A 115343-nucleotide genomic window follows, 5' to 3' on the forward strand; every position below is an offset into this window, starting at 1 on the left:
AACCCACTGCAACTGCTCCATCGCACCTGATAAATCATCGGCATCAACTTGCGCTTTTGCTAATTGTAGCGCCGCTAATGCAGCGTACTCACTCGTGCCAAATTCACCAATAAAGTTTTCAACCGCGGTTAGGTTGCCGCTGTTCAATTGCACTTGAGCGGCTTGGTATGCATCTGATGCCAACTCGCGCTGCTCTAGCTGATGCGCTTGAAATGCACGCCAACCAAACAGACCGCCTAAGCCTATCACTGCGCCCGCAATGATAGCTTTACCATTTTCTTGCCACCACTTCTTGAGCGCTTCTACTTGTTGTTCTTCGGTTTCGTAGGCTTCCACGATACGTCCTCTGTTAAATCAATTCGTTTAGCTTAATAATTGCGTCTGCGACAGATACTGTTGTCTGCTCTCCGCTACGCAGATCTTTTAATGTTACTTCTCCAGCAGCGATTTCGCTCTCTGCTAGAACAAGCGCATACGCAGCACCAACCGCATCTGCACGTTTAAACTGTTTCTTAAAGTTACCGCCACCAAAGTGGTTCATCACGCGAATGTCAGGAATCGCATCACGGAGCTGCTCTGCCAGCGTCATACCTGCTTGCATACTACCTTCACCCATGGTGACCACATAAGCGTCAACACGACGACGTACGTCGGTCTGCTCAAGTGCTTCCATCAGTAAAACAAGACGCTCTAAGCCCATAGCAAAGCCTACTGCTGGTGTCGCTTTACCGCCTAACTGCTCAACTAGCCCGTCGTAACGACCACCGCCACATACGGTACCTTGAGCACCTAGGCTCTCTGTGATCCATTCAAAAACGGTACGGTTGTAGTAATCTAGACCGCGAACCAAGCGTTGATTTACGCTGTATTCGATACCCGCAGCGTCTAAGAGTTCACATAAACCTGTAAAATGTTGTTTCGATTCTTCATCTAGATAGTCAGACAACTCAGGTGCATCAACAAGGATCGCCTGAACATCAGGGTTTTTACTATCAAGAACACGAAGTGGGTTAGTGTGCATACGACGTTTACAATCGTCGTCTAACACATCAATATGCTGTTCTAAGAAAGCAATAAGGGCATCACGATAAGTATGACGCGCTTCTAGAGAACCAATAGAATTTAACTCCAGACGAACATGCTCATTAATACCAAGCTCTTTCCACAGACGCGCTGTCATGATGATCAGCTCTGCGTCAACATCTGGTCCATTTAAACCAAAGACCTCTACGCCAACTTGGTGGAATTGGCGATAACGGCCTTTTTGAGGTCGTTCATGCCGAAACATTGGCCCCATATACCAAAGGCGCTGCTCTTGGTTATACAACAGACCATTTTGAATGCCTGCGCGTACACAACTCGCTGTACCTTCTGGACGCAGTGATAAACTGTCGCCATTGCGATCTTCAAAGGTATACATCTCTTTTTCAACAACGTCGGTGACTTCACCGATAGCGCGTTTAAATAGTGGCGTCATCTCAACAATCGGCATACGGATTTCGTTATAACCGTATGCACTCACTACGCGTGTCACGCATGCTTCAACTTTTTGCCACAATGGAGTCTGTGTTGGGAGGCAATCGTTCATGCCCCTAATTGCTTGAATTTGTTTCGCCACTTTGTCTTCTCGTTGCCTAACGGCTTGTAAAAGGCTGCCATCGGGCAGCCTGAATTATTTCTGTTCGATATCAATATGGTTTGCGCTATCAAGTATGCTTGCCTTGGCGCGAATTTTGGCTTCTAGCTGATCAATCAGGTCGTCATTATCAAAGCGCTCTTTCTGACGTTTACCGTCTTCATAGAAAGCACTTTTCTTATTACCACCCGCGACACCTAAGTGAGACGCTTCAGCTTCGCCAGGGCCGTTTACGACACAACCAATCACTGATACATCCATCGGTATCACGACATCTTCCAGTCGTTGTTCGAGTTCATTAACGGTGCCAATGACATCAAATTCCTGACGCGAACAGGTTGGGCAAGCAATAAAATTAACCCCGCGCGATCGAATGCGCAGAGATTTAAGGATATCAAAGCCAACTTTTATCTCTTCGACAGGATCTGCAGCCAACGACACACGCAGTGTATCACCAATCCCTTCTGACAGCAGCATACCCAGCCCAACCGCTGATTTTACTGCACCAGCTCGGGCACCACCAGCTTCAGTGATCCCCAAATGTAAAGGCTGGTCGATTTTTTTCGCCAGTTGACGGTAAGATTCTACAGCCAGAAACACATCAGAGGCTTTAACGCTCACTTTAAACTGTTCAAAATTAAGACGATCAAGAATATCGACATGACGCATTGCTGATTCGACAAGAGCAGCAGGTGTCGGCTCACCATACTTCTGCTGGATCTCTTTTTCCAACGAGCCGCCATTTACACCAATACGAATAGGGATGTTCATGTCTCGTGCACAATCGACAACGGCACGAATACGATCTTCTTTGCCGATGTTTCCAGGGTTAATACGTAAACAATCAACACCGTATTCTGCTACTTTCAATGCTATACGGTAATCAAAATGGATATCGGCGACGAGAGGTACGCAAACTTGTTGCTTAATAGCACGAAATGCTTCTGCAGCATCCATTGTCGGTACGGAAACGCGGACGATATCAGCACCGGCCATTTCGAGTGCTTTTATTTGTGCAACGGTCGCGGCAACATCGGTCGTGCGTGTGTTGGTCATCGACTGTACTGCAATCGGCGCACCATCGCCAATAGGTACGTCGCCAACGTAAATGCGCGTCGACTTGCGACGCACAATAGGTGATTCACTATGCATGAAATAAACTCTTACTGCGGCAATGTAAAGCGAGCAACTTTACCTACGCCAAACTTACTTAAATCAATGTTTTCGCCTTGATAACGCAGTTCTACCACATCTGGGGCACCCAGCACCAGTTTAAATGGCGCTTCACCTTCTAACTCGAATGTTTCACCCTGTTTTTTAATGCCCGTGATCAGACGTTTACCCTTCGCATCGCGAATATCAACCCAGCAGTCACCGTCAAAGCGAATAACAATGGACGAATCTGAAACAATAACAGGCTCACTCTCTTCGACCAAATCTATCGCATCATCCAGCACTGGTACTTCATCCACCGCCGATTCTGCTTGTTCAGTAACTTCTGTCATGGGCAAATCAGCAACATCATCCCCGTCGACTTCGGGTAACTGTGTTGGGACAGGAGGTTCCAGCGCTATATCTGTCTGTGTTGTTTCTGTTTCAATCACTTCTGTCAATGTTGATGAAGGGGCGTCTAGCAGTGCACTCGGCTCTTGCACGCTCTGCCACCACTTTAATGCTGTTACTCCAACAACACTGATAGCAATAACCCAAGTAAGGATCATAACACGACTATCATGCGCTTCTCGCTTAGTTCGACGCGAGAAGCTATGCATCATTTGCTCGTCTTGCGGCATCGAATCAGCCGCGCTAAGCATGGATAACATCTCTTCTTCATCGAGATGGACGCACTTAGCGTAGGACCGAACATACCCGCGAGTAAAAGTGGTTATCTTTTCATTATCGAAGCGATTGTTTTCAATCTCTTCAATTACCGTAATACGCAAACGTAATCGATCTGCCACGTCCTTTTGCGACATTCCCAGTCTCTCTCGAGCCTGTTTTAGAACTTCGCCAGGGCCGATGGCCGCTTTTTTGTTTTCTGTAGCTTCGTTGTGGTCAGTAGTCATTGGCTAAATATTGTTGATATTGCGTGGATTCAGGATACTGACTAGCCAGGAGTTTCGCATAACGCACCTTCTCTTGTGGTCGTCCTGCTTTCTCTTCCAGTTGAATTAACAGCCAGAGGCTATCTGGTTTGTATCCGTACTGCTTGTTAAATTTCATTAAGTTTGCTCTCGCCCTTGAAAAATTGCTCTGGGCAATTTGTAAACTAGCGAGTTGCAATATTGATAAAGGGCGACCAGGGTCATGGGCCAACGCCTTCACAAAATACGTTAATGCCGATTCATTATCGTCCTGACTTATCGCACAAAGGCCTGCATTTTCATAACTGGATGCGACTAAGGGATAATCAGGTAAAACAACGGCTCGCTCAAATAACGCAATCGCATCATTGTAGCGCTGTTGACGACATAAAAAGACCCCATAATTGTTGAGAACATCACCATTTCGAGGATTTTTCCTCATGGCTTGTCGGTAATAGTTGTCCGCTTTGTTAAAATCATCAACTTGTTGATAATAGTATGCCATAGATAATAAACTGCGGTAATAATCCGGTGCCAGCGCTAACGCTTGCTGAAAGTTGTCTCTAGCACGAGGCATTTCTCCTTGCCCCATGTAATTAATTCCTAAAGCAATACGGCTATCTGCTGCCTCAATAGGATCCACCTGTTTAATACGATGGTTACCTACTTCTTCAACGGACACACACCCTACTAACATTGCGAATGCAATGATCACCAACGACGAACGCAACATGACAATTAAACATCCCTATTATCAGAGCCATGTCAACATGGCTCTCTATTTTATTCACTAGACTGCTTTTACAGCAATAGGTTCCCCTTTTGCCTTCAGCTCCCTTTCTGTACGTTTTGTCCGGTCAATCACATCACCGACTAGCTGACCACAAGCTGCGTCAATGTCATCTCCTCGAGTTTTACGTACTGTCACCGTAAAGTTATACTCCATCAACGTTTTCATAAAACGATCGATACGAGAGTTACTTGGCTTACCATATGGTGACCCAGGATAAGGGTTGAAGGGAATCAAATTTATCTTTGACGGGGTATCTTTTAGCGTCTCTGCGAGCTGCCTAGCATGTTGCATGTCATCATTAACGTGATCGAGTAAAATATACTCAACCGTTACACGGCCGCGATTGGCGTTTGACTGATCAATGTAATTTCGCACCGAGCTTAAAAATGTTTCAATATTGTATTTATCATTAATTGGCATAAAGCTACTACGGATCTCATCCGTTGGTGCATGCAATGATATGGCTAGTGCAACGTCAATCTTTCCTGCCATCTGATCAAGACCTGGAACAACCCCTGAGGTCGATACCGTTACTCGACGTTTTGATAAACCGTAACCTAGATCATCTAACATTAGCTCCAGAGCAGGAACTAAGTTTTTCATATTCAATAGCGGCTCACCCATCCCCATCATCACCACATTTGTGATTGGGCGACGACCAGTATCTTTTTCAAGCCCGATCTCTTTTGCTGCACGCCAAACTTGGCCAATAATTTCAGACACGGATAAATTGCGATTAAAGCCCTGACGACCCGTTGAGCAAAATTTACAATCCAAGGCGCAGCCGACTTGCGACGAGACACAGAGAGTGGCGCGGTCTTCTTCTGGGATATAGACAGTTTCAACATCTTGATCCCCAACACGCATCGCAAACTTAATGGTGCCATCGGTTGAGTACTGCGCATTAGAAACTTCAGGCGCACGGATTTCCGCGACTACTTTCAGCTTCTCGCGCAACTTCTTATTGATGTTGTTCATCTCATCGAAGTTGTCACAACCGAAATGATAGATCCACTTCATCACCTGCTCGGCACGAAACGCCTTCTCTCCCAGTTCTTCAACAAAATAGTTGCGAAGACCCTGGCGGTTAAAATCCATCAGATTCACTTTGACTGCTGACATGTAGCTGTAGCCTCTTTAAGGTTAACGGAAATGCGTGAAGTCAGATACTCAGCAGCACTTCTAACGTATCAAAAATACATTTACTGCAAGTGTAGCTGGCATCGAAATTCAAGGCGCGAAATTGTACAGCCTTTAGCCGCAGGTTTCCACCGTCGATTTGTCGGGGAATAAGAGAGGTCAGAGCAACAACCTGAACAAAAAAGGGGAAAGAAAAAGAAGGAAGATAACAGTACTCGTCTTCCTTCATTAATTTCATCACGATCAATTAACGCGGACAGATCTCATCGTCTGCAAAAAAATAGGCAATTTCTCGCGCAGCAGACTCAGGGCTATCAGCCCCATGCACAGAGTTATACCGTAAAGAGCGAGCATAATCATGACGCAAAGTTCCCATCGCAGCCTCTTCTGGATTGGTTTTGCCCATTAGTTCTCGATAGTTTTGAATCGCACTCTCTCCCTCTAACACTTGAACCATAACCGGTCCGGATGTCATATAGGCGACTAATTCATCAAAAAACGCTTTTCCTTGATGTTCCATATAAAAACCTTGCGCTTGTTCCGTGGTCATACGCAACATTTTCGCTGCTACAATCTGTAAGCCTGATTGTTCAATGCGATGATAGATTTCCCCAATCAAGTCTCGTTCTACTGCATCAGGCTTTACGATTGAAAACGTTCTTTCCTTTGCCATATTCGCTTCCTTCTTGCCGTTTTATCTCTCTTATTATACCCGCGTCATTAATAACGCAGCTAGATGTGCAATTCCTCGTCCAGTCGCACCAGCGGCCCAGTGTGCATCGCTACTATCCTTAAAAGCACCAGCCAAGTCCACGTGCAGCCAGCCCTTGCCATCTTCTCGTACAAACCGCGACAGAAAACCCGCTGCGTTTGATGCACCGCCAAACCCACCACCTTTTACACAGCGACTGTTTGCCGTCTCCGCATATGCTGATGGACACTGTGCACGGTGCCACTTTTCAAGCGGCAATGGCCAAGCTGGCTCATTGACTAGCTCCGATACCTGCTGCGCCTGTTGCCATAACACCTTATCTAAACCAAATAGTGCATTGTAGTCTTCACCGACTGCGACCATTGCCGCACCAGTAAGCGTCGCCGCATCTATAATTGTCGTCGCCTCGGTTAACGAAGCAGCAATTAAACCATCCGCCAAGACAAGACGCCCTTCTGCATCGGTATTGACCACTTCAACGGAGACGCCATTTTTATAGGTCAGAATATCACCTAACTTATAAGCCTCTCCAGAAACCATGTTCTCTGCACAACACAAAATAAGCTGCACACGCTGGTTTAGCCCCTGTTCAATCGCATAACCAAGCGCTGCTGTCACCGTTGCTGCTCCGGCCATATCACACCGCATCGCCACCATGCTGGAGTTGCTTTTTAAACTATACCCGCCAGAGTCAAAGGTGATCCCTTTGCCAACAAGGCATGCTGCTACAGGAGCATCTGGTCGTTGAGTCGGGTTATAATCCAATGTCAGCATAACCGCTGGCCGAGCACTGCCTCGCCCTACATGCCAAAGCCCAGTCCAACCTTGCGCTTTAAGCTCCGTCCCTTTAACCACCGTGGCCGTGATAGCATCACCGCCGATATCATGCAGATAACTCGTGGCTTGGTCTGCCAACGCTTCTGGATATATCTCCTCAGCAGGCGCATTGATAATTTGACGCGCCCAATCAAACGCGCGTCGGCGAGCATTTAAAATGTCTAACTCGTCATCATCAATACTGGCCCACTTCACTACCACCTTGTCCTTTGTTGGGGCAAAGCCGCAGTAAAATGCCCACTGGCGATCATACGTCCAGCCTTCGTTATCTAAACTAACCGCAGTGACACCTTGCGTGTTTAGCTGTCTGGCTGCCTGTTGAATACTACGCAGTGGCGCATCATGATCATAATGAATGTGTGCACTACCTTGACCGTAGCTTAACAGGGCCGCTGTTCCACCCCAAACACCCGCAGCTGGTGTCAACGCCAGACTAACGCTCAACATATTTAGCTACCCTTCAACAATAAATTAGCCAGTGAACGGACTCCAACCCCGGTCGCCCCCGCTGCCCACTTATCTGTTGGCGCTTTTCTAAACGTGGCGCTGGCATCAATATGCAGCCAATTTTGTTGATAGTTATCGACAAAATAGGACAAAAATGCCGCTGCAGTGGTTGCTCCTGGTGCAAAGTCTCCACTGGCGATATTCGACAAATCCGCATATTGTGATGGCAACATGTCACGATGGAAATCAGCCAAAGGCAGCGGCCACATTCCTTCATTTTCAGCCTGTGCCGAGCTCAATGCTTCACTCGCCAGTGCGTGATCGAAGCTCATTACGGCATGGTAGTCATTACCCAATGCCATCTTGGCAGCCCCTGTTAGCGTGGCGACATCAATAATACGCTGCGGTTGCTGTGAACTGGCATAAATAAGCCCGTCAGCCAACACGAGGCGCCCTTCAGCATCGGTATTTTGCACTTCTACGGTTTTGCCATTCTTATAGGTAATAATATCGCCCAGTTTATAAGCATTGCTGGAAATCATGTTCTCTGCACAACATAAAACCAACTTCACTCGCTTATTCAAACCACGACTGATTGCCAATGCCAACGCACCAGCCACCATTGCCGCTCCACCCATATCGGCTTTCATTGCCATCATGCCTGCTGAAGGCTTTAAGCTATAGCCACCCGTATCAAAGGTGATGCCCTTCCCTACCAACACAGTATGTACTGGTGCATCTGGATCATCGGTCGGGTTGAAATCAAGACGTAGCATCGATGGGGAGCGCTTCGACCCACGGCCAACGGTATAGATACCATTCCATCCTTCATCAAGTAGATCGACCCCTTTAATAATTTTGTATTTTACGTGCTGTGGGGCTATCGATTTAATCAATTCTGCTGCGCGTGAGGCCAGTTGCGACGGCGAGATCTGATCTCCAGGTAGGTTAATCGTATCGCGAACCCAATCCGTGGTTTTAATTCTTGCGTTTAACTCTTTTTGCTCTTCTGCCGCGAGAGCTGGAAGAGCGAGCTGGTTATTCAATTTAGCGTTACGGTATCCTTGATAAAAAGCCCATGTCGACTCCAAGTCCCAGCTATCACCTGCCAATGAAATCGCTTTAATGCCTTGCGTGTCCAACTTTCTCGCGGCACGCTGAATTTTCGTGAGCACTTGCTCACCAGCTAGGTGAATATAAGCGTCTTGATCAGTGAAAGAGATGAGTGCATTCGCCCCCCAGTGTGGGGCCGCCGTTTTATCGGTTAAATAGACTGACATTACTGCTGACATGTTCTACTCCTTGAAAATATTCTTTTTATTATTTTCCCCTAAAGCCATTTAAGCTGGGGAATATACAAAAAAGCGGACACATTGAGAATCACCTCAGGTCCGCCTTGAAATCTACAACTGCTTAACTTTTCTATAACTTACATTAGTCGATTGCTTTTTGCATAAGTTTTTACCCAAGGTGAGACCTTAAGGCTAATCCCACTCATCTATCCATATCAAGATAACCGCTTCGAGTATTTTTTCACCGCAATGCGCAGGGTCATCATTAAAACCATCCAGTGCTAAAATCCAATCTTTTAAGTCCGTAAAACGCACCGTCTTGGGATCCACTTCTGGATATTTATCAATCAATGCTAACGCAATGTCACGTGAATCAGTCCATTTAATACTCATGTTATTGCCCTCGTCGCTGTTACCCGTGAATAGATTTAATGATTTTCAGCTGCGTGATTCAATGTATACTTCGGAATCTCAACCACCAGATCCTCATCTGTGACTTTCGCTTGGCAACTGAGACGTGATTCGGGCTCTAGCCCCCAAGCTTTATCCAGCATATCATCTTCTAGTTCGTCACTTTCATCAAGCGAGTCAAAACCTTCACGAACAATACAGTGACAAGTCGTACAAGCGCATGACTTCTCACACGCATGCTCAATACCTATACCATTACGCAACGCGACATCGAGTATGGTTTCACCTTCATTGGCCTCTAATACCGCCCCTTCTGGACATAACTCTTCATGGGGAAGCATGACAATTTTAGGCATATTACACCTCGTCTATTGAGTGACCCGCCAGCGCTTGACGAATCGATTTATCCATACGGCGAGCCGCAAATTCCTGACTGATCTTATCGGTCTGTTTTATGCCCGCTTCAATGGCATGGGCATCATCACCATTACGTAACGTGACTAACGTCATCATGCTAGCTTCAAGTTCTGCACGTTCCTCACTGGTAAGAAGATCGTCGCCATCCTGTTGCAAAGCCACAATGAGACCTTCAAGAACACGATCGGCCTCGACTTGCTGCTCAGCCAAAGCGCGAGCTTCTTTATCTTCTAACGCATGAGTCATCGAGTCTCGCAGCATGTTGGCTATCTCATCATCACTAAGGCCATAAGACGGTTTAACTTCGATAGATGCCAGTACCTCAGTACTCTTTTCCATAGCGGTGACTGAGAGCAAACCATCTGCGTCCACCTGATAGGTCACGCGAATATGCGCACCGCCAGCCGCCATTGGCGGGATATCGGTTAAATTAAAACGCGCCAATGAACGACAATCTGCCACCATTTCACGCTCACCTTGCACTACATGCACCTTCATCGCTGTTTGGCCATCTTTAAAGGTAGTGAACTCTTGAGCACGAGCAACCGGAATAGTGGTATTACGAGGAATGATCTTTTCTACCATTCCGCCCATGGTTTCAATACCTAGCGACAACGGAATAACATCGAGCAGTAGCATCTCGTTATCGGGCTTGTTACCTACCAATATGTCGGCCTGTATCGCCGCTCCAATGGCAACCACTTTGTCTGGGTCGATAGAGGTCAATGGTGTGGTTTCAAAAAAGTCAGCCACCATATCTCGTACGAGAGGAACCCGTGTTGACCCACCAACCATGACCGTTTCAGAAATGTCACCTTTACTAACACCAGCATCTTTCAGGGCGCGTCGGCAAGCCATCAATGTTTTTTTCACCAATGGCTGAATCAATGCGTTGAGTTGCTCACGACTTAAAGAGATACAGTGCTCATCGACACTGATTTCAGTCACGGCATTATCCGTTAATGCAATTTTTGCCGCCGTCGCTGCATCTAGCAAGCGTCGTTCAGTCATTGCATCACAGTCGGTTAATGCCCACTGCTGCTTCAACCAATCGGCCAAAAGATGATCAAAGTCATCTCCGCCAAGGGCGGAATCACCACCAGTGGCTAACACTTCAAAAACCCCTTTCGACAGGCGCAGCACCGAAATATCAAAGGTACCGCCACCTAAATCGTATACTGCGATCGTGCCCTCTTGCCCAGAGTCCAATCCATACGCGATCGCGGCAGCTGTCGGCTCATTCAATAAGCGAAGGACATTTAGGCCCGCCAACTTTGCAGCGTCTTTGGTACCAGCACGTTGTGCATCATCAAAATAGGCAGGAACAGTAATCACCACCCCTTCCAAATCACCACCAAGAGACGCAGTCGCGCGCGCTGCCAAGCTCTTTAATACTTCCGCAGAGACCTGAATGGGATTAACGACACCCTGCTCTGTTTGCATCTGTGGCAAACCGGAAGCACTGGCTGAAAATTGATACGGTAATGAAGGGTAGCGAAGCTTGATATCGTCGAGCGCACGCCCAAGTAGACGTTTCGCTGAACTGATAGTATTGACTGGATCACTGGCTGCGTTGTCGCGCGCCGAATAGCCAACTGTAATATTCTGTGCGCCAAAGTGAACAACTGACGGTAATATGTCCCGCCCTTGTTCATCTGACAGCGTCTCTGCTTGGCCACTGCGCACAGCTGCAACCAATGAGTTCGTTGTACCTAAGTCGATACCGACTGCGAGTTTGTGTTGATGGGGCGCAGCACTCTGGCCCGGCTCAGCGATTTGTAACAAAGCCATAGTTTTTCCTTGTCTCTATTCAGTCGAACAGAGAATCTTCAATACGTTCTACTTCTTGTTGCAGCTTAACAACAAATTTCATCTTGCGCACCACATCCGCTGCATCTGTCCACTGTTGCTCAGCGAGCAATGTCACAAACTGTGCAAGCTGTTGTTGATACAAGACCTGCACCTCTTCATCGAAGTCCATTAATGCTTGCTCAGGATCAACACTGTCAGGAATGGCTTCTAAATGCTCTCGCAATTCCATTTGCGCCATTAAAAACTCAGGGTCTTGCATCGTTTGTCGCTCAATATGCAGCTCAACCCCGTGTAGGGTTAATAAATATTCTGCACGACGCAGGGGATCTTTTAATGTTTGGAATGCATCATTAATTTCAGCCGCTTTTTGTACTGCAAGCAAACGGTCTCGCTCGGAAGCAGTCGCAAAATTGTCGGGATGGAACTGACGCTGTAAATCGCGGAAGCGGTGGGAAAGAAGATTGCCGTCGACAGTAAAGTCGCACGGCAATCCAAATAATTCAAAATAATTCATGTCACTCACAAGAGTCGTTTATGAACGGGAATGGGATTAAACGTTGAAACTCTCTCCGCAACCACATTCACTGCTGACATTCGGGTTGTTAAATTTGAAGCCTTCATTTAGCCCTTCTTTGGCAAAATCTAGTTCTGTCCCATCAAGGTAAACCAAACTCTTAGCATCAATAATGACTTTAACACCATGTGCTTCAAAGACTTGATCACCTTCATCTAGGTCATCAACAAATTCCAGTACATAAGCCATACCTGAACAGCCAGACGTACGGACCCCAAGACGCAGTCCAATACCTTTACCGCGGTTTTCTAAAAATTGAGAAACACGCTGTGCCGCTGCTTCTGTAACTGTAATGGCCATTTACTACAACCCTCTGTCTAAATTATTGATGTTTCTTTTTGTAATCGCTAACGGCCGCTTTAATGGCATCTTCCGCTAAAATTGAACAGTGAATTTTCACTGGTGGCAATGCCAACTCTTCTGCGATTTCTGCATTCTTAATCTCGGCCGCTTCTTCTAAAGACTTGCCTTTAACCCACTCGGTAACCAGTGAGCTCGAAGCAATCGCACTACCGCAACCATAAGTTTTGAACTTGGCATCTTCGATAATACCTTCTTCGCTCACCTTGATCTGCAGTTTCATTACGTCACCACATGCGGGTGCGCCTACCATACCGCTACCAACGTTAGGATCATTCTTATCGAACGCACCAACGTTACGTGGGTTTTCATAATGATCAATGACCTTTTCACTATATGCCATGATAACTTCCTCACTATCCTTTACTTAGTGGTGTGCCCACTCGACGGTATCGAGATCAATACCTTCTTTGTACATATCCCACAGCGGTGACATTTCTCGTAGCTTTGTAACGGCCTGACGAACCTGCTTCACTGCGAAATCAATGTCTTCTTCCGTTGTAAATCGACCGAATGAGAAACGAATAGAGCTGTGAGCTAACTCATCATTTAAACCCAGTGCACGCAGTACATATGAAGGCTCAAGGCTGGCAGATGTACAAGCAGACCCCGAGGAGACAGCTAGGTCTTTCAGCGCCATTAGTAGTGACTCACCTTCTACAAACGCGAAACTGATATTCAAGTTATGCGGTACACGCTGATCTAAATCACCGTTGATTGTTACCGCTTCCATGTCCTTAACACCATCCAACAAGCGGTTACGTAATAGCAACGCGTGCTGATAATCTTGTTCTTGCTCAATCTTTGCAAGACGGTAAGCTTCACCCATGCCAACAATTTGGTGAGTCGCTAAGGTGCCTGAACGCATACCGCGCTCATGACCACCGCCATGCATTTGTGCTTCTAGACGAATGCGTGGCTTACGACGCACATACAATGCACCAATCCCTTTCGGTCCATACGTTTTGTGCGATGTTAACGAGATCAAATCAATCTTCATTGTTTGCACATCAATCGGCAATTTGCCTGTCGATTGGGCGGCGTCGACATGGAAAACAATTTTCCGCTCACGGCACAATTCACCAATCGCGGCAATATCTTGAACAACACCAATTTCGTTGTTCACGTGCATGATAGAAACAAGCACAGTGTCATCACGCATTGCGTCACGCAGCTTGCTCAAATCAATCACACCATTTGACTCAGGCTCTAAATAGGTCACCTCAAAACCTTCGCGCTCTAGCTGACGGCAAGGATCCAACACGGCTTTGTGCTCAGTTTTACAGGTAATAACGTGCTTACCTTTTTTACTGTAAAAGTGCGCCGCCCCTTTAATTGCCAAGTTGTCAGACTCGGTTGCTCCAGAGGTGAACACGATTTCCCGAGGATCCGCATTTAACAAATCAGCGATGTGCTCACGAGCGGTATCGACCGCTTCTTCCGCTTGCCAACCGAAACGATGCGAACGTGACGCAGGGTTCCCAAACGTACCGTCCATGGTTAGGTATTGCATCATCTTTTCAGCGACGCGCGGATCTACCGGGCAGGTGGCTGAGTAATCTAAATATATTGGCAATTTCATAAGGTTCTCCGAAACGTCTCCCAAAAGTTAAGAGCGAGCGCTGGCCGTTAAGCCACTCTCATGGGCGTTATTCTGTTCAAAGCTTGTTTTAAGCAGGCTATCTTCTAAGCTGTGGCCTTGTTTGTCTGCCACTTCCTGCACTTCATTGTTCTTCATTAACTCTCCCAACGTAATGTTATCGAGAAAGCTACTAATTCGGTTACTTAAATCACGCCATAGTGCGTGGGTCAGGCAGCGTGTTCCGCCTTGGCAATCAGCCGTGCCCTGACATTTGGTTGCATCAACAGACTCATCAACCGCCGCAATAATGGTACCAATCGCAATCTTGTTCGCATCTTCGCCTAGGCGATATCCACCGCCAGGACCACGCACACTCGCGACCAGTCCAGCTTTGCGTAAACGCGAAAATAGCTGTTCTAGGTATGATAGCGAGATCCCTTGACGTTCAGAAATCTCCGCCAATGGTACTGGCCCATCTTCAGAGTGAAGCGCCACATCCAGCATCGCTGTGACTGCGTATCTTCCTTTTGACGTCAACCTCATATCATCATTACCTATCTATTGATTTGTAACGATAGTCGCATACCCGACTAAAATGGTCAAGTATTTACCTGACTATTTTACTTGGTTTTTTTGCTGTTTCTACGTTAACGCTTCATGCCTGCAAAGGTCTTTTGAATCGATGTTAATAGACCGCGAAGAATATTAAGTTCGTGTGACTCTGGTCGTGCACGATTAAACAGACGACGTAACTTATTCATCACCTGCCCTGGGTGGGTCTTATTAATAAACTGGGCCTCTTGAAGCACCTTTTCAAGGTGTTCGTAAAAGAATTCCAATTCACTACTTAGTGGGTAGGCTTCTTCACTCTGTTCGCCTTGGTAGGCTTCAGATTCCAGCCACGCCATGCGAGCCTCATAACACAATGTCTGTACTGCCATCGCCAAGTTTAACGAGCTATATTCTGGATTAGCCGGTATCGCCACGTGGAAGTGACACTTCTGCAGTTCTTCGTTAGTCAAGCCGGTACGTTCACGCCCAAAAACAATAGCAACTGGTGCCTGGCGGCATGATGCTGCCACCTTCCTACCGTATTCTCGCATCTCGAGTTGCGGCCACTGTAGTGTTCTTGAGCGCGCACTAGAGGCAATCACTAATGGACAGTCTGCAATCGCTTCTTCAAGCGTGGAAACAATTCGCGCCCCATTCGCAATATCACTAGCGCCTGCCGCTAAAGCAACGGTTTGTCCGTCAACTTCACATTCTGGTGCGACTAAGACGAGATCACTTACTCCCATGACCTTCATCGCACGCGCCGCTGAGCCGATATTTCCTGAATGAGATGTGCCAACTAACACAACACGAACATTGTCTAACATGCTTTCCAACTCTTACTATTATTGAAGCGGAGGAGTTTACCACAGCACCTTACATTGTTCTGCCAATTTTCACCGTCCGACATGCCATTCTGCCCCGTTGTCAACTAAAATTGCCACCCATCACGCACAAAAAATAACCGCTTTCTTTTTCAGTCAAAATTGATATACTGCGCGCCGCTTTTCGTTCTTTAACATCCACTGGGAAGATAAAATGCATCCGATGCTAAACATCGCCATTCGCGCCGCGCGAAAGGCTGGTAACCATATTGCTAAATCACTAGAAAAAACTGATTCTATCGAAGTGTCTTCAAAAGGTCTTAACGATCTAGTGACCAATATTGATAAAGAAGCAGAAGCTATCATTATCAGTTCTATTAAAGCATCTTACCCTGATCACTGCTTTGCCGGTGAAGAGTTAGGGACTTCAGAAGGCCGTGACACTGAGTGCCAATGGATTATTGACCCACTGGATGGAACTGCGAACTTTGTTCGTGGCTTACCTCACTATGCCGTATCTATTGCACTGAAAATGCGTGGCCGTATTGAAGTCGCGTGTGTATACGATCCAATGCGCAATGAACTGTTCACCGCAACTCGTGGACAAGGCGCACAGCTAAACAACCAACGCATCCGTGCCTCTCAACCTCGTGACCTTACTGGCACGACTATCGCGACAGGCTTCCCATTTAAAGCGAAACAGCACACTGAAAGCTACATGAATATCCTTGGCAGCGTATTCGCTGACTGTGTCGACATTCGTCGCACTGGTTCTGCTGCGCTGGATCTATGTTACGTTGCTGCTGGCCGTGTTGATGGCTATTTTGAATTAGGTCTAAAACCTTGGGATATTGCTGCGGGCGATCTTATTGCTCGTGAAGCAGGTGCTATCTGTACTGACTTCTCTGGCAACACCAACTACCTAGCATCAGGCAATATTGTTTGTGGTAATGCACGTGTAGTGAAGCCACTTTTGGCTAAAATCCGTCAACATGCCAATGAAGGTATGGTGAAGTAATCACCACCAGTTATCATTTTGATGTGAATAAAAAGGCGGATCTCCGCCTTTTTTTGTGCGCGCTATTCTGTGATACAGTTCCATTTAACAACAAGCCCACCCAATAACGAGCTATCCATTCATAAACCTCCCGCAGATTAGAATACACCGATAAAAAAGCCCCGCATCAGCGAGGCTTTGTATACCAGAAAAGCTTCAGCCTTAAGGCATCTGCTCAAACTCTTCATCTACTTCCACTTGTGGTGGCATCAAGTGCTCACGAGCGATACCCAATTTCAATGCTAACGCAGACGCGACATACACTGACGAATAAGTACCGACAACAATACCTATCAATAAGGCTGTTGCGAAACCGTGAATCATCGTACCGCCTTTAACGAACAGGGCGATAACAACGAACAAGGTGGTTGCAGAGGTAATTAACGTACGGCTAAGGGTTTGAGTAATTGAACCATTGATCACTTCCGCTGAGCTACCTTTACGCATTTTACGGAAGTTTTCACGAATACGGTCAAAAACGACCACGGTATCATTCAACGAGTAACCGACCACCGTCAGCAACGCTGCTACGATAGTCAGGTCAACTTCAATCTTAAGAATAGAGAAGATACCGAGCGTAATGATAATATCGTGTGCCAGTGCAGCAACCGCACCACAAGCCAAACGCCATTCAAAACGCATCGAGACGTAGAACAAGATACACAATAATGACGCAAGAATAGCTAAGCCACCCGCCTCAGTCAGTTCATCACCCACATTTGGACCAACAAACTCAATACGGCGCATCTCAACACTTTGCCCAGTTCCGGCTTCAATCGCACGTAAGATTTGCGTACCAAGTAGTTCACCCTGCACATTCTCACGTGGACGCAGTCGTACCATGACATCTCGTGCTGTACCGAAGTTCTGCACAATTGCGTCACCGAAACCCTGCGCATCTAACGATTCACGGATCAGTTCAAGATTAGCTGGTTGTTCAAAGCCAACCTCAATCAATGTACCACCAGTAAAGTCCAAGCCCCAATTAAGCTTGTTCGTTCCTAGCGTAACAAATGAACCAATAATCACCACTACCGATAAAACAAAGGCGAATTTCGACCAACGCATAAAGTCGATAGTATTGTTCGTTTTAAATATCTGGAACATCTTATCAACTCCTAAATAGACAACTTATCTACGCGTTTACCGCCGTAGACAAGGTTAACGATGGCACGTGTTCCGATAATCGCCGTAAACATTGACGTTATGATGCCCAATGAGAGTGTTACAGCGAAGCCTTTAATCGCACCTGTACCCACCGCGAAAAGAATAATCGCAGTAATCAAGGTGGTAATATTGGCATCGGCAATAGTACTTAGCGCATTCGCATAACCATGATGAATGGCTTGTTGCGGCGAGCGTCCATCACGTAACTCTTCACGAATACGCTCGAAAATAAGCACGTTGGCATCTACTGCCATACCGACGGTCAGAACGATGCCCGCAATGCCAGGCAAGGTCATGGTTGCCCCTGGGATCATCGACATAAGTCCAATCACCAAAACAAGGTTCATCACCAAAGCAAGGTTTGCAAACAGACCAAAACGGCGGTAGTAGACTAAGGTGAACAACATAACTGCCACCATACCCCACATCATTGCCGCCATGCCCATATCGATGTTTTGTTGTCCCATTGATGGACCAATAGTACGCTCTTCAACAATCGAAATCGGTGCGATCAATGCGCCTGCTCGCAATAACAAAGCAAGGTTCATCGCTTCAGCTTGCGAATCAATGCCAGTAATACGGAAGTTGCGTCCTAACGCCGTTTGAATGGTCGCTTGGTTAATCACTTCTTCGTGCTTATCCAGAATAACTCGGCCGTCTTCAGTACGCTCACCGCTGTCTTTGTATTCAGCAAAAATGGTCGCCATCAACTTACCGACATTGCCACGTGAGAAAGCGGTCATTTTACTGCCACCTTCGCTGTCTAATGAAATATTCACCTGCGGGCGACCGACTTCATCAGAGCTTGAGCTTGCGTCAGTAATGTGCGAACCACCAAGGATCACACGCTTTTTCAGCACGACAGGTTGACCGTTTCGATCAAATTTGATTTCACTATCGGCTGGCACACGGCCAGATGCCGCTGCAGCGAGATCAACAGCACTATCAACTTCACGGAATTCCAGTGTTGCTGTCGCACCAAGGATTTCCTTCGCGCGAGCCGTATCCTGTACCCCTGGAAGTTCAACCACGATGCGGTTGGCACCCTGACGCTGAACTAAAGGCTCTGCAACACCTAACTCATTTACACGGTTACGTAAAATCGTAATGTTTTGATTTACTGCATAGTTACGTACTTCCGCTAAGCGGGCTTCATTGTACTCAGCAATCAATAAATTACGGTTCTCGTCGACCTCAAACACCATATCAGGGTGCAGTGGAGACAAGATGCCACGCGCTTCAACCGCTTGTGCCGCATCACGTAGACGTACTTCAACCGCCGTATCGGAACGGCCAATCGTACGATAACGTAAGCGAGCATCACGCAGTTCTGTTCGGAACGCATCTTCTTGCTGAGTTAACAGTCGCTCTAGCGCCGCGTCCATATCCACTTCCATCAAGAAGTGAACACCACCACGCAGGTCAAGACCAAGCTTCATCGGTTGTGCACCAACGGCTTCTAACCAAGCAGGTGTCGCTGGGGCCAAATTTAATGCTACAACATAGTCTTCACCATCAAGCTGCTCAGAGAGCAGATCACGGGCACCAATTTGCGTATCGGTATCACCGAAGCGCACTAATACAGAGCCGTTTTCAAAAGCAACAGATTTAAAAGGAATGCTGGAGTCAGATAGGGTATCGGTGACGAGATCAATGGCTGACATATCAACCGAGGCGCCACGCGCCCCGGTAATTTGTACTGCCGGATCTTCACCGTAAAGATTGGGAAGCGCATAAAGGCTACCGATCAGCAGTGCGAACACAACCATCAGCGTCTTCCACAAAGGATAACGGTTTAACACGGATTTTTCCTTGATTACAGAGACTTCATGGTGCCTTTAGGTAATACGGCAGTCACAAAGTCCTTCTTAATAGTTACTTCATTGTTATCATTCAGGGCGATAACAATGTAGTCGTTGTCTGCAGCAATTTTCGTGATTTTACCCACTAAACCACCGCCGGTCAGAACCTCATCCCCTTTACCCATTGCCGACATCAAGTTCTTGTGCTCTTTGACACGTTTCGCTTGTGGGCGGTAAATCATGAAGTAAAAAATCGCACCAAACATCACTAACATGAAAATTAGTTGCATACCGCCACCCTGAGGGGCTCCTTCTGCTGCTGCATGGGCTTGAGAAATAAACAGACTCATTGATTAACGTCCTCGTTGGTTGTTACTTATTCATAGGTGGAACTTCACGATCACGACGAGCATAGAAATCTTCTACAAACTGCTCGAAGCGACCTTCGTCAATTGCATTACGAATGCTTTGCATTAAACGCTGATAATAACGCAGGTTATGGACAGTATTTAGGCGAGCACCCAAAATTTCATTACAACGATCCAAGTGGTGTAAATACGACTTAGAATAGTTGCGACAAGTGTAACAGTCACAATGCGGATCTAAAGGGGTTGTATCCGTTTTATGTTTCGCATTACGGATCTTGATCACACCTCCAGTAACAAACAGGTGTCCATTACGGGCATTTCGGGTCGGCATTACGCAGTCAAACATATCGATACCACGACGCACACCTTCAACCAAGTCTTCTGGTTTACCCACACCCATCAGATAGCGAGGCTTATCTTCAGGTAGCTGCGGACAGGTATGTTCCAATACTTTATGCATTTCTTCTTTCGGTTCGCCAACCGCAAGACCACCTACAGCATACCCGTCAAAACCGATATCTGTTAGCCCTTTTACTGATATGTCACGCAAATCTTCATAAACACTGCCCTGAACAATACCAAACAACGCATTTGGGTTTTCAAGCTCATCAAAATGATTGCGACTACGCTGTGCCCAACGCAGTGACATTTCCATCGACTTTTTCGCTTCATCATGCGTCGCTGGGTATGGCGTACACTCATCAAAAATCATGACAATGTCTGAACCCAGATCTTTCTGAATTTCCATCGACTTCTCTGCGTCCATGAAAATCTTATCGCCATTCACTGGGTTACGGAAGTGCACACCTTCTTCAGTAATTTTACGAATATCACCAAGACTAAACACTTGGAAACCACCTGAATCAGTCAGGATTGGTCCCTGCCAGTTCATAAAGTCATGCAAGTCGCCATGCAGCTTCATGACTTCCTGACCTGGGCGCAACCACAAGTGGAACGTATTTCCCAACAGGATCTGAGCGCCAGTCTCTTTCACCTCTTCTGGTGTCATTCCTTTTACGGTTCCGTAAGTCCCCACTGGCATAAATGCCGGCGTTTCAACCGTACCACGTTCGAAAATCAATCGACCACGACGAGCACGACCTTCTGTTTTGTCTAATTCATATTTCATTGAAACCTCCGATAGCCAGAAAAACAATCTGACAATGACCCTAATATTAGGAAGAATGCCACTGAGATAAGTCCCAGCGCACGAAACATTGTAAGTATGACTTACAATGCGAGAGACCAGCCCAAAGGCTGGCAGTAATGTTAGTCAAAGCTAACGCAAATATGTTCAAGCTGTCTTACGCTTAATCAACATTGCATCGCCGTAACTGAAAAATCGATATTGATTATCTACCGCCACTTGATAGGCATTCATGGTGTTGTCGTAGCCTGCAAAGCTGCTTACTAGCATAATCAGGGTTGACTCTGGCAAGTGGAAGTTGGTGATCAACATGTCCACCAACTGCCATTGATAACCAGGGTAGATAAAAATACTGGTATCGTTAAAGAATGGCGCTAGCGGTTGACCTTGAGCCATGCTCGCTTGCGCTGCACTTTCTAATGAACGCACCGATGTTGTCCCTACAGCAACGACACGCCCACCACGCTCGCGCGTACGCATCACGGCATCCACTACCTCTTGCGGGACTTCGGCATACTCGGCATGCATATGATGATCGTTAATGTTATCAACTCGCACAGGTTGGAACGTACCCGCTCCTACGTGCAGGGTAACAAAGGCCAACTCCACGCCTTTGGCTTTGATCTGTGCCAACAGGCCATCATCAAAGTGCAGTCCAGCGGTGGGTGCCGCGACCGCACCCGGCTTTTGGTTATATACGGTTTGATAGCGCTCTTTATCCGCATCTTCATCAGGGCGATCAATATACGGCGGCAGCGGCATATGGCCGACTTGCTCTAAAATTTCCAATACCGTTTTATCACTGTTAAAGCGTATCTCAAACAGGGCATCATGACGCGCGACCATTTCAGCCTCAAACTCATCGTTTTCACCAAGAAACAGTTGCGTGCCAGGCTTGGGTGATTTAGATGAGCGTACATGGGCGAGAACGGATTTCTCATCCAACATTCTTTCAACCAAGACTTCCAACTTACCGCCACTCGCCTTACGCCCAAACAGGCGCGCAGGAATAACACGCGTGTTATTAAACACCAGCAAGTCACCGTCTTTGAGGTGTGACAATACATCGGTAAAACCACCATGCGTTAATTCGCCACTATTGCCATCGAGTTGTAGTAAACGGCTAGAAGTGCGATCTGGTTGCGGATAACGTGCAATCAGTTCATCAGGAAGATCAAAATGGAAATCAGAAACTTGCATTGGCGTTTGCATGGTTGCCTCGTATCTATCTAAGCTAAAGCCGAAAATAAGCAGGCTGGTAGTATAGGGCGCAAACACATAGAATCAAGAAATGAGTGAGATAAGGTAAGGATCATATTTAAAGCAGATACAGAGATTGCCACAGCCAACGCAGGTCTGGCTGTAGCAACCGGTTAAAACTAAACGCGTTTACGCCAGCCTAATAACGATAATGCCAACACCCAGAACCAAGATAAGGTGCCACCGCCACTAGGAATGCCACTAACCATTCCCCCATCTGCATCATCATAATCACGCTGGAACGGATCTCGAGTAAATACAGTCGATGTCGGCAATCCAGAGGTGTTGTCGGCGATAAACTCAGCCATGCCTGCCACTTCGGTATACCCTCCAGGCAGCTTTGCTGTGCAAATATTCATGCTGGAGTCATAAAAACCAAAACTGACTAAACCCAGTAGACGAATACCAAAATCATCATCTGCGACTCGATTAGGATCTTGCCAGACTAGAGGTCCGCCAGAATCACCACTACAACTATCTTTCACAACATCAGGTTGTGGTGTCAGTGCACAAATCACTATGTCATCAATCCCGGAAGGTATTGGTCCAAGAGCATCTTCCAATAAATTTCTACAAGGCGCGTCTGGAACCCCGGTCAGCATTGTCTGCTGTAACAAACGGGACGACGAGACAATATCACTACCTTCCATCAATCCCCAGCCTGAAACAACCAAGTTGGCCGCGCTCTCACCTGCGGGATTATAATCGGTCTCAAACTGCCTATCCGCTTGCTGCTGCTCTTCTAACGTAGCCAATAAAATCGGCTTTACACCAGCAGGTTCGGTGGCCAACTCAAGTACTGCGATATCATAAAGAAGCAACGCGCCATCATAGAGGGGGTGTATCGTATAGTTTGCCCTGATTGCATTGGCATCACTAAGCTGACTAGGACGCTCAACATCTCCACCAAACAACAATACGTTATCAGACGCTGCATTCTCGACACAGTGCGCAGCCGTTAAAGCATAACGATTACCAATATAAACCGCCCCACAATTGAAAACACCGTTACTGGCCGTCACTTGTAAAAATAGCTGCCAAGGCAGTTCATTTTGTCCACTATCAATACCACCAACGATTTTTTGTTGTGGCTGCGCTGCAAATAGCGGGCTTACAACCATAAGCCATAACACCCAAAACCACTTTTTGATCATACTTGTTCCCTCACCCACATCTGTCCGTAAGGGGAAAATGTAACATTCCACTCACAATAACCTGCGACTTTTTATGCTCGGTTCAAAAATATACGATCAACGTCATCCTAAAACGCAATTTTATTCGCTACATTTGAAAGTAAGTGCATTTCAAGTCACGAAATTCGGAGGCCAACATGTTCACCGTTGCAGATATGATGACACCCAACCCTCATACCTTATCGACTCACCATACCCTCAGTGATGCAAACCAGCTGATGGAAAGAGCCGAAATACGCCATATCCCCATTGTAGATGAACAGCAACAGTTGTGCGCAATTCTCAGTCAACGCGACATTCTGGCGGCACAACACTCGCACCTTATTGAGAGCGGGGATCAGAGGCAACTACTTCAGCAGACACCACTGCTGAAGGTCGCCAAGATGAAATATATGAGTGTAAATAGCCAAGCCAGTTTAAAAGAGGCGGCACTGTACATGCAGCAACACCGCATTGGCTGTTTACCGGTGGTGGATAACGATCAACTACTCGGTATTATTACCGACACTGACTTTGTCGCCATTGCCATCAATTTACTCGAAATCCAAGAAGAAAATGAGCCCATGAAGTACGACGATTAAACGGCTATTATTGCTGTAGTACAGTGAACTATCTTGCGCACTTACATTTAGCTGATTCGGTTGGCAGTCACTTAGCCGCCAGTTTATTGGCCGACTTCATTCGCGGTCGCCCTGATGGGCGGTTCACGGCAGATGTGGTGACGGGGATATACCTCCATCGCCATATCGATCGTGAAGTAGATGCAACAGCCCAAGTCAAACTGGCCAAACAGCTGTTTCCTGTACCATTACGTCGCTTTGCTGGAATAGCTCTCGATCTGTACTGGGACCATTTTCTTGCCGTGCATTGGCATCACTATCACCCTACAGCCCTAAACACTTTTATTGATCAAGCGCAGCAGCGCATCTTGCCGTTTTCATCCCAATCCGACTTACCGGTCGAATACCTTCACCTGCAACAACGTATGTGGTCGCAAGGCTGGCTGCAGAGTTATCGCGAGACTGGCAACATCGTCTATGCACTGCAACGGATCTCGCAACGACGCCCTCGTTTCGGCCCACTCGCCGAGTGTGGCGAGTATCTAGATAAGCATTACGGTACATTAAACGAACTATTTACCGAGCTCTATCCACTGATGATCGATAAAGTAGAAAAGTACACACCCCCGCCAAACAGACCAAGCCCAAAAACTGACTAGAGTGGTAACAACACTTATCGCGAAACCAATAATAACAGCCAATAAAAACGCCGCGGAGTCCGCGGCGTTAGGTCAAATGACAGCTGTAATAACTAGAATTGATCTTCTTCTGTTGACCCCGTTAGTGCGGTGACTGAAGATTGACCACCCTGAATAGTATTGGTCATCTTATCAAAATACCCAGTCCCCACTTCTTGCTGGTGAGCAACAAAGGTATACCCTTTCTCCGCAGCAGCAAATTCAGGACGCTGCACCATTTCAACGTAATGCTTCATGCCTTCACCTTGAGCATAGGCATGCGCCAGTTCAAACATGTTGAACCACATATTATGAATACCCGCTAAGGTAATAAACTGGTATACATACCCCATATCGGCCAAGGCTTGTTGGAACTTGGCGATCGTTTCGGCATCAAGATTTTTCTCCCAATTGAATGAAGGAGAGCAGTTATAAGCCAATAATTGATCTGGGTACTTTTCATGAATGGCATCAGCAAACTTCTTCGCTTCTTCCAAACAAGGTGTTGCAGTTTCACACCAGATTAAATCAGCATACGGCGCATACGCTAACCCACGAGATATTGCTTGATCTATGCCCGCTCTTACCCGATAAAACCCTTCAGATGAACGCTCACCTTCAATGAAGTCACGGTCGTACGGATCACAATCTGATGTTAACAGATCCGCTGCGTTAGCATCGGTACGCGCAATCACCAAGGTTGTGGTTCCCGCGACGTCAGCCGCCAAACGTGCCGCCGTCAGCTTTTGTACCGCTTCTTGGGTTGGCACCAACACTTTGCCGCCCATATGGCCGCATTTTTTCACTGACGCCAATTGGTCTTCAAAATGGACGCCTGCTGCACCTGCCTCTATCATGTTACGCATCAGTTCATAGGCATTTAACACACCACCAAAACCGGCTTCCGCATCAGCAACGATCGGGATGAAGTAGTCAGTCCCCTCTTCAGGCGTACCGCCATTTGACCATTGAATTTGATCAGCACGACGAAATGAGTTGTTAATCCGTTTCACGACGGCAGGCACTGAATCCACCGGATAAAGAGACTGATCAGGGTACATACTCGACGCAGTGTTATTGTCTGCCGCCACTTGCCAGCCGGATAAATAAATCGCCTCAATGCCAGCTTTTGCTTGCTGCACTGCCTGTCCACCCGTTAACGCCCCAAGACAATTAACATACCCTTTTTTAGCGCTACCGTTAACCAAGCTCCACAGCTTGTCGGCACCACGCTGAGCAATGGTCTGCTCTGGCGCAAACGAACCACGTAAGTTAATCACCTCTTCCGCAGTATAGGTCCGTTTAACCCCTTTCCAGCGTGGATTCTCTGCCCAATCTTTTTCAAGTGCTTCAATTTGCTGTTGACGAGTAAGAGTCATAGTTGTGTCCCTCTTTGCTATGCAAGCTCATGCGCCGAAGCGCCCATTAGTCTCCTGCCGGGATTATTGTAAGTATTGATATCCTGGTAAGGTTAAAAAGTTTGTTAATTCATCGCTGGTGGTCAGAACGCTCATCAGCTCGGCGGCTTGAGTGAATTGGCCTTGGCTGAAGCGAGCTTCACCTAGCTCTTGTTTCACGACTTCTAATTCTTCAGCCAGCATCTCAGCAAATAGTGCCTTGGTAACCACTTTTCCGTTGCTTAACGACTGTTGATGTTTAATCCACTGCCATATCGAGGCACGCGATATTTCTGCCGTAGCAGCATCTTCCATCAAACCATAAATGGGGACACAGCCATTGCCTTGGATCCAAGCTTCAATATATTGCAGGGCAACGCGAATATTGTGGCGCATTCCCTCTTCGGTGCGTTCACCGTCACAAGGGGCGAGCAGTTCCGCCGCAGTGATCGCAGAGTCGTCATCTCGACTGACATCTAACTGGTTTTGACGCGCTCCAAGTGCTTCATCAAATACTGCCCTTGCAGTATCTGCCAGCCCTGGGTGTGCTATCCAACTGCCGTCATGGCCATTGCGTGCTTCGAGTGATTTGTCTGTCTTTATCTTGTCGAGCACCCACGCATTGCGTTCGGGATCTTTCGCCGGAATAAACGCAGCCATCCCGCCCATCGCAAAAGCACCGCGACGGTGACAGGTCCTAACTAATAAACGAGAATAAGCATTCAAAAATGGCTTATCCATAGTAACAACTTGCCGATCCGGCAATATTCGGTCTGGGTAGTTTCTTAATGTTTTGATATAGCTGAATATATAATCCCATCGACCACAATTAAGACCGACAATATGATCTTGTAAGCTATAAAGAATTTCATCCATTTCAAACACAGCCGGTAAGGTTTCAATAAGCACTGTGGCTTTAATTGTCCCTCGTGGCAATTTAAAATAATCCTCGGCAAAACTGAAGACATCGCTCCACCATGCCGCTTCTTGATAAGCCTGTAACTTAGGCAGGTAAAAATAAGGCCCGCTGCCTTTTTCTAATAACACCTTAAAATTATGAAAAAAATACAAGCCAAAATCTAATAAGGCGCCAGGTAGTGCTTCCCCATCGTAGAAAATATGCTTCTCTGGCAGGTGCAAACCTCGAACACGACAAATAAGTACTGCTGGGTCGCTATTTAATACGTATTGCTTGCCATTATCAGGGTTAATGTATTCGATTGTACCTAGATTGGCATCACGTAAATTGCGCTGCCCATCAATGACTTGCTGCCAAGCTGGCGCGAATGAATCTTCAAAATCCGCCATAAACACTTTCACATTGGCATTTAGCGCATTAATCACCATTTTTCTATCGACGGGACCGGTGATCTCTATTCGCCGGTCTTGCAGATCCGCAGGTATTCCTCGGATTGTCCAGTCAGCATCTCGGATAGATTGAGTATCAGCGAGAAAATCAGGTAATTGCCCGCCATCAATTTGCGCCTGACGCTCTTCCCGTCTAGCGAGTAGTTGTGGAACACGGCTTGCAAACTTCTCTGCTAAACACTCAACAAAATGAAGTGCTTCCGTGGAAAGAATATCCGTTTGATGCTCTTTTATTGGAAATTGAGGTGATAACCTTATTTGGTATTGCTGAGACATGCAACCTCCCTGCTTTCATTTGTAATCAAATAACCACAAATAACAATATTATTGTCAATAATACATCCAGCGCAAATATAACAACACTGCACTAACAATGAACCATCAATAAAAACTTTGCAACCGCAAGAATAACAATCAAATTACCCATCCATTTGCTGACTTATAATTATCAATCACTTATTTGAAAATACACCCGCCCCTTCCCCAATAGCAAACGCCTTTAACAATAAGCATTATTTAAAATATAAATTCAAGAGCAATAAATGAATGTCATTAAATTACGTAATTGAATAACATGACAGTGGGCATGCAGAAAAAATGAAATATACGATTAAAACACAGCAATAACAACAAGACACTGAAATAAAATAATAAATTTTAATAATTCAAACAAAATTATTCACTTTATAAAGTATAATGCTGACTTCTTTTATTGTACGAAACAAAAAAAAACCTCATCTCAGTATTTTTTGTGATCATTATCATTTCTTGAATATCAGCCAGTTATTATGCAAAACCAGCTGATTTTCAATAGCAAGTCGATCTGTATCACAAAGCGTGAAATTGATTATAATAAGTCACTAACTATCTCCGCTAAGCGGTTAAAGACTCCTACTCGATTGGATGTCGGACGCCACACTAATCCAATTTGCCGATAGGCTTGATTGCCCGGGGGATCGACCACAAATAAATTTAGATTGTCGATTAAGCCATGCTCAATTGCCATCTGAGGGATAAAAGTCGTTCCGAGTCCATTCGCGACCATTTGCACCAGTGTATGCAGGCTCGTGGCTGTGAAGGGGTTAATTTTTTCTTTAGACGTTAATTTGCAAGCAGAAACCGCATGATCTGTCAGGCAGTGCTCTTTCTCTAATAGGAAAACCGACTCATCCGGCAGTTCCTTATATTGCACCGGGATCGGAATGGACGACGCCTGATATTGACTGAATACCATTTTAAATGGGTCCTTTCCCACCACTCGGCTTTGCATTGCACCTATTTCTACAGGTAACGCCAAAATAAGCACATCCATTTCACCATTTCGCAATGCAGCAAGAAGATTGGTTGTGGTGTCTTCCCGTAATAATAAATTAAGCATCGGGTGAAGGCGATTGACCTCTTGCACCAAATCACAGAGTAAAAACGGCGCAATGGTTGGAATACAACCCACCCGCAACTGCCCCTCCATTGAACTACCGTCACCTCGAGTCATCTCTAACAAATCACGGCTGCGAGCAAGAATATCTCGACTCCGTCGTACGACATCTTCGCCCATTGAGGTAAAGACCATTGTCTTATTGTCTCGCTCAATTAGCTGCCCACCCAACATCTCTTCAAGGTTCTGGATACCCGAGCTCAATGTTGACTGACTGACATAACATCGCTTGGCAGCTTCGCCAAAATGCCTTGTTTCATATAAAGTTATTAAATAATGCAGCTGTTTTAATGAAGGAAATTTATTCATCGATTTATCCGATTGCAACAATCTGTTTATTCCGCTTTTTTCAATGTACCAGCTTCGATATAGTTTGTCTTGTCGAAACGAAAAGCAGTCAAAGAAGACTCAATAGTTTAATTAATTAGGAGCACCATTATGGTATTAGTCGGTCGTCAAGCCCCAGATTTTACTGCTGCTGCAGTTCTTGGTAACGGTGAGATAGTTGATAGCTTTAACTTTGCCGAATTTACTCAAGGCAAAAAAGCCGTGGTATTTTTCTACCCTCTTGACTTCACCTTCGTCTGCCCTTCAGAGCTAATCGCTTTTGATAAGCGCTATGATGACTTTAAAGCTAAAGGGGTTGAAGTTATTGGCGTTTCTATCGATTCTCAGTTTTCGCATAACGCATGGCGTAACACTGCAGTAGAAGATGGTGGTATTGGTCAAGTTAAATACCCTCTAATTGCGGATGTTAAACACGAAATTTGTAAAGCGTATGATGTTGAGCATCCAGAAGCAGGTGTTGCATTCCGTGGTTCATTCCTAATTGATGAAGATGGCGTCGTTCGCCACCAAGTCGTTAATGATCTACCACTTGGCCGTAACATTGATGAAATGCTACGTATGGTAGATGCCCTAAACTTCCATCTAGAACACGGTGAAGTCTGCCCAGCGCAGTGGGAAGAAGGTAAAGCAGGTATGGATGCATCACCAACAGGCGTTGCTGCATACTTATCTGAACACACTGAAGATCTATAATTACGTCAGTGGGTAATCAACAGGCGCTCAACCTGTTAAGCCTAGAGAAAAGATAGTCAGCATTATAATGAGGCCCGGACCACCGGGCCCTTTTTTATTCTTCCACTCGAATGCCTTTCCTTGTGTATATTCACTGTTTTCCTAGTTATTTCGCGTTACAATTAAACGATTATCTAATAACTAAACCACCGGAATAACTATGGAAATAGAAGTCTGTATCGACAATATTGAGTCGTTGCATATTGCACAAAATGCTGGCGCAACCCGTATTGAACTTTGTTCATCACTAGATGCTGGTGGGTTAACGCCTAGCTATGGTTTTATGAAGCAAGCCGCCAAACAAGCAACGGTACCCGTATACGCCATGATTCGACCACGCCAAGGCGACTTTCTTTTCTCCGATGATGATATGGCTATCATGCTGGACGATATTGCTGCTGCTCGTGAAGCAGGGCTACAAGGTGTTGTTATTGGGTGTCTGACTGAAAATGGCGAAGTCCATCGCCAACAGTGCCAAACCTTAATTTCTGCGGCCACCGGGCTTGGCGTGACCTTTCACCGCGCGCTAGATCAATGCGTGGATTATCAAGCCGCACTCGACACCATCATTGAACTCGGCTGCGAACGCGTGCTCACTTCTGGCTTAGCTGCCACTGCCCATGATGGTTTAGAAACGATAACTAAGATGGTGGCCTACTGTGGTGAGCGCCTCTCCATCATGGCTGGCGCAGGCGTTAATGCCAGCAACGCGGCTCACATTGCACATAACAGCGGTATTCGTGAAATCCACTTGTCTGGTAAAACCACACGTCCTAGTTACATGAGTAACTATTCTTCTGCTGCCACAATGGGCGATGTCGATGATTTTGCAATCCCAGTTACAGACCCTAATAAGATCGCGGCAGTGGTGAGCTTATTAAAAAAAGACTAATCTAAAAACCAGTACTACCTGCTGCTTGACTACAAGCTGGAGCCCCCTTGCCACAAGGATAAACCATGACCAAAAAGCGGAAAATATGCTACGAGGCAGAGTTAGCACATCTGCAAATTGAATTGGTTAAGTTACAGGAGTGGATTAAGCAGCAGAAACTGAAAGTCGTGGTTTTGTTTGAAGGACGAGATGCAGCTGGTAAAGGCGGTGCGATCAAACGGATCACTGAAAAACTCAACCCCCGCGTTTGCCGTGTGGTGGCGCTCGGTACACCCACCGAAAAAGAAAAAACCCAATGGTACTTCCAACGCTACGTTAACCACCTTCCTGCGGCAGGTGAAATGGTGTTGTTTGACCGGAGCTGGTATAACCGGGCTGGAGTAGAGAAAGTCATGGGCTTTTGCACTGAGCAGGAATATGAAGAGTTCCTACGCTCCTGCCCCGAATTCGAACGTATGCTTATCCGTTCTGGAATCATCTTGCTCAAGTACTGGTTTTCAGTTTCAGACCAAGAGCAAGAAAAACGCTTTAATGAGCGAATTAATACCCCCATGAAACGCTGGAAGTTTAGCCCTATGGATTTAGAATCTCGCGCTAGATGGGCAGAGTATTCAGAGGCAAAAGACAAAATGTTTGCCTACACCGATACGAAGCAATCTCCCTGGTGGGTCGTCAACGCCGACAACAAAAAGCATGCTCGGCTTAACTGCATCCACCATTTACTCAACCAAATTGACTACAAAAGTATTGATTACCCTGAGCTAACGTTACCGCCAGTGAACAAACAAGGCTATGTCCGCACGCCACTCAATGAGCAGACTTGCGTACCTGACTACTTTGCAAAGGTAATGGCTGCAGCCCCCCGTAAATAGAGGGTGCATACGCTACTAGTCGATATAATTTGAGATGTCATTTGGATCTAAGTGACGCACATCTTTACCCTTTACATAGTAAATAATGTATTCACAAATATTCTGACAGCGATCACCAATTCGCTCTATAGAGCGTGCGGACCACATAACCTGCATCACGTTTGGGATTGAACGTGGGTCTTCCATCATATAGGTCATCAGTTGGCGAATGATCGCTTCATATTCCTGATCAATACGATCATCTTCACGGTAAACCTCAATCGCCGCATTGACATCCATACGAGCAAAAGCATCTAACACTTCGTGCAGCATGCGCACGACCTGCATTCCCAGCGCTTCTAAAGAAACCAATAAGTTTTGCTGATTATTGGTGAAATTTTCTAAGGCCATCTTGGCAATACTGTCAGCCACGTCGCCAATCCGTTCCAAATCAGTAATCGTTTTAATGATGGCCATGACCAAACGCAAATCACTGGCGGTAGGCTGACGCTTGGCAATGATTCGCGTACAAGCCTCATCGATCATCACCTCTTTGCTATTCACTTTATGATCGCTTCGAATCACACGGCGAGCAAGCTCTACATCTTGCTTATGCATCGCTTTTAATGCATCAATTAACTGCTGTTCAACCAATCCACCCATCGCCAACACTTCACTTCGAATCAACTCCAGTTCTGCATTAAACTGGTTAGAAATGTGACGACCAATGTTAATATTATCCACGCGTACCTCTTAGCCGTAACGGCCTGTAATGTAATCTTCTGTGCGCTTATCAGATGGTGTTGTGAAAATAGTATCGGTATCTTTATACTCCACCAGCTCGCCCATATGAATAAAAGCAGTATGATCCGAAACACGGGCCGCTTGCTGCATATTATGAGTAACAATAACGACGGTATATTTGGTTTTTAAGACATTGATGAGCTCTTCGATAGTCAATGTCGATATTGGATCCAAGGCCGAAGTCGGCTCATCCAACAGTAAAATTTCCGGTTCAATCGCAATTGCCCTAGCTATCACTAAACGCTGCTGCTGACCTCCAGACAAACCAAATGCACTTTCATGCAAACGATCTTTCACTTCGCTCCATAACGCAGCACCACGTAGTGAACTTTCAACAACATCATCTAGCGTACGCTTATCCTTGACTCCCTGTAGACGCAATCCATAAATCACATTCTCATAAATAGATTTAGGAAAGGGATTCGGGCGTTGGAAAACCATACCGACACGGCGACGCAATCCGGCAACATCAACATCACGTTGATAGATATTGGTATCATGCAGCATAACTTTACCTGTTACCCGCGTATGCTCAACCAGGTCATTCATTCGATTAATGCAGCGTAACAAGGTCGACTTACCACAGCCAGATGGCCCAATAAATGCGGTGACTTGTCCCTTTGGAATCCGCATATTAATGTCGAACAGCGCTTGGCTTTCACCATAATAAAGATTGAGATTTTCAATCGATAAGGCTGTTTTTTCTGGCGGTAAATTCTGTAAATCAAGAGGCGGGGAAAATCCCATTGATGCCGCATTAAAAATCATTGCTGTGCTCGATCCTTATTGCTCAAGTAAGCGGAATTTATCACGTAAGTGATTACGAATACCGATAGCGGTTAAATTGAGGCTCACAATCACCATAACCAGCAAAAATGACGTCGCATACACTAAGGGGCGAGCCGCTTCGATATTTGGACTTTGAAAGCCAACATCATAAATATGATAACCAAGATGCATGAACTTTCTCTCTAGGTGAAGATAAGGGAAATTGGCATCGATCGGCAAGGCCGGAGCCATTTTGACAACGCCAACCAACATCAAAGGTGCCACTTCTCCGGCCGCTCGTGCTATCGCTAAAATCAAACCCGTCATTATCGCAGGCGTCGCCATCGGTAAAACAATACGCCACAGCGTTTCAAACTGTGTAGCGCCAAGTGCCATTGAACCTTCGCGAACCGAGAAAGGCACACGACCAAGCCCCTCTTCCGTTGAGACAATAACAACAGGCAAAGTAAGCAGTGCCAGCGTAAGCGCAGACCATAACAAACCAGGTGTACCAAAGGTGGGGGCGGGCAAAGACTCAGAGTAGAACAGCGCATCAACGCTACCCCCGATGGTATAGACAAAAAAGCCTAATCCAAAGACCCCATACACAATTGACGGCACCCCAGCAAGATTAATAACAGCAATACGAATTAAACGGGTAAAGGCATTATTACGCGCATACTCATTTAAATAAACCGCCGCTATAACCCCTAATGGAGTAACAATGACGCTCATCAACAGCACCATGAGCACGGTACCAAAAATGGCAGGGAAAACACCACCATCTGTATTCGCTTCGCGTGGGTCATCACTCACAAACTTACCGATTTGACGTCCCCAGTGAACGATTTTATCTACGGTTCGCATCTTATTTGGATACCAAAGGTCCAAAACATCAGCAAGCGGTAATAGATATTCATCGCCAGTACTGTCTAACACCACCAGCCAATCTTGATTCACTTCGTCATCTAACGCTGCCAACTGCTGAACTATATGCTCGTGTTGCAATTCCAGCGCAGCAACTTCTCGCTCTATGCGTACTTCTTGCTGTGCTGTCAATTTATCTTGTTGCGCTAATCGGCGTCGCTCTAAACGACGTTTTTCCAGCTCCCAGTTCACCGCCCCAATCGCATACTGCTCAAGCTCTTCTATCTGCTCACGCGTCTGCTCTGATTGTGTCAGTAACGTTTCTAACTTATCTAACGGGTACCGCTCCCCATTCTCTATCACTGCCACCGGATAACCAAAGAACAACCCATTTCGGCTGCGTTCAATAACCGCTACATCATCGGGCACATGTTGCTTAGTTACATGGGCGCTAAGTAAGCTAACAAACTCTTGTCGGCTCTCACCTCGGTTTGCGGTTTTAATGAGCCAGCGCTCAACAAACGGCTCTGACCCCTCTTGCATACCTAGTTGTTGCCAGCTAACTTGCTCACGCTGATACACCTGCCCAATAAAACGCTGCTCAGCCCCATCAGCACTTTTTACTTCATACTCATAAAGCGTTGATGGCCAGAAATAACTCAGGCCTTTCCAGCCAATTAACAGCAACAAACCCATGACTATCAATAAGCTGATACTCACAGCTCCCGCCGTTAGCCAGATCCAAGGTGCGCCTGATTTTACCCATTTCATCATTCAGGACCTACAAATTACTGTATTTGTCACGTAGGCGTTGGCGAACCACCTCTGCCAACGTATTAAAAATAAAGGTAAATAAAAACAAGATAAGGGCCGATAAAAACAGCACCCGAAAATGCGAACTCCCCACTTCAGACTCCGGCATTTCAATCGCAATATTGGCGGCCAAGGTACGCATGCCCTGAAACAGATTCATTTCCATCACTGGTGTATTACCGGTTGCCATCAATACAATCATGGTTTCGCCAACGGCGCGTGCCATTCCCATCATTATTGCGGAAAAAATACCCGGACTCGCGGTGATCAATACCACCCTAGATAACGTCTGCCAATGTGTCGCGCCTAATGCTAATGAACCATTGGTAAGGTGAGGTGGCACCGAATAAATCGCATCTTCAGCAATGGTAAATACCGTCGGCACCACCGCAACCCCCATCGCAATACTGACGACCAAAGCATTACGCTGATCAAAGCCCAACCCCCATTCTCGACTCAAAAACCAACGAGCATCCCCATCAAACAGCCATAATTCGACAACATCATTAAGCTGAAAACAGAGGGCAACCGTTAACACTAAAACAGGAAATAGTACCACTGCATGCCAGCCATTCGGCAAACGCCAACCTCTCTTTACCGGCCCTAGCCACCACATAAAGCCAACGAACAAGCACAATAATGGAATTACTAGCAACATCATCAATAGTGCAGCCAGATTTGCCTCGACAATTGGTGCTAGCCACATTGCCGCTAGAAAACCCAAAATTACCGTTGGCAGTGCCTCCATCAACTCGACGGTAGGCTTAACCACGGCACGTAGCCGAGATGACATAAAATAAGCCGTATAAATCGCACCAGAAACCGCCAGTGGTACCGAAATTAGCATTGCAAATAACGCCGCTTTTAATGTACCAAATATCAGCGGTACGATACTTAGTTTGGGTTCATAATGGTTTCCACCTGCGGTTGACTGCCAGACAAACTCGGGTTCCGGATATCCCTCATACCACACGGGTTCAAACAAAGAAGAGAATGTGACCTCCGGATGGGGGTTGTCCAATTGATAAGCAATATATTTTTCTGGGTAAGCTAAATGCAGATATCCCCCATCAACAGATAGGCTTGCACTCAACGGTGCCCCTGAAGGAACCGATAACTTCTCCTGCAACAGTGGGCGACGGCTTGTGGTATAAAATAGTCCGACTTCACCATCAGGCTGCAGAGCGAGAAAACCTTTGCGGTAAATATCGGGAAGAAGAATTGGCGCCCCCTGCCCTTTTAAGTTAAAGCGCCTTATTGGCGATAAATGCCGCTCCCCTTTCTCGTCTCTAACATCAAACCACTGCTCAACATATTGCGCTGTACCAACCAGCAACGAGGAGGCACCAGGCAACAACGCCAATGATGTCGCAACAGCCTCTTCGCTGCCTACATTCACCTGCTCACGGCGCGTCACCCCCTGCGCCGTCGTTTCCCAAACGGACAGTTTGTTATCCTCTAGCACATACAAAAAGCGCCCATCTGGCGTAATGATAACGGCATCGGGATCACCAAGTGTCGGTAACTCGAATCGCTGCGTGGCCCAAGTGGTGTGATTGGTTATTTCATTGCTGTGGCCACTGCGCTGTAAGCCGATCCAGCGATCATCTTGTGTTCGACCAATCGCCATGAAGTGATTATCTTGCATCGCAATAAATAGCTCATCAATCGGCTGCTGCTGTAAATCTAAAGAGAGTTGTTCTTCGCCCAATGGAAAGTTGACCTCTATATTGGTCTGCTGACCCTGATCCATCAGACGCTCTCGCTGTATCGGCTCAAAAACAGAAATGGCACCATTATTATGGCCGTAGGCAAAAACACGCTGACCGCTGGCGATAGCAAAGCTTCGCACATCAGAAATTAAAGCCTGATGCATTTCACGCATATCCTGTTGACGATCAACAAATTGAATGTGTCCATCTTGGCCTAATTGATATAGGACATGATCATTGGACAGCGATCCCAAATAGAACGGTTCAGATTGCCATTTGGTTGATTGAGTCTCCGCCGTTTGGGTAAGAGAAGCACCGTTTAGCAACGGCAAAGCGACATATAACAAATAGAAGAAAATTAGCATTAACACTAACAGTACGGACATCCCACCTGCGGTCACTACCCCCCGTATTACGCGATCTATCCCGCGCCTGTACTTACCGGCAGTCATTTCAAATTGTGGCGCAGATGACATAATTACCTCGATAGATCAGCAACCGTCCATAATATGATCTTTTAGTGACAATTATATGACAGGTCGTTATCACTCATCTCTTCTTTTCTAGGACATAAAAGTGTAACACAATCACCCTACCCTCCATATAAACAAACGCTTATATACACAGTATTGCATTGCCTCACCGTCGACTTTCTTGCTGCAAAAATAGACAAAACAAACCAACAAGTTGCATACTATAACGATTCATTGCTCAAACAAGGAACATCCACTATGAAGCACCTCATTATCTCCGTCATTGGAAAAGATACCCCAGGGCTAGTGAATACACTGTCAGCGTCTGTTTATCGCCATCAAGGCAGTTGGCAAGCAAGCCGTTTCACCCAGCTCGCAGGCCAATTTGCTGGCATTATGCAAATTAGCCTGCCTGACGAAAATAAACGGGCTTTAATCGCTGATCTAAAAACTAATCAGCATCTTCAAATCCATATTGTTGATGGCGACGAAAGCCTCCCGAATAAAGCGCAATTTTCCGTTGCCGTTTCAGGTAACGATCGCCCAGGAATAATCCAACAAGTTTCCCAACTACTGAGTCAAAACGGCATAAACATCTGTCAGCTAAAAAGTAAAACAGAGAGCGCCCCAAACTGGGGATACCCTCTTTTTTATGCTCAATTTCAAATAAACCTGCCGACAGAAATCGACATTGACGACTTAAAAGATCAACTGGAGAGCATCGCTGACGATCTCACTATCGATCTGGAGTAAATCACAATAACACCGTATCTTCTCTAACCATCAAGGATATGGACATAAATGAGCATTGATAAGCTACATATTGACAAGGAATTGAGCTGGCTATCGTTTAATGAACGTGTATTACAAGAGGCAGCAGATAAAAGTAATCCGATCATAGAGCGCGTCCGCTTTCTTGGTATCTATTCAAATAACTTTGACGAATTCTATAAAGTCCGCTTCGCGGATGTAAAGCGCCGTATCATTATCAATGAAGAGCAAGGTGGAGATAACAGCGCTAAACATCTGCTCAACAAAATGCAAAACAAGGCGACCAAGCTCGCTGAGCGATTTGATGAGCTATACAACGAAGTGCTCTTAGAGATGGCACGACGCAATATTTTTCTGGTCAATGAAGAGCAACTCAATGAGACTCAAATCAACTGGCTAAGAAAGTACTTTAAAACCAATATATTGCCACATACTAGCCCCATCATCTTAAGCCAAAGCACCGACCTTATTCAATTTCTAAAAGATGAGTTTACCTATCTCGCCATTGACTTAATCAAGGATGACAATAAAAAGCATGCCCTGATTGAAATACCCACCGAACAATTAGATCGTTTTGTCGTTCTCCCTAAAGAGAAAGGAAAGCGACGCAAAACCCTGATCTTGATAGATAATATCATTCGCCTTTTTATTAACGAAATATTTGCAGGCCTGTTCGAATATGATGAGGTCAATGCTTATGCCATGAAGATGAACCGGGATGCCGAATATGTCCTTACACAAGAAGTTGAGCATGGCCTGTTGGAGCAGATGTCTGATGGCCTGAGCCAACGTTTAACTCAAATGCCGGTGCGCTTTGTTTATCAACATGATATGCCACAAGATACCTTGCATGTATTAATGGATGCCTTGCGAGTCTCAAACTATGACAGTGTTGTTCCCGCTGGACGCTATCATAACCATAAAGATTTTATTGATTTTCCCAATGTAGGGCCGCGATATTTGGAGAATCCGGCATTACCTCCAATGCTAAGTCAACAATTTGCAACCGCCACCACCACCTTTGATGCGATAAAGCAAAAAGATATCTTGTTGTACTATCCCTATCACTCCTTCGAGCATATCACGGAGTGGCTTCGACAAGCAGCGTACGACCCAAAAGTGTATAGCATTAAGATCAACATTTACCGCGTCGCGAAAAACTCCCGTATTATTGAATCTGTCATTGATGCCGCCAACAACGGTAAGCAGGTGACAGTGGTGGTTGAGCTCATGGCTCGGTTTGATGAACAAGCCAACATCATCTGGTCTAAGCGATTAACCGAAGCGGGTGTACGGGTCGTGTTTGGTAATCCTGGAATGAAAATACACTCCAAACTCTGTGTCGTTAGCCGCAAAGAAGAGGAGGGAATCGTCCGCTATGCGCATATCGGCACTGGGAATTTTCATGAGAAAACCGCAAAAATCTATACCGACTTCTCTCTGCTAACTGCAGATAAGTCGCTCACGGATGAAGTAAGGGCCGTATTTGACTATATTGAAAATCCTTTTCGCCCGGTTAAGTTTCAACAACTTTTTGTCTCACCACGAAATTCTCGCGGTCGAATTTACAACCTTATCGACAATGAGATCGCCAATGCACGCCACGGTAAGGCTGCTGGAATAACGCTGAAGGTTAATAACCTAGTTGATAAAGGGTTAGTGAATCGTCTATATGAAGCCAGCCAAGCAGGCGTAAAGGTACGCCTAATTATACGAGGAATGTGCAGTCTAATTCCTGGGCTAAAAGGCATCAGCGACAATATCTATGCTATCAGTATTATTGATCGCTTTCTGGAGCATCCGCGTGTTGCTGTCTTTGCCAATAATGGCGACCCCTATGTCATGATCACATCTGCAGACTGGATGACGCGCAATATCGATAACCGCGTCGAGGTCGGTTGCCCAATTAAGGATCACACGCTCAAAAAGCGTATCATTGACATTCTTGAAATCCAGTTCAAAGACACCGTTAAAGCCAGAGTCATTGATAAAGACATGAGTAACAACTATGTTTCTCGGGGTAACCGACGGAAAATACGTTCTCAAATTGCGACTTACGATTACCTTAAACAGGTCGAAAGGCAAATAAAGAAGAGCGTCAACAAAGAGGGCACGGTGAATGAGCAATCCAACCCTAGAGCCAGTTCGTGAAGTCGCGGCCATTGATATTGGGTCAAACAGCTTTCACTTGGTGGTGGCAAAAGTTATCGGTCAACGATTGCAGATTGTTAGCCGACATAAACAGCGCGTTCACCTTGCAGCAGGGTTAGACGGCGAAAATAACTTAGACCACGCCGCCATGCAACGCGGCCTTGATTGTTTAAATATCTTTGCAGAGCGCCTGCAAGGTTTTGACCCCAATAACGTCCGTATTGCAGCCACTTACACCTTACGCCAGGCAAAAAACGCGCACATTTTTTTGCAACGGGCGCAAAACATTATTCCGCATCAAATCGAAATTATCCCAGGAACAGAAGAGGCCCGACTCATCTATTTGGGCGTCGCACACACACAGCCCAAGTCTGGCCGTAAGTTGGTGGTGGATATAGGCGGCGGCAGCACTGAACTTATCATTGGCGACGGTTTTGAAGCCAAACATATGTCGAGCAAACATATGGGGTGTGTCAGCTACACTAAGCGCTATTTTGCTGACGGCAAACTCAGTAAAAAGCGCATCGAACAGGCACAACTGGCCGCGCATCAAAAACTAGAAAACATTGCCACAAAATATAAAAAAAGCAGCTGGGATATTGCGATTGGTTCATCGGGAACGATTAAAAGCATTGGCGAAATTATAAAGCAACGCAACAGCGGCTCCAGCACCGTTAATCGCAAAGTGCTGACCAGTCTAACCAAGGAGATCGCCAACTATAAGCAGTACCATGACATTGATTGGCCGGGGCTCTCCGAGGAACGTAAACCTATCATTGCTGCTGGCATTGCCATTCTCTCTGCCGTCTTTTCTGCGTTGGACATTGATGAGATGCACATCTCCGACGGGGCACTTCGTGAGGGGTTGCTGTATGAAATGGAAGAGCGCTTTCTTCATCACGATATTCGCGAACGTACCACGGATGCCTTAGCCAAGCAGTACCATGTCGATTTAGCTCAGGCTAAGCGTATTGAAAAAACCTGTGCCATGCTATTTGCGCAAATCCAAAACGAACTCGGCACCAAACAAGTTCAGCTTGGCGCGCTACTAAAGTGGGCTGCGATTCTTCACGAAGTCGGCTTAAGCATCAGTTATTCCGGCTTTCATCGCCACTGTGGTTACATTTTACAACACGCTGCTATGCCTGGGTTTAACCAAGAAGAGCAGACCGTTATAGCCACACTCACTCGCTACCAACGCAAAGCCCTCAAACTCACTGAGATGCCAGAATTAAGTATTTATAAACACAAGCATCTCTACCCATTAATTCGCATACTCCGCTTGGCCGTTGCCCTTCATGGTCAGCGCAGTGATGACCCATTGCCCTCGATTAGGGTTAAGGCTAACAAAGAACATTGGCAGCTCACTCTAGCGCAAGGCTGGCAAGAAAATAACCGCCTGCTAGAAGCGGACCTTTTACGTGAGCAGACTTATTGGGCAGCAACAGGGTGGCGGCTCGAATTACTTGAACGTTAATTTTTCATCATATCCATAAGCACGGCAGGGTCGACACTGTCTCGACCCTTTTCAGGCCTATTTCCAGTACAGTACTTGGGGTTACCCCGCTTTTCCCGCATACTATTAAATAACATCAGTTCTATTGTAGTCATACAGATAAGGTCACCATGGAAGCGGAATTAATCGATATTTTGGGCTTTATCAGCCAACACCCTCCCTTTGATCAATTGCCAGAAGAACAACAATGCTATGTTGCGAACCACATAGAGGTGAGCTATGTGCGAGCCGACAATACCATTTTGAATTTTGGTGATTCGATACATGATCTGTATCTTATTCGCAGCGGTATTGTTGAAGTATACCGCCGCAAAGGTGAGCTCTATAATCGCCTTGACGAAGGGAAAATCTTCGGCCAAATGGGATTACTCATGAACAACCGTGTTCGTTTCCCCGTTAAGGCCATTGACGATACGCTGCTGTATTGCATTCCCAACGACGTTTTTAACGAGCTTTACGAGAACTACGACAGTTTTGCTGACTTTGTTGAAGTCGAGGACAGTGCTCGCCTGCGTCAAGCCGTATCAACACAAAGTGATGCCAACGATCTCACCACCAGCAAGGTACGCACGCTGATTGAGCGTGAGCCTGTCATCATCAACAAAGAAGAAACCGTGCAAAAAGCGGCACAAGTGATGACAGCAGAAAGCGTCTCTTGCTTGTTAGTACAAGATCCTGAACAAGATAACGAAGATGAAAGTAACATTATTGGCATTTTAACCGATCGCGATCTTTGTACTCGTGTGCTTGCGAGTGGCGTCGATGTTAATGTGCCAGTGTCATCGATATTCTCTACTGAATTGATCTCTCTGGATCATAATGCGTACGTCTATGAAGCAATGCTGGTGATGCTTCGCTATAACATCCATCATCTTCCAATTCTAAAGAATGGCATGCCGCTGGGCATCATAGAATTAACCGATATTGTCCGTTACGAATCACAAAACAGCTTGCTGTTAGTCAGCTCTATCTTCCAACAACAATCTGTCGATGAACTCATCTCCCTTTCAGAACAAGTAAAAGACTGCTTTGTTCGCCTTGTCAATGAAGACGCCAATTCGCACATGGTTGGTAGTGCCATGTCTGTTATCGGCAAGAGCATTAAGCAGCGACTGCTGGAACTCGCCGAAGAGAAGTACGGTACACCACCCATCCCATACTGTTTCCTCGCTTTAGGATCAATGGCACGAGATGAGCAGTTAATCGTTACTGATCAGGATAACGCGATCATTCTAGATGACAGCTTTGATGCTGATAAGCATGACCAATATTTCAGTGATCTTGCAAAGTTTGTCTGTGACGGGCTCAATGCTTGTGGCTACAACTACTGTACTGGCAATATTATGGCCACCAACCCTGAATGGCGCAAAACCCGTCGAGAGTGGGAAGCGTGTTTTGCTGACTGGATTGACAACCCCAAACCGCAAGCTCTGCTAAATAGCTCAATATTCTTCGATTTAACGGGGGTCTATGGCCGCGAGAAATGGGCCGAACAGCTCAACGGCTTTATTGTTCGCCGGGCACGTAAAAACAACCGCTTCTTAGCTTGCTTAGCCCGTAATGCTATCAGCCGCACTCCACCACTTGGGTTCTTCAGAGGTTTCGTTATGGAGCAAGATGGACGACATAAAAACTCCATTAATTTAAAACGCCGCGGTACGGCACCACTGGCTGACCTGATCCGCGTCCACGCACTCGCTTGTGGCTCTCGCTCTCAAAACTCATTTGAGCGCCTCGACGATATCATTGAAGCGGGTACCTTGCCGAAAGGTCGAGGGCCTGACCTACGTGATTCATTAGAGTTTATCTCTATGGTACGTATTCGCCACCAAGCACTTGACATCGAATCTGACGAAGAGCCAGATAACAACATCGAGCCAGAAAACATGTCTGACTTTGAACGTCGCAACTTAAAAGATGCCTTTCAGATCCTTAGCAATGCGCAAAATTTCCTTAAATACCGCTACACCGCGAACCGCAGGGCCTGATTGTTATGAAGCCACTCACCAAACATTCACTAGAATGGTCGCAACGCTATATCGAGCTAGCCAATCAAGCTCGAGATCCGCAGCTAAAACGCTTCTACAATACAGGGGTTTGCGCTGGCAACACCCCATTAAAAGAGGTGGAGTTTGTTGCACTGGATTTTGAAACAACCGGCCTCGAACCAAAGAAAAACGACATTGTCAGTATTGGTTTAGTGCCATTCAACCACCAGCGTATTTTCTGCAATCAAGCCAAGCACTGGGTCGTAAACCCACGACAGCCATTAGACGAAAACTCGGTGGTCGTGCATGGTATTACACACTCAGACATTGAAGAAGCACCAGATTTACGCCGCATCTTAGTTAAGCTCCTCGACGCCCTATCTGGCAAAATCATCGTGGTTCACTATCAACGCATTGAGCGGCTATTTATGGACCAAGCGCTAAAGTTACGCCTTGGTGAAGGGATCTCTTTTCCCGTGGTCGATACCATGGCGATTGAATCGGCCTATCAACGTGAAATTAATGGCACCCTGTTAAAGCGTTTAATGGGCAAAAAACCGGCATCGGTAAGATTGGGGAAAACACGTCAACGCTATAACCTGCCGCCGTACCCGCCTCATCATGCGCTAAGCGATGCATTGGCAACCGCAGAGTTGCTTCAAGCACAAATCGCTTATCATTACTCTCCCGACACACCAATTGAACAGCTATGGTTATAGCGAGTTGCGATAACGCTTCTCTGCTATCTCGATACAAAAAAGCGCTGCCTAATTAGCAGCGCTTTTCCTATGTGTCTCTGTTCGGCTTATCTCGGTTCGGAACGAAGACCCAAGACAAGGCTGACACACATCGCCAATAAGACGAAGACAAATGGTAATGCGGTTGATACCGCCCCCGCTTGTAACGCCTCTATCGCTTCTGTACCGCCTATCCATAGCATGGCGGCAGCAATGGCACCTTCAATAAAGGCCCAGAACATACGCTGAAGCACAGGGGCATCAATTTTTCCGCCCGCTGTAATACTATCGATCACCAATGAGCCAGAGTCTGACGAGGTAATAAAGAAGACCATAACCAAAACAATCGCAATCACTGACAGAGCAGAGCTAAATGGCAGCGCATCAAACATTTGGAACATCGCCAGTGAAACATCTGTTAAGCCTTCTTCACCTAATGTCCCCGTACCTGACTGTACTTGATCAATTGCTTGTCCGCCAAAAATGGACATCCACAACACGGTAAACAGTGTTGGCACAAACAAAACGCCAAAAATAAACTCACGAATTGAACGGCCTTTTGATACGCGTGCTATGAACATACCAACAAAAGGAGACCAAGAGATAAACCACGCCCAATAGAAGATGGTCCACCCCTGCATCCAAGCTTCATCATTGCGACCGTGTGGGTTACTTAGTGGCAGAATATTTTCAATATAACCGCCTAATAGCTCTGGAATCGTTCCCATTGAGACAGAGAAACCAACCAAACCACAGAAAACAAGTAACACAACAGCGATTACCATATTGATATTACTCAATAACTTAACGCCACCATCAATACCACGAAGCACAGAGATAACCGCAAGGAGGGTCACAAAAGCAATAACCGCAACTTGAACACCCAGTCCATTAGTAATACCAAAGACATGCTCAATACCACTTGCTGCCTGCTGCGCACCTAAACCTAAAGAGGTCGCCAAACCAAACAGAGTCGCCAGTACAGCCAAGATATCAACGACATGACCAGGCCACCCCCATGCACGATCCCCTAAAATTGGGTAAAAAATAGAACGGATCGAGAGAGGAAGTCCCTTATTGTAGGTAAAGAAAGCAAGAGACAAGCCCACAACGCCATAAATAGACCAAGGATGAATACCCCAGTGGAACATCACTGCACCCAGTGCCAAGCGTTTTGCCTCGACACTATTCGGCTCAACCCCTAATGGTGTTTCAAACCAACCGGTGAAATAAGCCACTGGCTCGGCAACACCCCAGAACATTAAGCCAATTCCCATGCCCGCAGCAAATAGCATCGCTAGCCATGACACGCGAGAATGCTCAGGTTCTGCGTCACGTCCACCGATTTTAATCCGCCCAACCGGTAAAACAGCTAACGCTAAACAGAAAACCACAAACAGGTTTGCTGACCACAGAAACAATGCATCAAAACGGGCAATAATGCTCCATTTAACGCCATCTAACGCCGCCTTCGCGACGGCGGTGTCACTCAATACTACCGCAACTAAAAATAGCGTGATCAGTCCAGCGCTGATCCCAAAAACCGGGTTATGAACATCAAAACCCCATTTCTGAACATTATCTTGTCCTACGGTATAGTCTGTACTATCAATACTATACCTATCGTAATCTCTCATATGCTCCCTCAAACTAATACTTCGAACAGCAACATTTCGTACTGTAATCATTTTTAGTAATCGCAGATCTAAACATTTTGCGCCCCCAACTGTCAATCCTATGATTTTGTTACTACGACCACAGTTAACGCAAACTAAAATCGCATATAACCCCTCGCCAGCTCAACCCTTTACTCTATTTAGTATGGATGAACATCCATTCGTGCTCTAATTAAATCATTATGCCATTGTTTGGAATCGCTCAACCAAATGGCGCATTATTGGCTATATTATTGTTAGTAATGGACTTTACATACGCTCTACATAGCACCTAATCATTGTGCAACGCTAAAGGTAATAATGACAAAGAAGTGTTTACTGCTCACTGGAGGAGGAGCCCGCGCGGCTTACCAAGTTGGGGTAATGAAAGCCATCGCCTCTTGGTACCCTCGTGTACACCGCAGTCCATTCACCCTCTATTGCGGCACGTCTGCAGGAGCCATTAACGCGGTCTCAATGGCCTGCTACGCCTCTAGTTTTCATTTAGGCGCCAAAAAACTCGAGTGGCTCTGGGGAAGATTACATACAGAGCGAATTTTCGCAGCGCATTGGCCAGGTGTCATGCACCATTTAGGACGGCAAGGCCTGTCACGACTGCAAGGCGAAAGTGGGCGCCAATACCCGTTTAGCCTCTTTGACAACCGTCCGTTGCGCCAACTGTTAAAACAAGTGATCAACTATTCCAGAATAGAAAAGCAGCTTCACCAGCAATGCCTTTCTGGCTTAAGTGTCACCGCTTCACGTTATCGTGATGGTCACTCAGTCAGTTTTTTCCAAGGTGATCCGCAATGTATTGAATGGCAAGCGAGTAAACAAGAAGGAAAGCGTACACTGCTCAATACCGAACACCTACTCGCATCATCCGCCATTCCTTTACTCTTTCCCGCCTCACACATTGCGGGCCACTATTATGGCGACGGCTCTGTACACCAACTATCTCCTCTCAAGCCCGCCATAAAAATGGGCGCAGAACGCATCCTCATTATTGATCTTATTCATAGCTCAGTAGCACCAGTAACCACAGAGTCCCCTCCTGGTCTAGCTCAACTTGGAGGGCATCTGATGGACACCATTTTCAGTGATTCTCTCGAAGCAGATTTAAACCACATGCATCACCTTAATACCTTTATTGCCGGACTCAGCCCTCAGAGCCGCCAAGATTGCCCTCTCAAGCATATTGACGCCCTGCATCTCTCGCCAACACGTCCCTTTGACACGTTAGCAAGACAGTATTATTGCCATATGCCCCTTGCCGCGCGATTACTGCTACAAGCCATTGGTATCAGTCCGAAAAAAGATGCAGCTATCACCAGTTATATCTTGTTTGAGCCAAACTATATCCAAGCCCTTATCCAACGCGGTGTCGAAGACACCTTAGAGCGAGAAACAGAAATACGTCTGTTCCTCTCCTAACCCCCATCTCTCCTGTTTTTATCCGTATGGCTGTGTCGATTTTAATTCTGGTATAATGCTCGCGACGCGTCGCCAATGGCGGCCAATACCTTTAACTACCAGTTATCTGCTGGCGGAGACTGTCGCGCTATCGCGCAATGGCAAGATGATTATCACCGTCAGCCTCGAGGGAAATGAGATGAAAGTTTACGACTGCTGTGAATTAATCCGAATTAGCTATGCCCAGATCGGCGGTGGAGAACAAGGTTATATTCCCAACGCCATTGCCTGTGCTGTACGCGCGCTCAACGCCGTCGCCAACAATGAGCAACTACCACTCGACGTTAGAGAGCAATCCGCTTTTGCTGCTGCAAATCTATTAATGAGTGATCACGAGGATTAAGATGGATATTCGTAACTACAAAAAGATGGATCCCGTGATGCTGATGAGCATCATCAATATGAAGATCCGTGATGAGTATGGCGATTTAAATAACCTTGTCGCTGCACTAGAGCTCGATAAAGAGGCGCTCATCAACAAATTGGCGATGGCAGGGTTTGATTACTTACCAGAAGCGAAACAATTCCGCTAAAAAAGGCGCACCATGATGTGCGCCTCTTTTTTTTCTACCTAATGCTAATAAAGTAAATACAAAGCAATCACTTAAAACATTGTCACCCACAGTACCGTAAAGACCAATACCGGGCAGATAAACTTCACATAATAAGTCCAAGCCTTTCCAAACCAGCTCTGTGCAAACTGTGCATCACCTTGAGCAATTTCACTCAATTTACCGTGCCGAGACCAAATCCAGCCTCCAAACAGACAAAAGAGCAAAGCAGCAAAAGGCTGGAAATACTGTGTCGCGATCATAGCGACAAGACCAAACAGCGCGGGAAAATTAAATACCACAACAGCACTACATACACATAGCAGCCCACCCAGCAACCAACTGGTTTTGCCACGCGCCACATTCATTCGCTCGCTCATCAATGCAACCGGACACTCCAGCATTGAAATAGATGAAGTCAACGCCGCTACCGTCATTAATGCAAAGAAGATCAAAGCGACCACTTCACCAACGACACCAAGACGCTCAAATAGCATAGGCAGTACACTAAACACCAAGGTATCAGAGTCGATCAACTGCTGATTCGCATCGTATATCTCTACCCCATTATGCATGGCCACAAACATCGCAGGCAGTACGACTAAGCCTGCCAGAAAGGCGACGCCTGTATCGACTAAAGTTACCGACATGGCGACTTTTGGCAGAGACTCTTGCTTACTGAGATAAGAGCCATAGATCAACATTGAGCAGCCACCAATGGTGAGTGAGAAAAAGCCCTGTCCCATCGCTGCCAAGATCAGATCTTTATCCAGCACACGGGAAAAATCAGGAATCAAATAGTGTTTAAGCCCTTCAATCGCACCTTGCTGCGTTAAAATGTAAGCAAAGAGCGAGAGAAAGAGCGCCAATAGTGCAGGCATCAAACGTTTTGACCACTTCTCAATACCCTGCTTTACCCCTGACTTGACAATCATAATCGTCAACAGATAGAACAGCACCATGCCAAATAAGTTACGTAAAACAGAGAAGCCATTGAGCCATTCAGCCGCCACGGTTAAACCGACCAGCTGTGCCATCGATCCTAACAACGAACTGATTAACCAACCTGCGACAACGCTATAAAATACTAGAACCAAACAGGGAACAGCTAACCCAACCCAGCCAACCCCTTCCCCTAACAGACGAGTAAAGCGAGTTGATGCCAATGAGCGCATACTATCAATAGGATTGGCTTGACCATGGCGTCCAATCGCTAGCTCTACCAATAGCATTGGATAAGCCACCAGCAGAATCATTAATAGATAAATAAATAGAAACGCACCGCCTCCATTAGAAGCCGCTTGCGTCGGGAAGCCCCAGATGTTTCCTAAACCGACCGCTGCACCAGCGGCGGCTAAGACAAAGCCCATACGGGAGCTGAAATGTTCGCGTTGCATTACCATACCTCATAAACTAGTAGCCTAGTACACTAGTCGACTATAGCGGCGATTGCAAAAAAACAACGTGATTAGATAGCACAGCAGTGGAAAGCTAGTGTTACAGACAACAATAAAAGGCAATGGCAGCAAGATATGCTACGCGCGCCAATGCAATGTTAGCGCCTGCCCCTGAAACCCTTCACAAACAAAGAGCCCGGCAATGGCAGCCAATTGATCGCCATAAAAAATCATTGGCAAACGCGTGCGTTGCCAACTCGGTACAGCCATCTCTTGGTAGAGTTTCTTTAATTTTCTGCGCCCTGCTGTGCGCCCAACAGGTTGTACTTTTAATCCAGACACCGCAAAACGCACGGTAATCACTTCATTATCTTCAGGCATCCGTAAACACAACGAACCTTGCTTTTCCTTATTCAACAACAGCTCTCCAACTCCCTCTGGCAAAGACAATGGCTGCTCTAAATGCAGTGGCGACTGCCAAGCAGATAAATCAGCCACTAACGGAACCAGCTCGAGTCGTTGCTTGAATCGACGCAACTGAACGCCTGTTAGCTGAAACGCGGGATTGGCATCCGATTTCGCCAAAATAACATCTTGCAAAATTTGCTCTAACTGACGCTGAGTCGGCATCTGAATGCGGTGATATTGCAACCACCGTCGCAATAGTTGCCGTTGCATCAGGCGGGGCTGGGCGCACAACGGCTCACAGTTCAAGGTTCCACGCTCATCCATCGCGGCCTCCAACTTATCAGCAAGAAGCAGGTCAAGAAGCTGTTCTTGTTCCGCGCAAAGTTGCGCACTTCTGCTCACTGCAGCAGAAAAGTCGGGCCAACGCTGCGTTAAGAGCGGCACCACATCATGGCGAAGGAAGTTACGCTCATAACGACTATCTTGATTGCTTTCATCTTCTACCCAAGACAAGTGCTGCTCGGTAGCATAAAGCTCCAACTCACGACGCGTTACATTCTTCAATAATGGACGCAGATGTGATCCTTGCGCAAACGGCGCCACAACAGGCATGGCTGATAACCCTTTAGGACCACTGCCACGTTTTAGCGCTAATAAGACTGTCTCACACTGATCATCACGGTGTTGTGCAGTGAGTAACACGGTCTTGGCATCCATTTCCAACGCTAATGCGCTATAACGCGCTTGTCGTGCAGCCTGCTCAACACCGCCATTACTGGGGTCTACTGTTACTCGTAATACTGTTAACGCGATACCATACCCATCACACCATTGCTGGCATTGGTTGGCCCAAGCATCGGCATTAGCACTCAAACCATGATGGATATGTACAGCACGGCAATGTACATCAGGGTGCAACTGCTGGTAACGAGCTAACAGATCAAGCATCACGCGAGAGTCTAAACCACCGCTGAGGGCTAATAGAAGGGTAGAACCTTGATGGTTTGGGGGTAGATGTTGAGTAATGATGGGCTCAACATGATGAAAAAGCATGACAATCCGATAGTCAGAGGATGATAGTAGGATTGTTGAGGAGATAGTCCGGCAAGTCAATGCCGGACTCACGATTTGATCAGCAGTAGCCGTAGTTCATCAATCGCTGATAACGACGCTCTAATAACGACTCTGTATCTAGCGCTTGTAGATCAGCTAAATTCGCCAGTAGCTGGGTCTTCAACGAAGCCGCCATCTGCTGCACATTACGGTGTGCGCCACCTAATGGCTCATCAACAATCTGATCGATTAAGCCTAGCTCTTTAAGTCGAGGTGCCGTCATGCCCATTGCTTCAGCGGCTTGATCAGCCTTATTGGCATCACGCCACAAGATCGACGCACAGCCTTCCGGCGAGATCACAGAGTAGGTCGAGTATTGCAGCATGTTTACGGCATCACCAACGCCAATGGCCAATGCGCCACCAGAACCACCCTCGCCCACGACATTACAAATCACCGGCACTTTAAGGCTAGACATGACTTTAAGGTTACGGGCAATGGCTTCTGACTGACCACGCTCTTCTGCACCAACACCAGGATAAGCACCTGCAGTATCAATGAAGGTGATCACTGGCATATTAAAACGCTCTGCCATTTGCATCAGTCTTAATGCCTTGCGGTAGCCTTCCGGTTTTGGCATACCAAAGTTGCGAAAGACCTTTTCTTTCGTTTCTCTTCCTTTTTGATGGCCGATAACCATAACGGGTTGACCTTCCAGTCGCGCAATGCCACCCACTAAAGCTTTGTCGTCTGCGTAAGCACGATCACCACACAACTCATCAAACTCAGTGAAGATATGTTCGATATAGTCATACACATACGGACGTTGCGGATGGCGAGCCAGTTGCGCTACCTGCCATGCCCCAAGATCTGAAAATATCTTTGTTGTCAGCTCAAGGCTCTTCTTTTCAAGCTGTTCAATTTCTTTGCCTAAATCTACAGCGCCATTTTCATCATGGCGAGAGACGCCGCGCAAAGCTTCTATTTTGGCTTCTAGCTCCGCAATCGGCTGTTCAAATTCTAGAAAGTTAAGGCTCATACTAATTCAAATCCTTTTTATGCCAGCTACTCTTTGCAGCGGCACATACGGGGTTAGTTAAATTCAAGTTCGACCTGCTGCTCACCAAGCAGTAGCTTCAGGTCATCAATCAATTCATCACTCGGCGTAATTCGCCACTCTGTACCTAACGTCAGCTTGGCTCTCGCATTATCCCGTTGGTAATAGATATTCACGGGAACAACACCTCCACGGTGCGGCTCTAATATGTCGCTAAATCGCGCAAAGAACCGAGCATCAATCTGCGTTTCTGCCACAGAGATGGCGAGCCCACGCAAATGCTTTTCTCGCGCCTGTGAAATATCAAGCACTTCTCGGCCAGACATTTTAAGCCCACCGTTAAAGTCATCAAAGCTGACCTGTCCACTAACTATCACAATTTTGTCTTTTTCTACTAAATCGAGATAGCGATCTAAGGTATCTGAAAATAACATGACTTCCATTCGACCGGAACGATCATCTAAGCTCATGATACCAATCCGTGAGCCACGCTTCGTTGTCATGACACGAGCACCAACCACCAGCCCGGCCACCGTGACCACTTTATCGCGACCGGACGGTTGGGCATCTTTCAAACGATAACTGGTGTAGTGTTTTAACTCACGCAGATAACTGTTCACTGGATGGCCGGTCAAATAGAGCCCAAGGGTCTCTCTTTCACCTTCTAACCAAACTTTATCAGGCCAAGGGGTAACTTGCGCATATTTGTGCTCTACCTCTTCAGGGGCTTCTGTGAGTACACCAAACATATCTGCTTGACCAAACGCTTGCGCCTGATGGTGCTGACTTGCCGCTTTTACAGCATCGTCCAGCGAGGCCATTAACGCAGCACGGTGAGGGCCTAAACGATCAAGTGCACCCGCTTTGATTAGCTTTTCTAATACTCGCTTGTTAACCTTCTTAGTATCGATCCGCGCACAAAAATCAAACAAGTCGATAAAATGACCGCCTTGCTGGCGCGCTTCGATAATATTTTCAATCGGCGCTTCACCCACACCTTTGATGGCACCAATACCGTAAACAATCTCACCTTTTTCATTCACATTAAAGCGATACAGGCCACTATTGACATCCGGTGGCAGTACAGTCAACTTCATGCGCAGGCATTCATCAACTAAACCGACAATTTTATCGGTATTGTCCATATCTGCCGTCATTACCGCGGCCATGAACTCAGCCGGATAATGGGTTTTTAGCCATAGGGTCTGATACGAAACCAATGCATAGGCGGCTGAGTGGGATTTGTTAAAACCATACCCTGCGAACTTCTCAACCAAGTCAAAGATTCGCATCGCCAACTCGCCATCAACGCCATTGTCAATCGCGCCTTGTTCAAAGGTGGCTCGTTGTTTGGCCATCTCCTCGGGTTTCTTTTTACCCATCGCACGTCGCAACAGGTCAGCCCCACCTAGAGAATACCCCGCCAAGACCTGAGCAATCTGCATCACCTGTTCTTGATAAAGGATGATGCCGTACGTTGGCTCGAGGATCTCTTTCAATGAGTCGTGCTGCCACTTCTCATCTGGATACGAGACAGCTTCTCGTCCATGCTTACGGTCGATAAAGTTATCTACCATGCCTGACTGCAAAGGGCCAGGACGGAAGAGTGCCACTAGGGCAATCATATCTTCAAAACTGTCCGGCTTCAGACGCTTGATCAGCTCTTTCATACCGCGAGATTCCAACTGGAATACCGCGGTGGTTTCTGCATTTTGTAACACGCGGAAAGATTTAGAATCGTCCATCGGGATTGCCGCGATATTGACGGCTGGCTTACCCTCTTGCTCCAAGCGTGGGTTAACCATGCCCAGCGCCCAATCGATAATGGTTAGTGTACGCAGACCCAAAAAGTCAAATTTGACCAACCCGGCGGTTTCCACGTCGTTTTTATCGAATTGGGTAACAGGGTTCCCGCCCTCGGCATCACAGTAAAGCGGGGCAAAGTCAGTAATCGTGGTGGGGGAAATAACCACCCCACCCGCATGCTTACCCGCATTTCGAATCACCCCTTCGAGAATACGCGCCATGTCGATTAATGCTTTCACCTCTTCATCGGCGTTATACGTTTCGCCCAATTGAGGCTCGGCTTCAAACGCTTTTGCTAACGTCATGCCTGGTTCAGCAGGGACTAACTTAGAGATACGATCAACAAACCCATAAGGGTGTCCCAGTACCCGCCCTACATCACGGATCACCGCCTTTGCTGCCATAGTACCGTAAGTAATGATCTGGGAGACCGCATCGCGCCCATACATTTCAGCGACATGATCAATCACCAAGTCGCGCTTATCCATACAGAAGTCGACATCGAAATCGGGCATGGAAACCCGTTCTGGGTTTAGAAATCGTTCAAAAAGAAGATCAAATTCCAGCGGGTCAAGATCGGTGATATCTAGGGCATAAGCCACCAAAGAACCCGCACCTGAACCTCGACCAGGACCAACAGGGACACCGTTATCTTTCGACCACTGGATAAACTCCATTACGATCAAGAAATAACCAGGGAATCCCATGTCATTGATAACTTTGAGTTCGATCTTTAAGCGTTCATCATAGTCTGGACGACAACGAGCACGCTCTTCTTCATCGGGGAATAAAAACTTGAGACGACGCTCCAAGCCTTCCTCGGAAACTTTGACCAAAAAGTCTTCAACACTCAACTCCCCCGTTGGAAAGTTAGGTAAAAAGTACTCCCCTAAGCGCACTGAAACATTACAACGTTTGGCGATTTCTACGCTATTTTGCAGCGCCTCGGGAAGGTCAGCAAAGAGTTCACACATCTCCTCTTCACTGCGCAGATATTGCTGCGCACTGTAGTTTTGAGGGCGACGCGGATCATCTAAGGTATAGCCACCATGGATACAGACTCGGATATCATGCGCATCAAACTGATCTTGACTAATAAAGCGTACATCGTTCGTTGCCACAACGGGCAGAGCTTGTGCTGCTGCAAATTCAACCGCAAAGCCAATATAGGCATTCTCATCAGGGCGCTCAGTACGAACTAATTCTAAATAATAGCGGTCAGGAAAATGTTCTTGATAAAACTGTGCTAGCTCTGCTGCTAGTGCCATATTTCCTTTAAGCAGGGCGCGACCCACATCCCCACTGCGCCCACCCGACAAAAGGATAAGTCCTTCACTATGTGCTTGCAGCCAATCGCGATCAATCACTGGCATATGCTGAACGTGTCCGCGCAGATAGGCTTTAGAGATCAACAAGGTCAGGTTTTTATACCCGGCATTGTTCATGGTCAGTACGGTAAGGTCGGTTAACTCATCACCCAATGCATCACATTGCACTTTAAAGTCAGCGCCAATGATCGGCTTAATACCAGCACCATGGGTACCAAAGTAGAACTTTACCAGCCCACATAGGTTGGTAAAGTCTGTCAATGCCATGGCAGGCATGTTCAGTTCTGCGACTTTTTTTACCAATGGGCCAACTTTTGACAAGCCGTCAACCATGGAAAAGTCGCTGTGGATGCGCAGGTGTACAAAACGAGGTTCAGCCATAAGGGGTTACATCTGTCCTGATATTGGTGTGCTTCGAAATTAACTCTCAATGCCTAAGGCACGTTTTACGGGCTTAAAACTACGGCGATGTTCATCAATCGCACCATGTGCAGCCAATGCTTCAAAGTGCACCTTGGTCGGGTAACCTTTATGCTTCGCAAACCCATATTGTGGGTATTGGGCATCCAGTACTTCCATTTCGCGATCGCGGGTCACTTTGGCCAAAATCGAAGCCGCTGAAATCTCAGCAACTCGCAAATCACCTTTAACCACCGCTTGTGCTGGTATAGAAAAATCGGGGGTACGGTTGCCATCCACTAACACAAAGTTAGGCTGAATCGTTAATCCGGCAACCGCACGCTGCATTGCAACCATTGTCGCTTGTAAAATATTCAACTGATCAATTTCTCTCGCCTCGCAGCGCCCCAATGACCATGCTAGCGCTTTTTGCTTGATCTCATCAAACAAGATCGCTCGCTTTTTGTCGGTGAGCTTTTTAGAGTCCGTTAAGCCTTCAATCGGGTTGTTCGGATCGAGGATAACGGCAGCTGTCACCACCGCACCGACAAGAGGGCCACGCCCAACTTCATCAACACCGGCAATTAGCGTCGCATCTGGATACTCAAATGGAGGGAAATCACTCATAACTGGTTTATCTCTTTTAATACCGCTTGGGCTGCACTGTTATCTGCATCACAACGAATTGTTTGATGCAGTTGTGTAAATTGTTCGAGCAAATCGCGATTATCGCTATCGAGGTAATGGCCTAATGCTGCCGCCAGTTTTTTCGGCTCGCACTCTTCTTGCAATAGCTCGGGTACCAATGGACTATCAGCCAAAATATTCGGCAATGCAACATAAGGGGTTTTTAACAAACGCTTCATTAACCACCCCGTTAATGGCTTTACACGATAGCCGACGACCATGGGACGCTTAACCAGCATACACTCCAACGCTGCCGTTCCTGATGCCAACAAAACAACATCAGCAGCAATCATCGCTTCACGTGCTTGCCCATCGACCAGCGTTAATGGCAGTGTGGGGGCTATCTCTTGTTTTATCGCCTCAAACTGTGCACGACGCTTGGCATTCACCAAGGGCACAACAAATTCGAGCTCAGGGTAGCGTTGCTTGAGCTGTTGACAGGTTTGCAAGAACGGAGCGGCTAGCATTGCCACCTCACCGCCGCGACTTCCAGGTAACACTGCCATCCAGCGCTTGCTCGGATCTAAGCCCAACGTTGACTGGGCGTTTTCACGGTCACAATGCAATGGAATCGCGTCTGCCATGGTATGTCCAACAAAGGTACATGGTACATTAAACCTATCATAGAAGGCTTTCTCAAACGGCAAAAAGGCCAGAACACGGTGCGTTGCTTTAGCAATACCGAAAATGCGTTTCTGACGCCATGCCCAAACCGAAGGGCTAACGTAATGAATGGTCGTGAGCCCCGCATCTTTCAATGTACGCTCGAGGCGTAAATTAAAGTCAGGGGCATCAATACCAATAAAAACATCCGGGGGATCGGTAAGGAAATGTTCAACAAGGCGAGCTTTTACTTTCAGTAATCGAGGCAAGCGTCCCAGCACTTCAACCAACCCCATCACAGCCAACTCTTCCATATCGAACAGAGACTGACAACCTAGCTCTTTCATCTGCGGACCACCGATACCAACAAACTCCGCATCTGGATGGTACGCCCGAATGGCGCGAATGAGTCCTGCACCTAAAATATCGCCGGAGATTTCTCCGGCGACAATTCCTATACGTAACGCTCGAGTCATATTAGCGAATAATGCCGCGGGTTGATTTTGCTAAAAATTCAACAAAAGCGTTCACTTCAGGATGCAAAGCAGCCAGTGCTTCAATCTCAGGTTTCGCTTCTGCCAATGTTTTACCACTGCGATAAAGTAACTTATATGCTTGGCGAATGGCCTTAATTGCTGGTTTATCAAAACCACGGCGTTTTAGCCCTTCTACATTAATACCAAACGGCGCGCAGTGATTGCCTTGTGCCATAACAAATGGCGGCACATCTTGAACCACAATCGAACCACCGCCTAACATGACGTGTTCACCGATATGGCAGAACTGATGAATCGCTGACATACCACCAACAATCGCATGATCTGCGACTTTCACATGGCCTGCTAGGGTGGCATTGTTGGCAAAAATACACTTATTACCAATAACACAATCGTGGGCAACATGAGTGTTAACCATTAGCAAGTTATCGTTGCCGATACGAGTAATGCCTTCATCTTGTACTGTGCCACGGTGGATAGTGACGCTTTCACGGATCGTATTTCGATCACCAATAATCAACTGCGTCGGTTCGCCAGCATATTTTAGATCTTGGCACGCTTCACCAATCGAGGCAAAAGAGTAGATCGTGTTCTCACACCCAATAACTGTTGGGCCTTTGATCACAACATGCGACATGACTTGCGTCTCTGCGCCAATCTCTACATTCGCACCAATAAAACTAAATGCGCCAACGCTGACCCCAGCACCAATCTTGGCACCGGGCTCTACAACCGCAGATGGGTGGATTTGAGCTGTCGCGTCGATCATTAGAATTCTCTTCTCGCACATTTTAATTCAGCTGAACAAACCACAGCACCGTCTACTTTCGCTACGCCATTAAACACGGCAATACCGCGACGTTCTTTAATGAACTCGACTTCAAGGATCATTTGATCGCCAGGTTCAACCGGCTTTCGAAATTTCGCATTGTCAATCGCAGCAAAATAGTACAACTCATTCTCGGATGGAAGACCAAAGGTTTTAAAGGCCAAGACACCCGTTGCTTGCGCCATTGCTTCCAAGATCAATACGCCAGGAAAAACCGGAAGTTGAGGGAAGTGCCCCATAAACTGAGGTTCATTTACCGACACATTCTTAATGGCATGCAAGTACTCACCTTCACGGTAATCGATAACACGGTCAAGCAACAAAAACGGGTATCGATGCGGTAGGAGTTCTTTAATTTCTTTGATTGTTAACGTCTTTTTCTCGCTCGTCAAAACGGTATTCCTGTATAAATATGTATGAATAAACAAAAACGGCCCACGTCACGCGGGCCATTGTTCGAGCATTGGCATTCACGCTTTAATCGTTATTAACCAGTTGCTTTTCTACAGCCTTTAAGCGTTTATTCATTTCATCAATTTTCATGACGCGTGCAGCTGTCTTGCGCCACTCTTTATTCGTTTGTAATGGTATCCCCGATGAGTATACACCGGGTTCAGTGATTGGGCGCATTACCATTCCCATTCCGGTTACAGTAACGCCATCTGTCACTTCTATATGACCGTTAAATGCACTGGCTCCACCAATAAAACAATGTTTGCCGACTTTCAAGCTCCCCGCCATAACAGTCGCACCAGCAATTGCTGTATTGTCACCGATAGATACATTATGTGCAATCTGACATTGATTGTCGATAATCACGCCATCCGCGATCAACGTATCTTCAAGCGCACCGCGGTCAATGGTCGTACAAGCTCCGATCTCAACCCGGTCACCAATCACTACAGTGCCTAACTGTGGAATCTTAACCCACTGCCCAGCACTATTTGCGTAACCAAAGCCATCCGAGCCAATAACGGTGCCAGATTGAATTAAACAGCCTTCACCAATTCGTACCCGATGATAAACGGTGACATTGGCCCATAACCGCGTACCGGTACCAATCGTTGCCTCTTTACCGACAAAACAACCCGCGCCAATCTCTACATTGTCACCAAGGGTCACACCCGCTTCAATAACCGCGTTAGCACCAATAGATACACCTTCACCCAACGTCACACCGTCAGCAATCACTGCACTTGGCGCGATACCTGTTGCGCATGCTGGCGTGGTATCAAACAGTTGCGCTGTCCATGCATATGCCAAATAGGGATCTTTTACCACTAGCGCATTGGCAGGGCAAAACTCCAAATCTGACTGTTTTAACAGTACCGCTGACGCTTTGCATTCCGCCAGTGCCGTACGGTACTTACTGTTTGATAAAAAAGTGATCTGTCCATCCTTAGCAGATTCAGTACTTCCCACAGAAGAGATCACAACATCACCATCTCCATGCAGCTCTGCACCCAGGTGCTGAGCTAACTCTGCTAACGTCATCTGGACCATGATGAATTCCTTACAGTGCCTTAATTACTTTCTCTGATAGGTCATGCGCAGGGTCTGCAAAAAGAACCGCAGACGCATCAACCACTATGTCATAACCTTCTGCTTCTGCCACTTTAGCAATCGCTTGACGTACTTTCATCGCCATTTTTTGTTCTTCTTCCATACCACGACGCTGTTGATCTTGTGACAACTGCTGTGCCTTCTCGGTGTAGATTTTCTCAATGCCACGAACTTCATTTTCTAGCGCTGAACGTTCTGCCGCCGTCATTAACTCACCGTCACGCTGCAGTTTCTCAAGCTTTGGTTTCGCTTGTCCCTCTAGCGCCTGAAGCTCGCCGATACGATCTTTGAACTCAGCTTGCAGCTTGCCGTTGATATCTGCGGTTTGTGCCACTTCTTGCATCGCTGCCTGAATAATAACGTAGCCGACCTTTTGTGCTGCATTCGCTGCAATCGACGTTGTTGATAAAATAAGGCCTAGGCTCGCTGCTTTAATCCATTTATTCAAAATATTGTTCCTCTGGATTGAATTAGAATGTTCGTCCAATTGTAAATGTAAAGACTTCGTCTCGATCGCCTTCATACTTTTTGAGTGGCGTTGCCAAAGAGAAGACCAATGGCCCCATTGGTGACCACCACTGTAAGGCTGCACCCACAGAAGCGCGGAAATTTGTTGGGTCCGAGTAATCATAGATGTACTTATCACCACTACCGATACTCTTACCTGACAAATCAAACTCAGTGTCCCAAATAGAGGCGACATCTAAGAAGACGCTTGTACGAAGCTGGTTACGTGCTTCATCAGAAGCAAATGGCGTCGGTACGAAGAGTTCAACACTGGCCAATGCCATACCATTACCACCAACCGATTTATCCGTACCGGTTAAACACTGGTTACTACCAATGACACTGCCATCGCCGCCGACACAGTTTGTGTTGCCGTCGTAAACCGCTTTCGGGCCTGCAGTATTAGAACGGAAGCCACGCAGTGTGCTGAAACCACCAGCATAGAAGTTTTCATAAAATGGCAATAAATGATCGTTGCCATCGATACTGCCATAGCCATTACCATACCCTAAACGACCACGCAGCAGCAGACTAAACTCATGCCCTTGGGTCACAGGGAAATACTGTCTTACTTCATATTGTGATTTATAAAACTGGACATCCGAACCAGGCACCGTCATTTTAACGTAAGCACTCTGATAATTACCTGCCGTCGGGAAGTAACCACGGTTCAAGTTATTTCGTGTCCATGAGATAGACCAGTCAAAATCGTTTACATTCAGGCTATTATCTTCAGGGTCTATATTAGGCTCTTGCACCTTAAGAAAACGTTCAACCTGCAGATAAGCATCTAAGTTTGAGATTTTGTTGTGTGTATAACCAACACCAAACTCAATGAAATTCAGCTCATCAAATGGAAAACCCCAAGTCAAGGTCGCGCCATAACTCTGGTTGGTATAATCGACAATATTGGCATCTGACGCTTCAAATTCATCGTAGTAAATCTTACCACCTAGACTCACACCATCGAGGGTGAAATATGGGTTACGGTATTCTAAGCTGATGTTTTTCTGATAATCATTCATCATGGCATTGATACCGAAACGGTTTCCCGTTCCCATAAAGTTATCTTGCTCTATGCCAGCCTGAAAACTTACCCCTGATTCTGTACCATAGCCCACACCAAAGTTGATATTACCAGCATTAGCCTCTCGGACTACATACTCAACATCGACCAAGTCATCGCTACCAGGTACACGGTTGGTACGTACATCAACATTTTCAAAAAAGCCAGTCCGGTTAAGTCGCTCTCGACCTCGCTCGATGGATGCTGAATTAAGCCAGCTGCCTTCCATCTGACGCATTTCTCGGCGTAGTACTTCATCTTTCGTCGAGGTGTTGCCACTGAATTCAATGTTACGCACATACATACGTTGGCCTGGGTCGATATTCACGACCAAATCAACATGCTGATTCTCATCATCAAAATCTGGGAAAGTCTGCACTTGAGGGTAAGCATAACCCGACTCAGCAAGCTTCTGGTTAATCGCCTCTTCCAGTTGTGTGATTTTTGCACCATTGTAAGTATCACCTATCGCAAAATCAGCCAATGCTGCGAAATGGTGACCACCACTGGCATCAGCACTACGATAGCTCACCGAATTAATTGTATAAGGAAGCCCTTCATCAACTTTCAGGGTGATATAAACGCCTTTCTTGTCCGGTGATATTGACACATTGGTCGATTCGACACGGAACTTAAGGTAGCCTTCATTCAGGTAGCGGGTACGCAGCTTTTCAATATCACCAGCCAATGCCTGCTTCTGATATTGATCATTGGCAAAAAAGTTCCACCATGGGATATCTGAGCGCAAGCTGAAGCTTTTAGCGAGTTCTTCGTCAGAAAACACCGAGTTTCCAATAAAGTTAATCTGCTCAATTTTCGCAGACACACCCTCGGTGAAAACAAAGCGCAAATCAGCTCGATTACGCGGCAATGGGGTGACAACTGCCTGCACACTGGCACTGTACTTTCCTACGGAGTAGTAAAAATCTTCGAGTGCTTTCTCAATTTCATTCAGAGTGGTGCGATCCAGCGCTTCTCCCACTCGAATACTCGACGCACTCAAGTTTTCACTCAGCTGCTCGTCTTTCATCGTGCTGTTGCCCGAGAAACTGATACTCGCAATTGTTGGGCGCTCTTTCACACGAACAATCAGTTGTCCGCCATCACGCAGGACCTTAACATCCTCATAGTTACCGGAGTCAAACAGACGACGGATAATCTCAGCCGCATCTTGATCTTCAACTTGATCACCAATGCGAACGGGGATCTGCAATAATGCAGCCCCTAACGTTACCCGTTGCAGTCCTTCGAAGCGAATATCTTCGACGACAAATGGTTCTGCACCATATGCTGTAATGCTGCTGCCAAACAGCAGAGATGCGATTAGCAGTTTTTTCATTGCCATTGTAGTTATGATAATTCCTTGTTAGGTCTTACTCTGTCAGGCTAGTGTGAACAATAGCCAACTTACAGACGGGTAAAATCGTTAAATAACGCAATTGCCATTAGTGCCATCAATAACACCGATCCAATACGATAGCCTGCTTCCTGGATACGTTCCGAAACCGGGCGACGGGTTATCGCTTCAATGGCAAAAAATAACAGATGACCACCATCCAATACTGGTAGTGGTAACAAGTTAACTATCCCGAGATTAACACTTATTAGTGCTAAAAAACCAAGAAAGCTAATTAAACCATACTCTGCCGTTGTTCCGGCACCCTTTGCAATGGAAATCGGTCCACTTAAGTTATTAAGCGCAACGTCTCCCACAATTAGCTTTTTCACCATATCAAACGTGAGCGTGACTAAATTCCACGTTCGCTCAACTGATTTACCTATGGCGGTGATTGGGTCATGGCGAACCTCAATAAGGTACTCTTCAGGCCAAGGTTCAGTTTGAGGAGCTATTCCCGCGTAACCGATCAAAGCGCCACTATGGTCTTCTTGGCTAAATGGTGTGACATCAATAGCAAGTGTCTCATCACCACGCTGTACCAAGAATTCAACCGCCGTGTCGGGATTAGACTGAATTGTCTCTACCACCTGCGTCCACTGCGTTACTGGCTCTCCATTGAGTGCCAATAATGTATCGCCAGCGATCAACCCTGCCTGCTCAGCAGCGCCACCGCCGATAACCTGAGCCAGCGCCAACAAAATCTTTGGTCGATAAGGTTGAATCCCTAAGGTTCCAATCGGACTATCGAACTCAGGGTTAAATTGCCACGAGCGAATATCTAATACGATAGATTGTTCGCGATTCGTTTGCGGTGAATAGACATTCATCTGCAATTCATCTTCACGAATACGCGAGACTATCCCTAACGTTACCGATTCCCAATCTGCGGTTTTGATACCTGAAACTGACTTTAGTTCCATTCCAGGTGTAATTCCTGCCTCAGCCGCAATAGACTGCGGTGCGACCTCACCAATCACTGGCTTGATGGTGGGTAAACCGATAACAAAAATGGCCCAATAAGCAAAAACGGCAAAAACAAAATTCGCTAAGGGACCGGCTGCGACAATGGCACTACGTTGCCACAGCTTTTTATTATTAAACGCTTGGTGACGACGCTCCACCGCAACGGGTTCGACACGCTCATCGAGCATTTTCACGTATCCCCCTAACGGGATAAGCGCCAAACTGTATTCTGTACCCTGCGAATCTGTTCGCTTCCACAACGATTTACCAAAACCGATTGAGAAACGCTCAACAAAAACACCACAACGTCGTGCCACCCAAAAGTGGCCAAATTCATGCACGGCAATCAGTATTCCCAGTGCAATAACAAAAGCGCCAATGTTCCAGATTAAATCTAACATACTCTACCCTTTTCAATCAGAGCTCTGGCCTTGCTCCGTGCAGTATGATCCAGCGCCATAATAGCTTCTATACAGGTTGGTTCGCTCATCTTCATTGCGTCCAATACGGCTTGATTGGTTCGCGCTATCGCGGTAAAACCAATACGACCTGCCAAAAATGCCTCAACAGCTACTTCATTCGCAGCATTTAAAGCCGTTGTCGCTGCCTGACCACTGTAACAAGCATCTATAGCTAATGCGAGACAAGGATAACGAGTCATATCTGGTGCCATGAATGTAAACTCACCAATTGAAGCGAAATCAAGCGGTTTTACCCCGGCTGGAATACGCTCCGGGTACGCCATCGCGCAAGCAATCGGGGTCGCCATATCCGGCTCGCCCATCTGAGCTAACACTGAACCATCAGCATACTGTACCATTGAGTGAATCACTGATTGCGGATGAACAATCACTTTTAACTGTTCACGTCTGGCATTAAAAAGCCACCTCGCCTCAATATACTCCAACCCCTTGTTCATCATGGTGGCAGAATCGACTGAAATTTTCGGGCCCATCGACCAGTTTGGGTGAGCGATGGCTTGTGCTGGAGTAACACTGTTCAACGCCTCTACTGGGGTATAACGAAAAGGTCCACCAGAGCCCGTCAATAAAATATGGTTAATGCCCGCACGGTCAAGATCGCAACGACCCATACGTTGCTGGATCTCTGTCGGCATACATTGAAAAATCGCATTGTGTTCGCTGTCTACAGGGAGAAGCTCAGCACCATAAGCATCTACGGCATCAATAAAAAGCTGTCCAGACATGACCAATGCTTCTTTATTGGCCAATAGAATTCGTTTTCCGGCTTTGACAGCGGCCATTGTCGACGCTAGACCTGCAGCACCAACAATCGCCGCCATAACCGTATCAACGTCTGTTAGCGACGCGATGGTACATAATCCTTCATCGCCACTTAATACTTCCGTTGGCAGCTGTTGCTCTTTAACTAAGCGCTGAAGTTCTGCCGCCGCTAATTCGTCCGCCATCGCCGCAACCCTTGGCCGCCAGCGTAAGCACAATTCAAACATCGATTTGACATTACGTCCCGCCCCTAAGGCAACAACGTTAAATTGATCTGGGTTGCATTCGACAACCTTTAAGGTGCTGGTGCCGATGGAGCCGGTTGCTCCTAATATGGTGAGATTTCGCATACTATCACTTTATTAACGCCGCGCGCTGTGAGCGCGGCGTGTATTGATTAGAGCAACCACAAATAGAGCAAAGCAAAGACAGGAAGTGCCGCGGTTAGGCTGTCAATACGGTCTAGAATACCGCCATGACCTGGCAAAATACGTCCACTGTCTTTTATGCCAGAAACACGTTTGAACATGCTCTCGACCAGATCGCCCATCACAGAAATAACCACTGTAATCATGGCAATCACCAAGAGACTAAATGGCCCTTTAAATGGGATGCCAAATGCCATTGCTACCAACCCTGTTACAATAATCGCAGCAACAATGCCGCCAAACAGCCCTTCCATGGTTTTATTTGGGCTGACAGCTGGTGCCATTTTACGCCGCCCAAATGCTCGACCAGCAAAGTAAGCACCGCTGTCGGCTGCCCACACGAGGAAGCAGACCAACATAACCAGTTGTGCACCATTATAGCTATCCACGTGATAGTCATAAGCACGCAACATCAGCATTGACCAAAAGAAAGGCAATAAGGTTAATAGACCATAGCACTGCTTAATTGCTGTTGTTGCTGCAACTTTGCGATTTGATGCGGGGTAAGTAATTACTAACCAAGAGGCAAATAGCCACCATACCGCACCCACAGCAAGAATGGCTTTATGGGCACTGCCGATGCGCTGCAGTGCATCAAGGTCTGTTGGCACAACCAATACGGATAACAGCAAAACACTGCTCATCAATATCGTTTCTGTGACACGGTGTGATGGGCGAGTAAATTGGCTCCACTCCCAAAAACCAACAACCGTTAAGGCAAAAAGTGCCAACATGAAAGCAGAAAAGGGTAAAAAGAAAATTCCAGCCACCACTAACGGTGCCAGAATTAAAGCGGTGAGAACGCGTTGTTTCAGCAAACTGTAACCTCGTAAAATCTATTGATCACACATGCTTAGACTGCAGTTGTTCGCCTGTACAGCCAAATCGACGCTCTCGATTGATGTACCACAACAACGCCTGATGTAAAGCATGCTCATCAAAATCGGGCCAATACTGTTCAGTAAAGTAAAGTTCAGCGTAAGCAGCCTGCCATAACATAAAGTTACTGATTCGACACTCGCCACTAGTGCGGATCATCAAGTCAACATTCGGAAGATCTGCCATCGTTAGATGCTGAGCTATCGCCGCTTCATCTATCGCTTCTGCCTTGATCTCACCCGACTCAACTTGACGTGCCAATACCTTGACTGCCTGAGTTATATCCCACTGACCACCATAGTTGGCGCATATATTTAACACCATACCTTTATTGTTTGCGGTCAGTAACTGGGCTTCCTCGATTTTGTTTTGTAATCTGGTTGAAAAGCGGCTGGTATCGCCTACCACTCGCAACTGAATATTATTCTTATGAAGGCGCTTTACCTCACGGCTCAACACCGTGACAAAAAGCTCCATCAACACACTGACCTCATCCTCTGGTCGGCGCCAGTTTTCACTACTAAAAGCGAACAGAGATAGTGCTTTTATACCTAATTCACTGGCTTCAGCAACGGTTTTTCGCACCGCGTCCACGCCAGCTTTGTGACCGAATACTCTGGCTTTCCCTCGAGCTTTCGCCCAACGTCCATTCCCATCCATTATCACAGCGATGTGCGCAGGTAAGGTTTCAACCGAAAACGTTGCTGCCAATGGAGACTCTGTCATATCTTTCCCTAGCCAAATAAAAAAGCGCTGTGCAGACACACAGCACAGCGCCCCACTTAAAGCAGTAGAGTCTATCTGAAATCAGACTTCCATCAACTCTTTTTCTTTACCAGCAAGTACTTCATCCATAGATTTGATAGCTGCGTCGGTAATTTTCTGAATTTCGTCCTGTGCACGACGATCATCATCTTCTGAAATTTCTTTGTCTTTCAGTAGACCTTTAATGTCAGCATTCGCATCACGACGAATGTTACGCACGGCAACACGGCCTTGCTCAACTTCACCACGAACGATTTTAACTAAATCGCGACGACGCTCTTCAGTTAGTGCTGGCAATGGAACACGAATAACGGTTCCTGCTGACATTGGGTTTAGACCAAGATCTGATGCCATGATTGCTTTTTCAACTTTTGGCGTCAGTTCTTTATCGAATACGGTAATTGCTAGCGTACGCGCATCTTCAGCAATGATGTTACCCAATTGCTTAAGTGGCGTGTTTGCACCATAGTATTCCACTTGGATGCTATCCAACAAACTTGGGTGAGCACGGCCAGTACGGATTTTTGCTAGGGTATTCTTAAGTGCTTCGACACTTTTTTCCATGCGCTGTTGCGCATCTTGTTTAATTTCGTTGATCACAGTCTGTACCTTTTAAATCACTTTTCAGGCATTTGCTAAAAAGCGCTATTAATCGTTAGAGATCAGAGTGCCTTCCTGCTCACCCATTACAACGCGACGCAGTGCACCCGGCTTATTCATATTGAATACACGGATAGGCATATTATGGTCACGCGCTAGAGTAAACGCAGCAAGATCCATCACCTTCAGCTCTTTTTCAAGAACGTCCTGATAGCCCAGCTTATCACAAAGTTTTGCGTCTGGGTTTTTAACCGGATCATCTGTGAACACGCCATCAACTTTTGTTGCTTTCAATACTACGTCAGCCTCAATTTCAATACCGCGCAAGCACGCTGCAGAGTCTGTAGTAAAGAATGGATTACCTGTACCCGCAGAGAAGATCACAACACGTCCCTGACGTAGCAAGCTAATCGCTTCAGCCCAGTTGTAGCTGTCACACACACCGTTTAAAGGAATTGCAGACATCACACGAGCGTTCACATAGGCACGATGCAATGAATCACGCATCGCCAAACCGTTCATCACTGTCGCTAACATACCCATGTGATCGCCTACTACACGGTTCATACCAGCTTCTGCTAGACCTGCACCGCGGAATAAGTTTCCGCCACCAATAACTAGGCCAACTTGCACGCCAAGCTCAATCAGCTCTTTGATTTCTTGAGCCATGCGATCGAGGACTTGTGCATCGATACCAAAGCCCTCTTTACCTTGCAGCGCTTCGCCGCTAAGTTTTAGCAAAATTCGTTGATAAGTTGGTTTAGGATTCGTGGTCATTCTTATACCTTTCCGTGTTTGGGAGAGTGTGGATGTCATAAAAAGACCGTAGCCTTAGCCACGGTCTTTAACAGTATACAGCGAAAAAAAGGATTAACCTTTCTGTACAGCTGCTACTTCTTCAGCAAAGCTCATTTCTTGCGCTTTCTCGATACCTTCACCAACTTCTAGACGAACGAAGTTAGTTACAGTTGCGCCTTTCTCTTTAAGGAAAGCACCAACAGTTTTAGAAGGATCCATGATGAATGCTTGACCAGTTAGAGAAACTTCACCGGTGAATTTCTTCATGCGGCCAACAACCATTTTCTCTGCAATCTCTTGAGGCTTGCCAGATTCAACAGCGATAGCAACTTGGATTGCTTTCTCTTTTTCTACCACGTCAGCTGGTACATCTTCAGGGTTAACGTACTCAGGCTTAGATGCAGCAATGTGCATAGCAACGTGCTTGATGGTTTCTTCGTCAGCGTTACCAGCAACAACAACACCGATACGGTCGCCGTGACGGTAAGAACCCACTTTCTCGCCTTCGATGAACTCAACGCGACGGATAGAGATGTTCTCGCCGATTTTAGCAACTAGAGCGATACGCGCATCTTCAAATTTCGCTTGAAGAGCAGCGATGTCTAGACGCTCAGCTAGAGCTGCATCTAGAACTTCGTTAGCGAATGCTAGGAAGTTAGAATCTTTTGCAACGAAGTCAGTCTGGCAGTTCACTTCAAGAAGTGCTGCAACACCGTCAGCGTCTTTAATTAGGATGGTACCTTCAGCAGCCACGTTGCCAGCTTTTTTAGCAGCTTTAGCGGCACCGCTTTTGCGCATGTTCTCGATTGCTAGCTCGATATCAGCATTTGCTTCAACAAGTGCTTTCTTACATTCCATCATGCCTGCGCCAGTACGTTCACGCAGTTCTTTAACTAGGGCAGCGGTAACTGTTGCCATGGTCTATTCCTCTGTTTGAATATCAATCTTGGTGTAAAATTCAGGGGCCAAAAGAGGCCCCTGATAACCATTCTTTCGTCTATCGATTGTAGACAAAAATGCTCAATTGGAGCTGGTAGTCTTATTCAGCTTCAGCGATGAAGCCGTCTTCTTCAGCTTGCTCAACGATGTCTTGGTTACGACCTTCAACTACAGCAGCGGCTACAGCGCCAGTGTAAAGTTGGATAGCGCGAATTGCGTCATCGTTACCAGGAACTACGTAGTCAACACCGTCTGGGTTAGAGTTAGTATCAACAACTGCGAATACTGGGATACCCAGGTTGTTCGCTTCTTTAACCGCGATGTGCTCGTGGTCTGCATCGATGATGAAGATCGCGTCTGGTAGGCCACCCATGTTCTTGATACCGCCAAGAGACTTCTCAAGTTTTTCCATTTCACGGGTACGCATTAGCGCTTCTTTTTTAGTCAGCTTGTCAAAAGTACCGTCAGTAGACTGAGCTTCCAGATCTTTTAGACGTTTGATTGACTGGCGAACAGTTTTGTAGTTAGTCAACATACCGCCCAACCAACGAGCGTTTACGTAGTACTGGTCACAGCTGATCGCTGCTTCTTTGATTGATTCGCTGGCTGCGCGCTTAGTACCTACGAAAAGAACTTTACCTTTACGCTCTGCGATACGGCCGATTTGAGCTAGCGCATCGTTGAACATTGGAACAGTTTTTTCTAGGTTGATGATGTGAACTTTGTTACGAGCGCCGAAAATGAAAGGCTTCATTTTTGGGTTCCAGTAACGGGTCTGGTGACCGAAGTGAACACCAGCTTTTAGCATGTCGCGCATTGATACAGTTGCCATTGAAATATCCTCAATTGGGGTTAGGCGTCCACATATCCCATCCTACCGACCTATGCTAGGCATAAGGCACCCCGGAGAATGTGTCGATATGTGTGAGTCATTAAATAATATGTTTATAGCCAAACACCGATTACAAGAATCAGTTAGCAAGGCTACGGCGCGCTTTATACCATAAAACACCCCACAATGACCAGTCTTTTACCCGCAATTTCCATTCTTGGTTTTCACAGCCGTTCGTGGCTGCTAACATAGAAGCTAACTTAACACTATCACCCCATTGAGACACTGGAATGACAATTACGATCAAAACCGCCGAAGAAATCGAAAAAATGCGCATCGCCGGCAAACTGGCCGCTGACGTGCTTGAGATGATTGCACCACACGTACAGCCAGGAGTAACAACCGAAGAGCTGGATCGTCTTTGTCATGACTATATTGTTAATGAGCAAGGCGCCATTCCTGCCCCGCTCAACTACCACGGTTTTCCAAAATCGATCTGCACCTCAATCAACCATGTTGTGTGCCACGGCATTCCTGCGCTTGAAGACGGCCTTGTTGATGGCTTTCGTAAAAAGCCAGCCGTGTTGCAAGATGGCGACATCGTCAACATCGATATCACGGTGATCAAGGACGGTTACCACGGTGACACCTCAAAAATGTTTGAAGTGGGTGACGTCTCTATCGAAGATAAGCGCCTGTCGCGACTTGCTCAAGAAAGCCTTTATCTTGCCATCAAAAAGATCAAACCCGGCCTTAAACTCGGTGAGGTAGGGACAGCGATAGAGAAGTTCATTAAAACCCAGAACAAAAATAACCCACGTATGAAGCTGTCAATTGTAAAAGACTTTTGTGGTCACGGCATTGGGGCCAAATTCCACGAAGACCCACAAATCGTGCATTATAAAAATGGTGATCGTACCGTGCTAAAAGCCGGGATGTGCTTTACCATCGAGCCGATGATCAATGCCGGTAAATTTGGCTGTGATGTCGATGCTGAGGATGGCTGGACGGTGTATACCGTCGATAACAAGAAATCAGCCCAGTGGGAGCACACACTTCTCGTGACCAATACCGGCTGTGAAGTCCTTACGCTACGAAAAGAAGAGAACTTACCTCGCCATGTAAAAGGGGCATAACAGATAACAGCAAATAAGCCAGCGTTACGCTGGCTTTTTTATTGCAGGGATTTGCAACGATGACACAAACACCATTCAATTTTAGCTTCCCCATTGATACGTCAGCGATAAAAGCGCAATTACAGCAGTTTTCAGAGCAACAGACACACGCTTTCCTTTCCGGTATCCAAGTCACACGGTTGGTCCATGAACGTAGCCATTATATGGATGCTCTGTTAACCGCTCTGTGGCAAGCATTTAAGCTTGATGCCCACCCCGATCTCGCCCTGATTGCAGTTGGAGGCTATGGACGAGGGGAACTGCATCCACTATCCGATGTGGATGTATTATTTCTCAGCCAATCTCCGCTCGATGAAGCCACTTCTGCCTCACTCAGCGACATGCTTACCCTACTGTGGGATCTAAAGCTCGACGTTGGCCACAGCGTACGCACATTATCAGAATGCCAACAAATTGCCGATGACGACCTTACCGTGGCGACAAATTTGCAAGAGTCACGCCATTTGTGTGGCCACGCAACCACGTTCGAACAACTGCTTGTTCACTTCGATAGCCCCACGTTCTGGCCAAGTCCCGTGTTTTATCGCGCTAAAGTGGATGAGCAGTTGCAACGCCACGCACGTTACAATGACACCACCTACAACTTAGAACCCGACATTAAGTCGACCCCTGGTGGTCTGCGCGATATTCATACCCTCAGTTGGATTGCACGACGCCACTTCGGCGCCACTAGCCTTCGAGAGATGAGTAAATACGGTTTTCTAACGGACGCTGAATTTCGTGAGCTGGCCGAATGCCAAGACTACCTATGGCGTATCCGTTTTGCATTGCATATTGAGCTACGTCGTTATGATAATCGGCTCACCTTTGGCCACCAAGCCTCTGTTGCCGAGCACCTGCAATACGCAGGCGAAGGCAATCAAGGTGTGGAACGGATGATGAAGGACTTCTATCGCACCCTGCAGCGTGTGGTTGAACTCAACAAAATGCTTTTACAGCTATTCGAACAAGCCATATTACTGCCTGAAAGCGAAGGCAAAAGCTTCATCTTAGATGATGATTTCGAAATTTGTGGCACGTTAATACAGGCTCGTAAGCCGGCTCTGTTCCAAGCCCGACCTGAAACTATTTTAGATATGTTTTTACATATCGCTAGCCACTCCGAAGTAGAAGGGATCAGCGCCCCCACCCTACGCCAGTTGCGTACGGCTCGACGGCGTCTGAATCGTTTTTTGGTCGACATCCCAGCAGCAAGAGATAAGTTTATGGCGTTAGTGCGCCATTCTAACGCGCTACATAAAGCATTTAGCTTAATGCACCGTCATGGCGTGCTTGCCGCTTACTTGCCGCAATGGAGTCAAATTGTTGGCCAGATGCAATTCGACCTTTTCCATGTCTATACCGTCGATGAGCACACCATGCGATTAGTAAAAAACTTGCATAAGTTCTCGCAAGACGCTTACCGCGAACGACACCCCATTTGCTGTGACATTTATCCTCGGCTGATTAAAAAGGACGTCTTAATACTCGCTGGCATTTTCCATGATATCGGCAAAGGGCGTGGTGGCGATCATAGTGAAATTGGCGAGCAAGAAGCTTACCATTTTTGCATTTTGCACGGATTAACTCGCCCAGAGGCGAAACTCGTCGCTTGGTTAGTGCGCCATCACCTGCTGCTCTCTGTTACCGCACAACGACGGGATATTTATGACCCTGAAGTGATTGCCGAATTTGCAGAGGAAGTGGGTGATGAAGAGCATCTCGACTACTTGATCTGCTTAACCGTCGCAGATATCTGTGCTACCAATAAAGATCTCTGGAACAGCTGGAAGCGCACTCTGATTGCCGAGCTATACTATTCAACCCAAAAAACATTGCGCCGCGGACTAGAAAACCCACCAGACGTCAGAGACAGAATAAAGCACAACCAGCAAATGGCTTCAGCACTGCTGCGCAAACAAAATTTAACCCCTCGCAATATAGATACCCTGTGGCAACGTTTTAATAGCGATTACTTTCTACGTCATACCCATAAACAGATCGCTTGGCATAGCAAACACTTGCTAGACCACACCGATCCCGACACCCCAGTGGTATTGGTCAGTCGTAAAGCAACACGTGGTGGAACAGAGGTCTTTGTCTACTCTAAAGATAAACCTAGCCTGTTTGCCAATATTGTTACCGAGCTGGATAAAAAGAACCTTAGCATTCACGATGCGCAGATTATGACCAGCAAAGATGGCTATGTGATGGATACCTTTATGGTACTCGATCCTAATGGAAAATCGATCTCGGCCAACCGTCACCCGCGTATTATCGAGTCACTCACCAAGGCAATCATCACCGGTAAAACCACCGCACAACGCCATCGCCCTTCACGTAAATTGCAACATTTTGACGTTGAAACCAAACTCACCTTTCTGCCTGTAAAGCGCAGTCAAAGAAAAACCCTCGTTGAGCTCGTCGCACTAGATTCGCCTGGTTTGCTTGCCACGGTTAGCAGGGTATTTGAACAATTACAGCTCAACATACACGCCGCGAAAATTACCACTATCGGTGAACGGGCAGAAGACTTCTTCACGCTGACTACCAACGATGGCGACACGCTCAATGAGCAAGAGCAACGCGAGTTGCAATCACTGCTCTATCAAGAAATTGAGTCCTTGAATCAACGCTAATAACGCAATGCTGGAGGGTCAACCTCCAGCATTGCCATTCCAGCTTGTGCCACCCCATTCCCACCACCATGTTGTCGCTGGGTTGTGATGTAACTCTCACCTCAGTTCAGTAGCACCTGCTAAGTTATTAAGAGCACAATAGGGGAATTCCTCGCGCGTAACACACCCTATCGTTCACCATTAAGCGATCCCAGCATGGAGGGCCTATGTACCCACAACTGCATTCCATCGGCGTAAAAGACCCGAGTAGCATCGAGCACTTTAGCCTCCGGCAAGAGGCGCACTCCGATGTTCTCAAGATCTACTTTCACCGCCAAAAGGGGGAGTTATTCGCGAAAAGCGTCAAGTTTAAATTCCCACGTCAGCACAAGTCGATCCGAGTGAATCAGCAAGATCAACCGTATAAACAGGTTACAGAAATTAATCGCACCCTCACCAAGGTTATCGATGAATTAAATAGCGTTACCACGCAAGTTCAACAAGAGGTCGACATTAAGAAGAAAGTACTCGCCGATCTGCACCATTTAGAAAAAGTGGTCACCGCCAAGATTAGAGAAATAGAACAAGAGTTAGAAAAGCTGCCTTAATGCGGGGAAGTGCTTTGGGATACCCATGTTCCTAAAGCGCTACAAGCTGTACAGGTTAAAATGCATAATCATTTAAACTTTATCTATCAATAGGTTAACTGTATCGTGCAGCTTATAATGCTTTAGGCACACCCTAACCCCAAAGCCCTTTAAGCTGTACAGCCGCTCACTGCGCTGAGTTAGCTCAGCACCTTTAGCTGCGCGATAACCTGTTGTAACCAAGGCAACCCTGCTTCTTCTGGATCAAAGGTTTCACAGGCATCAATATCTACCCGCTCACACAATGGCGTTGCACTTAACTCAAGTAATAGGGCATCAAACTGACGGCCACCACCGCAATAACGCTCTTCGCCATAGCTAGAGTCCCCTAACGCCGCAATGGCGTAGTGCATCGAGGTTAAGATAGGAAACTGCGCACGCAACCCCTCGTATAGCGGCACGAGCTCGCCCGGTAGTTCGCCTTGCCCTGTGGTAGATGTCACGATAAGCGCCACGTCATGCTGGTAGAGCATAAATTCATCGTACTGAGGGGTTGAGTCATACACGCAGACATCATGCCCCTCTTGCGCGAGTTGCGCTTCAAACTCCTGCGCTAAACCTTGTGCGGCACCGTATACCGTGCCAACAAATATCCCTATCTTTGCCATGGTTGACTCCTTAACTATCCCCCCTAAGCGTGGCCGATATTGGCAATAAATCAAGTAAGCCCATGAAAATACGCAGCCTTTTCTACGTTTACTTTTCTGTACATACAAAAAAACCAGCCACATGGTTGGTTTTCTTTTACCCTCTCTCAAGCGATTGTATCTATTCATAATCGTCATAGAAAAGACGCGCTAATAACGCAATTATAGATATTCAAAACAACGCTTGCGCTCTCGCTATTCTTCATCTACCCTGCAACACTTCCTTACATATCAATCATTTTGATACATTACGTTACTAACAACTACAAACTAGGACTGTACGCATGTCAACAAAGCTAGCCAACCCAGCCCCTCTTGGATTAATGGGGTTTGGGATGACAACCATTCTACTGAATATTCACAATGCTGGATTTTTCCCAATTGATTCAATGATTTTGGCGATGGGGATTTTTTATGGCGGTATCGGCCAAGTTATCGTCGGCATGATGTGCTTTAAGCGTGGTGACACCTTCGGTACCACCGCATTTACGTCGTATGGGTTATTTTGGCTGACATTGGTCGGCATTTTGGTCATGCCGTACATGGGCCTACCACCAAGTCCTCATCACTTTATGGGTTGGTACTTACTACTGTGGGGCATTTTTACCGGCTTTATGTTCGTCGGCTCGCTCTGCTATCCAAAAGCAAAACAATTTGTTTTTGGCTCGCTAACGCTTCTCTTCTTCCTACTCGCTGCACGAGACTTTACGGGTAGTGAGTTGATTGGCACGATTGCAGGGTTTGAAGGGATCATCTGTGGTGCGAGTGCGATCTATTTTGCCATGGCGCAAGTGATCAATAACGAGTATGGCCGCACCGTACTGCCGATCGGTGATAAGCCACGCCAAGCAGAAATGACACAGGTCAGCGCTTAATACATTCAGCTTTTACTCCGTACGCTCTGGCCACTAGGCTAGAGCCGTCAACGCTTTGTTCCCGCAATAGCGCCTAAACAATACAATGCCGTAAAGCAATGCACCTAAACACCTCAATAAAGAAAAAACACTCAGCATAAACGCGGGGCATAAAAAAACCCGCCTCAAATGAGACGGGTTCTTCAAGCTTTATAATCGTAAAACGATTACTTAGAAAGCTTCTCACGGATACGCGCTGATTTACCAGAACGCTCACGTAGGTAGTACAGTTTGGCACGACGAACTGCACCACGACGCTTAACAGTAATGCTGTCAACCATTGGTGAGTGAGTTTGGAATGCACGCTCTACACCTTCGCCGTTCGAGATCTTACGAACAGTGAATGCAGAGTGCAGGCCACGGTTACGCTTAGCGATAACCACACCTTCGAACGCCTGTAGACGCTCACGGTCACCTTCTTTTACTTTAACCTGAACGACAACAGTGTCACCAGGTGCAAAAGCAGGAATGTCTTGTTTTAGTTGCTCATCTTCGAGCTGCTTAATGATGTTGCTCATTGTTCTATACCCTAGAATAAACTGATACTAGTTAAATTGATTATCTACTCGATGTTCGCGAATAAATTCGCCGAGCAATAATTCCTGATCGTCAGTCAGAGCTAGGTTTTCCAGGAGCTCTGGTCTTCGTAACCAAGTGCGGCCCAACGATTGTTTCAATCGCCAGCGGCTAATGTCCTTATGATTCCCTGATAACAAAACTGCCGGAGCAGTATCACCATCGAGAGACTCAGGACGGGTGTAGTGCGGATGATCTAATAGCCCATTTGCAAAAGAGTCCTCTTCTGCAGATGCCATGTCACCTAACACGCCGGGTACAAAACGCACCACCGCGTCAATCAATGTCATGGCAGGCAACTCACCGCCTGTCAGCACAAAATCCCCAATCGACCACTCTTCGTCAATCTCTTGTTGAATAATGCGCTCATCTATCCCTTCATAACGGCCACAAACTAGAATTAGATTCTCGTTAGTTGCCAATGCCTCAACGCCTGCTTGATCAAGCTTTCTGCCTTGAGGGGAAAGGTAGATCACCTTCGCCGTTGTGCCTACTTGCTGTTTTGCTGCATGAATGGCATCGCGCAGTGGCTGCACCATCATCAGCATCCCAGGTCCGCCACCATAAGGTTTATCATCAACCGTACGGTGTTTGTCATGGGTGAAATCACGAGGATTCCATGTATCCAACGACAATAGGCCTTTTTTTACCGCCTGGCCCGTTACCCCAAAATTGGTAATGGCCTCGAACATGTCCGGAAACAGGCTTACTACGCCAACCTTCATTTGTTCGTTCCTAATTTACCAGGGTTAAAATCCAGGATCCCAGTCAACTTCGATCCGTTGAGCAGTGCGATCAATCACCTTGATGACCTGCTCATCGAGGAACGGGATTAAGCGTTCCTTCTGGCCAAAAGCGTCTTTCAGATTAGCTTTCACCACTAACACATCGTTGGAGCCTGTTTCGAGCACGTCAATGACTTTACCCAAATCGTAACCTTGTGTGGTTACCACAGACATACCAAACAGCTCGCGCCAATAGAATTCTTCATCCGACAGGGCGGGCAATGCATCAGCAGGAACGGCAATTTCAGCATTTGTGAATTGTTGAGCTTCCTCGCGGATATTCAACCCTTCTAGCTTTACTACCCAGCCTTTGCTGTGACGTTTCCAGCTTTCAACAGAAAACGTTTTCCACTCACCCTGGACACGAATAGACCAAGGTGCATAGCTGAAAATGTTTTCGGCTTCTTCTGTAAAAGAGAAAATTTTGAGCCAGCCGCGGATACCATACGTGGCACCTAGCTTGCCGACTACAACAAGTTCTTGCTTGCTCATATTTCCCATCAACCAATCAATTATGCTTTTGAAGCGTCTTTGATTAGTTTAGCTGCACGGTCAGAAACCGTAGCACCTTCGCCAACCCAATGGTTAACGCGGTCTAGGTCTAGACGTAGACGCTCTTCCTGGCCTTTCGCCAGTGGGTTGAAGAAACCAATTTTCTCGATGAAGCGACCGTCACGCTTGAAACGTGAGTCAGCTACAACGATTTGATAAAATGGGCGTTTTTTCGCACCGTGACGTGCCAAACGAATGGTTACCATATCGTCCTCTTTGCATTACTGAAAATAAATGACCCCGCCAGTTAAAACGGGGTCCGTGCCAAATTAAGCTCGGGAATTTTACTCTTTATCCACGTGATTGCAACTGCTTTAACCAATTTTTCGCCAATGCCTTTGCCCACAAGGAGATAAATCGCTTATCGGCCAGGGAACATACCACCGCCTGGCATCATTCCCTGCATGTTTCGCATCATGTTGCGCATGCCGCCCTTCTGCATTTTCTTCATCATTTTTTGCATCTGGGTAAACTGTTTCAACAGCTTATTCACATCTTGTACTTGTGTGCCTGAACCTGCTGCGATGCGTTTCTTACGCGAACCTTTAATCAAATCAGGGCGCTGACGCTCTTTCGGCGTCATGGAATTAATGATCGCCTCTTGTTGATTAAACATCTTGTCATCAACTTGATCTTTTAGGTTGGCAGGTAGATTGGACATGCCGGGCAACTTATCCATCATCCCCATCATGCCGCCCATGTTTTTCATCTGTTGCAACTGATCGCGAAAGTCTTCTAGATCAAAGCCTTTCTTCTCTTTGAACTTCTTCGCCATCTGCAAGGCTTTGTCTTTGTCGACATTGCGCTCGAGATCTTCAATCAACGACAGGACATCACCCATCCCCAAGATACGTGATGCAACACGATCTGGGTGGAACGGTTCGAGTGCGTCGGTTTTCTCCCCCACACCCAAGAATTTAATTGGCTTACCGGTAATATGACGTACCGACAACGCGGCACCGCCTCGCGCATCACCATCAACTTTAGTTAAGATAACCCCGGTCAACGGCAGCGCATCATTAAAGGCTTTTGCAGTATTCGCGGCATCTTGACCCGTCATCGCGTCAACAACAAACAGGGTTTCAACCGGGTTAATCGCCGCATGAACCTGCTTGATCTCAGCCATCATCTCTTCATCAACCGCTAAACGGCCAGCCGTATCGACAATCACGGCATCAAAGAATTTTAACTTGGCATGGGCAAGCGCAGCTGTGGCAATATCAATCGGCTTTTGATCGGCGCTAGACGGGAAAAAGTCGACATCAACTTCACCAGCTAAGGTTTCCAACTGTTTAATCGCAGCAGGGCGGTATACGTCAGCAGAGACGACCAGCACTTTCTTTTTGTGCTTTTCTTTAAGTAGCTTACCTAGCTTACCCACACTGGTGGTTTTACCCGCACCTTGCAAACCCGCCATTAAAATAACCGCTGGCGGCTGCGACGCTAAGTCCAACGCTTCATTCGAGGCGCCCATGACAGCTTCAAGCTCAGCTTGAACTATCTTAATGAACTCCTGCCCCGGCGTTAGACTTTTAGAGACTTCGGTGCCAACTGCACGCTCTTTAACACGCTTGACGAAGTCACGCACAACAGGCAGGGCTACGTCAGCTTCCAACAGTGCCATACGCACTTCGCGCATGGTGTCTTTTATATTGTCGTCAGTCAGACGACCACGCCCACTAATGGTTTTTAGCGTGCGCGACAGTCGATCAGATAAATTCTCAAACATGATAAAACTCGCTCAGTACGCGATCAAAAAGGCAAATTATTGCACAGTATACCTGATTCCTTCTGTGGCGGGTATCTACAGATGGCAACTCTCGCTGACACCCTGTATACTTATTGATCTATCTAACTATTTTTTAAAATAATACTATGGAAATGATACTGGCTCTACTAGCAGCAAGCAGCTATGCCCTTGCCTTGACTCAGGTAATGCCAGGCCTTAGTCATAACGAGCAGATTCCAGCCCGTCGCGTCCATCTCTTTGCCGCCTTAGCCTTGCTGCTGCACCTCTTTCTGCTCAAGGACCTTATTTTGGCCGAAGAGGGGCAAAATTTAAGCTTACTTAACGTGGCTTCGCTAATCAGCTTCATCATTTCTGCTATCGCAACCTTGGCCAGTATACGCCATCGAGTCTGGTTTCTCTTACCCGTTGTGTATAGCTTTGCCGCCATTAATTTATGTGCATCCACTCTTCTGCCCAGTGCCTTCATTACCCATTTAGAAGCACACTTAACCATCTTGCTGCATATTTCTCTCGCCTTGTTTGCTTACGCCACACTCATGATCGCCTGTTTATATGCCGTACAACTGGCCTATCTTGATAACAAGCTTCGCAACAAAAAGAAGCTGAGTCTCAACCCAAACCTTCCTCCCTTAATGGCGGTCGAACGGCAACTTTTCAAGATCATTTTAATTGGTAACCTACTCCTCACCGCCACACTCTTCACTGGTTTCTGGTTTGTTGGGGATATGTTTACTGAAGGCAAAGCTCACAAAGCAATACTATCAATGTCAGCATGGGTGATATACACCGCACTGTTGTGGGGACACTATCAACGAGGCTGGCGCGGTCGGCGGGTGATCTGGTTCAGTATTATCGGTGCCTTCTTGCTTTCACTCGCCTATTTTGGCAGTCGATTCGTCAGAGAATTCATTATCGGCCTTTAATTTAGACAAATCAGTAATTGACTATTTCACTTAAGTCGGTAAAAAGTAACTTTAGACACGTAACCAAAGGACAACGTCTTGGACGACATATCCACGGGGATACTCTTTTCCCTATTGATATTACTTATCGTCATTTCCGGCTATTTTTCCGGTTCTGAAACCGGCATGATGTCGCTTAATCGCTATAAGCTGCGCCATCTTGCCAACCACGGTCACAAAGGTGCTAAACGGGTCGAGAAGCTTCTCTCTCGCCCAGATAGACTCATTGGTTTGATCCTCATCGGCAATAACCTGGTGAACATCCTCGCTTCAGCGATTGCGACTATTCTTGGTATGCGCCTATTTGGTGATATCGGTGTCGCTATTGCCACTGGTGCACTCACTATGGTGATTCTGGTGTTTGCCGAAGTGACCCCAAAAACGCTGGCCTCGCTCTACCCTGAGCGGGTCTCTTATGCCAGCAGCATACTGCTACGGATATTAATGCGTGTCTTGTACCCCTTAGTATGGCTAGTTAATGGGATCACCAACACCTTTTTACGTTGCATTGGACTGCGGGTTGAAAGTAGCGACAGTGAACACCTTAGCTCTGAAGAGCTACGCACCATCGTTAATGAAGCTGGCGGGCTCATTCCTCGTCGCCACCAAGATATGCTGATCTCCATCCTAGATCTGGAAACCGTCACCGTGGAAGATATTATGGTGCCACGCAATGAAGTGGCCGCCATCGATATCAATGCAGACTGGAAGTCAATTGTTCGCCAGCTAACCCACTCCGCGCACGGGCGTATCGTTTTATACCGCGATCAAATCGATGAAGTGGTCGGAATGCTGCGCGTCCGCGAAGCCTATCGTCTTATGATGGAAAAGAAAAAATTTAACAAAGAAAACCTCCTTCGTGCGGCAGACGAGGTCTATTTTATTCCTGAAGGTACGCCGCTCAACACCCAGTTGCTAAAATTTCAACGTAATAAAGAACGGGTTGGCCTGATTGTCGATGAGTACGGCGATATTAAAGGCTTAATCACCATGGAAGATATCCTCGAAGAGATCGTCGGCGAGTTTACCACCTCAATGCAGCCGAGCTTAGCTGAAGAGATCTCTCCCCTGTCTGATGGCAGTTTTTTAATTGAGGGCAGCGCCAATATTCGCGACTTAAATAAGGGCTTAAACTGGCACTTACCTACCGATGGGCCGCGCACGCTGAATGGCTTACTGCTGGAGCATCTGGAAGATATCCCAGAAAGCCAGCTGAGTGTTGCTGTGGGCGGCCATCAGATGGAGATCATTGAAGTCTCAGAGAATATGATCAAGCAGGTGCGTGTCTTTCCGGAGCCCGCACTTAAAAAAACCGGTTAGGCTAGTGTCGCGATACTTTAGCCTGGCGATGCTTAAACCTCGTGACACTTCAACATGATGTAACGTCAAAATGGTGTAACTATGGAATGAATAACCGCAAGTTATTCATTCCATTCACCATACTACTTTGCGTTTAACTGATTGAGCTTACTTTCAGGTAGGGCGAGTTCATCATTGCTATTCACACTAATCCCTCGCTCAAGCACTGCTTGAGCTATCTGCTGTGCTTCCGCTAACGAATGCATGGCAGCCGTACCACACTGGTACTCGTTAAGCTCGGGGATGTCATTTTGCGATGCCACATTAAGCACATCTTGCATCGCTGCACGCCATGCGCTTGCCACAACCCCCTCATCTGGGGTGCCGATCAAGCTCATGTAAAATCCTGTACGGCAACCCATCGGCGAAATATCAATAATCTCAATTTGATCTGAGTTCAAATGGTCACGCATAAAGCCCGCGTATAGATGCTCTAAGGTGTGTATACCTTTCTCTGACAAAATATCGGCATTGGGTTGACAAAAACGCAGATCAAAGACGGTGATGGTATCGCCCTTAGGGGTCTGCATGGTTTTTGCAATCCGCACTGCCGGGGCATCCATACGGGTATGATCGACAGTAAAGCTGTCCAGTAATGGCATAGTATATCTCCTTATATTGGCAACCTAAAACGGCCACCAGCTGCTATTTTTTTCAAGTTCATCTCGGCACTGTTTTAACTGCCAACCATAATCATTGGCCTGTTTTTCTACCCGACGCGCAACGCGGATTAAATTGGGCTTGGCATTATAAGTGCCACGTCGATATCCACCTCGTCCTTCATGATAGGCGAGGTATTGATGATATGCATCCCACTTAGATATCCCTAATTGGCGCTGTGTTCCATCGGTATACCAACCGATAAACATCATTGCATCCGCAAAATTGGTGCGTTTTCCACCATTCCGGGTTGCCGATTGGTAATCTTGCCATGCCGGGTCTTGCGCTTGTGCGTAGCCGTACGCACTGCTAACGTGCCCCCAAGGGATCACCCACAGCACTTTCTTTTTGGGCGGGCGTGCATCATGGCGAAAACTGCTCTCTTGTTTAACAAAGGCCATGGCGATCTGCATTGGGGTGCCCCACTGCTTTTCCATCGCTTTCGCATCACGATACCATTTAGGCTGCTCCCTGAAAATGTCACAGAGGTTCTCTTGATTTTTCGGTGGTGCCGGTGCTGAACAACCCACTAGCCCCGCAAGAAGTAATATCAACCACACCCGACGATACATACATTCCCTCAAATAAAAAATGGCAGCGAATGCTGCCATCATAACTCATTGAATATTCAACATCAGTGAATATCAACAAAGTAATCCTTGAGGAATTCATCAAATGTGAGGACGTCCGCAGCTTCGATTTTTTGTTGGCGCAACCACGAGTCCGCGGCTTCCCGCGTAAATTCAGCGGATGAGTAGTATTGATAACCCGTCGCCTGCAACGTCGCCATATGCTGCTCTGTGAGCGATTTCGCTACTGATGCCATGCTCTGCTTCTCAACAATCTCTTTCAACAAGCGCGCTGAAATGGTTTTGTCCGGATCTTCAATCCAAGATTCGAGCTCTGCACATGTCGCGGTATACAAAGTATTGCCAGTCAATGCATCCATCTTCTCAGCCACCTGATGCAACTCAGCAAACAAGTTTTTCGCTGCCATTTGAAGCGTCTGTTTGCTTTCTCCACAGCCAATTTTAACTACCTGCTCCGGATCACGACCTGCAACCACAACCTGATGCCAATTTTCTCGCCAGCAATCCAGTTCTGTGTCTGACATTGGCGCTGATGGAGACAATACTGCCCACGTCAAAAACAGGTCAAGAAAACGGACTTGCTGCTCATCTATTCCAACAGGACTGAATGGGTTGACGTCTAACGAACGAACTTCGATATACTCAACCCCGCCGCGCTGCAGTGCCTGTGATGGTTTCTCACCTGATTCGGCCACTCGCTTAGGACGGATTGGCGCATACAGTTCATTCTCAATTTGTAAGATATTACTATTTAGCTGTCGGTATTGTTCACCCTCTTTCACCCCTAATTCGGCAAAGGCTTCTGATGGCGTGCGTATCGCCGCTTGTAACCCTTCTAGATACTGTTCAATGCTATTGAAACCAATTCGCAAACAGCTTTGTGCGTTATTGGTATAGCCCAGATCACTTAACCGCAGTGATGTTGCATACGGTAAATAATGTGTGCCTTTGTCTGTTTTTTCGAATGGCAACTGGGTTGGCATATCTTTGATAAAGGAGCCACACAGTGCTGGCGACGCACCAAACAGATACGAAATAATCCAACCAAAGCGGTAATAGTTTCGAATCAAGCCAAAATAAGCATCCGAGACCGCTGCTTGACGCTGCTGCTCATTTTGTTCACCAAACAACTGATCCCAGAATTCTGTTGGAAATGAGAAGTTGAAATGCACACCAGAGATAATCTGCATCACACTGCCATAACGGTGTTTAAGCCCTTCTCGATACAACGTCTTCATTTGCCCAATGTTTGACTGACCATACTGCGCCAAGGCTATCTCTTCTTGCCCTTCCACAAAGCATGGCATCGACATGGGCCACAATGTTTCACTGCCAAGCTCTGTGTAAACAAAGCGGTGAATATCTGACAACTGAGATAGCGTCACCTTGGCCTCGGTCGCGACTGGAGTAATAAACTCAAGCAAAGACTCTGCATAGTCGGTGGTAATCCAGCGATGAGTGAGTGGCGCACCTAGCTTTTTCGGATGCGGCTGAACGGATAAGCGCTCGTCTGCTGTAATACGCAGCGCTTCTCTCTCAATGCCACGCCCAAATTGCGTTAACGCTTTTGGATTGGATGCAACTCGTTGCAAACGTTGCGAAAAGTTAGTCAAAATATATCTCGCGCGTTAAAAGAACCAAGCATACCCAGCTTCAGACTGGATTACTATGTCCATTATTAATAATGCCAGTATAAACTGGCATCTCCTCTTTAATCATTCTACATGGAGGTCGTAAATTGGAATATCAAGTAATTCTAGTTGAGGACGAACCGTTTTTTCATCTCCAACAACGATTACCTGGTAGTCTCTGGGATCAAACCACTTTTTCGCCATTTGATTCAGTGTCTCTTTCGACACTTCTGCCACAATCTGATTTTGGCGCTCAATGTAACCCTTATCGAGAGCGTAGATTTGCATCTGTGCTAACAGCCCCGCTTTTTGGCTTGGGGTTTCGTAGCTTAAGGCTTCTTTTTGTCCGACAGCCATACGCATAAAATCGACCTCCTGCTCAGTAAAACCAGCGAGCACGACTTCATTCATCTCATTAATCACTTCACTGATCGCGGCCCCGGTTGCATCAGCCCTTACCTGCGCATAGAAGGTGGCGTAACCAATTTCGCGCCCATTCACTAGATACCCACCAGCCCCATAGGTATACCCTTTATCTTCACGAAGGTTGAGGTTGATCCGACTATTAAAGTTGCCCGCTAAGTTGAAGTTTGCCAACTGAGTAGTAAACATCTCTCCATCTGCATCAAATGGTTGGGCATGACGCACAAAACGGATATTACTTTGTGGCGAGTTAGGGCGATCGACTAACCACACTGCCGCTTTATCATAAACAGGCAACGCAAAGTCCGCGCGAGGCGACATCGGTTTCCCTTGCCACTGACCGAGTTTGCTCAGTTTCGCCTCAATAACACTGGCAGCAATATCCCCAACCACTACTACGCTAGCGCCTTCGTGAGTATAGAAATTGGTGTAGAAGTCTTTAACATCTATCAGCGTTAAACCTGCCACAGATGCTGGCGTGCCGTCAGCCGACTCAGCAAATGGGGTGTCGGCATACAACAAGGCTCGGGTAGCTTGATTGGCTAACCATTCTGCACGTTGCCGTTCATACTGCAGCCCTTCAAGGGTCTGCTGCTTCAAGCGTTGGAAGTCTGCTTCATCAAAAGCGGGCTGCCACAGCTTCTGCGCAGCAATCGCAAGGGTTTCATCTAAATGACGTGTTAGGGTCGTTATCGATACTGTGGTTGAGTATGTGTTGGAACGAACATTAATTCGGCTGCCTAACTTGTCCAACTCTGCAGCTAATACTTCTGCACTGGCCGTCTGCGTTGCTTCATTTAACATCGCTGCCGTTAGGCGAGCCAGCCCTGCTTGTTCAGGGGATTCATCGCGGCGCCCGGCAGGGATGGAGAGCTGGATCTGTACCGTTGGTGTTTCACTGTTAACGGTTCCCAACACATCGATTCCATTGTCTAAACTAAAACGGTAAAGCTCGGGCAAGTGTACTTCAACAGGGGTTGATGGAACGGGCATAATGCTACGATCAAAATCATCAACTGGACGTTGATAATCGACCTGTTGATGCTCGCGTTCCGGCAACATACGTTCAGCTGGAACGTAGTTGACATCAGCAGCGGCCAGATCCTCGCGCCCTAGCGGGACGGTACTTAGCGATACCGACGGCTTGTGCTGGATAAAGCGCTTAAAGGCCATCTCAACATCATCGGTTAATACGTTGTTTAAGGCTTCAAATTCCGTTTGTAGTCGGTCTGGCTGCGCGTAAAAAGTTTCATTGGATGCTAACTGTGAGACTTTACCACTCACACTTTGCAAGCCAAAGATCATCCCAGCTTCCACCATTCCTTTAATTTCATCAAGATCATCTTCGCTGATGCCGCGAGCGCTTAGTTGCGACATGACCTCGAGTACTTGCTGTCTGATTTGGGTTAAATCACCGCTATCGCCACTATTCCCCATCGCGTAGACGTAGAATGTACAGGCTAACTCGGCACAATCTTGAAACGCGCCAGCATCAAGAACAATCCCCGGTTTCACTAGCTCTTGGTAAAGCAAGCTATTACGTCCACCGCCTAATACACGAGCAAGAATATCCAGTGACAGTTCATTGTCACTGCCACGGTACTCTGTGGGCCACGCCATCAATAGCATGGGCTGTTGAATACGGTCTTCAAGGGTAATATAACGATCGGATTCCAGTGAAACTGGCCACTTCGGCGCATTTTCTACTTCAGGACCACGAGGAATCGAGCCAAAATATTTATTAACCCAACGCAAGGCCTCATTGGCATCAATGTCTCCACCGATAGTCAAGACGGCGTTGTTCGGGCCATACCAGCGCAAGAAGAAGGCTTTTAGATCATCGACATCAACACGCTCTAAATCTTCAACATAACCAATGGTCTGCCACGAATAAGGGTGCTGGCGCGGATACAACGCCTCGCCCATACGTTCGTACATCAACCCATAAGGACGGTTGTCATAGCGCTGTGAGCGCTCATTTTTAACCGTATCGCGTTGAATCTCAAACTTATGCTGGGAAACCGCATCGAGTAAAAAACCCATACGGTCGGCTTCTAACCAAAGGACTTTCTCTAATTCGTTTGCTGGTACCGTCTGGAAATAGTTGGTGCGATCGCGATTGGTGGTGCCATTCATTGTACCGCCAGCTTCTGTAATCAAACGAAAATGCTCTTGATCGCCAACATGTTCAGAGCCTTGAAACATCATATGCTCAAAAAAATGTGCAAAGCCGGAGTAGCCTTCCTCCTCCCGCGCTGAGCCAACATGATAAGTCATATCCACGTGCACCAACGGATCGGAATGGTCATGATGCAGAATCACCGTAAGCCCATTTGCTAGGCGATACTTGTCATAGCCGATGCCCACCCTTTCAGGACCTACCTGATGCGATTCAATCAGTTCAACACCAGCTGGAAATGAATTTGCAACTGTCTCCTTGCTCGGGAAATGACTGCAAGCACTCAATAACACACTTAATAACACAACTAACGCAATACGCACGCACCTGCTCCTATATCATTCCTGAAACCATTATCGCCAACGCGGCATACCGAAGTGCCTTACCAACCAGTACGACAAGAAAACTCAATGTATGATTCATTCTCAACCAACCGGCAGCCAAACACAGTGGATCACCAATGACCGGTAGCCAGCTAAATAGAAGGGCTAAATAACCATGCTGTTTTATCCACTGTAGTGCTTTATGACCATGTTTTTCGTCGGAAGTTTTATCGGGTAGTAAACGACCAAGCCAGTAGTTGGTCATACCGCCGAGCGTATTGCCAATGGTAGCAACAACGATCAGGGTCGTCATGCTGTTATCACCCAGCCCAATCGCCGCGATTAATGTTGCTTCAGAACCACCTGGCAGTAATGTGGCACTCAAAAAGCCGCTTATAAATAGCAGCCATAAGCCACTATCACCGGCCATTAATGTGGCCAGTGAGTTCACCATTTCACTCATTGGTATTAATTCACGTCAGACACGGTCAATAGCAATTTACCGCGCGTACGTCCCGTTTCGATGGCCTGGTGCGCCTGCTCACCTTTTGCCAACCAGTAGCGTTCACTAACATGCACAGATAACTGCTCATCCGCCAACATTGTTAGTAAGTAATCACATTGCTGTTTATCTGGGGTAACAAGCATCCCTGCAGCCGTTAGGCCTTTTGATACGGCCACCTCACAGACCTTGGCTGCCGTTACCGATGGAACGGTAATAACATGACCACCCACTTTCACGCAATCCAATGCCGCTACACCTGCGTCACCACCGACCAAATCAATTAACACATCAACATCACTGAGCTCAAGTGGGCCTTGGGTATAGTCTAATGCACTCGCGCCCATTGCTTGGACAAATGCAATATTTGCCGAAGAACAGGTTGCATAAACTTGCGCGCCCATTGTCGTTGCCAATTGTATCGCTAAGTGACCAACACCACCGGCGCCAGCCAAAATCAACACACGTTGCCCTTCAGTTACACCGGCTTTAACAAGAGCTTGATAGGCTGTTTGACCAGCTAATGGCAACGCTGCTGCACTGTCTAAACCAACATTGGATGGTACACAGCTTAACAGCTCGGCGTCGATCGTTAGGTATTCTGCATAACAACCACCTTCAAGCGTCACCGCTGCAACTCGATCCCCTTCTCTTAGTGAAGAAACCCCATCACCTACCGCAACAATCACACCACTGACATCGAATCCCGGTGTCCAAGGAAGATGATCTTTGCATTTATCTGCCGCCCAACCTAGACCTGCGCGTGTTTTAGCATCAACGGGGTTCACTCCCGCAAAGGCGACCTTAACAACAACTTCGCCTTTGCTCGGTGAGGGAGCGGGCTGAGTATTAAGTTGTAAGACACTTGGCGCGCCAAATGCGGTGATCTGAAGTTGGCGATGTGTTTCCATAATTAATCCCTTTTAAGAACAAAAAAAAGCGGGTAACTGACGTTACCCGCTCTATCATAGACCTTTCAGTAAGAGATCACAGCCCGGATAAACGGGCAACCCCTCAATATCACATCTTTGTTAGCTAATTGCTGACTATCCAACCAACGCCAACAAGATACCGGCAGCGACAGCTGACCCTAGTACCCCAGCAACGTTCGGTCCCATCGCATGCATTAACAAAAAGTTTTGAGGATTTGACTCCAACCCGACCTTGTTAACAACACGTGCCGCCATAGGAACCGCTGACACCCCGGCAGCACCAATTAACGGATTGATTGGCTCATCACTGAAGCGCGACATCAATTTTGCCATCATCACACCAGCAGCCGTTCCGATACTAAATGCGACTGCGCCCAGTACAAGAATACCTAAGGTTTGAATGTGAAGAAATTGCTCCGCTTGCAGCTTAGAACCAACGCCGAGACCAAGGAAAATCGTCACGATGTTGATCAGCTCGTTTTGTGCTGTACTAGACAAACGATCAACCACGCCAGATTCGCGCATCAAATTCCCCAAGCAGAACATACCAACAAGTGGTGTCGCTGCAGGTAAGAACAAGATTGCCAGCATCAATACCGCTATCGGGAAGATAATTTTCTCTACCTTACCGACATGACGTAACTGCGCCATCTGGATTTTACGCTCATCTTCGGTAGTAAATGCCTTCATAATCGGTGGCTGAATAATCGGCACCAATGCCATGTAGCTATATGCTGCGACCGCAATAGCCCCTAATAGATCTGGTGACAATTGACTCGACAAAAATATAGCGGTTGGGCCATCGGCACCACCAATAATGGCTATCGATGAAGCATCAGCCAACGAGAACTCCATGCCTGGAACCAAGTTGAGGAATATTGCACCAAACAAGGTCGCAAAAATACCAAACTGCGCAGCCGCACCGAGGAACAATGTTTTTGGATTCGCGATAAGCGCGCCAAAATCTGTCATTGCCCCAACGCCCATAAAGATCAACAGTGGGAAAATACCAGTAGAAATTCCCGCCTCGTAGACCATATAAAGCAACCCACCAGGCTCGGTAAAACCAGCATTCGGGATGTTTGCTAAAATGGCACCAAAGCCTATTGGTACTAATAGCAGTGGCTCAAACCCTTTTCTAATTGCCAGAAAAAGTAAACCACACCCGACCAAGATCATAATCAGCTGGGCTGGCTGAAAATGGGCAAGACCGGTGCTTTGCCACAATGTAATTAGTCCTTCCATGACAACCTCTTACGCCAAGCTAAGGATAGGCGCACCTACAGTGACCTGATCCCCTTCTTTAACATGGATCTGCTCAACGATACCGCCTCGAGCTGCGCGTATCTCAGTTTCCATCTTCATCGCTTCAAGCACGACCAATACATCACCTTCTGACACTTGGCTACCCGCCTGCACTTGAATCTTAAAGATATTCCCCGCCAGTGGCGCAGGAACGGCTTCCGAAGCTGACGCCGCAACTGGCGCCGTTGATGGCGCAGCCGCTGAGACAGAACTCACCTCTCCAGCTGGACCGACTTCGACATCATAGACCTGACCATTTACTTTCACGCTGTAGGCTTCAATTGCACCTTTCGCAGGGGTCGCTGCAACAGGTGCAGTAGCCTCAACCACAGCTTCCGTACCTGGAGCCGGTTCAAAGGCATCTGGGTTATTACGGTTTTTAAGGAACTTAAGACCGACTTGTGGGAATAGTGCATAAGTAAGAACATCGTCAACCTGCTCATCAGCTAACACAATTCCGTCCGCTTTGGCTTTTGCTATCAGCTCATCAGTCAAAGTATGCATTTCATGCTCAAGCAGATCGGCCGGACGACAAGTGATCGCTTCCGCGCCATCAAGTACTTTGGCTTGCAGTTCTTTGTTTACATCGGCTGGTGGTTTTCCATATTCACCTTTAAGCAAACCAGCAGTCTCTTTTGTGATTGACTTATAGCGCTCACCTGTTAATACGTTAATGACAGACTGCGTACCAACAATTTGTGAGGTCGGCGTCACTAATGGGATATAACCCAAGTCTTCACGCACGCGAGGGATCTCTGCAAGCACTTCATCTAAGCGATCTACAGCGCCTTGCTCCTTAAGTTGACCTTCCATATTCGTCAACATGCCACCAGGAACCTGAGCAATAAGAATACGCGAATCCACCCCTTTAAGTTGGCCTTCAAACTTAGCGTATTTCTTACGCACCTCACGGAAGTAAGTTGCGATAGGAGCAAGTTGTTCAAGTTTAAGGTTAGTATCACGCCCCGTGCCCTCTAGCATAGCGACAACCGTTTCTGTCGCTGTGTGGCCGTAGGTTTGACTCATCGAAGAGATAGAGGTATCTAGAATATCCAATCCAGCCTCTACCGCTTTAACAGCTGTCGCGGCTGATAGACCCGTTGTCGCATGGCAGTGAAGCGCTAGAGGAATGTCACAAGATGCTTTAATACGAGAGATAACATCTTCCGCTTCATAAGGCTTCAATAAACCCGCCATATCTTTCAAGCAAAGCGAGTGACAACCTAGATCTTCAAGACGTTTCGCAAGGTCAACCCAAGTATCGGAGGTGTGATAAGGACTCGTGGTATAAGACATTGTCCCTTGAGCATGGCCTCCAACAGCTACCGTCGCCTTCACTGCCCGTTCAAAATTACGAACATCATTCATCGCATCAAAAATACGAAATACATCCATTCCGTTCTTGTGCGCTCGCTCGACAAATTTATCTACCACATCATCAGCATAGTGGCGGTAACCCAGTAAATTTTGACCTCGCAGCAACATCTGCATACGAGTATTTGGCATTGCCGCTTTTAATAAACGAAGACGCTCCCATGGGTCCTCGCCTAAAAAGCGAATGCAAGCATCAAAAGTGGCACCACCCCAAGTTTCTAATGACCAGTACCCCACTTTATCCAATTGCTCCGCAATAGGTAACATATCTTCTACACGCATACGCGTAGCAAACAACGATTGGTGGGCGTCACGAAGGACAACGTCGGTAATAGCTAATGGTTTGGACATGCTCATACTCCTTGTAATAATTCAGTCCGATCAGGCTTAAGCGTTTTTCGCGCGATGTACTTTAATGGCTGCTGAAATAGCCGCAATCACATCTGGCGACTCGCCACCAATTGTCTTTGGTACAGTTTGATTAATAGGTTGGTTTACTTCAGGCGCATCTTTTGGCAACCAACGTGCCAAACACTGTACAAGAACAACCAAAACACTTAAAAAAACAAAAACAAACGTCATGCCTGTCAGCATCAACGTTGCTGCCTCCCAGAGGAGATCACTAATGTTTGACATCCTGCTTCCTTTCTTCTGTATCGCGGCTTCTACCACTTGAGGTGAATGAAAAACACCTTAACCTCAAAAAACACTGCAAATATTAACACAAATCAACAATCCTGACACTTATGAGGGTAGATGTTGATAAAAATGCGAAAAAGACTGCAAAATTTACATATCTTTCAAAAAGTCAGAGAAAAACCGTAGCTAGGTCAATAAATTGATTTAGAGGTGTGTTGAGCAAGAGAAGTAAGATCAAAAAAGGCCTGACTACGGGAGTCAGGCCTTAAGAGTTTGGGCTGTATCAGGTAATACAGCATAGGACATCGTGTCCCTTGGCAGTAATCCTTTAATATTCTCAAGGAAGAGAAAATAAATGGCGCGCTCGGGAGGATTCGAACCTCCGACCGCCTGGTTCGTAGCCAGGTACTCTATCCAGCTGAGCTACGAGCGCGCAGTATGCTTTATACTCTGAGGCATTACACTCAGAATGAAATCGGTGTTTACCAACATCGATTAATGTATGGCGCGTCCGGGAGGATTCGAACCTCCGACCGCCTGGTTCGTAGCCAGGTACTCTATCCAGCTGAGCTACGGACGCGCAGGCAACATAAATGATAGACAACTATCAGATATGTGGAAATGGTTAATACAAAAATAATGGCGCGCTCGGGAGGATTCGAACCTCCGACCGCCTGGTTCGTAGCCAGGTACTCTATCCAGCTGAGCTACGAGCGCGCAGTATTCTGTATACTCAAAAGCGTTCCGTCACTTGGGAGTGCACCGCAAGGGTGTAATATAAATGGCGCGCTCGGGAGGATTCGAACCTCCGACCGCCTGGTTCGTAGCCAGGTACTCTATCCAGCTGAGCTACGAGCGCGCAGTATTCTTTATACTCAGGAGTGTCCGTTACTCGGGAGTGTAACCAGTGTTAATAAGCAACACAGGTTAATGTATGGCGCGTCCGGGAGGATTCGAACCTCCGACCGCCTGGTTCGTAGCCAGGTACTCTATCCAGCTGAGCTACGGACGCGCAGGGGTATGTGTAACAATCAATTTTCAACGCTGAAATATCAATTCATCGTTACGAATAATGGCGCGCTCGGGAGGATTCGAACCTCCGACCGCCTGGTTCGTAGCCAGGTACTCTATCCAGCTGAGCTACGAGCGCGCAAAGTCGTTTTTACTAAAACGAGAAAAAATGGCGGTGAGGGAGGGATTCGAACCCTCGATACGGCTATAAACCGTATACTCCCTTAGCAGGGGAGCGCCTTCAGCCTCTCGGCCACCTCACCACGCAAACTGGTTTAACAAATTAATGGCGCGTCCGGGAGGATTCGAACCTCCGACCGCCTGGTTCGTAGCCAGGTACTCTATCCAGCTGAGCTACGGACGCGCAGAAACTTGTTGTGATACCGTTCATCAAATGAACCATACCGAATTGTAATGGCGCGCTCGGGAGGATTCGAACCTCCGACCGCCTGGTTCGTAGCCAGGTACTCTATCCAGCTGAGCTACGAGCGCGCAGTGCTGCCTAAACAGCGTCGCAAGAAATGGCGGTGAGGGAGGGATTCGAACCCTCGATACGGCTATAAACCGTATACTCCCTTAGCAGGGGAGCGCCTTCAGCCTCTCGGCCACCTCACCGTCTTGCGGGGGCTCATATTACTTCGAAGCAAAAATATGTCAAACAATTTATCAATAAAAATCACGAAAAAAAGTTTACTTGCACACTTTAGCGCCAAAGTGCGCTTTAAAGCAACAATGTGCTAATTTTTCCTACAGAATCAAGAAAGTGATTAAGTGAATTCTAACGAACGTTAGAGATAACAAAACATAAAAAAGTCGGCCCGAAGGCCGACCTTTTTATCAGAAGTTTCCAGCGTTATCCGCGCCAGCCCCTTTTTCAGCTTGAATGCGCATATAAATCTCTTCTCGATGAACAGAGACTTCTTTAGGTGCATTCACACCAATACGTACTTGGTTGCCCTTCACACCTAGAACAGTTACGGTAACTTCGTCACCAATCATCAACGTTTCACCTACGCGACGAGTCAAAATCAGCATTCGTGTACTCCTTGAGTAATCTCTACTTCTTTATAAGTATTAACAGCGATCAAATCTTCCCATTACGACACAGCCAGTAGATTCGACTCATGTCCGGAAAGACTTGGAACCACAAATTGTGCATGAAGTAGCTTCACGGCACGCTTATAGTCAGCATCAGCTACCAATAAGCATAGACATTGAGGTAAATGTTGCACACGATGAACAACAATTTCCGATTGTGCCAGTAAAGCTAACATAGCTTGCTTGCACTCCTTTGCAGCATGACCGACGACAGATAACGTCGTTACATTGTCAATATGATCCAACTCTTCGCAATGCGCTAGCTTCAAATGTGCCAAATCTGCGTCTGACACCACAAAATGTGAAGAATATGTTTCATCTATCACATTATTCCATATTTCCGACACAATACCAGTACTTTGCCCAATCATTTTTTCACGTTCGGTTTTAACGCTAATTAAATGTTGGTCCGCTAACACGGCAATACCAGTAATTGGCCTAGTGGCCAATGTGTCCATCGTCACCAACGTGCCTTGCGTCTCACTGCCCTCTTCAAACGAGGACAATACCCGCAATGGCACGCAGTTTTGATGTGCGTACTCCACAGATTGTAACTGTAGTACCTTTGCTCCCAACCTCGCCATTGTTGTCATGGTTTTGACATCGATTTGGTCCAATCGGGAAGCCTCAGGGACAATCCGTGGATCAGTCGTGTATACACCGTCCACATCGGTAAATATCTGGCATTCGTCTGCGTTCAACGCACTCGCGATCGCGACTGCGCTCGCATCTGAGCCACCTCGACCTAAGGTCGTGATATTTCCGTTTTCATCGCGGCCCTGAAAACCTGCGACGATCACAATATGGTCTTGCTCGAGCAAAGAGTTAATCCGTGAGGTTGCGACATGCGCTATCTCAGCATTATTAAAACCACCGCTGGTGGTAATACCCACCTGATCAGCAGTCAGCGAAGTAGCTTTTACTCCCTGCCTGTTAATCGCCATAGCCAATAAGGCCATGGAAACTTGCTCACCAGCAGACAGCAAAACATCTAACTCACGCGCTGTTGGCGTGGCGTCAATCTGTTTTGCTAATCCCAATAGACGATTGGTCTCGCCTGACATTGCTGAAACGACCACCACAACTTGGTGTCCCTGCTGATGAGCATTAATCACTCGCCGAGCAACGGCCTCTATTCTGTCGATGGAACCCACAGAGGTTCCACCGAATTTTTGGACGATCAGTGCCACTTACTTATCTTCTCCTGAAAAAGCTTATAGCTTTTCTGTTAACCATGGAGTAACCGAGTCCAGTGCTGCAGGCAATGCTGCTGCATCTGTACCACCAGCTTGAGCCATATCTGGACGGCCGCCACCTTTACCCCCCACCTGTTGGGCGACAAAGTTGACGAGTTCGCCCGCTTTCACTTTCCCAATCAGATCTTTTGTAACACCAGCAATCAAGCCGACTTTATCACCATTCACATTACCCAATACGACAATACCGCTGCCTAGCTGATTTTTTAACTCATCAACCATGCCACGCAGTGCTTTGTTGTCAGCACCATCCAGTTTCGCAATCAGTGCTTTGGTTCCGTTAATTTCGACGGCTTGATTAACCAGCCCCGCACCTTCTTGCGCAGCCAGCTTGTCTTTTAATTGTTGGATCTCTTTTTCAAGCGCCTTGCTATGACCAACAAGCGCACTCACTTTATCAACCACCGAAGCTTGATCTGACTTAAGCAGGCTTGCAGCGTCGACTAACGCCTGCTCTTGGGCATGCAATGCCTCAATCGCACCCTGACCAGTTACAGCTTCAATACGACGAATTCCCGCCGCGATACCACCTTCAGAGACAATCTTAAATAGACCGATATCACCCGTATGCTTCGCGTGAATACCACCACAAAGTTCAGTAGAGAAATGACCCATGCTCAATACACGCACTTCGTCGTCGTATTTCTCACCGAAGAGTGCCATCGCACCTTTTTCCTTCGCTGACTCGATATCCATTACAGCAGTATCAATCGAGTGGTTTAGGCGAATCTGCTCGTTAACCACGCGCTCAATTTCACGTAGCTCATTGGCTTTAACACCTTCAAGGTGCGAGAAGTCAAAACGTAGCCCATCAGCTTTAACCAACGATCCTTTCTGTGCGACATGCTCGCCCAGTAGGTTACGTAGCGCAGAGTGCAGTAAGTGGGTTGCTGAATGGTTCAGAGTAATCGCTGCACGACGCTCGGCGTCAACTTGCGCATCAACAACCTGACCGATAACCAATGTTCCAGTTGCCATTTGACCTTGGTGACCAATCGCATTACCAAACTTTTGTGTATCTTCGACAGTAAAGCCTGCAATGCTACCCGCGTCACCGCATTGACCACCAGACTCTGCATAGAATGGCGTGTTATCAAGGATAACAAGACCGCTCTCGCCTTCTGACAGGCACTCGACAACCTCACCATCGCGATATAGGGCGACAACCGTGGCATTGCCTTGTGTTGTTTCGTAGCCACAGAACTCACTGTCTGCGTCTACTTTAATTGCGCTGTTGTAATCAACACCGAATGATCCTGCCTCACGAGCACGTTGACGCTGTGCCTCCATTGCCGCTTCAAAACCTGGTTCATCAATAGAGAAACCACGCTCACGGGCAACATCATTGGTTAAATCAGCAGGGAAGCCGTAGGTGTCATAAAGCTTGAAGACAGTTTCGCCATCCAGCACTTTGCCATCAAGGTTATCAAGTGCATCCGCTAAAATAGCCATACCGCGTTCTAGTGTACGACCAAAGTTGTCTTCTTCGATTTTAAGCACTTTTTCGACAACGGCTTGCTGCTTCTTCAGCTCTGCACCCGCGGTTCCCATGACAGCAGCCAATGGACCAACCAACTGATAGAAGAATGCCCCTTTCGCGCCCAACTTATTACCGTGACGCACTGCACGACGAATAATGCGGCGTAACACGTAGCCACGCCCTTCATTAGACGGCATAACGCCATCAACAATTAAGAACGCACACGAACGAATGTGATCCGCTACCACGCGCAATGATTGATTACTTAAATCTTCGTAACCAATAACGGCCGCAGTTTCTTTAATTAGTGTCTGGAAGACATCGATTTCATAATTTGAATGTACGCCCTGCATGATCGCGGCAATGCGCTCAATACCCATGCCAGTATCAACCGACGGCTTAGGTAATGGTTCCATGGTGCCATCCGCTTGGCGGTTGAACTGCATGAATACGTTGTTCCAGATCTCGATGAAACGGTCGCCGTCTTCTTCAGGTGTTCCAGGACGCCCACCCCAGATATGCTCACCGTGATCATAGAAGATCTCGGTACAAGGACCACATGGACCAGTGTCACCCATCTGCCAGAAGTTATCTGATTCAAACGGCTTGCCGCCTTTCTTATCACCAATTCGGACAATGCGATCGGCTGGAATGCCCATCTCTTTGTTCCAGATGTCAAACGCTTCATCATCGGTCTCGTATACTGTGACCAACAGACGTTCTTGTGGCAATTTTAAGGTTTCTGTAAGGAATTCCCAGGCATACTTAATCGCATCTTGCTTGAAATAGTCACCAAAACTGAAGTTACCTAACATCTCGAAAAAGGTGTGGTGACGAGCGGTAAAACCAACATTCTCAAGATCGTTATGCTTACCACCGGCTCGCACACAGCGTTGTGCCGTCGTTGCTCGTGAATAGCTACGTTTTTCTAATCCTAAAAACGTGTCCTTAAACTGGTTCATACCAGCATTGGTAAATAGGAGTGTTGGGTCATCGGCTGGAACCAAAGACGAACTCTCTACTATTTGGTGTCCTTTGCTTTCAAAGAACTCAAGAAACGCGCGGCGAATCTCGTCTGTGCTCATGTACATTGGCAATTCCTGAAAAACGGCAAATTTGTTGATCAACAAAGTCGCAGTAAAATTTGTTCAATTTTACCACGACAAAACAATGCCGCTATTGTAAAACAGCCTGCACGAATATAGGAGGGAAAAAAGCCAGTTTAATGCAATTATTGCCGTTTTAAGGGGATATTTTCTGTAGGTCAGTCTCAATATTTAGCACACAGGTCTGACTCTGACTCGACTTCTGTGCACCTAAGTGCACGTTTATAATCGGTCAATTACTTGAAATGCTAAGGTCTATTTACAGGAATTTTCAGGAAAGTAGCAACGGAAAGGACATTACGTTTCACCAAATTAAAACAGCTTTAGCGCGTAGTTTACCGGTTAAAAACCAAAGCCACGGCACTACAAAACACAGAATCAACATGATATTTCATTGAATCTTGCCTGTTGCTTTGGCAGGCAGTGCAGCTTGTTTGGAATGATCGCGGCGGAATAATAATCCCACCGCTGATTCGTAAGCCGCTTGTTTATTAAGAGGTTAAAACGCCTTATCTTCCGCAGCATCTGCGTCTTCAGCGACGGCTTCTTCTGCTGGTGTTTTTTGTAGCAAAAGCTCACGCAATTTAACGTCTAGCTCTTCTGCTATGTGCTTATGCTCTTGTAGATACTTACACACATTCGCTTTACCCTGACCAATCTTATCGCCATTGTAGCTATACCAAGCGCCAGCTTTTTCGACCATTTTGTGTTTCACACCAAGGTCGATAAGTTCACCATAAAGGTTAATTCCCTGACCATAAAGGATCTGGAATTCAGCTTGTCTAAAGGGGGCTGCCACTTTGTTTTTAACCACTTTAACACGCGTTTCGTTACCCACCACTTCATCGCCTTCCTTGATAGCGCCAGTACGACGAATATCAAGACGAACAGAAGCATAGAACTTCAACGCGTTACCACCTGTGGTGGTTTCAGGGTTACCAAACATAACGCCAATCTTCATACGAATCTGGTTAATGAAGATCATCAAAGTGTTTGAGTTCTTAATATTAGCAGTTAGTTTACGCATCGCTTGTGACAGCATACGTGCTTGAAGACCCATGTGAGAATCACCCATCTCACCTTCGATTTCTGCTTTTGGCGTTAGTGCAGCTACGGAGTCGACAATAATCACATCAACAGCACCTGAACGAGTCAGTGCATCTGCAATTTCTAACGCTTGCTCACCCGTATCCGGCTGAGAAACCAGTAAGTTATCAATGTCCACATTTAGCTTGCGCGCATAGACAGGATCGAGCGCATGTTCCGCATCGATAAAGGCACACGTTTTGCCTTGCTTCTGTGCTTCTGCAACCACTTGCAATGTCAAGGTTGTTTTACCTGATGATTCTGGGCCATAGATCTCGACAATTCGCCCGTATGGCAAACCACCAACACCTAACGCAATATCAAGCGCTAGAGAGCCTGTTGATACCGTTTCGATATCCATGGTACGGTCATCACCCAGACGCATGATCGAGCCTTTACCAAATTGCTTTTCGATTTGGCCCAGCGCCGCGGCCAGTGCCTTCTGTTTGTTGTCGTCCATTCGACTCTCCGAAATATGTTAGGAACTAATTTTCCACTTGGCTCAAAGTATACTGTCTATTCATACAGTGTAAACCCCTGTATGATGTTTTGTGAGAAAAATCTCTTCTCTTAATGTACATTTGAGAAAACAATGAGCATTCCAGAAAACCACCCATTATCGTTTTTACCGCTAATGACGCACTTTTAAGCGCTGCTCAATCAGGTTCAGTGCGTGAAGCACAGCTTGTTCACGCACAGCACCACGCTCACCAGCAAAACGGCACTGCTCTTGATGTACCCAACCGCTAACGTCATGAACCCCAAACCACACCGTGCCGACAGGTTTATCTTCACTTCCGCCATCTGGCCCTGCAATGCCACTTACCGCAATGCCTATATCGGCTTTCGCTTCTCGGCAAGCGCCAGCAGCCATTTCTGCCACCACTGCCGCACTCACTGCGCCGTGATCAGATAAAGTGCCCAAACTAACACCAAGCATCGCGTGTTTCGCTTCATTGCTATAGGTAACAAACCCCCGCTCAAACCACGCTGAACTTCCCGGGATCTCAGTAATCGCAGCACTGATTCCGCCGCCAGTGCAAGACTCCGCAGTGGTCAGCGTGACAAAATTTAGTTGCAATAAACGCCCAACACACGCTGCTTGGGCGACGATATCTTTATTCATTTTCCTCAACCGCTATCAGTCCTTTGCTTCACTTTAAGCGATTCCCCCCCCCTTCGCCATCCCGATTACCAACCCTGGCTCAATTCATCGCAACCCTGAGCTATTGTGCTATCAAAAATTGCCCAATCCACTGCAGGTTTGTTATTCTTGCAACCGGCCGTAATTCTGCCCCATCTTTCTATTTGATGTAGCCGCTCTATTCTCTGCTATTGGCAAAAACGTCAATCATTGACCTGCAACATTGGCTACGCATGTGTTAACCCCATTGATAATCAGTGGAATAGATTGGAATTTACCCCTATTCCATAAATCATTGAATCCAAGAAGCAAAATGACAAAGAAAACCACCACAACTAAAGACTTAAAGAGCTCGCATACCCCGATGATGCAGCAGTACTTAAGAATAAAGGCTGAGAATCCCGATGTTTTGCTGTTCTATCGTATGGGGGATTTCTATGAGCTATTTTTTGACGATGCTAAACAAGCATCGGACATTCTAGGCATTTCATTAACCAAACGTGGTAGCGCTAACGGTCAGCCTATTCCCATGGCAGGTGTTCCTTATCATGCAGTCGAAGGCTATCTAGCCAAGCTAGTACAGCGTGGTGTGTCGGCGGCCATTTGCGAACAAATTGGCGATCCTGCGACCAGTAAAGGGCCGGTTGAGCGCCAAGTCGTTCGTATCATCACCCCTGGTACCATCAGTGATGAAGCGCTGCTAACAGAGCGTCAAGACAACTTGATAGCCGCGGTGTATTACCATAACAATGGCTTTGGGTATGCCACTTTGGATATTACCTCAGGGCGCTTTTTACTCAATGAGCCAAACAGCGAAGAGACACTACTTGCCGAATTGCAGCGCACACAACCAGCAGAGTTGCTCTATCCTGAAGACTTTGAATACCACCATTTGATTAGCGAATTACGCGGTCTGCGTCGACGTCCAGTGTGGGAGTTTGAACGCGATACTGCCCGCACTCAGCTCAACAAGCAATTTGGTACCAAAGATCTCGTTGGCTTTGGGGTGGAAGGTGCTGAACGTGGTCTCTGTGCCGCGGGCTGCTTGCTTCAATATGTCAAAGATACCCAACGTACTGCCTTACCGCACATCCGTAGCCTCTCGCTAGAGCGCCGTGATGACTGCGTCATTCTCGACGCCGCTACTCGCCGTAACTTAGAAATCACCCACAACCTAAGTGGTGGTACAGATAATACCTTAGCGGAAGTGTTGGATTACACAGCAACCCCGATGGGGAGTCGCTTATTAAAACGCTGGCTACACCAACCTGTTCGCCAACCAGCAGTATTGAATGGTCGTCTAGACGCTATTGGAGAGTTAAAAGAGAGTGCACTGTTCGCTGAACTTCACCCATTGCTACGCAATATCGGGGATCTTGAGCGAATTTTGGCTCGCTTAGCGCTGCGATCCGCACGACCGCGCGATCTGGCCCGCATGCGCCATGCTCTGCAGCAACTACCTGAGTTAGCAGTACTGCTGGAAGGTAATCCGGATCAACGCCTTACTGACTTGGCCACCCATGCTCTGCCGCAGCCAACCCTCTGCTCGCTATTAGAAGACGCGATAATGGAGAACCCGCCTGTGGTGATCCGCGATGGCGGAGTTATTGCTACAGGGTACAATGCCGAGTTAGATGAATGGCGCGAACTGGCGCAAGGCGCAACGCGTTACCTTGAAGAGTTAGAGGCGCGAGAAAGAGAGCAGAATGACATCGATACGCTAAAAGTCGGTTACAACAATGTTCATGGCTTCTTTATTCAAGTCAGTCGCGCTCAAAGTGACCGCGTCCCCGCTCACTACGTTCGTCGTCAAACGCTTAAAAATGCTGAACGTTATATAATCCCAGAACTCAAAGAGCATGAAGACAAAGTTCTAAACTCAAAATCCAAAGCTCTCGCATTGGAAAAGCAGTTATGGGACGCGCTGTTTGATCATTTATTACCACACCTTGAAGCGTTGCAGAATCTCGCCGCCGCCCTTGCTGAACTGGATGTACTAGCCAACCTCGCTGAGCGCGCTGATACACTGAACTACTGCCGACCAGACATCGCTGCTAAGAGTGGTATTGCTATTCAAGGCGGTCGTCACCCTGTGGTTGAGCAAGTCCTTGATGAGCCGTTTATTGCCAATCCGATCAACTTAAGCCCAGAGCGGCGCATGCTGATCATTACCGGTCCAAACATGGGGGGGAAATCGACCTATATGCGCCAAACTGCGCTCATCGCACTATTGGCACATGTAGGAAGCTACGTCCCAGCGGAGTCTGCGCAAATTGGGCCACTGGATCGTATCTTCACCCGAATTGGCGCGTCAGATGATCTCGCTTCAGGTCGTTCGACCTTTATGGTTGAGATGACAGAAACAGCAAACATTTTGCACAATGCGACGAAAGATAGTTTGGTGCTGATGGATGAAATAGGCCGAGGAACCAGTACTTATGATGGCCTATCTCTAGCATGGGCCAGTGCGGAGTGGCTGGCAGAGAAAATTCAGTCGATGACATTGTTTGCAACGCACTACTTTGAACTCACTGAGCTACCTAACCTAATGACAGGGCTGGCCAACGTTCATCTCGATGCCGTCGAGCATGGCGATGAAATCGCGTTCATGCACGCCGTACAAGAAGGCGCAGCAAGCAAGTCTTATGGGCTTGCGGTCGCCAGTTTAGCCGGCGTACCAAAAGGGGTAGTAAGGAATGCAAAGGCCAAATTGCGTGAGTTAGAAACACATCAAGCTCCAACGGCACACCCTACGGAAGCTCGCACCGAAACGCAGCTTTCTCTTCTACCTGAGCCTAGTGAAGTCGAAAGTCTATTGGCTGCCATTGACCCTGACAACCTCACACCACGCCAAGCGTTAGAAGAGCTCTATCGTCTCAAAAAGCTCCTATAAACCAGCTTTTCGATAGAACAAGAAACAATAAAAAAGGCGCCTAATCGGCGCCTTTTCTCGCAAGATAACAACACTATTGTAAACTTTCAGCCGTGAACAGCGATTCGATGCTTAGTCCTTGGTGAGTTAACATATCACGCAAGCGACGTAGGCCTTCAACCTGAATTTGACGAACACGTTCTCGGGTTAAGCCAATTTCTCGCCCCACATCTTCTAATGTTGATGCTTCGTAACCGAGCAGACCAAAACGGCGCGCTAACACTTCACGTTGTTTCGGATTCAGCTCTTGTAACCACCCAACAATCGAGTGCTTCATATCATCTTCTTGAGTCGAGCCTTCTGGCCCGCCCCCCTTTTCGTCAGGGATAATATCAAGCAGTGCTTTTTCGCTATCACCGCCAATTGGATTATCAACCGAGCCGACACGTTCGTTTAAGCGCAGCATGCGATTAACATCATCAACCGGTTTATCTAGCTTCTGCGCAATTTCTTCTGCTGTTGGCTCATGATCCAATTTCTGCGCCAACTCCCGTGCCGTTCTTAAATAGACATTGAGCTCTTTAACGACATGAATTGGTAAACGAATTGTGCGGGTTTGATTCATGATGGCACGCTCAATCGTCTGACGTATCCACCATGTCGCGTAAGTTGAAAAGCGAAATCCGCGTTCTGGGTCAAACTTTTCTACCGCGCGGATTAAACCAAGATTACCCTCTTCAACCAGATCGAGTAGGGCTAAACCACGATTGCTGTAGCGTCGTGATATTTTCACAACAAGACGTAAGTTACTTTCAATCATGCGTTTACGTGCTGCTTCATCGCCTCGCAAAGCGCGTCGAGCATACAATACTTCTTCTTGTGCGGTTAATAACGGCGAGAAACCAATTTCACTCAAATATAGCTGAGTCGCATCAAGTGCTTTTTGGGTCGCAGCGACGTAGTTCTGATCCTCGCTGTCATCAACAAGGGCCTCTTCTGCTTCGACTTGATCAGCCCCCAATTCAATATCAGTGATCGTTTCAAAGCAATCGTCTTTCGTCACAGTATTACTCTTGGACATAGCGCGCCTCCCATGTGGCTAATAGCAACACATCACAGCGAACCAAACCGTAATGATGACTTAGTTAAGGTACCTCATCGGATCCACCGACTTACCTTTATATCTGATCTCAAAATGCAGCATCACACTTTGTGCACCAGAACTGCCCATCGTTGCAATTTTCTGACCAGCACTGACCGACTGGTTCTCTTTAACAAGAAGCTTTTCGTTATGAGCATATGCGCTTAGGTAATCATCGTTATGTTTAATAATGATCAGATTCCCATAACCACGTAATGCATTCCCCGCATACACGACTGTCCCACCAGCAGTGGCACTAATTGTCTGACCTCGTTGGCCCGCAATATCGATGCCTTTGTTTCCATTAGCTGTATCGGAGAATTTACTCACCACCCTTCCTTTCGTCGGCCAATGCCACTGTGAAACTTTTGCAGTATTCGCTGGAGTTTTCGGCTTTGGCTCTGGCTTTGGCTTAACTGGTTCAACCTTGGCCGGAGGGGTGTTTTTGTTAACAACTTGTTTACCTTCTCCCTGAGAGTACCCTGTTGAATTCTTAGAATCAATAGTTTTCGCGTCGCTTTTATGTGCGCTGGGTATGATTTTGGTAGGTTGCTGTGTTGCCACTTTTTCGCTAACAGGGCGAGGAGTGACACTTTGCGGCTTAACCTTAACAGGCGCAGACGCTGTAACCACGGGGGCTACAGCAGCACTAACAACAGCGGGAGTGGAGCCATATTCAGGCGCTACGTAGCGAGGTCGCCATAAACGTAACTTTTGCCCCGGGAATATTGTATGTGGTGGCTCAAGATTGTTAAATTCTATCAAGTCATTAACATTCCTGTCAGTTATGTATGAAATAAAGTACAGCGTGTCACCCTTATTTACTTCATAATAACTGCCGCGGTAGCTTCCACGCTCCAAGGTTTGATAATCCTTGCCATGAGATGTCGATGGTTGATAAAAGGCACAACCAGTTAGCAGGAGCATTCCAACTCCCACTAACGCCACTTGTCTTCTTATTCTTCCTTTCCCTGCTATTCTCATCGTCGCTGTTATACAGTTTCACCTGCCACTAAAGGTACAAAGTTCACCATTTCTATATCTTCACTGATATATCTATCACCACATCGGATAATACGCTTTAATACCTGTTGATCTTCACCAACCGGGATCACCAAACGTCCTCCTTCAGCCAATTGAGTCAATAACGCCTGAGGCGTACCGACAGCGGCGGCGGTGACAATGATCGCATCAAATGGTCCTCGATTATGCCAGCCTTGCCAACCATCGCCATGCTTGGTGGAAATATTATGCAAATCAAGTTGTTTGAAACGTCTCTTCGCCTGCCATTGCAGTGCTTTTATTCGCTCAACAGAATATACATGATCAACTAACTGTGCGAGTACCGCGGTTTGAAATCCGGATCCAGTACCAATTTCGAGAACGCGGCTTGTCTGTTCTAATCCCAGTAACGCTGTCATTCTTGCGACAATGTAGGGTTGGGAAATCGTCTGACCGCACCCTATCGGTAACGCATTATTTTCATACGCTTTATGTGCCATCGCTTCATCAATAAAATGCTCACGAGGTAAAGCGGCCATCGCATCAATAATACGTTGTTCTGCCGCCCCTTGTGCGCGCAAGCTAGTATAAAGTTGTTCTCTATCGCTCAACACGAGCTTACTTCCTCATTTCGCTGTCATCCACTGATTGACAACACTAAGTGAATCGTGTGCCGTAAGGTCAACCTGCAACGGTGTAATTGATACAATATGATGATCAACCGCATAAAAATCAGTGCCTACACCAGCATCTTGTCGTGCCCCTGGCGGCCCTAGCCAAAATATTTCGTGACCACGGGGGTCTGTCGCAGGAATCATCGACTCTGCTCGGTGACGCGCACCTAAGCGAGTCACTTCCCACCCCTGTAAGGCATCGTAAGTGCAGTCAGGCACATTTATATTCAATAACCGCTTGTCGGGTACTGGGCATTGCTGCATGCGTTTAATGATATCGCAGGTCACTCGCGCAGCGGTATCAAAGTGAGTATTCCCAACCAGTGAAACCGCCAAGGAGGGTACGCCAAGAAAATGTCCTTCGGTCGCTGCCGCCACGGTACCAGAATACAACACATCATCGCCAAGGTTGGCACCATGATTGATTCCGGCTACCACTAAATCAGGGGTAAAGTCTAACCATGCATTAAGGGCAAAATGGACACAATCCGTTGGTGTACCTTGCACGGCCACACGCTTATTATCGTAACGCTGAACACGCAATGGCGACTCTAAGGTTAATGAGTTAGACGCCCCACTGCGGTTACGATCCGGCGCGGCCATGTAGACCTCACCGAATTGCAATAGCGCCTCAGCCAACGTATTGATACCCTGCGCCCGTATGCCATCATCATTGCTGATTAAGATTCGCATGTAGGCTCATTATCCTTAAGTACAATCAATTCACGCAACACGGTGGTTGCAAAGCAGCCCGCTGGCAAAGTAAACGATAACGTTAGTTGCTGCTCTTCTAACTGCCAGTTCATCGCTTGAGGATGTAACATTAATGCTCGACGATCATGACGCATACGGTTGTCACGGATCACTTTCAGCAGCAAAGGCTCATGGTCAAGCACGGCTTGCTCAAATTCAGCGGCATCGGCTTGGGTTGGTAGTGCATTATCACCCGTTAATGGACCAGAAATCTGCGCGATACCATTATCTACATCCAACTGATTGTCTTTATTAACAACAACATATTGCGCATTGTCCGTGTAATATAAGCTATCACCATCAAGCACCTGCTCAATTAGCCCCTGCTCAATACGTTGCGACAACACCATGTTAAACAACCAACTGCGTGCCGCTGATAGATAAAAGCTACGTTTACTCTTATCTCTAACTCGGAACTCATCATTTCCCCACGCTCTAGCGCGAGTAACATTATTACCCTGACGACCAAAACGTTGCGAACCAAAATAGTTTGGCACCCCTTTTTGTGCTATCAGTGCCAATCTCTCTTCTAATTGCTCAAACTCCGACAGCTCAGTAACGACCAACTCAAATTGGTTGGCAAGTAAATCACCTGGACGCAATTTTTTATCGTGTCGTGCCGTTGCTAATATTTCAACCCCGGGATGTGTTGCAACAAATTCGCTCAGATCCGGATCCGGCTGCCCTGGCAAGTGAACACTTAACCACTGCTCTGTTACTGCGTGGCGGTCCTTAAGCCCTGCCCAACTCACATCACGCGATTTAACACCACATGCTTTCGCGAGTTCGTTCACCACATATTTGGTGTTTTCGCCTCGCTTGCGCACATGAACCATAAAGTGCTCACCTTGGCCAGAGAATTCAAATCCCAGCACTTCTTTAACAATAAAGTGCTCTGGTACGGCTTTCATTATTCCAGACGCTTGTGGCTTACCATGTAGGTAAGTAAATGGTGTTAAAATATCGCTCATTGTGCAACCTTAGTGATCACTACTACCGCTTCACAAGCAATGCCTTCCTTTCTGCCTGTAAAGCCTAATTTCTCTGTCGTTGTCGCCTTGACGTTGACGTTATCTCTTTCTGTCGCTAAATCGATAGCAATCGTACTGCACATCGCTTCAATATATGGGGCCATTTTAGGCGTCTGGGCCATGATGGTGACATCAAGATTGCCCAACTGATAGCCCTTTTCAAGCACACGTGCATAGACATCGCGTAATAACGTACGACTATCTGCACCTTTCCACTTATCATCTGTATCAGGAAAATGTCGCCCAATATCGCCTTCAGCTATCGCTCCCAACAACGCATCACAAACCGCATGCAATACCACATCACCATCAGAGTGTGCGACCAAACCTTGAGGGTAATCAATGCTGACTCCTCCCATAACTATCGGTCCTGAGCCGCCAAACCTATGCACATCAAAACCGTGTCCAATGCGAATCATGATCTCTCCTTTGCACGTTGTTGAAGGTAAAAATCCGCCAATGCCAAATCTTCAGGCTGAGTAATTTTAATATTATCTGAACGTCCCCTAACAAGCATCGGCGCTAAACCACAGTGTTCCATCGCTGATGCTTCATCGGTAATATTTACCCCTTGTTGCATCGCTTGCTGCAGGGCTATCTTCAGCGATTCAGTACGAAACATTTGCGGGGTCAACGCATGCCAAAGGTGCTCACGGCAAACAGTATGCTCTATCACACCATTTTCAGCCGCTCGTTTCATGGTATCGCGCACAGGCGATGCCAGTATTGCCCCATTTGGGTGCTGTTGTGCCTGCACGATTAAATTATCAATATCACTTAGACTAACACACGGACGCGCAGCATCATGCACCATTACCCACTCTTCCGTAATGCTGGCTAGCCCTGCCATGACAGAATTGACGCGTTCCGCGCCTCCAGTAACCGTTGAGACCTGACTGTGGGAAGCTAAAGGCAGCTGATTAAAATAGATATCATCTTTGCCTAGTACGACCACCACGCGATCAATAGCAGGGTGAGACAATAATAACGCGACAGTATGTTCTAAGATGGTTTGCTGATTTAACAAAAGGTATTGCTTTGGCTTGTCTGCCGCCATACGCTTACCCACACCAGCAGCAGGAATAATCGCGGCTATATGTTGTTTATTCGGAATCAATGTTCTTACCTGTCATCTAACGTGAGTTATTGCTCTGCATCGATAATGCGGAAAAAGGTTTCATCTTTTTGAATCATACCTAGCTCATTACGCGCACGTTCTTCTATGGCTTCTACGCCACGATTGAGATCACCGATTTCGGCATACATTTGCGCATTGCGCTGCTCTAACTCTAAATTAGCAGCCCGCTGCACCACAACATAATCACGCACAGCAAAATAGTCTAACAGTCCGTTTTTTCCAACCCAGAGTGTCCACTGTAAATAAGCTAAAACGGTCAATAACGTCAAGGTAAGTAGTCGCATAACTGCCTTCCAGCATCAGCATAATTTGCCTGAATAATCCCATATTAGTAAGAGTTAGGCTACCACCATGAAAGAAAAAGTATACGGACTCCGGTTATATTCATCGATAAATTGCAACCATAAAAAAGCCGCCCCAATTGGGGCGGCTTTTTATCAGGTTAATTCAGTGAAGAATTATTGACCTTTTACTTCTTTAAGACCGTTGTAAGGCGCTTTAGAACCTAGAGCTTCTTCGATACGGATAAGTTGGTTGTACTTAGCAACACGGTCAGAACGGCTCATAGAACCAGTCTTGATTTGGCCTGCAGCTGTACCTACCGCTAGATCAGCGATAGTTGCATCTTCAGTTTCGCCAGAACGGTGAGAGATAACCGCTGTGTAACCAGCATCTTTAGCCATCTTGATTGCAGCTAGAGTCTCAGTTAGAGAACCGATTTGGTTGAACTTGATAAGGATAGAGTTAGCTACGCCTTTCTCGATACCTTCAGCAAGGATCTTAGTGTTTGTAACGAATAGATCGTCACCTACTAGTTGAAGCTTGTCACCTAGTAGTTCAGTTTGGTGCTTGAAGCCAGCCCAATCAGACTCGTCCAGACCGTCTTCGATAGAAACGATTGGGTACTGGTTAGCAAGGTCTTGTAGGTAGAAGTTGAACTCTTCAGAAGAGAAGATTTTACCTTCGCCTTTCATGTTGTAGTTGCCAGCTTCTTTGTCGTAGAACTCAGATGCAGCACAGTCCATAGCAAGAGTAACGTCTTTACCTAGAACGTAACCTGCAGCTTCAACAGCTTCTTTGATTGCAGCTAGTGCAGCAGCGTTTGACTCAAGGTTAGGAGCAAAACCACCTTCATCACCAACTGCAGTGCTTAGGCCTTTCGCCTTAAGTACTTTAGCTAGGTTGTGGAATACTTCAGCACCGATACGTAGGCCTTCTTTAAGAGTTTTCGCGCCAACTGGCTGAATCATGAACTCTTGAATGTCAACGTTGTTATCAGCGTGCTCGCCACCATTGATGATGTTCATCATTGGTAGAGGCATAGAGAATACACCAGCAGTGCCGTTTAGCTCAGCAATGTGCTCATAAAGAGGCATGCCTTTCGCAGCAGCAGCAGCTTTAGCATTCGCTAGAGATACCGCTAGGATTGCGTTAGCACCGAACTGAGATTTGTTCTCAGTTCCATCTAGGTCGATCATGATTTGGTCGATGTCAGCTTGCGCTTTTGCATCTTTACCAACTAGTGCTTCAGCGATTGGGCCATTTACAGCGTCAACAGCTTTAAGAACACCTTTACCTAGGAAACGTGCTTTGTCGCCGTCACGTAGTTCTAGCGCTTCACGAGAACCAGTTGATGCACCTGAAGGAGCAGCTGCCATACCTACGAAACCACCTTCTAGGTGTACTTCTGCTTCAACAGTTGGGTTACCACGTGAATCAATGATTTCACGACCTAGAACTTTAACGATCTTAGACATTAGTCTTTCCTCTTGCTTTATTAACTTAAAAAGCGAATCAAAACCGCAGCCTCCATGGCTGCAGCCCTTCCATTTGTATATTAACCCAGCTCACCGCGCTGGTTAGCCCCAGCAGCAGCCACAAAACCTTCAAATAACGGATGACCGTCACGAGGTGTTGAGGTGAACTCAGGGTGAAATTGTGCAGCCACAAACCACGGGTGGTTTGGAACTTCAATGATTTCTACTAGTTTCTTATCGGCTGATAGACCTGAAATGCGTAAACCGGCTTTTTTCAGGACTGGCAACAGATTATTATTCACTTCATAGCGATGACGATGACGCTCGTGAATCGTGGCATTGCCATATAACTCACGGGCTTTTGAGCCTTCTTCTAGGTGACATAGCTGAGAGCCAAGTCGCATTGTGCCGCCAAGGTCTGAACTCTCTGTACGCTCTTCGACTTTACCTTCGCCATCAACCCATTCAGTGATAAGACCAACAACAGGATTGGTGGTTTCTGGGTTGAACTCAGATGAGTGCGCATCTTTCAAACCAGCAACGTTACGAGCGAACTCGATAAGCGCAACCTGCATACCTAAACAGATACCAAGGTAAGGAATTTTATTTTCACGCGCATATTGAGCGGTCAAAATCTTACCTTCAACACCACGTCCGCCAAAGCCGCCAGGAACCAAAATAGCATCTAGGCCTTGTAGTACTTCTTCGCCTTTAGACTCTACATCTTGAGAGTCGACATATTTGATCTTCACTGATAAGCGGTTTTTAAGACCCGCATGCTTCAGCGCTTCGTTTACCGACTTATAGGCATCCGGTAACTCAATGTACTTACCAACCATACCAATAACCACTTCTGCGGTAGGGTTAGCTTCTTCGTAAATCACCTGCTCCCACTCAGAAAGATCAGCTTCAGGCGCGGTAATGCCGAAGCGTTGACAAACCAAATCATCAAGCCCTTGCGCTTTAATAAGCTGAGGGATCTTGTAGATTGAATCAACATCTTTCATTGAGATAACTGCTTTTTCCTGAACATTACAGAAAAGAGCAATTTTCTTACGCTCATTGGCTGGAATAGCACGATCACTACGACAAACCAGAATATCTGGTTGGATACCAATTGAAAGTAGCTCTTTCACTGAGTGTTGAGTCGGCTTAGTTTTTACCTCGCCTGCCGCAGCAAGGTAAGGTACCAATGTTAGATGCATGAACATGGCACGCTCGCGACCAAGCTCAACCGCTAGCTGACGAATCGCTTCCATGAACGGTAGTGATTCGATATCACCAACAGTACCACCCACTTCAACGATAGCAACATCATGGCCTTCAGCGCCAGAGATCACGCGATCTTTAATTTCATTGGTAATGTGAGGAATAACCTGAATGGTCGCACCAAGGTAATCACCGCGGCGCTCTTTACGTAAAACTTCAGCATAAATACGGCCTGCCGTGAAGTTATTACGTTTTGTCATTTTGGTGCGGATAAAGCGCTCATAGTGACCTAAGTCTAGGTCAGTCTCTGCACCGTCTTCCGTAACAAATACTTCACCATGTTGAGTCGGGCTCATCGTGCCTGGGTCAACGTTGATATATGGGTCTAGCTTCATCATTGTGACGTTTAAGCCACGTGCTTCAAGAATGGCAGCTAGTGATGCAGCAGCAATACCTTTACCTAGAGAGGATACTACCCCGCCAGTAACAAAAATGTAGTTTGTTGTCATGCTTAACCTGGAAGTTGGTTTAGAGGAATTAAAATGTATCTGGACGGGACGCAATCATACCAGAGCCACTTTATCGCCACAACGTGAAAAGTATCACACTTGTGTGGATTTTTTTTTGTCTCAAATCAATAGCCGTCACACCTGATGTGGAATGCCAACGGCTAACTTTTGTTATCTGCTTCATTTTCCTTCACCTTTCGCCACCAATTATCGAGTGTTTCTAAATCACACTCCACCAACTGCTTCCCTTCTTGTAGCACAGATTTTTCTACTTCGCGAAAGCGACGCTCAAATTTTTTATTGGCGCGGGCTAAAGCAATTTCTGGCTTCACCTTGGCATGGCGGGCTAAGTTGACGACAGAAAACAGTAAATCGCCGATTTCATCTTCAACCCTATCGCTGCTGGGCGATACCTGCGTCACCTCCTCCATCACTTCATCAATCTCTTCGTGCACCTTTTCCACCACTGGGCCTATGCTATCCCAGTCAAAACCGTGCTGAGCGCAACGCTTTTGCAGCTTCTCTGCTCTGAGTAGAGCGGGCATAGCATGGGGAACATTATCCAGTACACTCGATTGTCCTTTTTGCTCTCGCTCTTTAGCTTTCTCTTGCTCCCAATTGGCTTTAATCGCCACTTGATCAGCGAAGTCTACATCTGAAAAAACATGTGGATGGCGACGAATCAGCTTGTCATTTAGCCCCTTTATCACATCATCTAGGTCGAAGTGGTGTTGTTCTTTTCCCAATTGACAATAAAAAATGATCTGAAAAAGTAAGTCGCCGAGCTCTTCTTTTAATTCATCCCAATTACGCTGCTGAATCGCATCGATCACTTCATACACCTCTTCAAGCGTATGCGGGGCAATGGTCTCAAAATCTTGCTGGCGATCCCATGGACAACCTCGCTCTGGATCTCGAAGTGTCTCCATAATGGTCAGCAGTTGATTTAATGGGGTTGAATTCGACATAACTCTTGTCCTAATTAAAAAACGGGAAGCAAAGCTTCCCGTTTGGTTATGATTGTCTTTGAGGCTTTAATGTAAACGCCTCGCTTGAGCGACATCACGCAATGATTCAATGCGCTTTAGTACGCGTGATAGCGTCGCTAAATCGGTCAACTCCAGCTCAAAGTCCATGACCGAGAGCTGCTTTTTCTGATCAATGCGGCTTTTCATACCATTGACTTTAATTTTCTCATTCGCCAAGGTCGAGGTGAGATCTTTTAATAGCCCACTACGCTCATTCGCGAGTACCCGCACAGTGATATTATAGTGACCAGCAAAATTTCCCCACACCGTATCAATAATGCGTTCAGGTGCATGATGACGCAACTCTTCTAACTGCTCACAATCGACACGATGAACTGAAATTCCTCTTCCCTGCGTCACGAAACCACAAATTTCATCACCCGGTATCGGCTGACAACAGCGCGCAAGGTGACTCATTAAATTATCGACTCCTTCAACCACAATGGCATCACGACTCGGCCTTTTGTTTTGTGTGCTCTGTGGCGCTTCCGTCAATTTTTCTAATAGCTGCTGATCTTCTTCTTCTGCCGTGGGTTTATTGACCAGCGCATTGATATGGTTCAACACTTGGTTAATACGCAGGTCGCCACTACCAATGCCTGCAAACAGCTCATCGGTACTGTTTACATTAAAGCGTTTTAGCGCATAGGCCTCTGCGTCTTTTAAGGTTGCGTTGATTTTCCCCAACTCACCCTCAAGAATCTCCCGTCCAGCAGCGACATTTTTATCGCGGTCCTGCTTCCTAAACCAAGCATGCACCTTAGCACGCGCACGACTAGAACGAACAAAACCAAGGTTGGGGTTTAACCAATCTCGCGATGGGTTGGGCTCTTTTTGAGTAATAATCTCAACTTGTTCACCCATCTGCAGTTTGTAGGTAAACGGAACAATTCGCCCTTCTACTTTCGCACCGATACAGCGATGCCCCACTTCCGAGTGAATGTGGTAGGCAAAATCAAGCGGAGTTGCATCTGCTGGCAAGTCAACCACATCTCCTTTCGGCGTAAAAGCATAAACCCGATCATCAAAAACTTGGCTACGTAGCTCTTCAAGCATGTCACCCGAGTCTGACATCTCTTCTTGCCAAACAAGTAGCTTTCTCAGCCATGTAATTTTCTCATCATAAGCTGAGTTCTTGCCGCTAGCGCCTTCTTTATATTTCCAGTGCGCAGCCACGCCAAGCTCCGACTCTTCATGCATCGCTTTGGTTCGGATCTGGATCTCAACCGTTTTGCCACCCGGCCCCAATATTACAGTATGAATAGACTGATAACCGTTTGGCTTAGGGTTAGCAACGTAGTCATCAAACTCTTTGGGAATATGACGATACTTGGTATGAACGATACCTAATGCGGCATAACAGTCTTGGATTTCATCAGCAATAATGCGCACCGCACGTACATCAAACAGTTCATCAAACGCCAAGCTCTTTTTCTGCATTTTGCGCCAGAT

The 115343-nt window shown here is 46.8% G+C and carries 104 protein-coding genes and 10 tRNA genes (2 of these 114 cut by a window edge); 21 read left to right on the forward strand and 93 right to left on the reverse strand.

Translation table 11 applies throughout. From position 1 onward, the window contains the following. The 18 genes from ACKLNH_RS03525 to trmJ all read right to left on the reverse strand — a co-directional run. Positions 1-336 carry the 5' portion of a YfgM family protein gene (locus ACKLNH_RS03525; protein WP_413110869.1) on the reverse strand. 267 nt of this gene lie to the left of the window's left edge, so 336 of the gene's 603 nt are visible here — the first part of the coding sequence; its start codon is at positions 334-336; its stop codon lies beyond the left edge, outside the window. Between the two features lie 13 nt (positions 337-349). Further along, on the reverse strand, positions 350-1618 hold the full coding sequence (hisS, locus tag ACKLNH_RS03530) for a histidine--tRNA ligase (protein WP_413110870.1): 1269 nt from the start codon (positions 1616-1618) through the stop codon (positions 350-352). A gap of 54 nt (positions 1619-1672) precedes the next feature. Further along, positions 1673-2788: a flavodoxin-dependent (E)-4-hydroxy-3-methylbut-2-enyl-diphosphate synthase gene (ispG, locus tag ACKLNH_RS03535; protein WP_413110871.1), complete on the reverse strand. Its 1116-nt coding sequence runs from the start codon at positions 2786-2788 to the stop codon at positions 1673-1675. Between the two features lie 11 nt (positions 2789-2799). Further along, positions 2800-3702 (reverse strand): RodZ domain-containing protein, encoded by a 903-nt coding sequence (locus ACKLNH_RS03540; protein WP_413110872.1) that lies wholly within the window; start codon positions 3700-3702, stop codon positions 2800-2802. Further along, positions 3692-4453: a type IV pilus biogenesis/stability protein PilW gene (gene pilW, locus ACKLNH_RS03545; RefSeq protein ID WP_413110873.1), complete on the reverse strand. Its 762-nt coding sequence runs from the start codon at positions 4451-4453 to the stop codon at positions 3692-3694. Before pilW ends, ACKLNH_RS03540 begins: the two co-directional genes overlap by 11 nt. A gap of 57 nt (positions 4454-4510) precedes the next feature. Then, positions 4511-5635 (reverse strand): dual-specificity RNA methyltransferase RlmN, encoded by a 1125-nt coding sequence (rlmN, locus tag ACKLNH_RS03550; protein WP_413110874.1) that lies wholly within the window; start codon positions 5633-5635, stop codon positions 4511-4513. A 265-nt stretch (positions 5636-5900) separates the two neighbouring features. Continuing rightward, positions 5901-6326: a nucleoside-diphosphate kinase gene (gene ndk / locus ACKLNH_RS03555; RefSeq protein ID WP_413110875.1), complete on the reverse strand. Its 426-nt coding sequence runs from the start codon at positions 6324-6326 to the stop codon at positions 5901-5903. 33 nt (positions 6327-6359) lie between these two features. Further along, positions 6360-7649: an aminopeptidase PepB gene (gene pepB / locus ACKLNH_RS03560; protein ID WP_413110876.1), complete on the reverse strand. Its 1290-nt coding sequence runs from the start codon at positions 7647-7649 to the stop codon at positions 6360-6362. Between the two features lie 2 nt (positions 7650-7651). Then, positions 7652-8941, reverse strand: a complete 1290-nt coding sequence (pepB, locus tag ACKLNH_RS03565; RefSeq protein WP_413110877.1) for an aminopeptidase PepB — start codon at positions 8939-8941, stop codon at positions 7652-7654. Positions 8942-9133: 192 nt separating this feature from the next. Further along, positions 9134-9328 carry a Fe-S cluster assembly protein IscX gene (gene iscX / locus ACKLNH_RS03570; protein ID WP_413111255.1) on the reverse strand — a complete coding sequence of 65 codons (195 nt, stop codon included), beginning with the start codon at positions 9326-9328 and terminating at the stop codon, positions 9134-9136. A gap of 41 nt (positions 9329-9369) precedes the next feature. After that, positions 9370-9708 carry an ISC system 2Fe-2S type ferredoxin gene (fdx, locus tag ACKLNH_RS03575; protein WP_413110878.1) on the reverse strand — a complete coding sequence of 113 codons (339 nt, stop codon included), beginning with the start codon at positions 9706-9708 and terminating at the stop codon, positions 9370-9372. A gap of 1 nt (position 9709) precedes the next feature. Beyond that, complete coding sequence (gene hscA / locus ACKLNH_RS03580; protein ID WP_413110879.1) at positions 9710-11560, reverse strand: Fe-S protein assembly chaperone HscA; 1851 nt, start codon at positions 11558-11560, stop codon at positions 9710-9712. 19 nt (positions 11561-11579) lie between these two features. Beyond that, the gene (hscB, locus tag ACKLNH_RS03585) at positions 11580-12095 is read right to left on the reverse strand and encodes a co-chaperone HscB (RefSeq protein WP_413110880.1); all 516 of its coding nucleotides are present in this window, start codon (positions 12093-12095) and stop codon (positions 11580-11582) included. 36 nt (positions 12096-12131) lie between these two features. Beyond that, positions 12132-12455, reverse strand: coding sequence for an iron-sulfur cluster assembly protein IscA (gene iscA, locus ACKLNH_RS03590; RefSeq protein ID WP_413110881.1), 324 nt, complete (start codon positions 12453-12455; stop codon positions 12132-12134). 22 nt (positions 12456-12477) lie between these two features. Continuing rightward, on the reverse strand, positions 12478-12858 hold the full coding sequence (iscU, locus tag ACKLNH_RS03595) for a Fe-S cluster assembly scaffold IscU (protein ID WP_413110882.1): 381 nt from the start codon (positions 12856-12858) through the stop codon (positions 12478-12480). 24 nt (positions 12859-12882) lie between these two features. Further along, positions 12883-14097 carry an IscS subfamily cysteine desulfurase gene (locus tag ACKLNH_RS03600; RefSeq protein WP_413110883.1) on the reverse strand — a complete coding sequence of 405 codons (1215 nt, stop codon included), beginning with the start codon at positions 14095-14097 and terminating at the stop codon, positions 12883-12885. 27 nt (positions 14098-14124) lie between these two features. Next, on the reverse strand, positions 14125-14640 hold the full coding sequence (iscR, locus tag ACKLNH_RS03605; protein ID WP_413110884.1) for a Fe-S cluster assembly transcriptional regulator IscR: 516 nt from the start codon (positions 14638-14640) through the stop codon (positions 14125-14127). Between the two features lie 104 nt (positions 14641-14744). Further along, positions 14745-15476, reverse strand: coding sequence for a tRNA (cytosine(32)/uridine(32)-2'-O)-methyltransferase TrmJ (trmJ, locus tag ACKLNH_RS03610; RefSeq protein WP_413110885.1), 732 nt, complete (start codon positions 15474-15476; stop codon positions 14745-14747). Between the two features lie 211 nt (positions 15477-15687). Between trmJ and suhB the strand changes: the two genes are divergently transcribed. After that, positions 15688-16491 carry an inositol-1-monophosphatase gene (gene suhB, locus ACKLNH_RS03615; RefSeq protein ID WP_413110886.1) on the forward strand — a complete coding sequence of 268 codons (804 nt, stop codon included), beginning with the start codon at positions 15688-15690 and terminating at the stop codon, positions 16489-16491. A 201-nt stretch (positions 16492-16692) separates the two neighbouring features. Here suhB and secF read toward each other — a convergent pair whose 3' ends face one another. The 6 genes from secF to ACKLNH_RS03645 all read right to left on the reverse strand — a co-directional run bounded on the left by secF (position 16693) and on the right by ACKLNH_RS03645 (position 23428). Continuing rightward, positions 16693-17637: a protein translocase subunit SecF gene (gene secF / locus ACKLNH_RS03620; RefSeq protein ID WP_413110887.1), complete on the reverse strand. Its 945-nt coding sequence runs from the start codon at positions 17635-17637 to the stop codon at positions 16693-16695. 11 nt (positions 17638-17648) lie between these two features. Continuing rightward, on the reverse strand, positions 17649-19499 hold the full coding sequence (secD, locus tag ACKLNH_RS03625; RefSeq protein WP_413110888.1) for a protein translocase subunit SecD: 1851 nt from the start codon (positions 19497-19499) through the stop codon (positions 17649-17651). A 14-nt stretch (positions 19500-19513) separates the two neighbouring features. Then, positions 19514-19843, reverse strand: a complete 330-nt coding sequence (gene yajC, locus ACKLNH_RS03630; RefSeq protein WP_413111256.1) for a preprotein translocase subunit YajC — start codon at positions 19841-19843, stop codon at positions 19514-19516. A gap of 28 nt (positions 19844-19871) precedes the next feature. Beyond that, complete coding sequence (gene tgt, locus ACKLNH_RS03635; RefSeq protein ID WP_413110889.1) at positions 19872-20996, reverse strand: tRNA guanosine(34) transglycosylase Tgt; 1125 nt, start codon at positions 20994-20996, stop codon at positions 19872-19874. Between the two features lie 165 nt (positions 20997-21161). Further along, complete coding sequence (queA, locus tag ACKLNH_RS03640; RefSeq protein WP_413111257.1) at positions 21162-22214, reverse strand: tRNA preQ1(34) S-adenosylmethionine ribosyltransferase-isomerase QueA; 1053 nt, start codon at positions 22212-22214, stop codon at positions 21162-21164. A gap of 179 nt (positions 22215-22393) precedes the next feature. Next, positions 22394-23428 carry a trypsin-like serine protease gene (locus ACKLNH_RS03645; RefSeq protein WP_413110890.1) on the reverse strand — a complete coding sequence of 345 codons (1035 nt, stop codon included), beginning with the start codon at positions 23426-23428 and terminating at the stop codon, positions 22394-22396. Positions 23429-23604: 176 nt separating this feature from the next. Between ACKLNH_RS03645 and ACKLNH_RS03650 the strand changes: the two genes are divergently transcribed. Next, positions 23605-24048 carry a CBS domain-containing protein gene (locus ACKLNH_RS03650; protein WP_413110891.1) on the forward strand — a complete coding sequence of 148 codons (444 nt, stop codon included), beginning with the start codon at positions 23605-23607 and terminating at the stop codon, positions 24046-24048. Positions 24049-24071: 23 nt separating this feature from the next. After that, the gene (locus ACKLNH_RS03655) at positions 24072-24686 is read left to right on the forward strand and encodes an acyl carrier protein phosphodiesterase (protein ID WP_413110892.1); all 615 of its coding nucleotides are present in this window, start codon (positions 24072-24074) and stop codon (positions 24684-24686) included. Between the two features lie 92 nt (positions 24687-24778). Here the strand turns inward: ACKLNH_RS03655 and aceA are convergent, their stop codons facing one another. The 3 genes from aceA to ACKLNH_RS03670 form a co-directional block, all read right to left on the reverse strand. Continuing rightward, a complete protein-coding gene (gene aceA / locus ACKLNH_RS03660) occupies positions 24779-26083 on the reverse strand; it encodes an isocitrate lyase (RefSeq protein WP_413110893.1) in 1305 nt (434 codons plus the stop codon). A 63-nt stretch (positions 26084-26146) separates the two neighbouring features. Beyond that, positions 26147-27745: a malate synthase A gene (gene aceB / locus ACKLNH_RS03665; protein WP_413110894.1), complete on the reverse strand. Its 1599-nt coding sequence runs from the start codon at positions 27743-27745 to the stop codon at positions 26147-26149. Positions 27746-28316: 571 nt separating this feature from the next. Next, positions 28317-29213, reverse strand: coding sequence for a hydrogen peroxide-inducible genes activator (locus tag ACKLNH_RS03670; RefSeq protein WP_413110895.1), 897 nt, complete (start codon positions 29211-29213; stop codon positions 28317-28319). 129 nt (positions 29214-29342) lie between these two features. On the opposite strand from ACKLNH_RS03670, the gene ACKLNH_RS03675 reads away from it, so the two are divergent. From ACKLNH_RS03675 to ppk2, 3 genes are all read left to right on the forward strand, one after another. Then, on the forward strand, positions 29343-29945 hold the full coding sequence (locus ACKLNH_RS03675) for a peroxiredoxin C (RefSeq protein ID WP_413110896.1): 603 nt from the start codon (positions 29343-29345) through the stop codon (positions 29943-29945). A 193-nt stretch (positions 29946-30138) separates the two neighbouring features. Next, the gene (locus ACKLNH_RS03680) at positions 30139-30876 is read left to right on the forward strand and encodes a copper homeostasis protein CutC (protein WP_413111258.1); all 738 of its coding nucleotides are present in this window, start codon (positions 30139-30141) and stop codon (positions 30874-30876) included. Between the two features lie 65 nt (positions 30877-30941). After that, on the forward strand, positions 30942-31748 hold the full coding sequence (ppk2, locus tag ACKLNH_RS03685; protein WP_413110897.1) for a polyphosphate kinase 2: 807 nt from the start codon (positions 30942-30944) through the stop codon (positions 31746-31748). 15 nt (positions 31749-31763) lie between these two features. On the opposite strand, the gene phoU is transcribed toward ppk2, so the two are convergent. From phoU to ACKLNH_RS03705, 4 genes are read right to left on the reverse strand one after another with little or no spacing between them, the layout of a single operon-like run. Then, positions 31764-32471 (reverse strand): phosphate signaling complex protein PhoU, encoded by a 708-nt coding sequence (gene phoU, locus ACKLNH_RS03690; protein WP_413110898.1) that lies wholly within the window; start codon positions 32469-32471, stop codon positions 31764-31766. A 9-nt stretch (positions 32472-32480) separates the two neighbouring features. Then, complete coding sequence (gene pstB, locus ACKLNH_RS03695) at positions 32481-33299, reverse strand: phosphate ABC transporter ATP-binding protein PstB (RefSeq protein ID WP_413110899.1); 819 nt, start codon at positions 33297-33299, stop codon at positions 32481-32483. 15 nt (positions 33300-33314) lie between these two features. Further along, positions 33315-34940: a phosphate ABC transporter permease PstA gene (pstA, locus tag ACKLNH_RS03700; RefSeq protein ID WP_413110900.1), complete on the reverse strand. Its 1626-nt coding sequence runs from the start codon at positions 34938-34940 to the stop codon at positions 33315-33317. Positions 34941-34947: 7 nt separating this feature from the next. Then, positions 34948-37167 (reverse strand): ABC transporter permease subunit, encoded by a 2220-nt coding sequence (locus tag ACKLNH_RS03705; RefSeq protein ID WP_413110901.1) that lies wholly within the window; start codon positions 37165-37167, stop codon positions 34948-34950. Between the two features lie 255 nt (positions 37168-37422). Here ACKLNH_RS03705 and ACKLNH_RS03710 point away from each other — a divergent pair, with 255 nt between their 5' ends. The 5 genes from ACKLNH_RS03710 (at position 37423) to ACKLNH_RS03730 (ending at position 44309) form a co-directional block, all read left to right on the forward strand. Continuing rightward, positions 37423-37917 carry a glycine cleavage system transcriptional repressor gene (locus tag ACKLNH_RS03710; protein WP_413110902.1) on the forward strand — a complete coding sequence of 165 codons (495 nt, stop codon included), beginning with the start codon at positions 37423-37425 and terminating at the stop codon, positions 37915-37917. Between the two features lie 48 nt (positions 37918-37965). Continuing rightward, a complete protein-coding gene (gene ppk1 / locus ACKLNH_RS03715; protein WP_413110903.1) occupies positions 37966-40086 on the forward strand; it encodes a polyphosphate kinase 1 in 2121 nt (706 codons plus the stop codon). Beyond that, positions 40055-41563: an exopolyphosphatase gene (ppx, locus tag ACKLNH_RS03720; protein WP_413110904.1), complete on the forward strand. Its 1509-nt coding sequence runs from the start codon at positions 40055-40057 to the stop codon at positions 41561-41563. The genes ppk1 and ppx overlap by 32 nt, the downstream gene beginning before the upstream one ends. A gap of 149 nt (positions 41564-41712) precedes the next feature. Then, complete coding sequence (locus ACKLNH_RS03725; protein ID WP_413110905.1) at positions 41713-43590, forward strand: DUF294 nucleotidyltransferase-like domain-containing protein; 1878 nt, start codon at positions 41713-41715, stop codon at positions 43588-43590. Between the two features lie 5 nt (positions 43591-43595). Beyond that, positions 43596-44309 carry a 3'-5' exonuclease gene (locus tag ACKLNH_RS03730; RefSeq protein WP_413110906.1) on the forward strand — a complete coding sequence of 238 codons (714 nt, stop codon included), beginning with the start codon at positions 43596-43598 and terminating at the stop codon, positions 44307-44309. Between the two features lie 86 nt (positions 44310-44395). Here ACKLNH_RS03730 and ACKLNH_RS03735 read toward each other — a convergent pair whose 3' ends face one another. Further along, positions 44396-45964, reverse strand: a complete 1569-nt coding sequence (locus ACKLNH_RS03735) for a BCCT family transporter (RefSeq protein WP_413110907.1) — start codon at positions 45962-45964, stop codon at positions 44396-44398. A 339-nt stretch (positions 45965-46303) separates the two neighbouring features. Here ACKLNH_RS03735 and ACKLNH_RS03740 point away from each other — a divergent pair, with 339 nt between their 5' ends. The 3 genes from ACKLNH_RS03740 to ACKLNH_RS03750 all read left to right on the forward strand — a co-directional run bounded on the left by ACKLNH_RS03740 (position 46304) and on the right by ACKLNH_RS03750 (position 47988). Beyond that, a complete protein-coding gene (locus tag ACKLNH_RS03740; protein WP_413110908.1) occupies positions 46304-47416 on the forward strand; it encodes a patatin-like phospholipase family protein in 1113 nt (370 codons plus the stop codon). A gap of 178 nt (positions 47417-47594) precedes the next feature. Then, a complete protein-coding gene (locus ACKLNH_RS03745; RefSeq protein ID WP_413110909.1) occupies positions 47595-47798 on the forward strand; it encodes a YaeP family protein in 204 nt (67 codons plus the stop codon). A 1-nt stretch (position 47799) separates the two neighbouring features. After that, positions 47800-47988, forward strand: coding sequence for a DUF4250 domain-containing protein (locus ACKLNH_RS03750; protein ID WP_413110910.1), 189 nt, complete (start codon positions 47800-47802; stop codon positions 47986-47988). A 71-nt stretch (positions 47989-48059) separates the two neighbouring features. Here the strand turns inward: ACKLNH_RS03750 and ACKLNH_RS03755 are convergent, their stop codons facing one another. The 19 genes from ACKLNH_RS03755 to rpsB form a co-directional block, all read right to left on the reverse strand. Continuing rightward, complete coding sequence (locus tag ACKLNH_RS03755; protein WP_413110911.1) at positions 48060-49409, reverse strand: sodium-dependent transporter; 1350 nt, start codon at positions 49407-49409, stop codon at positions 48060-48062. A gap of 132 nt (positions 49410-49541) precedes the next feature. Continuing rightward, positions 49542-50864: a tRNA lysidine(34) synthetase TilS gene (gene tilS, locus ACKLNH_RS03760; protein WP_413110912.1), complete on the reverse strand. Its 1323-nt coding sequence runs from the start codon at positions 50862-50864 to the stop codon at positions 49542-49544. Between the two features lie 79 nt (positions 50865-50943). Further along, positions 50944-51903, reverse strand: coding sequence for an acetyl-CoA carboxylase carboxyl transferase subunit alpha (accA, locus tag ACKLNH_RS03765; protein ID WP_413110913.1), 960 nt, complete (start codon positions 51901-51903; stop codon positions 50944-50946). Between the two features lie 53 nt (positions 51904-51956). Further along, entirely contained in the window at positions 51957-55436 is a 3480-nt protein-coding gene (gene dnaE / locus ACKLNH_RS03770; RefSeq protein WP_413110914.1) for a DNA polymerase III subunit alpha, read from the reverse strand. A 39-nt stretch (positions 55437-55475) separates the two neighbouring features. Continuing rightward, positions 55476-56081, reverse strand: a complete 606-nt coding sequence (gene rnhB, locus ACKLNH_RS03775; protein WP_413110915.1) for a ribonuclease HII — start codon at positions 56079-56081, stop codon at positions 55476-55478. Beyond that, positions 56078-57220, reverse strand: a complete 1143-nt coding sequence (gene lpxB / locus ACKLNH_RS03780) for a lipid-A-disaccharide synthase (RefSeq protein WP_413110916.1) — start codon at positions 57218-57220, stop codon at positions 56078-56080. The genes rnhB and lpxB overlap by 4 nt, the downstream gene beginning before the upstream one ends. A gap of 1 nt (position 57221) precedes the next feature. Next, on the reverse strand, positions 57222-58010 hold the full coding sequence (gene lpxA, locus ACKLNH_RS03785) for an acyl-ACP--UDP-N-acetylglucosamine O-acyltransferase (RefSeq protein ID WP_413110917.1): 789 nt from the start codon (positions 58008-58010) through the stop codon (positions 57222-57224). Further along, positions 58010-58462 (reverse strand): 3-hydroxyacyl-ACP dehydratase FabZ, encoded by a 453-nt coding sequence (gene fabZ / locus ACKLNH_RS03790; protein ID WP_413110918.1) that lies wholly within the window; start codon positions 58460-58462, stop codon positions 58010-58012. The genes lpxA and fabZ overlap by 1 nt, the downstream gene beginning before the upstream one ends. 85 nt (positions 58463-58547) lie before the next feature. Beyond that, positions 58548-59573, reverse strand: a complete 1026-nt coding sequence (lpxD, locus tag ACKLNH_RS03795; RefSeq protein ID WP_413110919.1) for a UDP-3-O-(3-hydroxymyristoyl)glucosamine N-acyltransferase — start codon at positions 59571-59573, stop codon at positions 58548-58550. Between the two features lie 10 nt (positions 59574-59583). Beyond that, positions 59584-60081, reverse strand: a complete 498-nt coding sequence (locus ACKLNH_RS03800; protein WP_413110920.1) for an OmpH/Skp family outer membrane protein — start codon at positions 60079-60081, stop codon at positions 59584-59586. 22 nt (positions 60082-60103) lie between these two features. Continuing rightward, positions 60104-62551 carry an outer membrane protein assembly factor BamA gene (gene bamA / locus ACKLNH_RS03805; protein WP_413110921.1) on the reverse strand — a complete coding sequence of 816 codons (2448 nt, stop codon included), beginning with the start codon at positions 62549-62551 and terminating at the stop codon, positions 60104-60106. Positions 62552-62613: 62 nt separating this feature from the next. After that, complete coding sequence (gene rseP, locus ACKLNH_RS03810) at positions 62614-63969, reverse strand: sigma E protease regulator RseP (RefSeq protein WP_413110922.1); 1356 nt, start codon at positions 63967-63969, stop codon at positions 62614-62616. Beyond that, the gene (gene ispC, locus ACKLNH_RS03815; RefSeq protein WP_413110923.1) at positions 63963-65162 is read right to left on the reverse strand and encodes a 1-deoxy-D-xylulose-5-phosphate reductoisomerase; all 1200 of its coding nucleotides are present in this window, start codon (positions 65160-65162) and stop codon (positions 63963-63965) included. Before ispC ends, rseP begins: the two co-directional genes overlap by 7 nt. A 47-nt stretch (positions 65163-65209) precedes the next feature. Then, positions 65210-66055, reverse strand: a complete 846-nt coding sequence (locus tag ACKLNH_RS03820) for a phosphatidate cytidylyltransferase (protein WP_413111259.1) — start codon at positions 66053-66055, stop codon at positions 65210-65212. 28 nt (positions 66056-66083) lie between these two features. Then, positions 66084-66845, reverse strand: coding sequence for an undecaprenyl pyrophosphate synthase (gene uppS / locus ACKLNH_RS03825; RefSeq protein WP_413110924.1), 762 nt, complete (start codon positions 66843-66845; stop codon positions 66084-66086). Positions 66846-66926: 81 nt separating this feature from the next. Next, positions 66927-67484, reverse strand: a complete 558-nt coding sequence (gene frr / locus ACKLNH_RS03830; protein ID WP_413110925.1) for a ribosome recycling factor — start codon at positions 67482-67484, stop codon at positions 66927-66929. A 48-nt stretch (positions 67485-67532) separates the two neighbouring features. Further along, positions 67533-68261: a UMP kinase gene (gene pyrH, locus ACKLNH_RS03835; RefSeq protein ID WP_413110926.1), complete on the reverse strand. Its 729-nt coding sequence runs from the start codon at positions 68259-68261 to the stop codon at positions 67533-67535. A 93-nt stretch (positions 68262-68354) separates the two neighbouring features. Then, complete coding sequence (gene tsf / locus ACKLNH_RS03840) at positions 68355-69200, reverse strand: translation elongation factor Ts (protein ID WP_413110927.1); 846 nt, start codon at positions 69198-69200, stop codon at positions 68355-68357. Positions 69201-69321: 121 nt separating this feature from the next. Further along, entirely contained in the window at positions 69322-70053 is a 732-nt protein-coding gene (gene rpsB, locus ACKLNH_RS03845) for a 30S ribosomal protein S2 (RefSeq protein WP_413110928.1), read from the reverse strand. 290 nt (positions 70054-70343) lie between these two features. Between rpsB and map the strand changes: the two genes are divergently transcribed. The 3 genes from map (at position 70344) to ACKLNH_RS03860 (ending at position 74454) form a co-directional block, all read left to right on the forward strand. Continuing rightward, positions 70344-71189 (forward strand): type I methionyl aminopeptidase, encoded by an 846-nt coding sequence (gene map, locus ACKLNH_RS03850; protein WP_413110929.1) that lies wholly within the window; start codon positions 70344-70346, stop codon positions 71187-71189. A 59-nt stretch (positions 71190-71248) separates the two neighbouring features. Next, on the forward strand, positions 71249-73867 hold the full coding sequence (gene glnD / locus ACKLNH_RS03855) for a bifunctional uridylyltransferase/uridylyl-removing protein GlnD (RefSeq protein ID WP_413110930.1): 2619 nt from the start codon (positions 71249-71251) through the stop codon (positions 73865-73867). Positions 73868-74073: 206 nt separating this feature from the next. Then, positions 74074-74454 carry a DUF3461 family protein gene (locus ACKLNH_RS03860; RefSeq protein WP_413110931.1) on the forward strand — a complete coding sequence of 127 codons (381 nt, stop codon included), beginning with the start codon at positions 74074-74076 and terminating at the stop codon, positions 74452-74454. Positions 74455-74633: 179 nt separating this feature from the next. Here the strand turns inward: ACKLNH_RS03860 and ACKLNH_RS03865 are convergent, their stop codons facing one another. Further along, positions 74634-75101 carry a flavodoxin gene (locus ACKLNH_RS03865; protein WP_413110932.1) on the reverse strand — a complete coding sequence of 156 codons (468 nt, stop codon included), beginning with the start codon at positions 75099-75101 and terminating at the stop codon, positions 74634-74636. Between the two features lie 323 nt (positions 75102-75424). Here ACKLNH_RS03865 and ACKLNH_RS03870 point away from each other — a divergent pair, with 323 nt between their 5' ends. After that, positions 75425-76015, forward strand: coding sequence for an acetate uptake transporter (locus ACKLNH_RS03870; protein WP_413110933.1), 591 nt, complete (start codon positions 75425-75427; stop codon positions 76013-76015). Between the two features lie 206 nt (positions 76016-76221). On the opposite strand, the gene rplS is transcribed toward ACKLNH_RS03870, so the two are convergent. The 5 genes from rplS to ffh all read right to left on the reverse strand — a co-directional run bounded on the left by rplS (position 76222) and on the right by ffh (position 79696). Further along, the gene (rplS, locus tag ACKLNH_RS03875) at positions 76222-76572 is read right to left on the reverse strand and encodes a 50S ribosomal protein L19 (RefSeq protein WP_413110934.1); all 351 of its coding nucleotides are present in this window, start codon (positions 76570-76572) and stop codon (positions 76222-76224) included. A gap of 27 nt (positions 76573-76599) precedes the next feature. After that, complete coding sequence (trmD, locus tag ACKLNH_RS03880; RefSeq protein ID WP_413110935.1) at positions 76600-77355, reverse strand: tRNA (guanosine(37)-N1)-methyltransferase TrmD; 756 nt, start codon at positions 77353-77355, stop codon at positions 76600-76602. Between the two features lie 24 nt (positions 77356-77379). Next, entirely contained in the window at positions 77380-77907 is a 528-nt protein-coding gene (rimM, locus tag ACKLNH_RS03885) for a ribosome maturation factor RimM (protein ID WP_413110936.1), read from the reverse strand. Positions 77908-77927: 20 nt separating this feature from the next. Continuing rightward, positions 77928-78173, reverse strand: coding sequence for a 30S ribosomal protein S16 (gene rpsP / locus ACKLNH_RS03890; RefSeq protein WP_413110937.1), 246 nt, complete (start codon positions 78171-78173; stop codon positions 77928-77930). Between the two features lie 155 nt (positions 78174-78328). Then, positions 78329-79696, reverse strand: a complete 1368-nt coding sequence (gene ffh, locus ACKLNH_RS03895) for a signal recognition particle protein (protein ID WP_413110938.1) — start codon at positions 79694-79696, stop codon at positions 78329-78331. Between the two features lie 146 nt (positions 79697-79842). On the opposite strand from ffh, the gene ACKLNH_RS03900 reads away from it, so the two are divergent. Further along, the gene (locus tag ACKLNH_RS03900; RefSeq protein WP_413110939.1) at positions 79843-80640 is read left to right on the forward strand and encodes a cytochrome C assembly family protein; all 798 of its coding nucleotides are present in this window, start codon (positions 79843-79845) and stop codon (positions 80638-80640) included. A 78-nt stretch (positions 80641-80718) separates the two neighbouring features. Continuing rightward, complete coding sequence (locus ACKLNH_RS03905; protein WP_413110940.1) at positions 80719-81999, forward strand: CNNM domain-containing protein; 1281 nt, start codon at positions 80719-80721, stop codon at positions 81997-81999. Positions 82000-82121: 122 nt separating this feature from the next. On the opposite strand, the gene luxS is transcribed toward ACKLNH_RS03905, so the two are convergent. The 24 genes from luxS to ACKLNH_RS04025 form a co-directional block, all read right to left on the reverse strand. Further along, entirely contained in the window at positions 82122-82640 is a 519-nt protein-coding gene (gene luxS, locus ACKLNH_RS03910; protein WP_413110941.1) for an S-ribosylhomocysteine lyase, read from the reverse strand. A 24-nt stretch (positions 82641-82664) separates the two neighbouring features. Then, on the reverse strand, positions 82665-83270 hold the full coding sequence (locus ACKLNH_RS03915) for a transglycosylase SLT domain-containing protein (RefSeq protein WP_413110942.1): 606 nt from the start codon (positions 83268-83270) through the stop codon (positions 82665-82667). A 62-nt stretch (positions 83271-83332) separates the two neighbouring features. Continuing rightward, entirely contained in the window at positions 83333-84901 is a 1569-nt protein-coding gene (gene gshA / locus ACKLNH_RS03920; RefSeq protein ID WP_413110943.1) for a glutamate--cysteine ligase, read from the reverse strand. A gap of 102 nt (positions 84902-85003) precedes the next feature. Then, entirely contained in the window at positions 85004-87844 is a 2841-nt protein-coding gene (locus tag ACKLNH_RS03925) for a M16 family metallopeptidase (RefSeq protein ID WP_413110944.1), read from the reverse strand. Between the two features lie 10 nt (positions 87845-87854). Next, the gene (locus ACKLNH_RS03930; RefSeq protein ID WP_413110945.1) at positions 87855-88307 is read right to left on the reverse strand and encodes a YqaA family protein; all 453 of its coding nucleotides are present in this window, start codon (positions 88305-88307) and stop codon (positions 87855-87857) included. 5 nt (positions 88308-88312) lie between these two features. Beyond that, positions 88313-89257: an NADP-dependent oxidoreductase gene (locus ACKLNH_RS03935; protein WP_413110946.1), complete on the reverse strand. Its 945-nt coding sequence runs from the start codon at positions 89255-89257 to the stop codon at positions 88313-88315. 135 nt (positions 89258-89392) lie between these two features. Beyond that, entirely contained in the window at positions 89393-90523 is a 1131-nt protein-coding gene (locus ACKLNH_RS03940; RefSeq protein WP_413110947.1) for a sodium ion-translocating decarboxylase subunit beta, read from the reverse strand. 9 nt (positions 90524-90532) lie between these two features. Further along, positions 90533-92308, reverse strand: a complete 1776-nt coding sequence (gene oadA / locus ACKLNH_RS03945) for a sodium-extruding oxaloacetate decarboxylase subunit alpha (RefSeq protein WP_413110948.1) — start codon at positions 92306-92308, stop codon at positions 90533-90535. A 36-nt stretch (positions 92309-92344) separates the two neighbouring features. After that, positions 92345-92593, reverse strand: coding sequence for an oxaloacetate decarboxylase subunit gamma (locus ACKLNH_RS03950; RefSeq protein WP_413110949.1), 249 nt, complete (start codon positions 92591-92593; stop codon positions 92345-92347). Positions 92594-92952: 359 nt separating this feature from the next. Next, positions 92953-93029, reverse strand: a tRNA-Arg gene (locus ACKLNH_RS03955). Positions 93030-93099: 70 nt separating this feature from the next. Continuing rightward, a tRNA-Arg gene (locus ACKLNH_RS03960) sits at positions 93100-93176 on the reverse strand. A gap of 60 nt (positions 93177-93236) precedes the next feature. Then, positions 93237-93313: transfer RNA gene (locus ACKLNH_RS03965), tRNA-Arg, on the reverse strand. A 65-nt stretch (positions 93314-93378) separates the two neighbouring features. After that, positions 93379-93455, reverse strand: a tRNA-Arg gene (locus ACKLNH_RS03970). 76 nt (positions 93456-93531) lie between these two features. After that, positions 93532-93608 (reverse strand) — tRNA-Arg (locus ACKLNH_RS03975). A gap of 61 nt (positions 93609-93669) precedes the next feature. Next, a tRNA-Arg gene (locus ACKLNH_RS03980) sits at positions 93670-93746 on the reverse strand. 31 nt (positions 93747-93777) lie between these two features. Further along, a tRNA-Ser gene (locus ACKLNH_RS03985) sits at positions 93778-93870 on the reverse strand. Between the two features lie 24 nt (positions 93871-93894). Continuing rightward, positions 93895-93971 (reverse strand) — tRNA-Arg (locus ACKLNH_RS03990). Positions 93972-94022: 51 nt separating this feature from the next. Continuing rightward, positions 94023-94099 (reverse strand) — tRNA-Arg (locus ACKLNH_RS03995). A gap of 30 nt (positions 94100-94129) precedes the next feature. Further along, positions 94130-94222 (reverse strand) — tRNA-Ser (locus ACKLNH_RS04000). Between the two features lie 222 nt (positions 94223-94444). Beyond that, positions 94445-94642, reverse strand: a complete 198-nt coding sequence (gene csrA / locus ACKLNH_RS04005) for a carbon storage regulator CsrA (RefSeq protein ID WP_413110950.1) — start codon at positions 94640-94642, stop codon at positions 94445-94447. A gap of 62 nt (positions 94643-94704) precedes the next feature. Further along, complete coding sequence (locus ACKLNH_RS04010) at positions 94705-95895, reverse strand: aspartate kinase (protein ID WP_413110951.1); 1191 nt, start codon at positions 95893-95895, stop codon at positions 94705-94707. 24 nt (positions 95896-95919) lie between these two features. Continuing rightward, positions 95920-98532 (reverse strand): alanine--tRNA ligase, encoded by a 2613-nt coding sequence (alaS, locus tag ACKLNH_RS04015; protein WP_413110952.1) that lies wholly within the window; start codon positions 98530-98532, stop codon positions 95920-95922. Between the two features lie 514 nt (positions 98533-99046). Continuing rightward, positions 99047-100093 carry a recombinase RecA gene (gene recA, locus ACKLNH_RS04020; protein WP_413110953.1) on the reverse strand — a complete coding sequence of 349 codons (1047 nt, stop codon included), beginning with the start codon at positions 100091-100093 and terminating at the stop codon, positions 99047-99049. 171 nt (positions 100094-100264) lie between these two features. Continuing rightward, positions 100265-100759 (reverse strand): CinA family protein, encoded by a 495-nt coding sequence (locus tag ACKLNH_RS04025; RefSeq protein ID WP_413110954.1) that lies wholly within the window; start codon positions 100757-100759, stop codon positions 100265-100267. 331 nt (positions 100760-101090) lie between these two features. On the opposite strand from ACKLNH_RS04025, the gene mutS reads away from it, so the two are divergent. Next, entirely contained in the window at positions 101091-103670 is a 2580-nt protein-coding gene (gene mutS, locus ACKLNH_RS04030; RefSeq protein WP_413110955.1) for a DNA mismatch repair protein MutS, read from the forward strand. Between the two features lie 73 nt (positions 103671-103743). Here the strand turns inward: mutS and rpoS are convergent, their stop codons facing one another. From rpoS to relA, 12 genes are all read right to left on the reverse strand, one after another. Beyond that, complete coding sequence (gene rpoS / locus ACKLNH_RS04035; protein ID WP_413110956.1) at positions 103744-104730, reverse strand: RNA polymerase sigma factor RpoS; 987 nt, start codon at positions 104728-104730, stop codon at positions 103744-103746. 60 nt (positions 104731-104790) lie between these two features. Then, the gene (locus ACKLNH_RS04040) at positions 104791-105717 is read right to left on the reverse strand and encodes a peptidoglycan DD-metalloendopeptidase family protein (RefSeq protein WP_413110957.1); all 927 of its coding nucleotides are present in this window, start codon (positions 105715-105717) and stop codon (positions 104791-104793) included. Positions 105718-105782: 65 nt separating this feature from the next. Continuing rightward, complete coding sequence (locus tag ACKLNH_RS04045; RefSeq protein WP_413110958.1) at positions 105783-106406, reverse strand: protein-L-isoaspartate(D-aspartate) O-methyltransferase; 624 nt, start codon at positions 106404-106406, stop codon at positions 105783-105785. A 12-nt stretch (positions 106407-106418) separates the two neighbouring features. After that, on the reverse strand, positions 106419-107159 hold the full coding sequence (surE, locus tag ACKLNH_RS04050) for a 5'/3'-nucleotidase SurE (protein ID WP_413110959.1): 741 nt from the start codon (positions 107157-107159) through the stop codon (positions 106419-106421). Beyond that, positions 107147-108190: a tRNA pseudouridine(13) synthase TruD gene (gene truD / locus ACKLNH_RS04055; RefSeq protein WP_413110960.1), complete on the reverse strand. Its 1044-nt coding sequence runs from the start codon at positions 108188-108190 to the stop codon at positions 107147-107149. Before truD ends, surE begins: the two co-directional genes overlap by 13 nt. Then, the gene (ispF, locus tag ACKLNH_RS04060) at positions 108187-108669 is read right to left on the reverse strand and encodes a 2-C-methyl-D-erythritol 2,4-cyclodiphosphate synthase (RefSeq protein WP_413110961.1); all 483 of its coding nucleotides are present in this window, start codon (positions 108667-108669) and stop codon (positions 108187-108189) included. The genes truD and ispF overlap by 4 nt, the downstream gene beginning before the upstream one ends. Continuing rightward, on the reverse strand, positions 108666-109367 hold the full coding sequence (gene ispD, locus ACKLNH_RS04065; RefSeq protein WP_413110962.1) for a 2-C-methyl-D-erythritol 4-phosphate cytidylyltransferase: 702 nt from the start codon (positions 109365-109367) through the stop codon (positions 108666-108668). Before ispD ends, ispF begins: the two co-directional genes overlap by 4 nt. Positions 109368-109393: 26 nt before the next feature. Beyond that, entirely contained in the window at positions 109394-109672 is a 279-nt protein-coding gene (ftsB, locus tag ACKLNH_RS04070; protein WP_413110963.1) for a cell division protein FtsB, read from the reverse strand. Between the two features lie 174 nt (positions 109673-109846). Then, entirely contained in the window at positions 109847-111145 is a 1299-nt protein-coding gene (gene eno, locus ACKLNH_RS04075) for a phosphopyruvate hydratase (RefSeq protein ID WP_413110964.1), read from the reverse strand. A gap of 80 nt (positions 111146-111225) precedes the next feature. After that, positions 111226-112863 (reverse strand): CTP synthase, encoded by a 1638-nt coding sequence (gene pyrG, locus ACKLNH_RS04080; protein WP_413110965.1) that lies wholly within the window; start codon positions 112861-112863, stop codon positions 111226-111228. Positions 112864-113024: 161 nt separating this feature from the next. Beyond that, positions 113025-113831 carry a nucleoside triphosphate pyrophosphohydrolase gene (gene mazG / locus ACKLNH_RS04085; RefSeq protein ID WP_413110966.1) on the reverse strand — a complete coding sequence of 269 codons (807 nt, stop codon included), beginning with the start codon at positions 113829-113831 and terminating at the stop codon, positions 113025-113027. Between the two features lie 66 nt (positions 113832-113897). Further along, on the reverse strand, positions 113898-115343 hold the 3' portion of the coding sequence (relA, locus tag ACKLNH_RS04090; protein ID WP_413110967.1) for a GTP diphosphokinase. Its footprint extends 771 nt past the window's final position; the window shows 1446 of its 2217 coding nt (coding positions 772-2217); the start codon falls outside the window, past its right edge; the stop codon is at positions 113898-113900.

It is taken from the genome of Thaumasiovibrio clandestinus (genome assembly GCF_047250365.1).
Classification (GTDB): Bacteria; Pseudomonadota; Gammaproteobacteria; order Enterobacterales; family Vibrionaceae; genus Thaumasiovibrio.

Bases quoted from the DNA above. Each gene is read 5' to 3' on its own strand.
- ispG (WP_413110871.1), bottom strand. From the start codon at position 2,788: ATGCATAGTGAATCACCTATTGTGCGTCGCAAGTCGACGCGCATTTAC.
- ACKLNH_RS03540 (WP_413110872.1), bottom strand. From the start codon at position 3,702: ATGACTACTGACCACAACGAAGCTACAGAAAACAAAAAAGCGGCCATC.
- pilW (WP_413110873.1), bottom strand. From the start codon at position 4,453: ATGTTGCGTTCGTCGTTGGTGATCATTGCATTCGCAATGTTAGTAGGG.
- rlmN (WP_413110874.1), bottom strand. From the start codon at position 5,635: ATGTCAGCAGTCAAAGTGAATCTGATGGATTTTAACCGCCAGGGTCTT.
- ndk (WP_413110875.1), bottom strand. From the start codon at position 6,326: ATGGCAAAGGAAAGAACGTTTTCAATCGTAAAGCCTGATGCAGTAGAA.
- pepB (WP_413110876.1), bottom strand. From the start codon at position 7,649: ATGTTGAGCGTTAGTCTGGCGTTGACACCAGCTGCGGGTGTTTGGGGT.
- pepB (WP_413110877.1), bottom strand. From the start codon at position 8,941: ATGTCAGCAGTAATGTCAGTCTATTTAACCGATAAAACGGCGGCCCCA.
- fdx (WP_413110878.1), bottom strand. From the start codon at position 9,708: ATGCCTAAAATTGTCATGCTTCCCCATGAAGAGTTATGTCCAGAAGGG.
- hscA (WP_413110879.1), bottom strand. From the start codon at position 11,560: ATGGCTTTGTTACAAATCGCTGAGCCGGGCCAGAGTGCTGCGCCCCAT.
- hscB (WP_413110880.1), bottom strand. From the start codon at position 12,095: ATGAATTATTTTGAATTATTTGGATTGCCGTGCGACTTTACTGTCGAC.
- iscA (WP_413110881.1), bottom strand. From the start codon at position 12,455: ATGGCCATTACAGTTACAGAAGCAGCGGCACAGCGTGTTTCTCAATTT.
- iscU (WP_413110882.1), bottom strand. From the start codon at position 12,858: ATGGCATATAGTGAAAAGGTCATTGATCATTATGAAAACCCACGTAAC.
- ACKLNH_RS03600 (WP_413110883.1), bottom strand. From the start codon at position 14,097: ATGAAATTGCCAATATATTTAGATTACTCAGCCACCTGCCCGGTAGAT.
- iscR (WP_413110884.1), bottom strand. From the start codon at position 14,640: ATGAGGTTGACGTCAAAAGGAAGATACGCAGTCACAGCGATGCTGGAT.
- trmJ (WP_413110885.1), bottom strand. From the start codon at position 15,476: ATGTTAGACAATGTTCGTGTTGTGTTAGTTGGCACATCTCATTCAGGA.
- suhB (WP_413110886.1), top strand. From the start codon at position 15,688: ATGCATCCGATGCTAAACATCGCCATTCGCGCCGCGCGAAAGGCTGGT.
- secF (WP_413110887.1), bottom strand. From the start codon at position 17,637: ATGTTCCAGATATTTAAAACGAACAATACTATCGACTTTATGCGTTGG.
- tgt (WP_413110889.1), bottom strand. From the start codon at position 20,996: ATGAAATATGAATTAGACAAAACAGAAGGTCGTGCTCGTCGTGGTCGA.
- queA (WP_413111257.1), bottom strand. From the start codon at position 22,214: ATGCAAGTTTCTGATTTCCATTTTGATCTTCCTGATGAACTGATTGCA.
- ACKLNH_RS03645 (WP_413110890.1), bottom strand. From the start codon at position 23,428: ATGATCAAAAAGTGGTTTTGGGTGTTATGGCTTATGGTTGTAAGCCCG.
- ACKLNH_RS03650 (WP_413110891.1), top strand. From the start codon at position 23,605: ATGTTCACCGTTGCAGATATGATGACACCCAACCCTCATACCTTATCG.
- aceA (WP_413110893.1), bottom strand. From the start codon at position 26,083: ATGACTCTTACTCGTCAACAGCAAATTGAAGCACTTGAAAAAGATTGG.
- aceB (WP_413110894.1), bottom strand. From the start codon at position 27,745: ATGTCTCAGCAATACCAAATAAGGTTATCACCTCAATTTCCAATAAAA.
- ACKLNH_RS03670 (WP_413110895.1), bottom strand. From the start codon at position 29,213: ATGAATAAATTTCCTTCATTAAAACAGCTGCATTATTTAATAACTTTA.
- ACKLNH_RS03675 (WP_413110896.1), top strand. From the start codon at position 29,343: ATGGTATTAGTCGGTCGTCAAGCCCCAGATTTTACTGCTGCTGCAGTT.
- ppk2 (WP_413110897.1), top strand. From the start codon at position 30,942: ATGACCAAAAAGCGGAAAATATGCTACGAGGCAGAGTTAGCACATCTG.
- pstB (WP_413110899.1), bottom strand. From the start codon at position 33,299: ATGATTTTTAATGCGGCATCAATGGGATTTTCCCCGCCTCTTGATTTA.
- pstA (WP_413110900.1), bottom strand. From the start codon at position 34,940: ATGATGAAATGGGTAAAATCAGGCGCACCTTGGATCTGGCTAACGGCG.
- ACKLNH_RS03705 (WP_413110901.1), bottom strand. From the start codon at position 37,167: ATGTCATCTGCGCCACAATTTGAAATGACTGCCGGTAAGTACAGGCGC.
- ACKLNH_RS03710 (WP_413110902.1), top strand. From the start codon at position 37,423: ATGAAGCACCTCATTATCTCCGTCATTGGAAAAGATACCCCAGGGCTA.
- ppk1 (WP_413110903.1), top strand. From the start codon at position 37,966: ATGAGCATTGATAAGCTACATATTGACAAGGAATTGAGCTGGCTATCG.
- ppx (WP_413110904.1), top strand. From the start codon at position 40,055: ATGAGCAATCCAACCCTAGAGCCAGTTCGTGAAGTCGCGGCCATTGAT.
- ACKLNH_RS03725 (WP_413110905.1), top strand. From the start codon at position 41,713: ATGGAAGCGGAATTAATCGATATTTTGGGCTTTATCAGCCAACACCCT.
- ACKLNH_RS03730 (WP_413110906.1), top strand. From the start codon at position 43,596: ATGAAGCCACTCACCAAACATTCACTAGAATGGTCGCAACGCTATATC.
- ACKLNH_RS03735 (WP_413110907.1), bottom strand. From the start codon at position 45,964: ATGAGAGATTACGATAGGTATAGTATTGATAGTACAGACTATACCGTA.
- ACKLNH_RS03740 (WP_413110908.1), top strand. From the start codon at position 46,304: ATGACAAAGAAGTGTTTACTGCTCACTGGAGGAGGAGCCCGCGCGGCT.
- ACKLNH_RS03745 (WP_413110909.1), top strand. From the start codon at position 47,595: ATGAAAGTTTACGACTGCTGTGAATTAATCCGAATTAGCTATGCCCAG.
- ACKLNH_RS03750 (WP_413110910.1), top strand. From the start codon at position 47,800: ATGGATATTCGTAACTACAAAAAGATGGATCCCGTGATGCTGATGAGC.
- ACKLNH_RS03755 (WP_413110911.1), bottom strand. From the start codon at position 49,409: ATGGTAATGCAACGCGAACATTTCAGCTCCCGTATGGGCTTTGTCTTA.
- tilS (WP_413110912.1), bottom strand. From the start codon at position 50,864: ATGCTTTTTCATCATGTTGAGCCCATCATTACTCAACATCTACCCCCA.
- accA (WP_413110913.1), bottom strand. From the start codon at position 51,903: ATGAGCCTTAACTTTCTAGAATTTGAACAGCCGATTGCGGAGCTAGAA.
- dnaE (WP_413110914.1), bottom strand. From the start codon at position 55,436: ATGGCTGAACCTCGTTTTGTACACCTGCGCATCCACAGCGACTTTTCC.
- rnhB (WP_413110915.1), bottom strand. From the start codon at position 56,081: ATGAGTGATTTCCCTCCATTTGAGTATCCAGATGCGACGCTAATTGCC.
- lpxB (WP_413110916.1), bottom strand. From the start codon at position 57,220: ATGACTCGAGCGTTACGTATAGGAATTGTCGCCGGAGAAATCTCCGGC.
- lpxA (WP_413110917.1), bottom strand. From the start codon at position 58,010: ATGATCGACGCGACAGCTCAAATCCACCCATCTGCGGTTGTAGAGCCC.
- lpxD (WP_413110919.1), bottom strand. From the start codon at position 59,573: ATGGTCCAGATGACGTTAGCAGAGTTAGCTCAGCACCTGGGTGCAGAG.
- bamA (WP_413110921.1), bottom strand. From the start codon at position 62,551: ATGGCAATGAAAAAACTGCTAATCGCATCTCTGCTGTTTGGCAGCAGC.
- rseP (WP_413110922.1), bottom strand. From the start codon at position 63,969: ATGTTAGATTTAATCTGGAACATTGGCGCTTTTGTTATTGCACTGGGA.
- ispC (WP_413110923.1), bottom strand. From the start codon at position 65,162: ATGCGAAATCTCACCATATTAGGAGCAACCGGCTCCATCGGCACCAGC.
- uppS (WP_413110924.1), bottom strand. From the start codon at position 66,845: ATGACAGAGTCTCCATTGGCAGCAACGTTTTCGGTTGAAACCTTACCT.
- pyrH (WP_413110926.1), bottom strand. From the start codon at position 68,261: ATGACCACGAATCCTAAACCAACTTATCAACGAATTTTGCTAAAACTT.
- tsf (WP_413110927.1), bottom strand. From the start codon at position 69,200: ATGGCAACAGTTACCGCTGCCCTAGTTAAAGAACTGCGTGAACGTACT.
- rpsB (WP_413110928.1), bottom strand. From the start codon at position 70,053: ATGGCAACTGTATCAATGCGCGACATGCTAAAAGCTGGTGTTCACTTC.
- map (WP_413110929.1), top strand. From the start codon at position 70,344: ATGACAATTACGATCAAAACCGCCGAAGAAATCGAAAAAATGCGCATC.
- glnD (WP_413110930.1), top strand. From the start codon at position 71,249: ATGACACAAACACCATTCAATTTTAGCTTCCCCATTGATACGTCAGCG.
- ACKLNH_RS03860 (WP_413110931.1), top strand. From the start codon at position 74,074: ATGTACCCACAACTGCATTCCATCGGCGTAAAAGACCCGAGTAGCATC.
- ACKLNH_RS03865 (WP_413110932.1), bottom strand. From the start codon at position 75,101: ATGGCAAAGATAGGGATATTTGTTGGCACGGTATACGGTGCCGCACAA.
- ACKLNH_RS03870 (WP_413110933.1), top strand. From the start codon at position 75,425: ATGTCAACAAAGCTAGCCAACCCAGCCCCTCTTGGATTAATGGGGTTT.
- rplS (WP_413110934.1), bottom strand. From the start codon at position 76,572: ATGAGCAACATCATTAAGCAGCTCGAAGATGAGCAACTAAAACAAGAC.
- trmD (WP_413110935.1), bottom strand. From the start codon at position 77,355: ATGAAGGTTGGCGTAGTAAGCCTGTTTCCGGACATGTTCGAGGCCATT.
- rimM (WP_413110936.1), bottom strand. From the start codon at position 77,907: ATGAGCAAGCAAGAACTTGTTGTAGTCGGCAAGCTAGGTGCCACGTAT.
- rpsP (WP_413110937.1), bottom strand. From the start codon at position 78,173: ATGGTAACCATTCGTTTGGCACGTCACGGTGCGAAAAAACGCCCATTT.
- ffh (WP_413110938.1), bottom strand. From the start codon at position 79,696: ATGTTTGAGAATTTATCTGATCGACTGTCGCGCACGCTAAAAACCATT.
- ACKLNH_RS03900 (WP_413110939.1), top strand. From the start codon at position 79,843: ATGGAAATGATACTGGCTCTACTAGCAGCAAGCAGCTATGCCCTTGCC.
- luxS (WP_413110941.1), bottom strand. From the start codon at position 82,640: ATGCCATTACTGGACAGCTTTACTGTCGATCATACCCGTATGGATGCC.
- ACKLNH_RS03915 (WP_413110942.1), bottom strand. From the start codon at position 83,270: ATGTATCGTCGGGTGTGGTTGATATTACTTCTTGCGGGGCTAGTGGGT.
- ACKLNH_RS03930 (WP_413110945.1), bottom strand. From the start codon at position 88,307: ATGAGTGAAATGGTGAACTCACTGGCCACATTAATGGCCGGTGATAGT.
- ACKLNH_RS03935 (WP_413110946.1), bottom strand. From the start codon at position 89,257: ATGGAAACACATCGCCAACTTCAGATCACCGCATTTGGCGCGCCAAGT.
- ACKLNH_RS03940 (WP_413110947.1), bottom strand. From the start codon at position 90,523: ATGGAAGGACTAATTACATTGTGGCAAAGCACCGGTCTTGCCCATTTT.
- oadA (WP_413110948.1), bottom strand. From the start codon at position 92,308: ATGTCCAAACCATTAGCTATTACCGACGTTGTCCTTCGTGACGCCCAC.
- ACKLNH_RS03950 (WP_413110949.1), bottom strand. From the start codon at position 92,593: ATGTCAAACATTAGTGATCTCCTCTGGGAGGCAGCAACGTTGATGCTG.
- csrA (WP_413110950.1), bottom strand. From the start codon at position 94,642: ATGCTGATTTTGACTCGTCGCGTAGGTGAAACGTTGATGATTGGTGAC.
- alaS (WP_413110952.1), bottom strand. From the start codon at position 98,532: ATGTACATGAGCACAGACGAGATTCGCCGCGCGTTTCTTGAGTTCTTT.
- recA (WP_413110953.1), bottom strand. From the start codon at position 100,093: ATGGACGACAACAAACAGAAGGCACTGGCCGCGGCGCTGGGCCAAATC.
- ACKLNH_RS04025 (WP_413110954.1), bottom strand. From the start codon at position 100,759: ATGAATAAAGATATCGTCGCCCAAGCAGCGTGTGTTGGGCGTTTATTG.
- mutS (WP_413110955.1), top strand. From the start codon at position 101,091: ATGACAAAGAAAACCACCACAACTAAAGACTTAAAGAGCTCGCATACC.
- rpoS (WP_413110956.1), bottom strand. From the start codon at position 104,730: ATGTCCAAGAGTAATACTGTGACGAAAGACGATTGCTTTGAAACGATC.
- ACKLNH_RS04040 (WP_413110957.1), bottom strand. From the start codon at position 105,717: ATGCTCCTGCTAACTGGTTGTGCCTTTTATCAACCATCGACATCTCAT.
- surE (WP_413110959.1), bottom strand. From the start codon at position 107,159: ATGCGAATCTTAATCAGCAATGATGATGGCATACGGGCGCAGGGTATC.
- truD (WP_413110960.1), bottom strand. From the start codon at position 108,190: ATGAGCGATATTTTAACACCATTTACTTACCTACATGGTAAGCCACAA.
- ispF (WP_413110961.1), bottom strand. From the start codon at position 108,669: ATGATTCGCATTGGACACGGTTTTGATGTGCATAGGTTTGGCGGCTCA.
- ftsB (WP_413110963.1), bottom strand. From the start codon at position 109,672: ATGCGACTACTTACCTTGACGTTATTGACCGTTTTAGCTTATTTACAG.
- eno (WP_413110964.1), bottom strand. From the start codon at position 111,145: ATGTCTAAGATCGTTAAAGTTCTAGGTCGTGAAATCATTGATTCACGT.
- pyrG (WP_413110965.1), bottom strand. From the start codon at position 112,863: ATGACAACAAACTACATTTTTGTTACTGGCGGGGTAGTATCCTCTCTA.
- mazG (WP_413110966.1), bottom strand. From the start codon at position 113,831: ATGTCGAATTCAACCCCATTAAATCAACTGCTGACCATTATGGAGACA.